Below are 112,810 nucleotides of genomic sequence, written 5' to 3'. Positions count from 1 at the left end.
GCGCGAGGGGTTGCCGGCATCCGAGTTCCACCCGGTGGCTGGCGCCGGGCACTTCGCGTTCCTGGCGCCGTGCTCGGCCGCGCAGGCCGAGGCCGAGCCGGCGATCTGCCGCGACGCGCCGGGTTTCGACCGCGCGGCGTGGCACCGTGACTTCAACGCGGCGGTGGTCGCGTTCTTCAAGACCGCGTTGCGCTGAACGCGCCGGGAAGCGCCGGCCTGCCGGCGTGAGCGGTTGACGGTCGATGCGCCCTGGCGTGCCGGGCGCTAGCGGCGGGCGTCGGCGGCGGCCCGCTTCCTGGCCGCGGCCTTGGGGCCGTCGCGAAACGCCACGTAGCTGCAATAGCGCTGGAAGTCCTTCCTGGCCAGCGCCAGGTACAGCCCCGTCGCGATCATGGCGGCACTGCACACAAAGCGGTGCAGCCAGATGTCGATCGAGTAGGGCATCAGCGAGGTCGTCAGGTACATGACCAGCACGCCGAAGCCCAGCAACGATACCATCAGCAGCCATCGCGCCCATTCGCTGCCACGGTACAGCCCGGCCAGCAGCAGCCCGGGAATGATTAGCTTGAGCAGGGGCGAGAGCTGGCCGCGCAGCAGCGGCATGAGGTCATAGCTGAGGGTGACCAGCGTGCCCGCCAGGACGATGTACCAGAACCGCTGACTGGTAGGCGCGTGACGCCGGGGAGCTTGCCTTCCTTCACCATTGTTCTGCTGCATGGAGTCTCCTTTTTGCCAAGGGGCCAGTGTAACGTCGTGCCGGCGGCGATGCGGGTAGACTGGCGGCTGGGTACACACCGGAGCACCGCCTTGGCCACCTCGTTGCGCAGATACACCGAGCTTCCCTACCTGATCGACTACCTGCAGACGGGCGAATTGGCGCTGCTCAATCCGAAGGCGTGGGACGACCGCAACGACTCGTTCTACATCGAGGAATACGCCCGCGCCAAGCGCCTGCTCGGCATCTATGCGCTGTGCCTGGCCGAGGCCTCCGAGACCTATCACCACTGGCGCGTGTTCTCCCACGGCAGCGGCGGGGTCTGCATCGAGTTCGACAAGGAAAAGCTGATCGAGCAGGTCAAAGCCGTGCCCGACCTGCGGGCCGAGGCGGTGCAGTACCGCACGATCAAGTCGCTGCGCGAGCAGCCGCCCGTCGAGGCCGACCTGCCGTTCCTCAAGCGCCACGCCTTCCGCGACGAAAAGGAGTTCCGCCTGTTCGTCTGCCGCAGGACGCGCGACACGCCGGTGCTGCGCATTCCGGTGGCGCCCGCGACCATCAAGCGCGTCACGCTCAGCCCGTGGCTGCCGGCCACCGTATGCGATCAGGTCAAGAAGGCGCTGAAGGCGATCAAGGGCTGCGAGAAGCTGCGCGTGTTCCGCTCGACGCTGGTCGAGAACGAGGATTGGAAGAAATTCGCCAGCGCCGGCCGCAAGGAGCCGGCATGACGGACGGCAACGACAAGATGGCCGCGCAGGCCGCGCTGTCGCCGGCGCAGATCGTCGACGCCTTTGAGCGGCTGGGCTGGACGAACAACGACCCCATGGGCCAGGTGTTGCGGCTGCGCCGCGATGACCCGGCGGCGCTGGGGGAACTGGTCACGCGGTTCCTGGATCGCGGCCTCAAGCACGCCACCTTCATCGACGCCGCGCTCGACCTGATGGACGACGCCACTTATGCCGCCACGTTGCGGCAGGCGTGGCAGCGGGCGCTGCGCGGGCCGGCCTCGGAAGGCGTGGCGGAAGTGCTGGATTCAGCCGCGCTGCAAAGGCCGCAGTTGTTCGCGGGCCACTGGCCGGCGCTGCTGGCCATGGCGGAAGCCGGCGCGGGCGGCCCGCGTTTCAATATCGACCGGGCGTGGCGCGCGCTGGACGCCGAGACGGCGCGGGCGTGGCTGGCGCAACTGCCGCCGACGATCGAAGCGGATTCCCCGGACCAACTGCGCGCCCGCGCCCTGTTGCACTCGCGCCAGCCGCGGACGGTGTCGCGCGCCTGGCGCCAGGGCTTCGGGGGCGGCGTGGATCCCGACGCCATCTATTGGCTGATGGAAGTGGGCTATGCCGACGACGACGGCCAGGCGCGCGCGCTGCATGGCGAGCAGCCCCTGCACATCCGTTTCGACGCGGCGCAACGCAAGCAGATGACGGCCTCGCAACCCGCGTGGCGGCGCGAGATCCAGCGCCTGCATCCCACCTGGGGTTCGCCGGCGCCGGATCCCGCGTCGCCGATGGCCACCGTGACGGCGGGCCGGATGGGCGGCACGCTCGCGGCCGCCTGCGGCCTGTGCCATGGACCCTTGCATCGCCTGTTGACCTTGCCGCGGCCCGAGGTGGCCGGTATCGATTGCGCCACACCGCTGACGCTGGCCACCTGCCTGTCGTGCCAGGGGTGGGAACAGGACGGCCCGATCCTCTTCTTCCAACACGACGGCGACGGCGCGCCGCAAGCGCATCCGTCGCAGCGCCGGGCCGAGCCGGTGACGCCGGAGTTTCCCGCCGAACCGCTGCGCGAGGCCGACGTGGCCCTGTTCCAGGCCCCGTCGCGCTGGGCCTGGCAGGACTGGGGCGATTCCAACGGCCGCCAGAACCTGAGCCGTGTCGGCGGCCCGCCCAGCTGGGTGCAGTCGGCGGACTACCCCGCCTGTCCGGATTGCGACCAGCGCATGTCGTTCGCGATGCAGCTCGATTCCGACCTGCCGCAGGCGGACGGCGGCGACTGGATGTGGGGCAGCGGCGGCTGCAACTACAGCTTCTGGTGCGGCCACTGCCGCGTCAGCGCGCATCTGTGGCAATGCACCTGAACGTCGCGCCGCCGGCATCAGCCGGGATCCCCGCCGCGCCTTTCACTGCGTACGCGACGCGGACCGCGCGCATGCCTACACCGGCCGGCTGGCCTGCGCGCGCCAGCACTTGACGGGGTCATCGCGCACCAGCGACTGGTGCACGCCGATCCCAGCCATCACGCCCGAGGCGCTGGCCAGCGTGGCATTGCCCATCTGCAGGCTGGCATCGCCCGCGGCGTAGACGCCCGGCACCGTGGTCTGCTTGAAATCGTCGACCCGCAGGTAAGGCCCCAGCAAGCCCTCGTCGAAGGCGCAGCCCAACTGCATTGCCAGCGGGCTGGCCATGTGCACGCGGCTGGCGACGAACAATGCATTGACCAGCAGGCGGCGGCCATCGGCCAACTGCACCGCGTCGATGCGTGGCGCCGAACCGAGCAACTGCGTCACCGGGGTGCGCTCGATGCGCACGCCACGGGCGATCAGCAGCGTGGCCTGCTCGGCGTCCGGCTCGAACTCGCCCTGGGTGAAATAGGTGGTGGGGCCCCAATCGGGCAGCAGCGCGGCCTGGTGCGAGGACATAGGGTGGGCGGCCAGCACGCCGAGCGGCTGGTCGGCCACTTCATAGCCATGGCAGTAGGGGCAGTGCAGCACCGTCCGGCCCCAGCGTTCCCGCAGGCCGGGTAGCGCGGGCAGTTCGTCGCGCACGCCGATGGCCAGGATCAGGCGGGCGCCTCGCAGTTCGCGGCCATCTTCCATGGTGACGAGGAAGCGGCCCGATTCGCCGGCGGCGCTGGCGGCGGCGCCGTCAATGAAGTCCACGGTGCGGTAGGCGCCCAGTTGGGCGCGTCCAACGGCGACGATCTCGGCCGGCGTCTTGCCGTCCTGGCCCAGGAACCCGTGCGAATGCGCGGCAAAGCGGTTGCGTGGCAGGCCGGCATCCACCAGCGCGATGCGGCGGCGGGCACGGGCCAACTGCATCGCGGCCGACAGGCCGGCGAAGCTGCCGCCGATGATGATGGCGTCGTAGCAGGGGGGCAGTTTTTCGGGCTTCATCGCTATCTCGATACTTTAAAAGTTGCATAATACGGCGATCCCGCCCGGTCATGCAACTTATAATGTTTCAAACCATGAACCAGGAGTCTTTCCATGCGCAGTGATAACCGCCTGTCCCGCATGCTGCACGTGCTGCTGCACATGGCGGAGCAGGACGCGCCGCTGACTTCCGAGACCATCGGCAAGATGCTGAGCACCAATCCCGTGGTGGTGCGGCGCATGATGTCCGGCCTGCGCGATCGCGGCTACGTGCAATCGGAAAAGGGCCACGGCGGCGGCTGGGTGTTGACGCGCCCGTTGTCCGAGCTGACGCTGCTGGACGTCTACCAGGCGCTGGGCGAGCCGCCGATCTTCGCGCTCGGGCTGGACCAGAGCGAACCCAAGTGCCTGGTGGAGCAGGCCGTCAACGCCGGGCTGGAAGGCGCGATGGCCGAGTCGCGCCGGCTGCTGCTGGAACGCTTCGCGACCATCCGCATGGATCAGTTGGCGCGGGACTTCCAGGAACGGCTCAAGCAGCATCCGCATTGCGGCTGACGGCGGTCGTCAGCGCGCGCACCACATCCACCAGGGCGACCTGGCCCTTGATGATCCGGTCGCGCGGACCTTCGAAGTCGATCCAGCCTTCATTGAAGCCGTCCAGCATCTGAATGCGGGGGATCGGATCGCGCATGCCCTGGGCCGTGAACAGCGCGCCCCAGCGCTCGCGCGGCACGGCGCGGACGGCCACCGACCGGCCCAGCACTTCGGCAAAGGCCCGGGCGGCATCGAGCGGACTGACCCGTTGCGGGCCCTCCAGTTCCACCACACGCAGGCCGGTCCAGTCTTCCCGCAGCAGTTGCGCGCCGACCCGGCCGACGTCGGCCGTGGCCACCATCGGAATGGCGCGCTCCAGCGGTTGCAGGTACGAGTCGATGACGCCCTGGTCGCGCGCGCTGGCGACATCCCAGGCCAGGTTCTCCATGAACCAGCCCGGGCGCAGCAGCGTCACCGGCAATGGCAGGCGGCGCAGCGCCTGTTCCATCAGGGTGCGCTGGGTCAGCAGGTTCTGCTGGTCGGACTGGGCGCCGATGGTCGACAGGCATACGACCTTGGCGGGTTGGCCCAGCGCAATGGCGGAGGTGACCGCGTCGATGACGGCGCGGGCCTCGGGAAAGCCGGGCCTCGGATCGAATTCGGACGGCGGCAGGATGAATACCCCGTCGGCCCCGGCGAAGGCGCGCGCCAAGGCGTCGGCATCGGTCATGTCGGCGATGGCCACGTCGCAGCCGCGGGCGATCCAGGCGGCGGCGTTGGCAGGGTTGCGCAGCACGGCGCGCACAGGCAGGCCCGCTTGCAGCAAAGAGGCGGCGAGCGCGCCGCCGACCTTGCCGCTGATTCCGGTAATGGCATACATGGGATTCTCTCCAGGTGGGGGGCGGGATGCGGATCGATCACGCCGGAACGCATCGTAGGCGCTGGCGATCATTGAGAGAATGGCAATTCAGTCATAACATTCATGACGTTTGCTCACTTATCTGGAATGTCTCGATGGATGGCCGCATATTGGCGAATATCGGCGTATTGGCCGCCGTGGTGGAAAGCGGCAGCTTCGCGCGCGCGGCGCAAACGCTGGGAATCACGGCCTCCGGGGTCAGCCGCGCCGTGAGCCGGCTGGAGGCCGGCGTTGGCGTGCGCCTGCTGGACCGCACCACGCGGGCGGTGGCGCTGACCGAAGAGGGGCGTCGGCTGTACGAACAGATCAATCCGCTCGTCGCCGGCATCGGCGAAGCGATCGACAGCGCCAGCGGCGCGTCGGTGGCGGTCAAGGGCCGCCTGCGCGTCAACGCCGATGCCTTTTTCGCCCGTCTGATCCTGGCGCCCCACGTGGGGCGGTTTCTGCAGGCGCATCCCGAGCTGACGCTCGATCTGGCCACGCGCGAGCAATTGGGAGACCTGGTGTCCGAGGGCTTCGACGTGGCGATCCGCTTCGGCGAGCCGCCGTCTTCCTCGCTGGTATCGCGCAAGCTGCTCGATACCCGTTCGCTGACCGTGGCCGCGCCGTCCTATGTGCGCAAGCATGGCGCGCCCGCGACGCCAGCCGATCTGGCGCGTCATGCCTGCATTCAGATGCGCAGTCCCATGACCGGCCAGCCGTTGGCGTGGTCGTACCGCAAGAACGGCCGGACCACACAAGTACAGACCTCGGGCCAATTGCACCTGTCCGACGGCTGGACGATGCTGGGCGCGTGCCTGGCGGGCGCAGGCATCGCCCGTTTCAAGGCCAGCGGCGTGCGTGAACTGATCCGCAAAGGCGAGCTGGTCGAGTTATTGCCGGACTATGTCGGTGACCGCTACGCCCTCTACGCGCTGTATCCTTCCCGCCATCTGCCCGCTGCCAAGGTGCGCGCGTTCATCGAGTTCGTGGTCGGCATCCTGGACGATCCCGCGGGGTAGGGCACGCCGCCGGCCGCCGGTGTATCCTCGCAGGCGAGCCCGCCCCGCATCCCGGACGCCGGCCCGCGCAAGAGAACACGGACGGCGGCCACCCGCGCCAGTCCGGCACTGCCCGACCAGGAGACATCGAACATGCTATTGACCGAAGAACAGCTCAGCGTCCAGGACATGGCGCGCCGTTTCGCCCAGGAACGCCTGGCGCCCAATTCCGAGCGCTGGGACCGCGAACACCACTATCCGGCCGACGCCATCCGCGAGATGGCCGACCTGGGATTCTTCGGCATGCTGGTGCCGGAGGAATGGGACGGCAACGCCAGCGGCTACCTGTCGTACGCCGTGGCGCTCGAGGAGATCGCGGCGGGCAATGGCGCCTGCTCGACCATCATGAGCGTGCACAACTCGGTCGCCTGCATGCCGATCCTGAAGTACGGCAGCGACGCGCAGAAAGACCAGTTCCTGCGGCCGCTGGCCACGGGCGCGGCCATCGGCGGTTTCGCCCTGACCGAACCGCAGGCCGGCTCCGACGCCAGCAGCCTGCGCACCCGCGCGGTGCGCGACGGCGACCACTACGTGCTCAACGGCGCCAAGCAGTTCATCACCTCGGGCCGCACCGGGCAGCTGGTGATCGTGTTCGCGGTGACCGATCCGCAGGCCGGCAAGCGCGGCATCTCGGCCTTCATCGTGCCGACCGACACCCCGGGCTACCAGGTGGTGCGGGTCGAGGACAAGCTCGGCCAGCATCTGTCCGACACCTGCCAGATCGCCTTCGAGGACATGCGCATTCCCGCCGCGTGGCGGCTGGGCGAGGAGGGCGAGGGCTACAAGATCGCGCTGTCGAACCTGGAGGGCGGCCGCATCGGCATCGCCTCGCAGTCGGTCGGCATGGCGCGCGCGGCGTTCGAATGCGCGCGCGACTATGCGCGCGACCGCCAGGCCTTCGGCAAGCCCATCATGGAGCACCAGGCGGTGTCGTTCCGGCTGGCCGACATGGCCACGCAGATCCACGCCGCGCGGCAGATGGTGCTGCACGCGGCGGCGCTGCGCGAGGCCGGCAGGCCGGCGCTGACCGAGGCCTCGATGGCCAAGCTGTTCGCCTCCGAGATGGCCGAGAAGGTCTGCTCGGCCGCCATCCAGACGCTGGGCGGCTATGGCTACCTGGCCGACTTCCCGGTGGAACGCATCTACCGCGATGTGCGCGTGTGCCAGATCTACGAAGGCACCAGCGACATCCAGCGGCTGGTGATCGCGCGGGCCTTGTAGGACGGCGCGACGCGCGGGCGGGGGCCGCCGAGGCGGGCGGCCCGCAGGCGTCGGCGGCATGGTTGACGCCGTGCACCGGCAGGGCCTGCTGGGGTATCAGTTCAACAGGGCCTGCACCACGGCCTGCGCCGGCGCTTCCAGCGGCTGTTCGCGTTGCAACCGCGCGATCTTTTCCTCGAACTCGCCCGCCACATCCGGCCGCACCTTCTTCATGGCGCGCACCGTCTGCGCCAGCAGCAGGCGGGCGTTGACGCTGCGCGGGAAGTCCAGGCACTGGCGCAGGTTGCCGTCAATGATCTCGCGTTCGCCATTGAGCTGGCCCGGCTGGTCCGGGTCGGCGCCGTTGCAGCGCACGGCCAGCAACTGTTCCAGGCGCAACAGGTAGTACGGGAAGGCGGCGCCGTCCGGCACCGTGTAGTTGGCGGGTGCCGCCAGCGGTGCCTGCGCGGTGGCGCGGCCGACCAGCGCCACCAGGTCCTCGGTCAGGCGCTGGATCGCGGCGGTCGGATCGGCCATCGGGAATTCGGCCGACAGCGCGCCGATGCACTCGGCGTCCTCGGTGCGCACCAGGCGCACCTCGGCGCGCCACGGCTCGGCCACGGTGACCAGGTGCGAGATCACCACGTAATCGCTCTGCGCCTCGCATTGCTGCGCGTAGCCGATGGCGTCGGTGTCGTCCCAGGCCGCGCCGCTCAGCAGGAAGCCGGGATGCGGCTCGGTCAGCCACGGCACCAGCGTCTGCGTGCGCAGGCCGCAGCGCAGCGCCAGTTGTTCGTTGAAGTACAGCGGCAGCGCGCGGCTCAGGCGGCCGGTGGCGTCGGCCAGTTGCCGCTCGGCGCCTTCGGGCGCGGCGCCGATCTCGGCCGAGCCGCCCAGGAACGACACCAGCGGACGGTCGGGCGTCACCGGCGTGAACAGCGCCGCCGCGGGCGAATCGGGCGTCAGCCAGACCGGGCCGCGGCCCAGCAGCATCGCCAGCCGCATCTGCGCCGGTTCGGTGGCGCCGTCACCCAGCGCGGCGCGCGCCAGTTCGGTGTCCCAATAGCCCAGGTTGTCCTTCCAGTCGGGGCGCTGCTGCGCGTAGAGCTGGTCGAGTATGGCGCGGGCCTCGTCGTGGCGGCCCAGTTCGACGTAGGCGCGGATCAGGTTGTTGCCGACCTGGATGCCGTGGTGGGCGGCCTCGAAGCGCGGCCCGGCCAGTTGCACGATCGGCTCGATCGCGCCGGCGTTGCCCAGGTCGCCGCTCATCTGCGCCAGCAGGTCGGCGGGCGCGGGCGTGCCGGCGCGGGCGAGCGATTCTTCATACATGGCGAGCGCGCCGGACAGGTTGTGCGCGCCCAGTTCACCGTGCGCCAGCCACAGTTGCGCGCGCCAGCTCCCGGGCAGGGCGGCGACCTTGCGCATGGCGGCCACGCCGGCGGCGTCGCCGCCGTGTTCGCGGTGGATCGCCTCGTACCAGCCCAGGCCGTTGTCCTGGTTGGGATCCAGCTCCAGCGCATGCCAGAGCGTGGCCAGGGCGCCGGCCTCGTCGCCGCGCTCGTCCTGGATCTTGGCCAGGTTGGTCAGGACGATGCCGGTCTCGCCGTGCGCGGCCATGAAATCGCGCAGCACCCGTTCGGCGTCGTCGAGCCGGCCGGTCTTCATGTAGACGATGGCCTGCAGCACCACGCCGCGCTCGGCGCCGGGTTGCAGTTCGACCAGGCGGTCGGCGGGCTTGACCATTTCATCGATGAAGCCGTCGCCGAGCGACTGGATGATCAGGCCGGCGAGCGAGTCGGGGTCGTCCCAGTGGCGCTCGATGGCGCCGGCCAGCACGTTGTCGCGCCACTGGTCGCGCGGCACGAAGATCTCGCGGCCGTAGGCGTCGTAGCTGCGGATCATGTCGGCGTCCTGCGGCGCCTGTGTGTCAGCGGCCGCCGCGTCGGCGGGCTGCGGCGCGGGCTGATCGGCGTGCGCGGCGGCGTCGGCGGGAGCGGCTTGCTTGCCGAGCAGTTTCTTCAGAAAGCTCATCGGGTCGGTTCCTAGGTTCGGGCGCCCGCCGCGCGGACGCGGCGGGCAAGGCGGCGACGCGCCCAGAGGGTGTAGATGACGAGGTTGCCGGCGACCAGCAGCAGCGCCAGCGCGACCTGGACGCCGCGCGTCAGGCCGTCCGGGTAGATCAGCGCCAGGATATAGTGCTCGACGAAGCCGCCGGCATAGCCTTGCTGGCCCGCCTGCTGGCGCAGCGAGACTTCCAGCGGCGTCAGCGGGCAGATCCAGCCCATGCCGATGACCATCGCGCCCCAGGCCAGCGCCGGCAGGTGCAGGTAGGCCAGGCGCCAGCGCCACAGCGCCAGCAGGCCGCCGAACACGACGAAGGCGACGAACAGGCCGTGAATGATCAGGACGGCGTCGGCCAGCAGGCGAGGGATCATGCGGGCATTCCTCCGGTGGGCATCCGCTGTCGCCGGGGCGACGGGGCCGACACGACGCGTTCGTGGCGACGGGCGGAAGGGGCGCCGGGCGCGGATGGCGCCGGCGCCGGTCGTCAGGGTTTCAGGTCGCGCAGCAGCTTGGCCAGTTCCGGCGCGGTCATCAGCGACACGCCCTCGGCGCGGGCGTATTGCAGGGCGTTGTCGGACACCTCGCCCAACGCGATGTAGATGGCTTCGCGCGCGCCGCGCTTCTCGCGCGCCGCCTGCAGTTCGCGCAGCGGCTCGACGCCGACCCGCGCGGCCTTCCAGCGCTTGGCGCTGACCATGGCGACGTGGCCGTCCTTGGCCAAGGCGAAATCGGCGCCGGGGCCTTGCAGCCGTTCGACCTCGCAGCCATCGCGGCGAAAACCGGCCTCCACCGTGGCGGCGAACTGCTGCCACGACATGGCCGCGGCGGCCTGCGCCACGGCTTCGACGCGGGCGCCCGACGGCGCGCGCAATTGCTTGTAGGCCGCCATGATGGCGATTACCGCGAACGGCACGGCGGCGAACACGCCCATGGCCGCATACTCCAGCGGCAGCGCGGCGAATCCACCCACCGACAGCAGCAGCGCCACGCCGGCGCTCATCCACCACGGCGAGCGCAGCAGCACCGCGAAGATGGAGTTCTGCGACATCTTGAACTTCATGACGCGCGCACCACGATACGCACGTCGCCGCAGGTGACGATCTGGCCGGGACGGATCTTGGCCGTCTTGCGCGTTTCGACCACGCCGCCCACGCTCACGTGGCCTTCGGCCACCAGCATCTTGCCGGCGCCGCCGCTGTCGCAGACGCCGGTGGCCTTGAGCAACTGGTTGACTTCAATAAAGGGGCTGCCTTCGGCAAGCGTGAATTCGATGATGGGCATGGCACGGACGGGCGTTGAATGGGGATCGGGCGGTTCAGGCCTGGCCGCCGGGGGCGTTGCCGCCAACGGGCGGGGCCGGCGGCGCGGGGGGCGCCGGGGGCGCGTCGGCGGGCGCCACGGGGCGGTCGCTGGGGGCTTCTGCGCGCGCCATCCAGGCGATCAGCGACGAGCGCATGGCTTCCTCGACCGACATCTGGATCGGCTGCACCCATTCCTGCGGCACGAATACGGTATAGCCCCCGATCATATAGCCCATCGGCAGGTACACCGCCACGCGGTCGCCCTGCGTGAAGCCTTCCGGCAGGCCGTCCAGGTTGCGGCGCGTCACCAGGCCGACCAGCTCCAGTTGCTGGCCCGGGATGCGCAGGATCACGACCTGCTGGGCGGTGGCCTTGGAGCTGGGCGAGAAGTAGTCGGCGAAGCTCTTGAGCGACGAGTAGATGCTCTTGACCACCGGCAGGTTGGTGAACGGCATTTCCAGCAGCGCCATCACGCGCTTGACGCGCTCCTTGGACACCAGGTAGCCGATCGCCAGGATGCCCAGGATGCCCAGCAGCAGCCCCAGGCCCGGAAAATAGAAGCCGCCGATGAACGGGCGCAGGAAGGTCAGCGCCACCGCCTCGGTCCAGGCCAGGAAGATGTAGAGCAGGTAGATCGTCAGCGCCAGCGGCAGCACGGTGATCAGGCCGCGGAAGAAGTATTTGTAGAGACGGGTCATAGTCATGAAGCCAGGAAATCGGGGTCGGGTCCTGCGCCGCGCGGACCGGAAGGGCCGAAAGCATAGCAGCAGGCGGCGCAAAGTCCGGTAACAAGACGCGGGAATTGCTACCGGTCGACGGGCAGGTACAGCGTCTCCTTGATCTCCTCCATCACCACATAGCTGCGCGATTCGGCCGACGCGGGCAGGCGCTTGAGGATCTCGCCGAGCAGACGGCGGTATTCATTCATCTCGGTCAGGCGGGCCTTGACCAGGTAGTCGAAGTCGCCCGACACCAGGTGGCACTCCATGACCTCGGGCACATACAGCAGCTCTTTCTTGACCTTGTCGAACACGTCGCCCGACTTGGCCGAAAGCTTGATCTCCAGGAACACCAGCAGGTTCTTGCCGAGCGCCGCCGGGTTGACGCGCGCATGGTAACCGGAGATCACGCCTTCGCGCTCCATGCGCTTGACGCGGTCGGAGCAGGGCGTGGCCGACAGGCTGACGCGCTCGGCCAGTTCCGTGACGGAAATACGGCCTTCCCGCTGCAGGATATCCAGGATTTTCAGGTCGATACGATCGAGATCGCGCATTTCACTTCTGGCGGTCGAAAAAAGGAGCTTGGCCGGGAAAAACCACTGCCGAATGAAAATCTTCAGTGATTTTCACTGTGATGAGGCTCATAGACTACCGAAATTCCTGACCAAATCCAAACTTCGGAACGAATCATGCACGTCATCGTCCTCGGCAGCGGCGTCATCGGCACCACCACGGCCTATTACCTGGCCCGCCAGGGGGCCAAAGTGACGGTGCTGGACCGTCAGCCCGGCGCCGCCCAGGAGACCAGCTACGCCAACGCCGGCCAGGTGTCGCCGGGCTATTCCACGCCCTGGGCCGCGCCCGGCATTCCGCTGAAGGCCATCAAGTGGCTGTTCAAGAAGCACGCGCCGCTGGCGATCCGCCTGGACGGCAGCCTGTACCAGCTCAAGTGGATGGCGGCGATGCTGGCCAACTGTTCGGCCGAGCGCTACGCGGTCAACAAGGAACGCATGCTGCGCCTGGCCGAATACAGCCGCGACTGCCTGCGCGAGCTGCGCGCCGACACCGGCATCCATTATGAAGAGCGCACCCGCGGCACGCTGCAGTTGTTCCGCACCGAGGCCCAGATGGAAGCCGCGCGCCGCGACATCGCGGTGCTGGAAGAGGTCGGCGTGCCCTACGAGCTGCTGGACCGCAACCGCCTGGTGAGCGCCGAGCCGGCGCTGGCGCGCTCGCTGCACAAGCTGGCCGGCGGCCTGCGCCTGCCCAACGACGAGACCGGCGACTGCCGCCTGTTCACCACCCGCCTGGCCGCAATGGCCGCGGCGCTGGGCGTGGAGTTCCGCTATAACCAGTCCGTCGCCGGCCTGAACACCGCCGGCGGGCAGGTGACCGGCGTGCGTGTCGGCAACGAGGTGCTGACGGCCGACCGCTACGTCGCCGCCTTCGGCAGCTACACCCGCGGCTTCCTGGAGCCGCTCGGCCTGGACCTGCCGGTGTACCCGGTCAAGGGCTATTCGCTCACCATCCCCATGAAGGACGAGGCCGCCGCGCCGGTCTCCACCATTCTGGACGAGACCTACAAGATCGCCGTCACCCGCTTCGACGACCGCATCCGCGTCGGCGGCATGGCCGAGCTGTCGGGCTTCGACCTGCGCCTGAAGGACGCGCGCCGCAAGACGCTGGAACTGGTGGTCAACGATCTGTTCCCCGGCAGCGGCGACGTGGCCCGCGCCGAGTTCTGGACCGGCCTGCGCCCCATGACGCCGGACAGCACGCCCGTGGTCGGCCCGACCCGCTACGGCAACCTGTTCCTGAACACCGGCCACGGCACGCTGGGCTGGACCATGGCCTGCGGCTCCGGCAAGCTGGTGGCCGACCAGGTGCTGGGCCAGCGCCCGCAGATCCGCACCGACGGCCTGGCGCTGTCGCGCTACGACCGCCAGGCCTCGGCCGAGCGGCCGCTGGTGCTGGGCGGCAAGGGCGCCTGATTCCGGCCTTTTGCCCGCATCCTTGCTTCCGGCGCCGGCCACAAGCCGGCGTCCCGACGGCCCGCCCGGCGCACGATGCCGGCCGGGCCGTTGTTCCAGCGGGCGCGGCGCGACATTGCCGCGACACTTTCAGGCCCGTTGAGGCCACAGGGAATCGACGCCGGCCTCTACAATCGGCGGCATGACCCATTTCCTGCATACCGCCGATTGGCAGATCGGCCGTCAGTACGGCCAGTTCGAAACCGATGACGCCGCCTTGCTGGCCGAGGCCCGCTTCGATGTCGTCGCGCGCATCGCCGCGCTTGCCGCCGAGCGCCAGGTCGACGCGGTGCTGGTGGCCGGCGACGTGTTCGACACCCAGGCGGTGTCCGACCGCACCATCCGCCGCCTGTTCGCCGCGCTGGCCGCCTACGCCGGGCCGTGGGTCATGATCGCCGGCAACCACGACGCGGCGTTGGCCGACAGCGTCTGGAGCCGCGCCGCGCAACTGGGCTGCATCCCGCCCAACGTGCGGGTGCCGTTGCGTACTGGCGTGGTCGACCTGCCAGCGCAGAACCTCGCGGTGCTGGCCGCGCCGCTGACCCAGCGCCATACCTACGACGACGTCACCCAGGCCTTCGACGCGCTGGAATCCGAACCCGGCCGCGTCCGCGTGGGCCTGGCCCATGGCAGTGTCGCCGGCCGCCTGCCCGACACCATCGACGCCACCAACCCCATCGCGCCCGACCGCGCCGCCCGCGCGCGGCTCGACTACCTGGCGCTCGGCGATTGGCACGGCTGCCTGGCCATCGACGAACGCACCTGGTACGCCGGCACGCCCGAGCAAGACCGCTTTCGCGGCAACGAACCCGGCTATGCGCTGGACGTGCGCATCGATGCGCCGGGCGCCCCGCCACGCGTCGAACGCGTGGCCACCGGCAAATACCGCTGGTCCGCCTGGACTGAAACCCTGAGCCTGCCGACCGACGCCCAGGCGTTGGCCGACCGCCTGGCGGCGCTGCGCGCCGAAGACGTGCTGCGGCTGGAACTGCAGGGCCACGTCAACGTGCCGACCTGGGAGGCGCTGCAACGCGCCGTGGACCAGGCGGCGGCGCAGGCGAGGGCGGTGCTGCCGGACTTCTCCGGCCTGCTGCTCGAACCCGACGAGGCCGACCTGGCGCAACTGGGCGCGAGCGGCTACGTCGGCGAAGTGGCCGCGCAACTGCAGGCCATGCAGGCCGATCCCGACCAGGCGGCGGTGGCCGGCGAGGCCCTGCGGCTGCTGCTGCGGTTCCAGCGCGAAGGCGCGGCGGCGGGAGGCGCGCAATGAAGCTCACGCGCATCGCCCTGGAAGAATTCCGCAAATTCCGCCAGCCCCTGGTGCTGGATGGCTTGCAGGACGGCCTGAACCTGTTCGTCGGTCCGAATGAGGCCGGCAAGAGCACGGTGGCCGCGGCCATCCGCGCCGCGTTCCTGGAACGCTACAGCACCCGTACCGTGTCCGACCTGGCGCCGCGCGGCGAGAGCGGCGCACGCCCCGGCGTCGAACTGGCGTTCAGCCATGCGGGCCACGATTACCTGCTGAAAAAACACTTCCTGTCGCGGGCCCGCTGCGAGCTGTTGATCGACGACGGCGCGCAACGGCTCGATGGCGAGGAAGCCGAGAACGCACTGGCCGCGTTGCTGGGCTTCGAACTGGCCGCGCGCGGCCAGAGCAAGCCCGATCTGGCCGGTGTGCCAGGCCTGCTGTGGATCCAGCAGGGCGACGGCCAGAACCTGCAAACCGCCGCTAGTCACGCCGGCGGGCATCTGCGCGAGGCCCTGACGCAGTTGTCGGGCGAGCTGGCCTCCGGCGACGGCGACCGGCTCTACGAGCGCGTCGCCGCCGAGCGCGCCGCCTTGCTGGATGCGCGCAACGGCCGCCCCAAGGGCATCTACAAGGACGCCGAGGACGCGCTCGCCGCCGCCCTGGCCGAGCGCGACCAATGCGCCCAGGCCAAGGCCCAGCTCGACGCCGACGTCGACCGGCTGGCGACGCTGCGCGCCGAACACGCGCGCGCCGAGGCCGGCCAGCCCTGGAAGGATTTCGAGGCCCGCGCCGCCGAGGCGCGCGCCCGGCTCGCGGCCGTGGCCAAGGAACGCGAGGCGCTCGAAGGGCTGCAACGCGAACAGCGCCAGGCGGCCGAAACCTTGGCCGTGCTGCAGGAACAGGTGCGCCGCGACCAGCAGGACGAATCCGAATTGCAGGCCCTGGTGGCGCAGGCGCGGGCCGCCCGCGCCGCGGTCCAGCAGGCGCAGGAGCCGCTGGCCCGGGCCCGCGCGCTGTGCGACACGCACGCCGCCGCCGCCGAGCAGGCGCGCCAGCGGGTCGCGGCGGTGCAAGCCGTGGCCGACCGGCGCGACCTCGAACACCAGATCGACCAGTTGGCGCGCGACATCGAGCGCCTGGACGGCGCGCTCGAAGAAGCCACCCGCCTGATCGAGCAGGGCACGATCCTGAAGGCCGAAGCCGTGCGCATCGAGATCGCCGACGCCGACATCCAGGCCCTGCGCAAGAGCGAACGCGCGCTGGGCGACCTGCAACTGCGCCAGCAGGCCATCGCCACGCGCCTGTCGTACGCGCTGGACGCGGGCCGCGAGGCCCGGCTGGACGGCGCCGCGCTGGCCGGCAGCGGCGAGTTGCTGCTGACCGCGGCGGCTGAACTCGAATTGCCCGGCCTGGGCCGGCTGCGCATCGAGCCGGGCGGCCAGGACCTGCCGGCGCTCAAGCGCGAACTGGCCGACGTGCAGGCGGCCAGCGCGGCCTTGCTGTCGCGCCTGGGCGTGGCGCACGTGGCCGAGGCCGAGGAACGCCATGCGCGCGGCGTCGACCTGCAGCGCGAACTGGAGGCCATGCGCAAGACGCTGGCGATCCATGCGCCCAAGGGCGTGGACGCGCTGCGCGGCCAACGCAACGAAGCCCAGGCGCGGCGCGCGCAACTGGCCGAGCGGTTGGCGTTGCTGCCGCCGGCGGCTGAGGCGGGCGATGCCGATGCGCCCGCCGCGCGCCAGGCGCTGCGCGATGCCGAGGCCAGCGCGGCGCAGGCCGAGCAGGCCCTGGCGGCCGCGCAGCGCGCCCTGGATGCCGACAGCGCCCGCGCCCAGTTGCTTGAAACCCAGGCCGCCGCGCGCGGCGCCGACCTGCAATCGCCCGAACGCGCGGCGCAGCGCCAGGCCCGCGCCGGCCGGCTGGCCGAGGCCCGCAGCGGCCACGACCTGCTCGAACAGCGCCTGCGTCAGGCGCAGGCCGCGCTGGAGGCGCTGCGTCCGGAACTGCTGGAGCAGGACGCGCAGCGCTACGAAAAGTCCGCCGCCATCGAACGCGACGCCCAGCACAAGCGCCACAGCGAGATCCAGCAGTTGCTGGGCAAGCTGGAGCAGGCCGGCGCGCAGGGCCTGGGCGAACGCCTGTCCGAAGCCGAGGCCGCCTGCGAACGCCTGCAGCGCCGCCGCGACGAATTCCAGCGCCGCGCCCAGGCGCTCGAATTGCTGTCCACCCTGCTGGCCGGCAAGCGCGACGCCGCCACCCAGCGCCTGCAGGCGCCGCTGGCGCGGCGCCTGGGCCACTACCTGGCGCTGCTGTTTCCCGAGTCCGCGCTGCGGCTGGACGAGGCGCTGTTGCCCGCGGCCCTGCAACGCGCGGGCGGCGAGGACCCGCTGGATGCGCTCAGCTTCGGTACGCGCGAGCAATTGGGCATCCTGGCGCGCTTCGCCTACGCCGACCTGCTGCGCGAGGCCGGACGGCCGACGCTGCTGTTGCTGGACGATGCGCTGGTGCACACCGACGACGAGCGGCGCGACCTGATGAAGCGTGCGCTGTTCGATGCCGCCACGCGCCACCAGATCCTGATGTTCACCTGCCACGGCGAGGCCTGGCGCGACCTGGGCGTCGAGCAGCGCCGCATCGGCGCCTGACGCCTTGGCGGCGGTGCGAGCCGCGTCCGCACGTGCAAACTGCCCCCACACGTGCGGACCGGTGTGGTCAAGCGCGTCGCCGACTGCGTGCGGGCGCCCCGCAACTTGACGCTGGCGCGCGGCGCCGGTAGCCTACACGGGTTCATCACCGAACCCGACGCGCTTCACATGCCCGACTTCACGCCTTCCGCCGAATCCGCCTTCGCTGCCCGCGCAGCCGGCGCCGGCCTGCGCGCAAGCCGGCGGCAGGGCGTGTCGCCTCCCGTTGTTTCTCCTGTCGTCTCGACGGTCGTATCGCCGCCGGTGGCTTCGCCGCCGTGCGATGTCGTCGTCGGTGTCGCGGGCGCCTATCCGCCCGTGGCCGCCGTCGTCGGCTGACCGCCGCACACTTCCCGCTCCCGCCTTATCGCCTGGATCCGCCGCGCTGATGCGCCGACGCGTTTGCGTTCGCGCCCGCCCGCCGCGCGTCCACGCCTGATCCGTTCGCGCGCCGCAAGACGCGTGCACGCCGCGGGAGCCTGTTCCATATCCGACAGGTAGAAATCTTCATGTCTTTCAATCGCAATGCGTGGGCCGCCTACGGCTCCACTTCCTTGTTCGTGCTGCTGTGGAGCGGCGGCGCGATCTTCGCCAAATGGGGCTTGGCGCACGCCTCGGCCTTCGGTTTCCTGCTGTGGCGCTTCGTCCTGGCGCTGGTCGTCCTGCTGGCGCTCTGCGTTGGGCGCCGGCGCTGGCTGCCGGCGCCCGGCACGCGCGGCATCGTCGCGCTGACCGGGCTGCTGCTGATCGGCAGCTATTCCATCTGCTATCTGCTGGCGCTGGACCACGGCATCACGCCCGGCGTGCTGGCCACGCTGCTGGGGGCGCAACCCATCCTGACCCTGGCGCTGCTCGAGCGCCGCTTTCCGCCGCTGCGGCTGGCGGGGCTGCTGCTGGCCCTGTGCGGATTGGGCATGGTGATGTTCCAGAGCATCGGCATGGCGCGTTTCTCGCTCGCCGGCATGGCCTTCGCGTTCGCGGCGCTGCTCAGCATGACCGCCGGCGCCATCCTGCAAAAGCGCGTGCGCCAGGCGCCGACGGACGTGATGCCGCTGCAGTACGTGGCCAGCCTGGCGCTGTGCCTGCTGTTCGCGCCGTTCCAGCCGCTGCACGTGGATTGGAGCCCGGGATTCGTGCTGCCGCTGCTGTGGATGGGGCTGGTGATCTCGGTCGGCGCGACGCTGCTGTTCTACCGCATGATCCAGTCAGGCAACCTGGTCAACGTCACCAGCCTGTTCTACCTGGTGCCGGCCGGCACCGCGGCGCTGGATTACCTGGTGCTGGGCAACCGCCTGTCGCTGCTGAGCCTGGGCGGCATGGCCGGGATCCTGCTGGGGCTGATGCTGGTGTTGCGCACGCCGGCGGCGCGCTCGGGCGACTGATCGCGGTTTGCCGCCGCGTCGCGGGATGTTCGCCGCGCGGCGCACACCCCGGGGCGCGTCGCGCGCGCGGGCGGGGCGAGGGCGCGCTCCGGGACGTGGCCGTCCTGCCGCTTCGTCCGCGCTACGCGTGCGCGGCTTCTTCCTGGCCGGCCCAGTGGCCGCTGACCAGTTGCGCCGGGCGTTCGCGCGCCTGGACCCGGGCGCAGACCGCCCAGGCGTCCAGGCGCACGTTCAGGCCGGCATAGACGCCATGGCCGTCGCCCGCCTCGATCCGGCCGTCGGCCTGCACGCCTTCGCCGGCGCGGATCGAGCCGTCGGCGCGGATGTCTTCGCCCGCGATCAGTCCCCAGCCCGCGGCCAGGTGGCCGCCGCAGGCGATGCTGGCGCCGGCCTGAATGCCGCAGGCGGCATCGATGTCCTTGGCGGCCTGCACGCCGCCGCCGGCCTTGATGCCCTGGCCGCATTTGAGGGCGCCTTGCACCTGCACGTCCTGCCCGGCCCGCAAGTGGCCGGTCACGGCCAGGTCCTGGCCGGCGCAGATGTCCCACTTGGCGCGCAGGTTGCCGCGGCAGTCGAAGGCGGTGGCGACCTCGATGCCCCATTCGGCGGACACGTCGCCGCCCGCGCGCAGATCGCCGGCGCTGGCGATGTTGGCGCCGGCCGTGATGTTTTCGCCGGCCACGATCGATTCCCCGGCGCGGATGCCGCCGCCGGTGATGATGCTGCGTCCGGCCCGCACCACGCTGTCGACGTTGATGCCCATGCGCACTTCCAGCGTGCCGGCGAAGACGATGGCGTGGGCGTCGAGCGTGTCCAGCTTCAACACCGCGTCGGTCGGCCCGAACTGATCCAGCAGCCAGCAGGCGTCACCGACGCGGCCGTCGGCCACCAGGGCATCGAGGACGGCCTGATAGTCCCCCTGTCCGTTGTGGTCGCGCAGGAACCATTTGTAGCCGCCCGCGCAGGGGTTCTTGGCTTTGACGAATTTCTTGGTGAGTTGCATGGCGTTCGGTGGCAATCAAGGCGTGGCGCCGCCCGCCGGTCACAGTCGGCGCGCGGACGGAAAACGTGGCAAGACCGCCCGACCATGCGGCAGGGCGGTCGCGCCGGCCGGCCTCGAACCGCGCCGCGCGCAACAAGGGTACGGGCGTGCAGGCGGCCGGCGGCGGGCCGGTGACGGAAAGCGGGAAGGGGGGATGCCGGCGATTAGCCGGGCTTGGAACGCGCGTAGGCGGAACGCGCGGCGACTTCCTGCGAGCTCAACAGGGTCGAGCGCAGGGCGCAAAGCACGCAAGCAGTGTCGGAAGGATGGGAGAAATCGATTCGCACGGGCGAAATGGTAGCAGAGCGCGGGCGCGTCATATGCCCGGCGATCGCCGATGTGGCGTGGGACGGTCCGAATCTGGCGCCGCGCAGGGCGCGCATTGCGCCGGCGGCCTCGGAAAGGGCCCGCCGGCACGGCGTGGCGGCGGGCAGACGGACTGGCCGCCCGGGTCACGCGGCGATGCCGCGTGACAAGCCTCAGTTCGTCGACTGGATGTTGCGCTCCTTGGCGATGCGCTGGCGCAGCTCCAGTTCACGCTTGATCTGCGCGGCGTATTCGGCCGGCGTGTTGCCGTCGACCAGCGAGCCGCCGTCGGCCAGGCGCTGGATGATCTTCGGATCCTTCAGCGCCTTGACAGTGGCGTCGTGGATGCGGTCGATCACCGCCTGGGGCGTGCCGGCGGGCGCGACCAGGCCGTACCAGGCCATGTTGTCCATTTCCGGCAGGCCGCCTTCCGAGAAGGTCGGCACGTCCGGCAGGGCGGGCAGGCGCTTGGGCGCGGCCACGGCCAGGGCGCGCAGCTTGCCGGCCTGGATGTGCGGCATGGACGAGGGCAGGTTGTCGAACTGGGCGTTGACCTGGCCGGCGATCACGTCGTTGAGCGCCGGACCCGAGCCGCGGTACGGCACGTGCACCATGTCGGTCTTGGTCAGCGACTTGAACAGTTCGCCGTCCAGGTGGCCGATGCCGCCGGCGCCGGACGAGGCGTAGCTGTACTTGCCGGGGTTGGCCTTGAGCAGGGCGATGAACTCGGCCAGGTTCTTGGCCGGCACCGCCGGGTTCACCGTCAGCACATTGGGCACGTTCACCATATTGGTGATGGGCGCGAAGTCCTTGAGCGGGTTGTACGGGTTCTTGGGGTTGGTGGCCGGATTGGTGGCCATGGTGCTGACAGTGGCCACGCCCAGGGTATAGCCGTCCGGGGCGGAGCGGACCAGCGCGTCGGCGCCGATCGAGCCGCCGCCGCCGCCGCGGTTCTCCACCACCACCGCCTGGCCGAGTTCGCGGCCCAGGCCTTCGGCCACCACGCGGGCGACGATATCGGTGGTGCCGCCGGCCGCGAACGGCACGATCAGGCGGATGGGTTTGTTCGGGTAGGCGTCAGCGGCTTGCGCGGCGCCGCTGAGACAGAGGCCGGCGAGGGCGGTGGCCAGGACGGCCTTGGCTTGGGACAGCACGGTCAAGAGTCTTCTCCATATTATTGAATCCGAGCCGGCCGGCTACGATGGCCGGCGTCGGCGAAGCGCGCCGGGCTCGGATGCTGGCCTGGCCGACGCTTCGTGGGCGCCATTCCACACAGTTACGGGGAACCGGTCAATCCGTATTCCCCCTGCATCGCGTGTGGGTATTTTTACCCCGGAAGAAGCCCGCCAGAAGTGCGACGATGGCGCAAAAAATCGTATGCTGACAAGAACTTGAACGAAATCGGGGCCAGTCATCGATGCGTAATGATTGCGCAGCGATCATGTCGTCATCCCCCCCGGTACGCGCATAAATCTCTGCATAACTTACAAGAATCTGATATTTTTCGGATGAGATTCTTGGCCGGTCTTGCAAGAAAACTATTGCGTTTGTTTCTGTCCGCGCCGTTCAATGGCGTAGGTTGACGTCCCCGCGGGGCAACGTGTAGTGCAGCGACGCACCGGGCCAGGGTTCCGTCCGTTTTTCAATCCCCGGTCTGTTTCGTCTCTCGCTGCTGCGCTGGCGGGAGGGGGCCCGGACATTCTCGGAACGCCATGTCGCTGATACTGATCCTCGCTCTGCCGTTCGCCGGCAGCCTGTGCGCCGCGCTGCTGCCTTCCAACGCCCGCAATGCCGAGGCCTGGTTGGCGGGCATCATCGCCCTGGCCTGCGCGGTTCTGGTCGCCAGTCTCTATCCGCAGGTCGCCGGCGGCGGCGTGGTCCGCGTCGACATTCCCTGGGCGCCCGCCCTGGGCCTGCAGTTCACCCTGCGCATGGACGGCTACGCCTGGCTGTTCGCCCTGATCGTCTCCGGCATGGGCGCGCTGGTGGTGCTGTACGCGCGCTACTACATGTCGCCGGAAGACCCGGTGCCGCGCTTCTTCTCCTTCTTCCAGGCCTTCATGGCCGCCATGCTCGGCGTGGTGCTGTCGGGCAACCTGATCCAGTTGGTCATGTTCTGGGAAATGACCAGCCTGGCCTCGTTCATGCTGATTGCGTACTGGCATCACCGCCTGGATGCCCGCCGGGGCGCCCGCATGGCGCTGACGGTGACCGGCGCGGGCGGGCTGTGCCTGCTGGCCGGGGTGCTGATCCTGGGCCACATCGTCGGCAGCTATGACATGGACCGTGTGCTGGCCGCCGGCGACCTGGTGCGCGCCGACCCGTGGTATCCCGCCGTGCTGGTGCTGGTGGCGCTGGGCGCGCTGACCAAGAGCGCTCAGTTTCCGTTCCATTTCTGGCTGCCCAACGCCATGGCCGCGCCCACGCCGGTGTCGGCCTACTTGCACTCGGCGACCATGGTGAAGGCCGGCGTGTTCCTGCTGGCGCGCTTCTGGCCGGTGCTGTCCGGCACCGACGAATGGTTCTGGATCATCGGCGGCGCCGGGCTGATCACGCTGGTGCTGGGCGGCTATGCGGCCATCTTCCAGCAGGACATGAAAGGGGTGCTGGCGTACTCGACCATCAGCCACCTCGGTCTGATCACCTTGCTGCTGGGGCTGAACAGCTCGCTGGCGCTGGTGGCGGCGGTGTTCCACATGGTCAACCACGCCACCTTCAAGGCCTCGCTGTTCATGGCGGCGGGCATTGTCGACCACGAGACCGGCACGCGCGACCTGAGCCGGCTGTCCGGACTGTACAAGGCCATGCCGATCACGGCCACGCTGGCCATGGTGGCGGCGGCCTCGATGGCCGGGGTGCCGCTGCTCAACGGCTTCATCTCCAAGGAAATGTTCTTCGCCGAGACCACCTTCGTCAGCGGCGACATGATCACGAAAGTGGGCCTGCCCCTGGCGGCCACGGTGGCGGGCGCCTTCAGCGTGGCCTATTCGCTGCGCTTCATCCTGCAGGTGTTCTTCGGCCCGCCGGCGACCGACCTGCCGCGCGCGCCGCACGAGCCGCCCGGCTGGATGCTGCTGCCCAGCGGCCTGCTGGTGCTGATGTGCCTGGTGGTGGGCATCCTGCCGGGCCTGACGCTCGGCCCGTTCCTGGCCACCGCCGCGCAGAGCATCCTGGGCGCCGACATGCCCGAATACAGCCTGGCCGTGTGGCACGGCGTCAACCTGCCGCTGGTGATGAGCTTCGTGGCCATGACCGCTGGCGTGATCCTCTACCTGGCGCTGCGCGCGCACCAGCGCGCCAATCCGGGCCGGGTGCCATTCATCTACCGCCTGGACGGCCGCCGTTCGTTCGAGGCGTTGCTGGACGGCTCCAGCGTGGCCGCCGCCTGGCTGCTGCGCTGGCTCGCCTCGTCGCGCCTGCAGGTGCAGATGCTGCTGATCGTGCTGGGCACCTTGTTCGTGGCCTGGCTGCCGCTGCGCGCCGGCGGCTGGCTCGAGGGCACCAGCCGCGCGGCCGAGGTCGATCCGGCCTTCGCCCTGCTGTGGCTGGTGGGTTGCGTCTGCGCGGTGGCCGCGGCCTACCAGGCCAAGTATCACCGCCTGGCGTCGCTGGCGCTGGCCGGCGGCGCCGGCCTGGTGACCTGTCTCACGTTCGTCTGGTTCTCGGCGCCCGACCTGGCGCTGACGCAGTTGTCGGTCGAGGTGGTGACGCTGGTGCTGCTGCTGCTCGGCCTGCGCTGGCTGCCGCGCCGCATCGAGCAGGACGAGGACGAGGGGCTGGGGGCGACCCTGCGCGCCCGCGGCCGCCGCCTGCGCGACCTGCTGATGGCGACCGCCGCCGGCACCGGCATGGCGGCGCTGGCGTACGCGGTGCTGGTGCGGCCGCAGACCGACACGATCTCGTCATATTTCGTCGACCGCGCGCTGCCTGACGGCGGCGGCACCAACGTGGTCAACGTGATCCTGGTGGACTTCCGCGGCTTCGATACCTTTGGCGAAATCACGGTGTTGGGCATCGTGGCGCTGACGGTGTACGCGCTGCTGCGCCGCTTCCGCCCGGCCGCCGAAAGCGCCGACCTGCCGCGCCAGCAGATCGACCAGGACGGCCCGGTGCCGGCCACGCCGGACATCAAGACGATCGTGCCGACCGGCCCGATGATGGTGCCGACGGTGCTGGTGCGACTGCTGCTGCCGACGGCGGCGCTGATCTCGGTGTATTTCCTGCTGCGCGGCCACAACCAGCCCGGCGGCGGTTTCGTCGGCGGGCTGATCTTCGCCACCGCGGTGATCCTGCAGTACATGGTGGGCGGCGTCTACTGGGTCGAATCGCGCAGCCGCCTGAACCCGCAGAACTGGATCGGCATCGGCCTGCTGTTCGCGGGCACGGCGGCGGTGTCGGCCTGGCTCGCCTACAAGCCGTTCCTGGCCGCGCTGGCCTGGGACATCGCCTTGCCGCTGGTGGGACACGTGCACCTGTCCAGCGTGCTGCTGTTCGACCTGGGCGTCTACATGCTGGTGGTCGGATCCACCGTGCTGGTGCTGGTGGCGCTGGCCCACCAATCGCTGCGCGCACAACGCAAGGCAGCCGCCGAAAGCCAGGCGGCCGCCGCACAAACGGGGGAAGCCTGATGGAATTGATTTATGCCGTCGCGATCGGCGTCCTGGCGGGCTCGGGGGTCTGGCTGCTGCTGCGGCCGCGCACCTTCCAGTTCATCATGGGCCTGTCGCTGGTCTCGTATGCGGTCAACCTGTTCATCTTCGGCATGGGCCGCCTGACCTCGGGCCGGCCGCCGGTGGTGGATCCGGCCATGGCCCATGATCCTTCCTGGTATGCCGATCCGCTGCCACAGGCCCTGGTGCTGACGGCCATCGTGATCGGCTTCGCCACCACCGCGCTGTTCCTGGTGGTGCTGCTGGCTTCGCGCGGCTTGACGGGCACCGACCACGTCGATGGACGGGAGTCCCAATCTTGAGTTTCTGGCTGCAACACCTTCCCGTCCTGCCCATCGTCACGCCGCTGCTGGCCGGCGCCGCGATGCTGCTGCTGGGCGACACCCGCCGCTACACGCGCGGCGCCATCGCCATGCTGTCGACCCTGGCCCAACTTGCCGCGGCCATCGCCTTGCTGGCGGTCGCCGGCGGCGCCGTGCCGGACGTCTGGCCGCATGGGGTCGGCGTCTACCTGGTGGGCGACTGGCCCGCGCCGTTCGGCATCGTGCTGGTGGTGGACCGCCTGGCGGCGGTCATGCTGACCCTGACCGCGGTACTGGGCCTGGCCTCGCTGACCTACGCGCTGGCCCGCTGGGACCGGGCCGGGGTGCATTTCCATTCCCTGTTCCAGTTCCTGCTGATGGGCCTGAACGGGGCTTTCCTGACCGGCGACCTGTTCAACCTGTTCGTGTTCTTCGAGGTGCTGCTGGCCGCCTCCTACGGCCTGCTGCTGCACGGCTCGGGCGTGGCGCGCGTCAGCGCCGGCCTGCAGTACATCGCGGTCAATCTGGTGGCCTCGTTCCTGCTGCTGATCAGCATCGCGCTGATCTACGGCGTGAGCGGCACGCTCAACATGGCCGACCTGGCGCTGCGCGCCGGCGACCTGACCGGTTCCGACCGCATGCTGTTCGAGGCCGGCGCCGCCATCCTGGGCGTGGCCTTCCTGGTGAAGGCGGGCGCCTGGCCGCTGAACTTCTGGCTGGTCAAGGGCTATGGCTCGGCCGGCGCGCCGATCGCCGCCATGTTCTCGATCATGACCAAGGTCGGCATCTACGCGCTGCTGCGCATCGGTTCGCTGCTGCTGCCGAGCGGCGCGCCCGCGGCGTTCAGCCTGGACTGGATGTTCGCGGCTGGCCTGGCCACGCTGCTGTTCGGCGGCCTGGGCCTGCTGGCCACGCAGCAGCTCGAGAAGATGGTGGGCTATTGCGTCATCGTCTCGGCCGGCACGCTGCTGACGGCGCTGGGCATGCCCGGCGTGACGCTGACCGGCCCGGCGCTGTTCTACCTGATCAGTTCGGTGCTGACCACGGGCGCGTTCTTCATGCTGGCCGAGCTCATCGAACGCACCCGCAGCTTCGGCGCCAACGTGCTGGCGGTGACGCTGGACGCTTTCGATCTGGACGACCCGACCTCGGTGAATCGTTCGGATGACGTGGTCGGCGTCGCCATTCCGGCGGCCATGGCCTTTCTTGGCCTGGCCTTCATCTGTTGCGCCTTGCTGGTGACCGGGTTGCCGCCGCTGTCGGGCTTCGTGGCCAAGTTTTCGCTGTTGTCGGCGGCGGTTTCGGCGGCCAACGAATCGGCGCCGCCGATGGACGCCTGGATCCTGGTGGCGGCCGTGCTGGTGTCCGGCCTGGCGGGCCTGATCGGCCTGGGCCGCACCGGCATCCGCGTGTTCTGGGCCAGCGACGACCGCAGCACGCCGCGCCTGCGGCTGATCGAAGCGGGGCCGGTGGCGGTTCTGCTGCTGCTGTGCGTGGGCCTGGCGGCGGGCGCGGGCCCGGTGTCGGCCTACCTGGACGACGCCGCGCGTTCGCTGGACCAGCCCAAGAGTTATATCGATGCCGTCATGTCCGCGCAGACGGTGCGCGCCACGCCGGGAGGAAACTGATGCGCCGCCTGTATTTCCTCTTCCTGCCGGTGTTCCTGTTCGTCCTGTGGCTGGTGCTCAATGAGAGCCTGTCGGCCGGCCAGATTGCGCTGGGCGTGGCGTTGGCCCTGTGGTTCACCTGGGCCGCTTCGCGCCTGCGGCCGCTGAAGGCGCGGCCGCGGCGCCTGTGGAAGGCGATTCCGCTGTTCCTGCACGTGACCGTGGACATCATCAAGTCCAACATCGCGGTGGCCAGGCTGATCCTGAATCCGCGGCGCAATGATTTCTCGCCCGGGTTCATCAAGATTCCGCTGACCATGCGCGATCCGCACGGCCTGGCGATGCTGGCCTGCATCGTCACCTACACGCCCGGCACTGTCTGGGTCGAGCTGGGCGACGACCACCGCCTCAAGCTGCACGTGCTCGACCTGCAGAACGAGGAAGACTGGGTGCGCCTGGTGCAGGATCGCTACGAACGCCCCTTGATGGAGATCTTCGAATGAACGCCATACTTTACTGGGCGGCGTCCTTTGCCCTGGTGTGCTTCGCGCTGGGCATGGTGTTTGCCGCCATCCGCCTGCTGCGCGGCCCCACCGCGCAGGATCGCGTGCTGGCGCTGGACACGCTCTACATCAACGGCATGCTGACCATGCTGGTGTTCGGCATCCGCTCGGGCACATCGGTCTACTTCGATATCGCGCTGCTGATCGCGCTTTTCGGATTCGTGGGCTCGACAGCCATGGCCCGCTTCCTGCTGCGCGGCGAGGTGATCGAGCCATGATCGAGAACCTGCCCTTGTGGGCCAGCATCCCGGCCAGCGTGCTGCTGGTGCTGGGCGGCCTGCTGGCCCTGACCGGCTCGGCCGGCCTGCTGCGCTTTCGGACCTTCTACGCCCGCATCCATGCGCCGACGCTGGGCAATACGCTGGGTTGCGGCTGCGTGCTGGCGGCCTCGATCCTGGTGTTCTCGGCGCTATCGTCGCGGCCCGTGTTCCATGAGGTGATCATCACGCTGCTGCTGATCGTGTCGTCGCCGGTGACAGCGATGCTGCTGATGCGCGCGGCGGTTTACCGTAACCGTTTGACCAAGGCCGACGCCGATCTGGACGCGAGGTAGCGGGCAGGGCGGCGCCGGATACACGGGGACGTATCGGCGCTTTTTAGGGACGAATTGCGCCGGCGCAAGGAATATTGCGCCGCAGCAGCGGAAACTTCAGCTTACGATTGCACGTTGCTGGACATGTCCCCGTCGTGCCATCGTGGGATAGTTGTATCAAGCAGACGGTGCCGGCCCAGCCAGGCCCGCGCCGTTCGGGTTCAATCCTCTTTCTCCAAGGAGCTGGCCATGAATGTACGTCCCATGCACACCAAACGCCTTGCGGCATCCCTTTGCGCGGCTGGCCTGATGCTGGCCGCCGGAGCGGCGCAGGCGGCCGACCCGATCGGCCGCGCCGGCATCCAGGCGCAATACGAACAGGATGTGGCGGCTTGCAAGAACGGCAGCACCGGACAGGAGCGCTCCGCCTGCATGCGCGAGGCTGGCGCCGCCCGCCAGGAAGCCATGCGCAAGCAACTGAGCGATGGCACCACCGACCAGCACCAGCAGAACATGCTGGATCGCTGCAACCGCCTGCCCGCCGATTCGCGCCAGGACTGCATCACGCAGATGACCTCGCCGACCCAGGTGCGCGGCAGCGTGCAGGGTGGCGGCGTGCTGCGTGAAACCGTGATCCAGGTGCCGGCCGGCACCGCCGGCACGGTGCCGCCGCCTCCGCCGCCGGCCACCGCGCCCGGCATGGCGCCGGCTCCGGGCATGGCGCCGCCGCCGCCCGCGCCGATGCGCCAGTAACGACGCTGGGCGGGCCAGGGGAGGGCGCGGCGCGTCCTTTCCCCGCGGCCACGGGGCCCGGCCGCCGCCACAATCAGGCAAAATGGCGGCTGTCGCCCTTACTCACGCATATCCATGTCCGACGTCATCGCCCTGATTTTCGACTTCGACGACACGCTGGCCTCGGACAGCACGTCCGGTTTCCTGGACAGCATCGGGGTGGACACGGCGTCCTTCTGGAACGACCAGGTCGATCCGCTGCTGTCCCACCAGGACTGGGACCCGGTCCCGGCCTATCTCTACCAGATGATCCAGCTCTCGCGCGAGGGCAAGCACGGCCTCATCACGCAGCAGCGGCTGCGCGACTGGGGCGCGCGCCTCGAACTGCACGACGGCGTGGTCACGCTGTTCCAGCGCCTGCGCGCCGCGGTGCGGGCGGCGCAGCCGCAGGTGCAGCTCGAGTTCTACCTGATCTCCAGCGGCATCGGCGACGTGGTGCGCTCCACGCCCATCGCGCACGAGTTCACCGAGATCTGGGCCTCCGAATTCACCTATGGCGCCGACGGCGGCATCGAGTTTCCGCGCCGCATCGTCAGCTTCACCGACAAGACGCGCTACCTGTTCCATATCCAGAAGGGCATCATCGGCCGCGATTTCCGCAACAAGCCGTTCGAGGTCAACCGCAAGGTGCCCGAGGACCGCCTGCGGGTGCCGTTCGACCAGATGGTGTTCGTCGGCGACGGCTACACCGACATCCCGTGCTTCTCGCTGATCCGGCGCGCCGGCGGCTACGCCTTCGGCGTCTGGGATCCGAAGCACCGCGACAAGCGCAGCCGCGCCTGGGGCTTCATCGAGGAAGGCCGGGTGTCGAACCTGAACCAGGCGCGCTACGACGAGAACGCCGAGCTCTACCAGTGGCTGGAAGAGGCCGTGACCAGCCTGGCCGGCCGCATCGCGCTCAAATCGCGGGTGTACCGTGGTTGAGCCGATCGCCATGGCGGCCGTGCCGCCCTGGACCGCGCAGGATGCCGAGTTCATGACGCTGGCGCTGGAACAGGCGCAGGCGGCCTATGACATCGGCGAGGTGCCGGTGGGCGCGCTGGTGGTCTCGGCCCAGGGCGACATCCTGGGGCGCGGCTACAACCGCACCATCATCGACCACGACCCCACCGCGCACGCCGAGATCGTCGCCTTGCGCGGCGCCGCGCGCGCGCTCGAAAACTACCGCCTGCCGGGCATCACCGTGTACGTCACGCTGGAGCCCTGCGTCATGTGCATCGGCGCCATGCTGCACGCGCGCCTGGCGCGGGTGGTGTTCGGCGCCTACGACCCCAAGACCGGCGCCTGCGGCAGCGTGCTGGACGTGGGCTCGGTGCCCAAACTCAATCATCACACTTCAGTCACCGGCGGCGTGCTGGCGGAACCCTGCGGCGAGCTGCTGCGCCGGTTCTTCCGCGAACGCCGCGCCAAGGAATCCATCGCATGAGCAACACCCGAGGCGCCAAGGCGCGCGCCGCCAAGGCGGCCGCCGCCCCGGCGCATGACCACGCCAGCCACGATCACGACCACGAATGCGACGAGGCCTGCGGCCACGATCACAGCCACGACCACGCGCCGGGCCACGTCCACGGCTTTCCGGACGCCCGCGGCATCTACCTGATTTCGCCGTCGTCGGCGGTGCGCGACCCGCAGACCGTCGAAGTGGCGCGCGAGCGCCTGGCCGCGCAGGGCTTCAAGACCGCGCTGGACCGCACCGCGCTGGCCGAGCACCAGCGCTTTGCCGGCACCGACGCGCAGCGCCTGGCCAGCCTGACGCGCGCCGCCAAGCAGAAACTGCCGATCGTCATGGTGACGCGCGGCGGCTATGGCATGGGCCGGCTGCTGCACGCGATCGACTGGAAGGCCATGGCCGACAGCGGCAAGCGCTTCGTCGGCATGAGCGACTTCACCGCGTTCAACCTGGCGCTGCTGGCGCAGACCGGCGCGGTCAGCTACACCGGCGCCACCGCCATCTACGACTTCGGCGGCAAGAAGGTCGACGACCTGACCGAAGCGCTGTTCGGCGAAGTGATGCGCGGCGAGCTGGAAATCCTCAGCTTCGAGACCCAGGACGCCGACCCGGTCGATTGCCGCGGCATCCTGTGGGGCGGCAACCTGGCGATGTTGACCTCGCTGGTGGGCACCCCCTACATGCCCAAGGTGCGCGGCGGCATCCTGTTCCTGGAAGACGTGGCCGAGCATCCGTACCGTATCGAGCGCATGCTGATCCAGTTGTGGCAGTCGGGCATCCTGGGCAGGCAGAAGGCCATCGTGCTGGGCCGCTTCTCGGACTACAAGCTGGCGCCGCACGACAAGGGCTACGACCTGCACGAAGTGGTGGCCTGGCTGCGCAAGACGGTCAAGGTGCCGGTGGTGACCGGCCTGCCGTACGGCCACGTGGCCACCAAGGCGACGCTGCCGATCGGCCAGAAGGTCGGCATCGCCACCGAAAAGGGCCTGGCCCACCTGGTGCTGGACGAACACCACCATTGAGGCCCCGGCCCGCCTGGTTTTTCCGACCGCCCGGCCCGCGCCGGGCGGTTTGCCATCCGGGCTTGGTACACTATCAGGTTTCGCCGCATGCCGGCGTTGTCGCGCCATCCTGGCGCCACATCCATTCTCCCGCTGCTAAAACACTGTGATATCCACCGCCAATCTCACCATCCAGTTCGGTCCCAAGCCCCTTTTCGAGAACGTCAGCGTCAAGTTCGGGGAAGGCAACCGCTACGGGCTGATCGGGGCCAACGGGTCCGGCAAGTCGACGTTCATGAAGATCATCGGCGGCGACCTGGAGTCGTCGGCCGGCAACGTCTCGCTGGAGCCGGGCGTGCGCCTGGGCAAGCTGCGCCAGGACCAGTTCGCTTTCGAGGACCTGCGCGTGCTGGACGTGGTGATGATGGGCCACACCGAGATGTGGGCCGCGATGTCCGAGCGCGACGCGATCTACGCCAATCCGGAAGCGTCGGAAGACGACTACATGCGCGCGGCCGACCTGGAAGCCAAGTTCGCCGAATATGACGGCTACACCGCCGAAGCCCGCGCCGGCGAGCTGCTGCTGGGCCTGGAAATCGCCGTGGACCAGCACAACCTGCCGATGCGCGAAGTGGCGCCGGGCTGGAAGCTGCGCGTGCTGCTGGCGCAGGCGCTGTTCTCGAACCCGGACGTGCTGCTGCTGGACGAACCGACCAACAACCTGGACATCAACACCATCCGCTGGCTGGAAAACGTGCTCAACAGCTACCAGAGCACGATGATCATCATCAGCCACGACCGCCACTTCCTGAACCAGGTCTGCACCCACATGGCCGACCTGGACTATGGCGAGATCCGCATCTACCCGGGCAACTACGACGACTACATGCTGGCCTCGACGCAGGCGCGCGAGCGCCTGGTGGCCAACAACGCCAAGGCCAAGGAACGCGTGGCCGAACTGCAGGACTTCGTGCGCCGCTTCGCCGCCAACAAGTCCAAGTCGCGCCAGGCCACCTCGCGCCTGAAGCAGATCGACCGCATCAAGGCCGAGCAGGTCGTGGTCAAGCCGTCGTCGCGCCAGAACCCGTACATCCGCTTCGAGCAGAACAAGGTCATGCACCGCCTGGCGGTCACGGTCGAGAATCTGTCCAAGTCCTACGACGCGCCCGTGATCCGCAACTTCTCGGCCATGGTCGACGCCGGCGAGAAGATCGCCATCATCGGCGCCAACGGGGTCGGCAAGACCACCTTGCTGCGTCTCTTGGCCACGGACCTGGCGCCCGACGCCGGCACGGTCAAGTGGTCGGATAACGCGGACCTCGGCTACATGGCCCAGGACGTGTCGGATCAGTTTCTGCAGACCGATATCAACCTGCTCGACTGGATGGGCGAGCATCGCCAGCCGGGCGACGACGACCAGTCGATCCGTTCGGTGCTGGGCCGCCTGCTGTTCTCGGCGGACGACCTGCCCAAGGCGCCCAAGGTGCTGTCCGGCGGCGAAAAGAACCGCATGACCTTCGGCCGCCTGATGCTGGGCCGTCACAACGTCATGCTGCTCGACGAGCCGACCAACCACCTGGACATGGAATCGATCGAATCGCTGCAGTTCGCGCTGGAAAAGTACGAAGGCACGCTGTTCTTCGTCTCGCACGACCGCGAATTCGTGTCGGGCCTGGCCACCCGCGTGATCGAAATCCTGCCCTCGGGCGAGATCGTCGACTACCGCGGCGGCTACGAAGACTACCTGTCCTCGCGCGGCATCGAAGCCTGACACCCGGGGCCTTGTGCCCCGCGCCCATGCGGCGGGCTGGCGTCCGTTCAGCCTGCCGCAATCCTGCTGGGCTATCATCCGGGTAAACCCTGGCCCGTTGCGCCAGGCTCCACCCCGTTCGACATGTCTCCCACACCGCATACCACGCCCGATGGCCAGCCCATCGGGACGTTCGCCTTGACCGCGCGCATCGTCGCGATCGCCTTTTTCACCTTTATCTGTTATCTCGCCATCGGCCTGCCGCTGGCGGTTCTGCCTGGCTACGTGCATGGCCAGCTCGGCTACGGCTCGGTGCTGGCGGGGCTGGCCATCAGCGTGCAGTACCTGGCGACGCTGCTGAGCCGCTCGCACGCCGGCCGCATGGCCGACACGGTCGGGCCCAAGCAGACCGTGGTCATCGGCATGGCGGCCTGCGCCGCCAGCGGCGTGTTCCTGCTGCTGGCCTATGCCTTTGAACGCAGCGCCTGGCTCAGCCTGGGCGCCATCATCGTCAGCCGGCTGGCGCTGGGCTTTGGCGAAAGCTGGGTCGGCACCGGCTCGGCCACCTGGGCGATTGCCCGGGTCGGTCCGCTGCACACGGCGCGGGTGATCTCCTGGAACGGCATCTGCACCTACGGCGGGCTGGCGCTGGGCGCGCCGCTGGGCGTCTACCTGGAAACCGAATGGAGCATGGGCGCGCTGGGCGGCGCGGTGCTGCTGCTGGGCCTGGCCGGCCTGGGGCTGGCGCTGGCGCGGGCCGCGGTGGCCATCGTCGGCGGGCATCGCATGGCCTTCAAGAGCGTGGTGCTGCGGGTGTTCCCGCACGGCATGGCGCTGGGGCTGGGCTCGGTCGGCTTCGGCACGCTGGCCGCCTTCGTGGCGCTGTACTACGCCAGCTTCTCATGGGAGGGCGCGGCGCACGCGCTCAGCGCGTTCGGCTGTGCCTTCATCGGGGTGCGCCTGCTGTTCGCCGGCACCATCACGCGCTTTGGCGGCTTCAAGGTGGCGCAGGTGTCGTTCCTGGTGGAAGCGGCGGGCTTGGCGCTGCTGTGGCTGGCGCCCAATCCCGGCGCCGCGCTGGTGGGCGCGGCCCTGACCGGCTGCGGCTTCGCGCTGGTGTTCCCGGCCATCGGCGTCGAGGCCGTGGCGCGCGTGCCGGCCGGCAGCCGCGGCGCGGCATTGGGGGCCTATTCGGCCTTCCTGGACCTGGCGCTGGGCGCCACCGGCCCGGTGGCGGGCTATATCTCGGGCGGCTTCGGCTATCCGGCGATCTTCCTGTCGGCGGCGGTGGCGGTGCTGCTCGGCTTCCTGATCGCATTCGGACTGCAGCGCCACGCCAGCCGCGCGCAGGCGGCGGCCTGAGGTACTTTGTTCATAACCAAAAGTCTTAAGAACATGCGATATTGATCGTTTGGATTCATATAACGAATTGTTAGATTAGGCCCGTTCCCCACGCGCGCCACGATTCGTTCCATGAACCTGACTTTCGACCACGTCCACAAGCACTTCGGCGACCTGCCGGTCGTCGACGGCTTCACCAGCGAATTCAAGACCGGCGAGCTGGTCGCGCTGGTCGGCCCGTCCGGCTGCGGCAAGTCGACCCTGCTGCACCTGGCCGCCGGCCTGGAGAAGCCGACGCAAGGGCAGGTGCTGGCCGACGGCAAGGCCGTGACCGGCCCGCATCCCAGCCGCACGCTGGTGTTCCAGGAACATGCGCTGTATCCGTGGCTGACGCTGGAAGACAACGTGGCGCTGGCGCTGGAATTCCAGAAGACCCCGAAGAAGCGCGCCCGCGAGGCGGCGCGCGAATGGCTGGCGCGTGTCAGCCTGGCCGGCTTCGAGCACTATTACCCGCACCAGGTGTCCGGCGGCATGCGCCAGCGCGCGGCATTGGCCCGCGCCTTCATCGCGCAGCCGCAGACCATGCTGATGGACGAACCCTTCGGCGCGCTCGACGCGCTGACGCGCCTGGCGCTGCAGGACGTGCTGCGCCAGTTGATCGCGCAGGAAAAGCCTACCGTGCTGCTGGTGACCCACGACGTCGACGAGGCGCTGTTCCTGGCCGACCGCATCGTGGTGTTCAGCCCGCGTCCGGCGCGCGTGCTGCGCGAATTCAACCTGGCGCACCGCGCCAAGAGCCACGACCTGTCCGACCTGGCCGCCGAGAAGCGCGAGATCCTGCGCCTGCTGGGCATCGCCGTGGACGGTTCGTCGGCCCACGCCGACCTGGCGCTGGCGGCCTGATTTTCCGATTTTCCGGTTTACGGACGGCGCCGCCGGCGCCGGCCATCCTCGATTCCCTGGAGTTTTTCCCATGAAATTCAAGCAATGGCTGTCCCTGCCGCTGGCCGCGGCGCTCCTGGCGGCGGCGCCCGCCATGGCCGCCGAGAAATTCCGCGTCGGCTACCTGCGCGTGATGGACGACGCGCAGGCCATAGTGGCGCAGGAGGGCGGCTACTACAAGAAGGCCGGCCTGGATTCCGAGCTGATCGAGTTCAAGTCGGGCACCGACCTGATCAAGGCCATCGTCGGCGGCCAGTTGGACATCGGCGTGCTGGGCTTCACCAACGCCGTGGCCTGGGCCTCCAAGGGCGCGGACCTGAAAGTGGTGGGCGGCGCGCAGCAGGGCTACCACTCGCTGATCGTGCGCGACGATTCGGGCATCAAGGACATCGCCGGCCTGAAGGGCAAGACGCTGGCCTCGCAGGCCGAAGGCAGCACCGCCGACGTGGTGCTCAAGGGCGTGGTGCTTAAGCAGGGCAACCTGGGCGCGGACGACGTCAACGTGATGGGCGTGAGCCCGGCGGTGGCGGTGCAGTCGCTGGTGGGCAAGCGCGTCGACGCGGCCTTTCTGTTCGAACCCTACGACCGCATCGCGCAACTGGTGGCGCCGGTCAAGCAGATCTACGAAGTGGGCCAGGCCTGGCCGTTCCCGTGCATGGTGGTGATCACCTCGGGCGAGACGCTGGCCAAGCGCAAGGACGACGTCTGGAAGGCGCTGGACGCGCAGAACCAGGCCATCGCGCTGCTGCAGAAGGAGCCGGCCCAGGCCTCCAAGCTGATCGCCTCGTACTTCATTGCCGAGCCGACGCTCAAGACGCTGACCCGTGGCGAGCTGCCGCGCGAGACGGTGATCGCCGAGGCCATCAGCACGCAGGTGTTCACGCCCAAGCTGACCGAGAAGGACACCAAGCGCATGCAGGAGATCGCCGACATCCTGCAGGCCCAGGGCTCGCTCAAGACGCGCGACGGCAAGCCGTATGACGTCTCCAGCATCGTCGACCTGTCCTGGCAAGAGGCTCGCAAGCTTTGAGCGCATCGACCCGTGTGACCGGCGCCCGCAAGCATCTGGCGGGCGTGCTCGGCGTCCTGTTCATCCTGGCGCTGTGGCAGGCGGCGGCGTTCGCCTTGCCCGATTTCCTGATGCCGGGCGTGCCGGCGGTGCTCGAACGCCTGTTCGAAGACCTCGGCAAGCAATCGTTCCACCAGAGCCTGATGGGCACGCTGGGCCGGCTGGGCGCGGGTTACGGCCTGGCGTTGGCAGCGGGCATCGGTTTCGGCCTGGTGGCGGCGGTGCTGTTCTTCTTTCGCGAAGTGCTGCGCAGCGCCATCGTCATCCTGCAGTCGATCCCGTCGATCGCCTGGGTGCCGCTGTTCCTGATCGTGATGGGTTTCGGCAGCACGCCGATCATCGTGGTGGTGGCGCTGTCGGCGTTCTTCCCGGCGGCCCTGAGCGTGATGAACGCCACCGAGTCGGTGCAGCGCGTGCACGTGTCGGCCGCCCGCGTCATGGGCGCCACGCCCTGGGGCCTGGTCAAGCGCGTGTACCTGCCGGCCGTCATGCCCGAGCTGATCACCGGCGCCCAACTGGCGTTCGGCAACGCGTGGCGCGCGCTGATATCGGCCGAGATGCTGATCGGCTTCGGCAAGGGCCTGGGCCGCTCGCTGGCCTATTCGGGCGAGATCGCCGACATGACCGGCGTCATGACCAACATCCTGGTCATCGCGGTGCTGGCCGCGCTGATCGACCAGTTCGTGCTCGAGAACCTCAAGCACCGGCTGCTGCGCTACCAGTACGTGTGAGACCCATGATGCGGCGCGGTCTGCGTTTCGTGGCCTGCCTGTTGGCCTTGCTGTCCGCCACCAGCGGCGCGGCGCCGCCCGACGGCCTGGCGGCCGCGCGCCAGCGTGGCGAACTGGTGGTGGGCGTGCCGTACCTGGCGCCCGCGCCGGCGGCCGGCGCCAAGATCCGCACGCCCGAAGGCCTGGATGTCGCCATGGCCGAGAAGCTGGCCCAGGACCTGGGCTTGCCGTTCAGCCTGCGGCAGGTGGCGGCGGCCGACGCGGCCCGGCTGCTGGCCGCGGGGGAAGTCGACGTGGTGCTGGCCGATCGCGTGTCGCCGGCCCAGGCGCTGCCCGGCGATCTGGCGGCGGTGGCCACCGGCTACGCCGCGCGTCCCAAGGCCGTGATCCGCAGCGATACCCGCATGCGCCAGGGCAGCGATGCCCGCGGCCGCAGCGTCTGCATGGCCGAAGCCGCCGTCGGCGCGCAGGCGCTGGCCCGCAGTTGGGGCGCGGTGGTGCGCACCTACCGCGTGCCGTCGGACGCACTGGTGGCGGTGCGCGAGGGCAGTTGCGACATCGGCCTGATCGATGACGCGGCGTGGGAGCCGCTGATGCGTTTCCCCGAATGGAAGAAGTTCTCGGCCACGCTCGGCGCCGAGGGGGCCCGCCAGGAACGCGTGTGGCTGCTGCCGGCGGCCGACACGGCCACGCAGGCCTGGCTCGATGCGCGGATGCGCGAATGGGCGCGGGCCGGCGCCTGGAAGGCCCTGCCCGCCAAGTGGGCGCGCGACGTGGCCTTCGACGTCTACCTGGACCAGGAAGTCGCCGACTGCCACGGCTGAGGCCCGCGCGCCGGATCCGTCCGCCCTGGCAGTGCCAGCGCGGCGTGGGGCGCGCCCTTACAATGCCGGGCTATGACCACCACCTTGACCGCCGTCTGCTCGCACGAGGAAGACATCAAGAAAAGCCGCTTCGTCGCGCACGCCGCGCCCGTCTCCAGCATCGACGAGGCCATGGCGTTCTTCGCCGCGCACAGCGACCCCGAGGCCACTCACAATTGCTGGGCCTACCGCATCGGCCAGGAATACCGCTTCAATGACGATGGCGAGCCCGGCGGCACGGCCGGACGCCCGATCCTGCAGGCGATCGAAGGGCAGGGGATGGACCGCGTGGCGGTGCTGGTGGTGCGCTGGTTCGGCGGCGTCAAGCTGGGCGCCGGCGGACTGGTGCGGGCCTACGGCGGTTGCGCCGCCAACTGCCTGCGCAACGGCCCGCGCGCCGAGATCGTGGACCTGGCCACGGTGGCGTGCGCCTGCGGCTTCGCCGAGCTGCCGCTCTTGAAGTCGCGGCTGGCGCAGGCCGGCGCGGTGATCGTGCAGGAGGATTTCGGCGCCGACGGCGTGGCGTTGCGCTTCCAGGTGCCGCGCGGCGCCGTGGCCGACCTGGAGATGACGGCGGCCAACATCACGCGCGGCCGGTCGGCCTGGGAACAACTGGCGTAAAACGCACAAGGGCCCCGCAGGGCCCTTGTCCATCACGCGTCCTGGCTGTCCTGGGCCGCGGCGATTTCCTGGTGGACCTTTTCCATGTCCACTTCCTTGATCTTGGCAAGCAGCTCATTGAGCTGGCCGCCCGACAGGGCGCCCGGCTGCGAGAACAGCAGGACTTTTTCGCGGAACACCATCAGCGTGGGGATCGAGCGGATGCCCAGCGCGCCGGCCAGTTCCTGTTCGACGTCGGTGTTGACCTTGGCAAAGGTGACGTCGGGATGCTCGTTGGAGGCCTGCTCGAAAACCGGCGCGAAGCCGCGGCAGGGGCCACACCAGGGAGCCCAGAAGTCCACGATCAGGGTGCCGTCCGGCGTGATGGCTTCCTGGAAGCTGTCTTTGGTGAGTTCAACAATACTCATTTTGGATCCTTGCCGCGGGCGCGGCGCAAAGTGTCGGTATCGGCGGCGCGGGGGCGGTCAGGCTCGCACCGGAGGTGGCGACGCGGTATTGCCAGTCCATAGTAGAGCGGGGACCGGCCGGGTCGCAATGGTTGGCGCCATGGTGAGCGCAGTCTGCGGCTGGGCAAGGCTGGCGGCGCGCGGCCGCCGGCCTCAGGCCGCGGTTGTCGTGGGCACGCCTTCGCCCTGTTTGAGGGCCGCAACGATCTCGAAGGAACGCAGGCGGTCGGCAATATCGTAAAAATCCGACACGATCATGACTTCGTCGGCTTCCGTCTCGGCCACCAGGGCCTCCAGGCGGCGCTTGACGGTCTCGGGGCCGCCAACGATCGCGGCGCCCAGTCTTTGATTGACCGCCTCGCGCTCCCATTCGTTCCACAGCCCGTCCATGCTATCGACCGGGGGCTGCAGTTGCAGGCGGTTGCCGCGCACCAGCGACAGGAACTTGAGCTGCTGCGTGGTGGACAGGCGCTGCGCCTCTTCATCGGTGGGGGCGGCCACGACCGGCACCCCGATCATGGCGTAGGGACGGGACAGGGTCTCGGACGGCTTGAACAGGTGACGGTACAGGCGCATGGCCGCCATGCCTTCCGGCGAGAAGTGGCCGGCGAAGGAGAACGGCAGGCCCAGTTCGGCCGCCAGCCGCGCGCTGAAATCGCTCGAACCCAGCAGCCAGATGGGGATGTCCAGGCCTTCGCCGGGAATCGCGCGCACCGGCTGGCCGGGACGCGAGGGCGCGAGAAACCCGCGCAGTTCCTCGACCAGCGCCGGGAATTCGAGGCCGCTGCGCGGGCCGCGGCGCAGCGCGTGCTGGGTGGCGCCATCGCTGCCGGGCGCGCGGCCCAGGCCCAGGTCGATGCGGCCGGGGTAAAGCGTTTCGAGAGTGCCGAACTGCTCGGCGATGATCAGCGGCGCATGGTTCGGCAGCATCACGCCGCCCGAGCCGACGCGCAGGGTCGAGGTGTGCCCGGCGATGTGGCCGATCAGCACCGCCGTGGCGCTGCTGGCCACGCCGTTGATGTTGTGGTGCTCGGCCAGCCAGAAGCGCTTGTAGCCCAGGCGCTCGACATGCTGCGCCACCGCCACGCTGTTGCGGAAGGCGTCGGCGGCGTCGCGGCCTTGCACGATCGGCGCCAGGTCCAGCACCGAGAAGGGGATGCGGGCGAGGGCGCTCATACGCGGGGCTCGCGGTGGCGGCGGGGACAGGAATGCGGGTGGGGGTGGGACAAGGTCGGCTCCATGGTCTTATATACATGGGGAGTGTATCGGCGAATTCAACCGCTCCCGCCAGCAACCATGCGGGCCGGCGGGTTGATAGCCGGGCTCAATGACGACGATTCGCCGCACGGCCCGGCACCCTGGCGGTGGTACCGGTATGGTGGTCATTTCGACTCCGCAAGCATTGTTCCCATCGCCTCAGGCCCGACCCGAGACATGGCCCCGCGAATCGGGGATGATGCGGTTTTCTTCAATATCCACGGGAGACACGCATGGGCGCCACCGGCAACAACCATCAGATCGACAACATCGAATTCAACGTCGCGGACATCGCGCGCAGCAAGCGCTTCTACGGCGAGGCCTTCGGCTGGTCGTTCACCGACTACGGGCCAACCTACACGGAATTCACCGACGGCCGGCTGAAGGGCGGCCTCACCACCGGCGAGCCGGTGCGCCCTGGCGGGCCGCTGGTGATCCTGTACGCCGACGACCTGGGCGACGCGCAGCGCCGCGTAACGGCGGCGGGCGGCCGCATCAGCCGCGAGGCCTTCGATTTCCCCGGCGGCCGCCGCTTCCACTTCACCGACCTGGACGGTTATGAGCTGGCGGTCTGGACGGCCACGGCCTGACGGCGGGCACGAGCGCCGGCAATGAAAAAACCGCCGCCTTCCGGACCGGAAGCGCGGCGGTTTTGCATGCATGCCTTGCCGGCGTTATTCCGGGAAGAACGCGTAGCGGATCACGAACAGGATCGCCACCAGCCAGGTGGCCGGATGCACGTCGCGCACGCGGCCCGTGGCGGTCTTGAGCACCACGTAGCTGATGAAGCCGAAGGCGATGCCGTTGGCGATGGAGTAGGTGAAGGGCATGACCAGCGCCGTCAGCGCGGCCGGGGTGGCTTCGCAGACGTCGTTCCAGTCGATGTCGATCAGTTCGCGCATCATCAGGCCGGCCACGTAGAGCAGGGCGGGCGCGGTGGCGTAGGCGGGCACGGCGCCGGCCAGGGGCGAGATGAACAGCGCGGCCAGGAACAGCAGGGCCACCACCAGCGCGGTCAGGCCGGTGCGGCCGCCGGCTTGCACGCCCGAGGCGCTTTCGACGTAGGCGGTGGTGCTGCTGGTGCCCAGCATCGAGCCGGCGACGATGGCGGTGCTGTCGGCGAACAGCGCGCGGCCCAGGCGGTTGGGACGGCCCTCCGGCATCAGGCCGGCGCGCTTGGCCACGCCCACCAGCGTGCCGGTGGCGTCGAACACCTCGACCAGCACGAACACCAGGATGACGTGCACGAAGCCGGTGTGCAGCGCGCCCAGGATGTCCATCTTGAACAGCGTCGGCGCCAGGCTCGGCGGCGCGGCGAACACGCCCTTGAATTCGTTGTAGCCCAGCGCCATCGACAGCACCGTGACCACCAGGATGCCGATCAGGATGGCGCCGCGCACGCGCAGCGCGTCCAGCGAGGCGATGATGAAAAAGCCCAGGATGGCGAACAGCGGCCCCGGCGTGGTCAGGTCGCCCAGCGTCACCTTGGTCGCGGGATGCGCCACCACGATGCCGGCGCTCGACAGCGCGATAATGGCCAGGAACAGGCCGATACCGGCGGCGATGGCGCTGCGCAGCGAATGCGGGATGCCCTTGACCAGCCAGACCCGGATGCCCGAGATGGTCAGGATCAGGAAGATCACGCCCGAGATGAACACGGCGCCCAGCGCCTGCTCCCAGGTGTAGCCCATGGTCTTGACCACGGTGAAGGCGAAGAAGGCGTTCAGCCCCATGCCCGGCGCCATGCCGATCGGCCAGTTGGCGATCAGCGCCATCACCAGCGAGCCCAGCGCGGCCGCCAGGCAGGTGGCGACGAACACGGCGCTGCGGTCCATGCCGGTGGACGACAGGATGTCCGGGTTCACGAAGATGATGTACGACATCGTCAGAAATGTCGTCAGGCCGGCCACGATCTCGGTTCTCGCGGTCGTGCCGTGTTCACGCAGGTTGAATAGCTTCTCCAGCATTCTTGTCCCCAGGGTGCTTGCAGGCTTGGTTGGTGAGAAGGGGGCTTGGCCGCCCCCGGTCATTTTGTAAACGGGCGTATTTTCGCATCAGTTGTAAACTCTGCCGCCATGATTATTCTCGGCTTTGAAAGCTCCTGCGACGAAACGGGCGTCGCAGCCGTCTGTACGGAACGCGGCCTGCTCGCGCACGCCCTGCACACCCAGATCGCCATGCACCAGGAATACGGGGGCGTGGTGCCCGAACTCGCCTCGCGCGACCATATCCGGCGCGTGGTGCCGCTGACCCGCCAGGTGCTGCAGGATGCGGGCCTGGAAATGTCGGACATCGGCGCGGTGGCGTATACGGCCGGGCCCGGGCTGGCGGGCGCGCTGCTGGTGGGCGCCAGCGTGGCGCAGTCGTTCGCCTGGTCGCGCCGCCTGCCCGCCATCGCCATTCATCACCTGGAAGGCCACCTGCTGTCGCCGATGCTGGCCGATCCCCGGCCCGACTTTCCGTTCGTGGCGCTGCTGGTGTCCGGCGGCCACACGCAATTGATGCGGGTGGACGGGGTGGGGCGCTACGAATTGCTGGGCGAAACCCTGGACGACGCCGCCGGCGAAGCCTTCGACAAGTCCGCCAAGCTGATGGGGCTGGGCTACCCGGGCGGCCCCGCGCTGGCGCGGCTGGCGGAGCAGGGCGATGCCGCGCGTTTCGACCTGCCGCGTCCCATGCTGCACAGCGGCGACCTGGATTTCAGCTTCAGCGGCCTGAAGACCGCCGTACTGACCCGGGTCAAGGCCGCCGAGCAGGACGGCGGGCTGGACGAACAGACCCGTGCCGACCTGGCCGCGGCGACCCAGGCCGCGATCGTCGAGGTGCTGGCCGCCAAGTCGATCCGCGCGCTCAAGCAGACCGGCCTGCGCCGGCTGGTGGTGGCCGGCGGGGTGGGGGCCAACCAGTTGCTGCGCGCCAGGCTGGCCGCCGCGCTCAAGCCCCTGAAGGCCCAGGCTTATTTTCCGCCGCTGTCGTTGTGCACCGACAACGGCGCCATGATCGCCTTCGCCGCGGCCGAGCGGGTCAAGGCGGGGCTGGTGACGCTGGACCCGGACGCGCACGGCTTCACCGTGCGGCCGCGCTGGGACCTGGCCGATATCGCCTGACCGGGACGGGCAATGAAAAAGGGGGCCGAGGCCCCCTTTTTCATTCCGCGCGCGGCGCCCGCGCCGGCCCGCGGATCACTTCTTCTTGCCGCCGCCGATGCGGCTTTCGGTGCCTTGCACCAGGCGCGCGATGTTGGCGCGGTGGCGGTAGAACAGCAGCACGCCAATGATGGCCAGGGCGATGCCCATGGCCGGCTGGGCGTACCACGCCAGGCCGGAGCCGAACACGTAATAGACCGGGGCGAAGAACGCCGCCACCAGCGAGGCCAGCGACGAGTAGCGGAAGAACACCGCGATGATCAGCCAGGTGGCCGCGGTGGCGACCGCCAGCCACGGCTGGATGGCCACCAGCACGCCGAGCGCGGTGGCCACGCCCTTGCCGCCCTTGAAGCCCAGGAAGATGGGATACAGATGGCCCAGGAAGGCCGCCACGGCCACCGCAGCCAGGGGGCCGGGGGCGATGCCAGGGGCCAGCCTGGCCGCCAGCCAGACGGCGAACCAGCCCTTGGCGGCGTCGCCCAGCAGCGTCAGCGCGGCGGCGGTCTTGTTGCCGGTGCGCAGCACGTTGGTGGCGCCGGGGTTCTTGGAGCCGTAGCTGCGGGGGTCCTGCAGTCCCATGAGTTTGCTGACCACCACGGCGAACGGCACGGAGCCGATCAGGTAGGCCAGCAGGATGAGGGCCGCGGTAAACGCCAGGGACGGTTCGGTGATCGCCATGTTGTAAGGAAGTCCGTTGTTATCTTGCAATTGTCTCGATGGCTGCGGATTCTACCCCGGTCGCCGGCCGACCCGCCTACGGGTTAGCGAGCGGACGATCGGAGACGGCTGGCGCCGGACATGCCGGCGCCTTCCGCGGACGGTACAATCCAGCCGGTCCACCCGCGTTTTATTTTCTTTCGGATGCACAATGCGAATTCTGGTTTCGAACGATGATGGTTATTCGGCCCCTGGCCTCGAAGCGCTGGTCAAGGCGCTGGAAGGCCTGGGCGATCTGACCGTCGTCGCGCCCGAGACCAACCACAGCGGCGCGTCCAATTCCCTGACGCTGAACCGCCCGCTGTCGGTGCGCACCGCCTCCAACGGCTTCATCGCCGTCAATGGCACGCCGTCCGATTGCGTCCACGTCGCCCTGACCGGGCTGATGGACGCGCGTCCCGACCTGGTGGTGTCCGGCATCAACAACGGCGCCAACATGGGCGACGACACGCTCTATTCGGGCACCGTGGCCGCCGCCAGCGAGGGCTACCTGTTCGGCATCCCGGCCATCGCCTTCTCGCTGGCCGAAAAGGGGTGGGAACACATCGACTCCGCCGCCCGCGCCGCGCGCCTGGTGGTCGAGCGCCACCTGGCGCAGCCACTGGCCGCGCCGGTGCTGCTGAACGTCAACATTCCCAGCCGCCGCTTCGACGACATGCATGGCTTCCAGGTCACCCGCCTGGGCAAGCGCCATCCGTCGCAGCCGGTGGTGCGCACAACCACCCCCTACGGCGACACGGTCTACTGGATCGGGCCGGTGGGGCAGGCCGCCGATGCTACGCCGGGCACCGACTTCCACGCGGTGGCGCAGGGCAGGGTGTCGGTCACGCCGCTGCGGCTGGACCTGACCCAGCACGGGCAGCTCGACGAAATCCGGACCTGGGCGGAGCCGCTATGCGCCGACGCATAAGCCAGCCGGACGTCTCCCAGGCCGTGCCCGGTCGGCCCAGTCCCGTCCGCTACGACTCCGGACGGCTCAGCCCTGGCGTCACGCCGGCCAACAGCAACACCCGCGTTTCGGCCGCCACGCTGCAAAGCCAGGCCAAGGCGCCGACGCCGACGGCCGGCGGCAATCTGGGGCTCAATTCCGATCGCCTGCGCCAGGCCATGGTGCAGCGCCTGCGCGGGCAGGGCGTCAGCGATGAGCGCGTGCTCAACGCCATGGCCGTGGTGCCGCGCCACTTGTTCGTCGACGAGGCGCTGGCCAGTCGGGCCTACGAGGATGCGGCGCTGCCCATCGGCCATTCTCAGACCATCTCGCAACCCTGGGTGGTGGCGCGCATGATCGCGGCCGTCTGCGAAGACCGCGCGCCGACCCGCGTGCTCGAAGTCGGCGCGGGTTGCGGCTACCAGGCCGCGGTGCTGGCGCAGTTCGTGCGCGAGGTCCATTCCATCGAGCGCATTCGCGGTCTCTATGAGCTGGCGCGCGAGCATCTGCGCGCCTTGCGGCTGACCACGCGAATCCGCTTGATCTACGGCGACGGCATGCTGGGCCTGCCCGGCGTGGCGCCGTTCGATGCTATCGTTGTGGCTGCCGCCGGCCTGACCATCCCGCAAGCGCTGCTCCAGCAACTGGCGCCGGGTGGACGCCTGATCGCCCCCGAAGGGGGCTCGAACCAGCGCCTGGTGCTGATCGAACGCACGGGCGCGGCCAGCTGGAAACGAACCGAATTAGAGGCCGTGCGCTTTGTGCCGCTGCGTGCCGGAATACAATCTTGAGCAAACAGGAGAAACGTATGCTCAACGGGCAGTTGCAACTGACCGATATGACCCTCGGCGTGTCCATGACGCGCCTGCGCCGCCCGCTTTTCGTGGCTGGCGTCCTCAGCCTGGCCATCCTGGCCGGCTGCGCATCCAAAGGCACGCGCGCCCCGGTCGTCGACCTGGCCGGCGGCCAGCCGTCCGCCGCCGCCCAGCCGGGCGGCAGTTATGTCGTGAAGCCGGGCGACACGCTCTACAAGATCGCGCGCGCCAACAATGTCGACGTCGAGAACATCAAGCGCTGGAACAACCTCACCGATCCCAACCAGATTTCGGTCGGGCAGGTGCTGAAGATGTCCGGTTCGTCGGGCGGCGGCGCGCAACCGGCGCCGATTGCCAGCAGCAAGCCGCAACCGCGTCCGCTGGACCAGCCCAACGACACCTCGGCCACCGCCACGGCGTCGCTGCCTCCGCCCACCCCGACTCCGGCCGAGACCAAGCCCGCCACGCGCGCGGCCGATGCCGGCGTGATCAACTGGGCCTGGCCGGCGAGCGGGCAGATCATGCAGGGCTTCAACAACAACAGCAAGGGCATCGATATCGCCGGCGCGCTGGGCGACCCGGTCACCGCCGCCGCGGATGGCAAGGTCATGTACAGCGGCAACGGCGTGCGCGGCCTGGGCAACCTGATCATCGTGAACCACCAGAACGGCTTCATCACGGCGTATGCGCACAACCGCACGCTGCTCGTGAAGACCGGCCAGGACGTCAAGCGCGGCGCCAAGATCGCCGAGATCGGCCAGAGCGACACCACCTCGCCGCGCCTGCACTTCGAGATCCGCCGCCAGGGCACGCCCGTGGATCCGATGCAGTACCTGCCCGCCAAATGACGCCCACCCTGGTATTCGACCTCGAGACCATTCCCGACGCGGAAGGCCTGCGCAAGCTCAACGGCTGGAGCGCCGACGTGCCCGATGCCGAAGTGGTCGAGCGCGCGCTCACCGCGCGCCGCGAGGCCGTGGGCCACGACTTCCTGCCGCTGCACCTGCACAAGGTGGCGGTGGTGGGCTGCGTGTTCCGCGACGACCAGGGCTTTCGCGTCAAGACGCTGGGCCAGCCCGACGATCCCGAAGCCGCTCTGCTGGCCGGCTTTTTCAAGACCATCGAGCGCTACACGCCCAAGCTGGTTAGCTGGAACGGCTCGGGCTTCGACCTGCCGGTGCTGCACTACCGCAGCCTGATCCAGGGCGTGCCCGCGCCGCGCTACTGGGACATGGGCGAGGAAGACCGCGATTTCAAGTTCAACAACTACATCTCGCGTTATCACTCGCGCCACACCGACCTGATGGACCTGCTGGCCAAGTACAACGGCCGCGCCAACGCGCCGCTGGACGAACTGGCCAAGCTGTGCGGCTTTCCGGGCAAGCTCGGCATGGATGGCAGCAAGGTCTGGGAGGCCTGGAGCCAGGGCCGTGCCGACGAGGTCCGCGCCTATTGCGAAACGGACGTGGTCAACACCTGGCTGGTGTATTGCCGCTTCCGCTTCCTGCGCGGCGAACTCGACCGCACGGCCTACGAGGCCGAGATCGCGCTGGTGCGCGACACGCTGACGGCCAGCGATGCGCCGCACTGGAAGGAGTACATGGCGGCCTGGGACGCCAGTTGAGCGGCGCGCGCGGTGGGCGCGGCATGCTCGACAGACGGGGCCCGCCGGGCCCCGTTTCCACGCCTGGCGCAGGCGCAATCGACTGAAACATAGCTTGCGGGGACGAAACCTGGATGAAACCGGGCGGATCGCACAATGGCCTCGCTTTCTTCACTTTCAGGAGACCTACATGTCCCGATTCGCACTCCGCTCCAACCTGGCTGCCCTGGCCATGGTCGCCGCCACCGGCGGCTTGCTGGCCGGTCCCGTCATGGCGGCGGCGCCCGCCGACGGTGGTCCCGCCGCGATGCATCAAGGCCCCCGTGATGGCGGCTTCCACAAGGGCATGCGCGACGGCCTGTGGATCCCGGGCCTGGGCCCCGTGTCCAAGGCGCAGCTCGATCAGCTCAAGCTGGACGACAAGCAGCAGGCCCTGGTCAAGACCGCGCAGGACGGCCAGCGCAGCCTGCATGAAGCCATGCGCGCTTCCGGTGGCCAGCGCCACGATCTGCTCAAGGCGCAACTGGACAGCGGCAAGCTCGATCCGCGCGCATTGCTGGAGCAATCCGACAAGTCGCGCGACCAGTTCGGCACGCAGGCCAAGCAGGTCCGCGATCAATGGCTGGCCGTGTGGGACAGCCTGAACGACGCCCAGCGCACCCAGGTGACCCAGATGCTCAAGGACCGCCAGGCCAAGATGCAGGAGCGCCACGCGCGCATGGAAGGGCGCCACGGCAAGGGCCCGGGCAGCGCGCCGGGCGCCGTGCCGCCGCCGCCCGCTCCGGCCGCCAACTGAGGCGCTCCGGGCGGCCCCCGATTCGCCGCCTGGCGGCCCGCCCATCGCGGGCGGCGCCGCGCGACCCCGACCCGCTTTTGTGCGGGCCGGGTTTTTTTTCGTGCCCGGCGCCATCACGGGGCGCCAGCCCCATTTTGATGCGCCGCCGCCTGCATGCGCGGCGTGATGCACCGTCCTGGTGCGACCAGCATGCCCGTTCAGCGCGGCGCCAGCCCGTTGAGATGCAATTGAAACCTGGCACGGACCTTGCTTGATGGGGAAGGAGCCGGCATCCGCCGTTGCAGGACCGGCCCGATGGATGCGCCTTCGGCCTTCCTCCTCGTCAAATCCGATCAGGACATCGCACCATGAAGAAGACGTTGCTAGCCTTGCCCGTTGTGCTCGCCGCTTGTTTCATCGCAACGGCCCAGGCCGAACCCACCGACCTGGGCGGCGGTTTCTCGCTCAGCGGCAATGCCACCATCGCGAGCGACTATCGCTTCCGCGGCTACTCGCAGACCGATTTCCGGCCCGCGGCCCAACTCGGCATCGATCTGACCCACAGCTCCGGTTTCTACCTGGGCAACTGGAACTCCAACGTATCCAGTTTCGTCTTCACCGACGGCAACCTGGAAATGGACTTCTACGGCGGCTGGAAGGGCGACGTGGGCGGCGGCTTCACGCTCGACGCCGGAGTGCTGCACTACTACTATCCCGGCTCCAGCTCGCCCAAGGGCGGCAATTACAACAACACCGACCTGTACCTGGCCGCGACCTACGCCAACTACACCCTCAAGTATTCCTACACGCCCAGCGACTTCTTCAGCACGCCCGACAGCAAGGGCACCTGGTACCTGGACGGCACCGCCAACTTCGACCTGGGCGACGGCTGGGGACTGGTGGGCCATCTGGGTTACCAGAAGCTCAAGAACCAGGTCAACATGGACGGCGACTCCATCGGCCATTACGTCGACTACAAGCTCGGCGTGACCAAGGACCTGAAGGGCTGGGTGCTGGGCCTGGCCGCCGTCGGCGCCACCAAGGACAACTGGCTGCCGACCAAGTACGGCCATCCGTCGGGCCGCCTGGGCGCCGTGTTCTCGGTGTCGCGTTCGTTCTGATTCCCATCCGTGGCGGCGCCCTGACCGGCGCCGGCTTTTGGGGGGCTTGATGGAGACTGCCCGGCGGGCCGTCTCCGGCAAGTCCCCCTTTTTTTCGGGCGCGGGCGGGGCGCTGCCGAATCCTCTTACAATGCCGGGTTGCGTGAATTTTCTGGACTGCGTGAGATGTCTGACGTTTTGAGTATCGAATCCCTGGACCTGGAAGCCCGGGGCATCGCCCGCCGCGATGGCAAGGTCGTGTTCGTGGAAGGCGCCTTGCCCGGCGAGCGGGTCACGGCGACCACCGTGCGCCGCAAACCGTCCTATGAAATCGCGCGGGTCGACCAGGTGATGCGCCCCTCGTCGCAGCGCGTGGCGCCCCGTTGCCCGCATTTCGGCGTCTGTGGCGGCTGTGCCATGCAGCATCTCGAACCGTCCACGCAGGTGGCGATCAAGCAGCGTTCGCTCGAAGACACCTTCTGGCACGTCGGCAAGCTGCGTCCGGCCCGCATCCTGGCGCCGCTGCATGGCCCGACCTGGGGCTACCGCTACCGCGCCCGCCTGTCGGTGCGCGTGGTGCCCAAGAAGGGCGGGGTGCTGGTGGGCTTTCACGAGCGCAAGAGCAGCTACGTGGCCGACATGCGCGAATGCCATGTGCTGCCGCGCCACGTCAGCGACCTGCTGATGCCGCTGCGCGCCATGATCGCGTCGATGTCCGCGCCCGACCGCCTGCCGCAGGTGGAAGTGTCGCTGGGCGACGGCGTGACCGCGCTGGTGCTGCGCCACCTGCTGCCGCTGACCGACAACGACATCGCTGTGCTGCGCGCCTTCGCCGACAAGCACAACGTGCAATGGTGGCTGCAGCCCAAGGGCCCGGACACGGTGCATCCGCTGGTGCCCGAGCATCGCGACGCGCTGACCTACACCATGCCCGAATTCGGCCTGCGCATGCCGTACCGGCCGACCGACTTCACCCAGGTCAATCACGCCATCAACCGTTCCATGGTGTCGCGCGCGCTCACGCTGCTGGAAGTGCAGCCGACGGACCGCGTCGCCGACCTGTTCTGTGGCCTGGGCAACTTCACGCTGCCGCTGGCCACCCAGGGCCGCGAGGCCGTGGGCGTGGAGGGCAGCAAGGCGCTGACCGACCGCGCCCATGAGGCCGCCGCGCGCCACGGGCTGGGCGAGCGCACCAGTTTCGCCACCCTCAACCTGTTCGAGGTGGACGTCGAATGGCTGCGCGGCCTGGGCTTCTTCGACCGCATGCTGATCGATCCGCCGCGCGAAGGCGCGCAGGCCGTGGCGCAGGCGCTGTCGCAACTGAAGGCCGAGGAGCGCCCGCGTCGCATCGTCTACGTGTCCTGTAATCCCGCCACGCTGGCGCGCGACGCCGCCATCATGGTGCACGAGGGCGGCTACCTGCTCAAGAGCGCCGGCGTCATCAACATGTTCCCGCACACCGGGCACGTGGAGTCGATCGCGGTGTTCGAATCGCTGGATGCCGAGGGCGTGCGCGAAGTGCAGGAGCGCGCCCGCCAGCGCGCCTTGCAGCAGGCGGCCGATGCGGCCGCCGCGGAAGCGGAAAAGGCCGCCGCGGCCGCCGAGAAGGCCGCGTCCAAGCAGGCGGCCACCGAGGCCTACCACGCCCGCGTCGCGGCCGAGGGCGAGACGCCGGCGCAAAGCCAGGCGTGACCCGCCCCGGCGTCGACCGGGCCGCATGCAAGAAGGGCAAGCCGGTTGGCTTGCCCTTTTTTCTTACTGGGAGCGCCCCAGGTTTTCCAGGATGGGGCAGTCGGGTCGATCATCCCCGTGGCAGTTGTGCGCCAGGTGCTTGAGCGTGGCGGCCATGTCGCGCAGCGCGCAGGCCTTGCGTTCCAGTTCGGCCACGTGTTCGAGCGCGATGCGCTTGACGTCGGCGCTGGCGCGGCTGCGGTCGCGCCACAACGCCAGCAGCTCGTTCATCTGTTCCACCGAGAAACCCAGGTCGCGCGCGCGCCGCACGAAGCGCAGCGTGTGCAGGTCGTGCTCGCTGTAGACCCGATAGCCCGAGTCCTTGCGCAGCGCCGGGCCGATCAGGCCGATGCTCTCGTAGTAGCGGATCATCTTGGCCGAGATGCCGGATTCCTGCGCGGCTTGTCCGATGTTCATATGCGGTCTCCTGGAAGAACGGCGCGTCAGTGCGCGGCGCGCGGGGGGCGGAATGTCTTCAGGCGCAGCGCGTTGCCCAGCACGAAGACGCTGGACAGCGCCATGGCGCCGGCCGCGAAGATCGGCGACAGCGACAGGCCGTAGGCCGGGTACAGCGCGCCGGCCGCCAGCGGGATCAGCGCGGCGTTATAGGCGAAGGCCCAGAACAGGTTCTGGCGGATGTTGGCCAGCGTGGCGCGGCTCAGCGCGATGGCGTTGGGCACGCCGTGCAGATCGTCGGCCATCAGCACCACGGACGCGGCCTCGATGGCGACGTCGGTGCCGGTGCCGATGGCGATGCCGGTGTCGGCCGCGGCCAGCGCCGGCGCGTCGTTGATGCCGTCGCCGACGAAGGCCAGCTTGCGGCCGCCGGCGCGCAGCGCGGCGATGGCCTCGACCTTGCCGTCGGGCAGGACCTCGGCGCGCACTTCGTCGATGCCCAACTGGCGCGCCACGGCCTGCGCCGTATGGCGGTTGTCGCCGGTGATCATGGCGGTCTTCAGGCCCTGTGCGTGCAGCGCGGCGATGGCGTCCACGGCCGACGGCTTGACCGGGTCGGTCACGGCCATCATGGCGGCCGCCTGGCCGTCGATGGCGACGTAGATCGGCGTCTTGCCCTCGTTGCCCCATTGTTCGGCGCGCTGGCCGAAGGCGCTGACGTCGATGCCGCGCTCGGCCATCAGGCGGTCGGCGCCGGCCAGCACGCGCTTGCCGGCCACGCTGGCTTCGACCCCGGCGCCGGTGATGGCGGCGAAGCCTTCCGCCGGCAACAGGTCGATCTGGCGTTCGGCGGCGGCCGCCACGATGGCCAGCGCGATCGGATGTTCGGAGCGCGCCTGCACCGAGGCGACCCATTGCAGCACGTCGCGGTCGGCGAAGCCGGCGGCCGGCGCAAGTTCGGTCAGGGTGGGCTTGCCCAGCGTCAGGGTGCCGGTCTTGTCGAAGGCCACCACCTGCACGTCGCGCAGCGTCTGCAGGGCGTCGCCCTGGCGGAACAGCACGCCCATTTCGGCGGCGCGGCCGGTGCCGACCATGATCGAGGTCGGCGTGGCCAGGCCCATGGCGCAGGGGCAGGCGATGATCAGCACCGCCACTGCGTTGACCAGCGCGTGCGACAGCGCCGGCGTGGGGCCGAGGAAGAACCAGGCCAGGAAGGTCAGCAGCGCCATGCCCATGACGGCCGGCACGAACCAGGCGGTGACCTGGTCCACCAGCGCCTGGATTGGCAGGCGCGCGCCCTGGGCGGCCTCGACCATGCGGATGATGCGGGCCAGCATGGTGTCGGCGCCGGTGTGGGTGACGCGCAGCGTGAAGCTGCCGGATGTATTGAGCGTGCCGCCGGTCGCCTGCATGCCCGGCTGCTTTTCCACGGGCACCGGTTCGCCGGTCAGCATCGATTCATCGACGTACGAGCTGCCCTCGATGATCTCGCCGTCCAGCGGGATCTTTTCGCCAGGGCGCACCACCACGATGTCGCCCTTGCGCACCTGCTCGATGGCGATGTCTCGCGGCTGGCCGTCGCGCATGACGCGCGCGGTGCGCGGCTGCAGCCCGATCAGGCGCTTGATGGCGGCGCCGGTCTTGCCCTTGGCGCGCGCTTCCAGCGTGCGGCCCAGCAGGATCAGCGTGACGATGACCGCGGCGGCTTCGTAATAGACGTTGCGGGCGCTCTCCGGCAGCCAGGCGGGGGCGAAGGTGGCGACGACCGAATACCCCCAGGCCGCGCCGGCGCCCAGCGCGACCAGCGAGTTCATCTCGGGCGCGCGGCGCCACAACGCCGCCAGCCCCTTGCTGAAGAAATGGCGGCCGGGCCAGGCCAGCACCGCCGTGGTCAACACGAACTGAAGCAGCCAGCTATTTTGCTGGCCGATGTTCGCCAGCACCCAGTGGTGCATGGCGGGGATCAGGTGCGAGCCCATTTCCAGCGCGAACACCGGCAGCGTCAGCGCCAGGGCGGCGATGAAGGCGCGCTGCAGGCGCCGCGCCTCGGCGTCGCGCGCTTCGGACTGGCGTTCGGCGTGGTCGTCCTGGGCGGCGATCGGACGGGCCTCGTAGCCCATCTTGACCACGGCCGCGACCAGGGCATCGGGCTGGGCCGCGGCCGGATCATAGGCCACCAGGGCGCGTTCGGTGGCCAGGTTGACCTGGGCCTGGGCCACGCCCGGCACGCGGGTCAGGGCCTTTTCCACGCGCTTCACGCAGGACGCGCAGGTCATGCCTTCGATGGCAAGTTCAAGCTCGACGGAAGGGTTGGCAACGCTCATGGCTGTCTCGGTTGAGGTAGGAAGACCCCAGTTTCATCCTTCCCATGATGGGAAGGTCAAGGACTATTCTACGCTTGACCTTCCTATAATGGGAAGGTCTAAGCTGGGGTTGAGCTGGCACCGGAAGCGGTGCGGCAATCCCCCCTGATTCCTATGGAGAACACCATGAGCATCGAATTCCAAGTCCCCGACATGACCTGCGGCCACTGCGTCAAGACCATCACCGGCGCGGTGACGGCGGCGGCGCCGGGCGCCAGCGTGGCGGTGGACCTGCCCGCGCATCGCGTCACCGTCACGGGCACCGACCAGGCTGATAAGGTCGAGGCCGCGATCCGCGATGCCGGCTACGAGCCGCAGCGCGTGTGACGTGTGACGGCCGGCTGCCGTCGGGCGTATGATAGAAAAAACCTGACGGCGGCTATTTGATTATTGTTTTAAGCTATCAATCAATTAAATTAATTAAATTTGAATAATTGATAGCTGACGTTTATCATTCTTTCCATGGTGGTTGAACAAGACCCCGCTACCCCAAGGAGAGATTGCATGCTGCAAAACCGTGAAGGCCAACGTGTTCCCAACGTAACGTTCCCCGTCCGCGAGGGCAACACCTGGAAAAAGGTCACGACCGACGACCTGTTCAAGAACAAGACGGTCGTGGTCTTTTCGCTTCCCGGCGCTTTCACGCCGACCTGCTCGTCGACCCACCTGCCGCGCTACAACGAACTGGCTCCGGCCTTCGCCGCCGCCGGCGTCGACAGCATCGTCTGCGTGTCGGTCAACGACACCTTCGTCATGAACGAATGGGCCAAGGACCAGGAATCGTCCAACATCACACTGCTGCCCGACGGCAACGGTGAATTCACCGAAGGCATGGGCATGCTGGTCGACAAGAGCGACCTGGGCTTCGGCAAGCGCAGCTGGCGCTACTCCATGCTCGTCAAGGACGGCGTGGTGCAGAAGATGTTCATCGAGCCCGAGAAGGAAGGCGACCCGTTTGAAGTGTCGGACGCCGACACCATGCTGGCCCACGTCGCCCCGACGGCCAAGAAGCCCGACCAGGTGGTGGTGTTCTCCAAGCCCGGCTGCCCGTTCTGCGTGGAAGCCAAGGCGCTGCTCGAAGACAAGGGCTATGCCCCGATCGAGATCCCGCTGGAGAACAAGGTGCGCGGCCGCGTGATCGGCGCCGTGTCCGGCAAGGGCACCGCTCCGCAGGTGTTCATCAACGGTTCGCTGATCGGCGGCCTGGACGACCTGAAGGCGCACTTCGCCTGATGCTGGCGGGAAGGGGACGCTCTCCCTTTCCCGTGCCGCGGCCGCTCCCGCGAGGAGCGGTCCGGCGCGCCGGTTTCCCTTTTTCCGCATCTTCGCGCGGCCCCGGCGGGCGCCGCGGGACGGCGTTCGTCCCTGAGGGTGCGCAACAAGGCGGAATCCGCCTTTGACAACGTTTGCTGCACGCTACACCGGGGGATCCCACTCATGAAGACTCTGCATACCGATATCGCCGTCCTCGGCGCCGGCACCGCCGGCCTGGCCGCCTACCGCGCCGCAAAGGCCGCGGGCAAGCGCGCGCTGCTGATCGAAGGCGGTCCTTATGGCACCACCTGCGCCCGCGTCGGCTGCATGCCTTCCAAGCTGCTGATTGCCGCCGCCGAGGCCGCGTATCACGCCGCGCACACCGCGCCGTTCGGCGTGCACGTCGAGGGCGAGGTCACGGTCAACGGCGAAGAGGTGATGGACCGCGTCAAGCGCGAGCGCGACCGTTTCGTCGGCTTCGTGCTGGAGGGCGTGGAGAACATCCCGGCCGAAGACAAGATCCGCGGCTACGCCCGCTTCGAATCGGATACGGTGCTGCGGGTCGACGACCACACCGAGATCCATGCGTCCCGTGTGGTGATCGCGACCGGCTCGCGGCCGTCGGTGCCGCCGCCGTTCCGGGGCCTGGGCGACCGCCTGGTGCTCAACGACGACGTGTTCGCCTGGGATGACCTGCCGCGCCGCGTGGCGGTGTTCGGCCCCGGCGTGATCGGGTTGGAACTGGGCCAGGCGCTGGCGCGGCTGGGCGTCGAGGTGCGCGTGTTCGGCGTCAGCGGCAGCCTGGGCGGCATCAGCGATCCGCAGGTGCGCCACAGCGCCCGCAAGATCTTCCAGCAGGAGTTCTACCTGGACCCGGATGCGCGCGTGCTGGAAACCCAGCGCGTCGGCGACGAGGTCGAGGTGCGCTACGTGGCGCTGGACAACACCGAACGCACTGAACGCTTCGACTACGCGCTGGTGGCCACCGGCCGCCGCCCCAATGTGGACGGCCTGGGCCTGGAGAACACCTCGCTGCAGTTGAACGCGCAAGGGGTGCCGTTGTTCGACCGCGACACCATGCAGGCGGGCGATTCGGCGATCTTCATCGCCGGCGACGCCAACGCCGACGCGCCGCTGCTGCACGAGGCGGCCGACGAAGGCCGCATCGCCGGCGAGAACGCGGCGCGTTATCCGGAAGTGCGCCAGGGCCTGCGCCGCGCGCCGCTGGCGGTGGTGTTCTCGGATCCGCAGATCGCGTTGGCCGGGCAGGGCCATGCCCGCCTGACGCCGGGCACCTTCGTGACGGGCGAGGTCGATTTCGGCGACCAGGGCCGTTCGCGGGTGATGCTGAAGAACCGCGGCCTGCTGCACGTGTACGCCGATATCGCCACCGGCCGTTTCCTGGGCGCGGAAATGGTCGGCCCCAGCGCCGAGCACATCGGTCATCTGCTGGCCTGGGCCGTGCAGCAGGAGCTGACCGTGGCGCGCATGCTGGAAATGCCGTTCTACCATCCGGTCATCGAGGAAGGCCTGCGCACCGCGCTGCGCGACGCGGCCGCCAAGCTGGCGCGGGCGCAGGAGGCGCTGCGCCAGGTGGAAGCGGAAGGCGCGGCCGCCTGAGGGCGAGCCATGCGTGGAAGAGGCTGCCCCGCGGGGCAGCCTCTTCTTCGTCTTGAGCGGCGGTCCGGGCAGGCGCAGTTGGCGCGACTGGCGCTGGGGGCCGGGGAAGAGGGGGGCCTCGCACGGACCGTGGATTTCTTGTCACGTCAGGAAATTTTATAGATAATCTATAAAAATTGACCAGGCCCCTGCCGATGAACACTCCCGTCATTTCGCTGGACGGCGCGCACTTGCGCGCCGAGGACGTCGTTGCCATCGCGCGCGGCGGCGCCACCGTCGCCCTGGCCGACGCCGCCCGCCAGGCGCTGGACGCCACGCGCGGCTACATCGAATCGCACTGGCTCAACGACGCCGCGCCGCTGATGTACGCCTTCAATACCGGCGTGGGGGCGCTCAAGAGCCAGCGTATCGCGCCGGCGGAGATCGCCACATTCCAGGCCAGCCTGGTGCGTTCGCATTCGGCGGGCACGGGCGAGCCGATGCCGGACGAGGTGGTGCGGGCCATGATGGCGTTGCGCGTGAACGCCTTCGCCAGCAATCATTCCGGCGTGCGGGTCGCGATCATCGACCGGCTCATCGCCATGCTGAACCACGGCATCACGCCGGTGGTGCCGTCCAAGGGCAGCGTCGGCGCCAGCGGCGACCTGGCGCCCCTGGCCCTGATGAGCGGCGCCCTGATGGGCTTGCCGCAATCGCGCGTCACCTACCGGAACGAGGTGATGCCGGCCGCGCGCGCCTTCGAACAGGCCGGCATGGCCGCCACGATGGACGTGCAGGCCAAGGACGCGACCGCGCTGATCAACGGCGCGACGGCCTCGCTCGCCTACGCGGTGCTGGCCGCGCACGACGCGCGCGAGCTGCTGGGCGGCGCGACGTTGTCGATGGCCATGACGCTGGAGGCGCTGCGCGGCGAACTGTCGTGTTTCGAGGACCGCGTCATGCTGGCGCGTCCGCATCGCGGCCAGCGGCGGGTGGCCGCGGCGATTCGCCAGTTGGTGGCGGGCAGCCGGCGCTGCACCGAGCCGGCCCGACAGGTGCGCCTGCGCGGGACGCCCGGCCTGGATCCGGCGCAGGCGGGCACGCCGCACGCGCCGCCGCTGGCCCCGCGCATTCAGGACGTCTATTCGCTGCGCTGCGTGCCGCAGGTCTACGGACCGGTGCTGGACGCGCTGGACTACGTCGACGGCATCCTCGCGACCGAAATGAACAGCGCCACCGACAACCCGCTGATCTTCCCGGAAGACGCGGGCTACGCCATCGTCTCGGGCGGCCACTTCCATGGGCAATACATCGCCCAGGCCATGGATCTGCTGGCGCTGGCGGTGACCGACCTGTCGGCGATCTGCGACCGCCGCAGCGCGCGGTTGGTCGACCCGGCCTGCAATTTCGGCCTGCCGGCCAACCTGATCGCGCAGCGCCCCGGCATCAATACCGGCTTTTCGGTGGCACAGAGCATGGGCACGGGGCTGGTGCTGGAAAACATGGGCCTGTGCGGCCCGGCCAGCGCCACCAGCCTGCCCGCCAAGGGCAATACCGAGGACCACATCAGCAACTCGTGTTTCGCGGCGCGCCGCACGCGCACCGTGGTCGAGAACAGCCAGGCGGTGGTGGCTGTCGAGCTGTTGCTGGCCGCGCAGGCGCTGGATCTGGCCGAGCCCGATCTGGCCGCCTATCCGCTCGGCGCGGGCACGGCCGCGGCCTGGTCCGCGGTGCGGGCGGTGGTGCCGCCAATGCTTGGCGATGACCGCTGGGTCCATGACGACATCGCGCTATTGCGCGCCCGGGTCGCGGACGGCAGTCTGGCCGCCGCCACGCAATCCGCCTGCGGCCCGCTTTGGCAGGCGCGGGAGGCGGCATGACCCTGGCCCACGGCGCCTCGCGCGACGACGACGACACCTTGCCTGGACGCATCGCGCGCGCGCTGGTCGAGCGCATCATCACAGGCCAGTTGCGGCCCGGCGAGCGGGTGGGTCAGGACGCGCTGGCGGCGGAGTTCGGCGCCAGCCATGTGCCGGTGCGCGAGGCGTTCCGCCGTGTGGAGGCGCGCGGACTGCTGGTGAGCGAGCCGCGCAAGGGCGTGCGGGTCAGTTCGCTGGACGAGGCGTCGATCGTGGAGATCACGCGGATGCGCGGCGCGCTCGAATCGCTGGCGCTGCGCCATGCGATGGCGGCGATGAGCGCCGGCGACCTGGCGCGGGCGCAGGCCGCGATCGACGCGGGCGACCAGGCGCGCGACATGCGCGACTGGGAGGCGGCCAACCGCGCCTTCCACGAGGCGCTGTACCGGCCGTGCGCGATGCCGCGGCTATTGGCGACGATCGACATGCTGCATGAATCGCGCACGCGCTACATGCATGTGACGGCGTCGTGCGTCGCATGGGATCCGGGCTCGCAGCGCGAGCACCTGGAGCTGCTGGACGCCGTGCGCCATGGCGAGGTCGAGCGGGCCTGCCGGCTGCTCGAGGCGCATATCGCGGAGGCGGGCGAGATCCTGGTGCGCGGGCTGGAAATCTGGCGCCTGACGGTGGTCGGCGAATCCTGAGCGGGCCGCGCGTGCCCTGCATGAAAAAAATCGGCCCCGCGTCGTGCAACGCGGGGCCGGTTTTTTCATGCGCTGCCGGGCGGCAATCAGTCGTCCGACTGCTTCTTCGGCACGGGGAACGGATTCTCGCGGTACTGCAGCGTGAAGCCGGCGCGCTCGTCCTGGCCGAGTTCGCGCGCCAGGTAGGGCATGGCCTGCTTGAGGGCGTCGTGCAGCGTCCACGGCGGGTTGATCAGGAACATGCCGCTGCCGTGCAGGCCGTAGCCGTCGATGGTGGCCTTCTTGACCGTCAACGTGGCGTGCAACCAGCTCTTGACCTTGAGGTTCTCGAAGTGGCGCGCCATTTCGCTGGCCTCGCGGCGCTGCACCAGCGGATACCAGACGGCGATGGTGCCGGTGGCGAAGCGCTTGACGCATTCCTTGACGGTGATCAGCGTGCGGCGGTAGTCGTTCTTGTCTTCATAGGACGGGTCGATCAGCACCATGCCGCGGCGCGTCGGCGGCGGCAGCAGGGCCTTGACGCCTTCGAAGCCGTCGTCGCCGTAGATGGTGGTCTGGCGCTGCGCGGTGCGGTCCATGTGTTCGAGGTTGCCGACCAGGGTGTCGATCTCGGTCGGGTGCATTTCGAACAGCCGCAGGCGGTCGGACGGACGCAGCGCGTCCAGCGTCAGCCAGGGCGAGCCGGGGTAGCGCTTGAGGCGGCCGTTGGTGTTGAAGGCGCGGATGCGGGCGACGTAGTCGGCCAGCAGGGGCGGCAGGTCGTCGCGTTCCCACAGGCGGCCGATGCCGTCGGCGAACTCCGAGGTCTTGGCAGCCCAGTCGCTGTCCAGGCTGTAGAGGCCGGCGCCGGCGTGGGTGTCGATGACCCAGTAGGGCGCGTCCTTGCGGTTGAAATAGTCCAGGGTGTGGACCAGGATGGCGTGCTTGAGCACGTCGGCATGGTTGCCGGCGTGGAAGGCGTGGCGATAGCTGAACACGGGGCGGGGGCCTCAGGCGGCCGGCCGGATGGCGGCCAGTTCGTCGGTGAAGATGCCGTCGATGCCCCAATCCAGCAGCAGGCGGGCGCGCTCGGGGTCGTTGACGGTCCAGGCGGCGATGCGGTAGCCGGCGGCGTGCACGGCGTCGATCAGTTCGCGCGTGGCGTCCTTCTGGTTGATGTTCAGGGCGACACAGTCGTATTTGACCAGGCGGTCGAGCCAGTCGGCGGGCACCTTCTCGACCAGCAGGGCGCGCGGCAGTTCGGGCGCGGCGTCCTTGGCGGCCTGCAGGGCTTCCTCGGCGAAGGAGGACAGCAGCGGGGCCACGGCGGCGCCTTTCCAGAGTTCACGGGCGGCCAGGGCGACGGCGGCGCCAGTTTCGGCTTCGCGGCCGGGGCAGGGCTTGATCTCGACGTTGCTGGCTATGCCGTTGGCGACGGTGTAGCGGGCCACGGCGGCGAAGGTGGGCAGGGGTTCGCCGGCGTAGGCGGCGGAGTGCCAGCTCCCGAAGTCCAGTTGCGCCAGTTCGCTGAAGGTCTTGGCGGCGGCGGGACCGTGGCCGTTGGAGGTGCGGTCGACGTCGTCGTCATGCATCAGGACGAGGACGTTGTCGCGGCTGAGCTTGACGTCGTATTCGAACATGGTGAAGCCGTGTTCGGCGCCGACGCGCATGGCGGCGAGGGTGTTCTCCGGGGCCAGGCGGCCGCCGCCGCGGTGGGCGATGTGGCGGGAATAGGGCCAGGTGGGGAGGGATGCGGTCATTTCTTTGATGCTTTTGGGGTTCTTTGGGACAGGGTGGAAGGATACTCTGTTCTGGGGGTTCCTTTCCTGTCGTGCGGGGGGGCTTGCTTCGTGCCTGTGTCGCGGGTTCGGTTCTTTTGGCGCGGCTGCGGGGCCGTGGCGCGGGGCCGGGGCTACGAGGCTTGTCCGGCGCCTGCGCGCCGGACAGCGCGTGCTCATCCTCGTCGCCTGCGGCTCCTTCGGATTCCGTCGCGCGCGCCTCTACACGCCCCGGCCCCGCGCCACGGTCCCGCAGCCGCTCGCGGTGGGGAAAGTTCGGGGCGTCGCTGGGGTGGGCGGTGTGCTTGGGCTTTGTGGGAAGGAGTGGGGGGGCTGAAAGATTTGCTGGCGCCCGTCCGACGAGGCCGCCCTGCGCGGCCTTGTCGGACATACGTTGCGGCTGCTCGCGCGAGCGCATCCGGGGGGGGGAGGTGGGATTTGGGGGCGGGGAGCCTGCCGCCTGGGGGCAGGGGCGGCCTTCGTAGGGTTGCGCCACCGCAGGCGCCCGGCGCTTATTTCATCGGGGCCTTGTCCTGGGAGACGTCCATGATCATGCGGGCGGCCAGGTAGAGGCGGGGGACGATGGAGGGGATCTGGATGTATTCGGCGTCGTTGGAGTGGGCGCCGAAGCCGCTCAGGCCCATGCCTTCGATGACGGGGCCGCGGGCCTTGAGGGCGGCGAAGGCGGCGTCGGTGCCGCCGCCGCTGGCGCGGTCGATGACTTTCATGGGCAGGCCGAGTTCCTGGTAGATGGCGACGCCGTGGTTGGCGAGGGCGCGCGAGGCAGGGGTGGCTTCCAGCGGCGGGCGGCGCACTTCGAATTTGACGCTGACCTTGGCCTCGGGCAGCAGTTTCTTCTGGATGCGTTCCTGCAAGGTGCGTTCGAGGGCGTCGAAGTCGGCGACCTTGAGGGCGCGGGCGTCGGCCTGGGCGGTCGCCTGGCCGGGGATGACATTGCGGTTGGTGCCGGCCTGGGCCACGGTCCAGTTCAGTTTCAGGCCTTCCTCGGGCTTGGACAGGTCTTTCAGTTGCAGGATCTGGTGGGACAGCTCGGTCAGGGCGTTGACGCCGCCCTCGGGACGGGCGCCGGCGTGCGAGGTCTTGCCCTGCACGGTCAGGTAGGCGGCGCCGATGCCGCTGGTGGCCAGGGTAAGGCGGCCCTCGGCGCCGCCGCCTTCGAAGGAGAAGACGGCGTCCTGGTCGGCGCCCAGCCGGGTGATGGTGGCGCGGGCGCCCGGCGAGCTGATTTCCTCGTCGCCGTTGATCAGCACGGTCAGGGTGCCGTAATCCTTGAAGTCCAGTTTTTGCAGCAGGGCCACGGTGTGCAGGATGATGGCGACGCCGTGCTTGTCATCGGCGATGCCCAGGCCATAGGCGCGGTCGCCGTCGATGCGGAAGGGCTGGTCCTTGAGCATGCCGTTGCGGTAGACGGTGTCCATGTGCGCGATCAGCATGATCTTTTTCTGGCCACTGCCCTTGAATTCGGCGTGCACCATGGGGCCGACGCGCTCCGGCGTGTCGTCCAGGCGGAAGATGTCGGTGGGCTGGAGGATCTCGACGGTGCCGCCCAGCGCCTTCAAGCGTTCGCCGATGAGGGCGGCGATGCGTTCGACGCCTTCCACGTCCCTGCTGCCCGATTCGATGTTGACCAGGTCGCGCATGGTGTCGAGCATGCCTTGTTTCTGCTGCTCGGCGGCTTCATGCACGGCGGCGACGGGCGCGGCCAGCACGGCGAAGGAGGCGCTGCCCAGGAAGCCCAGGGCGAGCGCGGCACGCAGGACGAGCGGACGTGAGAGCGGGAACGGCATGGAAAGTCACCTCTGTGAGAAAGGAAGGAAGACGGCGGGCGTGGCGTGGCGGCCCGAAGGTCACGATACGAGGGGGGACGGAAGGCGAAAACCGGGGTTTCCCGGGTTGACCCGGGCCGGCTTCCGTGGGGGTGGCAAGCCTCGTCGTCGGGCGCGCGGGGGCGCCGGGCGGGTCGATGTAAGCAGACGCTGCGGGACGAATGAGAAATGCTAAAATCCGCCCGCTGACCCGGTTTGACCGGTATGGGAATAGGGCGAATGAGATTCGCCTTTTTTTATGCGTTTTCGTGCGGCCCGGGCGGAAGTCTCCTCCCGAGTGCGGCAACAGGGATTCCATGTTCGAATTTATTCGCAGCCACCGGCGCTGGATGCAGTTCATCCTGCTGCTTCTGATTGTGCCTTCCTTCTTCCTCGTCGGGATTCAGGGCTATGAGAGCTTCATGCGCAAGGAGCCGGAACTGGCGACGGTCGCCGGCCAGCCCATTTCCCGCTCGGAGTTCGACCAGGCGCACCGCAACCAGCTTGAACAATATCGGCAGCGCCTGGGCGCGCAGTTCGACCCGGCCGTGATCGACACGCCGCAACTGCGCGAAGCGCTGCTGAACCAGCTCATCAACCAGCGCTTGCTGGCGAACGTGGCCGTGGACAACCGCTTCTCGGTGTCTGACGAAACGCTGCGCAATACCATTGCCGCGATCCCGGAAGTGCAGGACAACGGCCGCTTCTCGCCCGAGCGCTACCGCCAGGTGCTGGCGGCCCAGGGCATGTCGCCGACGTCGTTCGAAGCCGGCCTGCGCCGCGATCTGGCCGTGGCCCGCGTGCTCGAGCCGGTCGGCCAGTCGGCCAGCGCGCCTTCGGAAGTGGTGGCGTCGCTCGAAACCGCCCTGACGCAGCAGCGCACGGTGCAACTGCGCCGCTTCGCCGCCGCCGATTTCCGCTCGCAAGTGACGGTCACCCCGGCCGACATCCAGGCCTGGTACGACGCCAACAAGCAGCAATTGCAGATTCCCGAGCAGGTCCAGGTGCAGTACCTGGTGCTGAATGAAGCCGCCGCCACCGAGGGTGTGCAGGTCAAGGACGAGGACCTGGCCTCGTACTACGAGCAGAACAAGAACCGCTTCGGCCAGCCCGAGCGCCGCCGCGCCAGCCACATCATGATCGAAGTGCCGGCCGGCGCCTCGGACGATGCGCGCAAGGCCGCCCGCGCCAAGGCCGAGGCCCTGGCCACGCAGGCCGCCGCCGACCCGGCGCAATTCGCCGAGCTGGCCCGCAAGAATTCGCAGGACGCCGGTTCGGCCGCCAATGGCGGCGACCTGGGCTGGCTGGCGCCGGGCATGCTGTCCGGCCCGCTGGAAAAGGCGATCTTCAGCCAGTCCAAGGACCAGGTGTCGGGCGTGGTCGAAAGCCCGTCGGGCTTCCACGTCATCAAGGTCACCGAGATCCAGCCGGCCTCGATCAAGCCGCTGGCCGAGGTCAAGAGCCAGATCACCGCCGAAGTGCGCAAGCAACTGGCCGCCGTGCGTTTCTCGGAAATGGCCAGCCAACTGAACAAGCAGGTCTATGACCAGCGCGACAGCCTGCAGCCGGCCGCCGACGCGGTTGGCCTGAAGCTGCGCACCGCCTCGGGCGTGACGCGCGAAGGCCTGCTGCCCGCCGACCAGGCCGGCCCGGGCTCCGCCGTGGACAGCCCGGACGCGGCGTTGCTGGACAACCCGCGCGTGCGCCAGGTGCTGTTCTCGCCCGACGTGCTGCGTGAAAAGCAGAACTCCGGCGTGATCGAGCTGTCGCCGGACACCATGCTGGCGGTGCGCGTGGCCGCCGTGGAACCGGCCCACGTGCCGGCGCTGGAGAAGGTCAGCGATTCGATCCGCGCCAAGCTGCTGGACGAGCGTTCGGCCGAAGCCGCCAAGAAGGCCGGCGAAGCCGCGCTGGCGGCCGACCAGGCCAACCCGGCCGCCGCGCCGGAAGGCTTCGGCGGTCCGCTGGTGGTGTCGCGCCAGGATCCCAAGAACCTGCCGCGCTCGGTGCTGGACGCCGTGATGCGCCTGCCGGCCGCCAAGCTGCCGGCCTATACCGGGGTGCAGTCGGGCGCCGATTACACGCTGGTGCGCCTGGAGAAGGTCGAGGCCGGCACGGTCGAGGCCGCAGACAAGGAACGCCTGGCGCAGCAACTGGCGGGCGCCTGGGGCCAGGCCGAGAGCGAAGCGCTGGTGCGCATGCTGCGCGAGGAATACAAGGTGCAGGTGCTGCCGGCGGCCGCCGACGCCATCCGCGGCGGCGACGCCTCGCAGCAGGCGGCGGGCTGATCGGCCGCGCGGCAGGTCGCGGGCCGCTCAGGCCCGCGTCATTGCAGCAAGGGCCGCAGCGCCGGCCACACATTGTCCAGCAGTTGGGGCTGGGCGTCCTCGTTGGGATGGATGCCGTCGGCCTGGAACATCGCCCGGTTCGTTGCGATACCTTCCATCAGGAAGGGCACGAGCCGGGCGTTTTCGTCTTTGGCGACGGTGGGAAACACCTGGGCGAAGCGCTGGGTGTAGTCGCGGCCGTAGTTGGGCGGGATCTGCATGCCGACGATGACCACCTCGGCCTCGGCTTTACGCGCCGCCTGCGCCATGGCGCGCAGGTTCTGCTCCGTCATGTTCAGCGGCAGCCCGCGCAGGGCGTCGTTCGAGCCCAGCTCCAGCACCACCACCGCCGGCTCGTGCTGGCGCAGCAGCGCCGGCAGGCGGGCGACGCCGCCGCTGGTGGTGTCGCCGCTGATGCTGGCGTTGACCACCTTGTACTTCGGGTATTGTTCGGAAAGCCGCGCGGACAGCAGCGGCACCCAGCCGGTGCCGCGCTTGATGCCGTACTCGGCGGCCAGGCTGTCGCCCACCACCAGCACGGTGCGTTGCGCGGAACCCTGGGCTGCCGGGGCGGTCTGAGCGTGGGCGGGCGCCATCAGGGTGGCCATGGCCAGCGTGGATATCAGTAGTGAACGGCGAATCAGGGGAATCAGGCGCATGGATAGCAAGAATTCGATCGAGGTGAAAGGGCTGGGCAAGCGGGTGGCCGATGCCGGCGGGACGCTGTCTATCCTGGAAGACATCGATTTTACGGTGGCGGCGGGCAGCGCCGTGGCCATCACCGGCAGCTCCGGGTCGGGCAAGTCCACCCTGTTGGGACTGCTGGCCGGGCTGGATGTTCCCAGCGCGGGCAGCGTGCGCCTGGCCGGGCAGGACCTGTTCGCCCTTGACGAGGACGGCCGTGCGCGCCTGCGGGCCAATCACGTGGGGTTCGTGTTCCAGTCATTCCAGTTGCTGCCGAACCTGACTGCGCTGGAAAACGTCATGCTGCCGCTGGAACTGGCGGGCCAGCCGGCGCGCGAGGCGGCCCAGGCCATGCTCGAGCGCGTCGGGCTGGGGGCGCGCCTGCATCATTATCCGCGCACCCTGTCCGGCGGCGAGCAGCAGCGCGTGTCGCTGGCGCGCGCCTTCGTGGTGCAGCCCGACCTGCTGTTCGCCGATGAACCCACGGGCAGCCTGGACGCCGCCACCGGCGTCACCGTCATCGACCTGATGTTCGACCTGCACCGCGAGCACGGCACCACGCTGGTGCTGGTGACGCACGATCCCCAATTGGCGGCGCGTTGCGGCCGGCAGGTGGTGCTGGCGGCGGGACGCATGGCCGCGTAGGCGGGATGCGACCGGCCGCTGCGGCCCGCGCCAGCGATACCAGCCTGAAACGAAAACGCCACCCGAAGGTGGCGTTTTTGCTTGGCCTTTGGTGCGGACCTTACTTGGCCTTGGCCACCGCCTGGTTCCAGGCGGCGACGACGGTTTCGTACTCCTTGGCGGCCGCGTCCTGGCTCACCGGGAAGATCTTGATGCTGTTGAAGTCGGGCAGGGTGGTCAGGCTGGCCACCGCAATGTCGCTGCGGGTCGGGCGGCGGAAGTTCTTCACCAGTTGCGCTTCCTGGGCCTCCTTGCTGAGCAGACCGTCGTACAGCGCCTTGGCGGCCTCCAGGTTCTTGGCGCCCTTGATGATGAACATGCCTTCCGGCGCCAGGTAGCTGCCCTCGGTCGGGTAGACCAGCTTGATCTCCTTCTGGCCGCCGGCCACGTATTCCTGGGCGGCGTATTCCAGCGTCATGCCGACCGCGTACTCGCCGGCCGCCACGCCCTTGTAGGTGGTGCCGGACGAGGCCGTGACCACGGCGTTCGCGGCGATCTTGTCCAGGCCTTCCTGGCCGAACTGCTTGTACAGGCCGTAGACCAGCATGTAGGCGGTGCCGCTCTTGGACGGATCGGTGATGGCGAACTTGCCCTTCCATTGCGGCTGCATCAGGTCGGACCAGGTGGCCGGCGCCGCCAGGCCCTTCAACTGGCGCTCGTTGACCATCAGCACCATGATGTGCACGTTGGTGCCGACCCACAGATCGTCCGGGCCGCGGAACTCGGCCGGGATCTTGTCGATGTCGGCCGGACGGTAGGGCTGCAGGTGCTGGCGGTAGGCGCCCAGCGTGCCGAAGCCGCCGCTCCAGAACAGGTCGCCGCGCGGGTTCTGGGCCTCGGCCTCGATGCGCTTCATCATGGTGCCGGTGCCGCCGGTGACCGGCTGCACGTTCAGCTTGGGCGACTGCTTCTTGACGGCGTCGAGCGCGGTCTCGATGGTCTCGGTGTTGTTGGACGAGTACAGGACCACGTTCTGCGCCTGCGCGGCGCCCGCGGCCAGGGTGGCGGCCAGCAGGCCGGTTTGCAGGAAGTGTTTGAGGTGCATGGTTAGCCTTTGTGGATGCGGGTTATTTGCCGGAGAACAGCTTGATGCGGAATGCCTTGACCGACACGATGATGGGCAGCACGATCACCGTGACCAGCGCCGCGCCGTAGGCCGAGGCCATGCCCAGGCGGCCGCCGTCGACCTGGCGGAAGATGGCGATCGGCATGGTCTCCAGTCCGCCGCTGTAGGCCACGATCGAGGCCGACAGCTCGGAAATCGTGGTCAGCCACATCAGGATGGCGGCCGAGATGATGGAGGCCTTCATGGCCGGCAGGATGACCTTGAAGAAGGTCATCAGCGGCGATACGCCCAGGCTGATCGAGGCTTCCTCGATCGAGTCGGGTATGTTGAACAGCACCGACGAGGCGTTGCGCACCGCGAAGGGCAGGCGCCGCACCGCGTAGCACAGCACCATGATGCCGGAGGTGCCGGCCAGCACCAGCCAGCCGGTGTTGAAGGTCTGCACCAGCGCGATGCCCAGCACCGTGCCGGAGATGGTCAGCGGCAGCACCACGATGTAGTCCAGCACCTGGGTGAAGGCGCTGCGCTTCTTGATGGTGAGATAACTCACCAGCACCGCGAAGGCCACGCCCGTCACCGTGGCCAGCGAGGCGAACTTGAGCGAATTCAGGATCGGCTCGGGCGCGCCGTGCAGGGCGCGCTGCATGCTGGCCAGCGACCACGAGCCCCAGTGCATCACCGGCCCGCTGGTCTTGGTGAAGGCGGCGATGAACACCACGATCAGCGGCAGCAGCGACAGCAGCATCACCAGGCCGACGCCGCCGGTGTACAGGATGGCCTGCCACGAACGCACCCGGCGCGCCGCCGGCGCGCGGCCCTGGGTCATGGTGTAGACCTTGCGCTCGACCACGCGCTTCTGCACGAACAGCACGATGGCGACGATGGCGATCGACACCACCGACATGGCGCTCTGCAGCGTCGGGCTGCCGCCCATTTCGCTGACGAAGGTGTTGTAGGTCATCACCGACAGCAGCGGCACGCGGCTGCCCAGCAGCATCGCCAGCGCGAAGTTGCCCACCACCAGCGTGAACACCACCAGCGCGTTCACCAGGACCGCCGGCAGCAGCACCGGCACCAGCACCCGCAGTTGGGTCAGCAGCGGCGGCGTGCCCAGGCTCAGGCCGGCTTCCTCCAACTGGCCGTCGAAGCCGCGCAACGCGGCCAGCACGCCCAGGTAGATGTAGGTGTAGTAGACCAGCGTCATCGAGAACACCATGCCGGTCCAGCCGTAGAACGACGGCAGCGAGATGCCCGCGTCACCCAGCAGATTGGTCAGAATGCCGTTGTTGCCCAGCACCAGCAGCCATGACTGGCCGACGATGATCTCGGGAATGACGATGGTCAGCACCGGCAGGATCGCCACCAGGTTCTTGAGCGGGAAGTCGTAGCGCGCCACCATGTAGGCGAACGGCACGCCCACCAGGATGGTGCAGGCGGTCACCACCAGCCCCAGCACCAGCGTGTTGCCGAAGGCCTCCAGGTATTGCGAGTCGGCCAGCAGCGCGCGGAAACCTTCCAGCGAGAAGCCGCCGTCCTGGCCGGTGACGCTGTTGCTGAACAACACCGCCAGCGGATACAGCACGAAGAACAGCAGCAGCGCCAGGCTGATTGCCGTCAGGATGCCCCAGGGCCACCATTTGATTTTCATGGCGTGGCGGTCCTCAGGCGTTGACGACGCGGCTGTCGGCGGGAATCAGCACCTGCACGGCCTCGCCGGGCTGGAACTGCGCCACCATGTTGCCCGCGTGCAGCTCCACGCGGATCTCCGAGCCGTCCTGCAGCGCGATGCGGTAGGCGGTCTTGAAGCCCAGGTATTGGCGCCGCAGCACCTTGCCGGGCAGGGTGTTGGGCACGTAGGGCGAGGGCGCCATCAGCGCCAGTTCCTCGGGGCGGGCGATCAGCACCGCGCGTTCGGCCAGCGTGTCGCTGCCGAGCGTGCCGTCGAAACCCAGGCCGCACAGCTCGTAGCGCACGTGGCCGGCCGGCGCGCCGGGCAGCCCGCCGCGCGCCGGCACCGGGATCACGTTGGCCGAACCGATGAAGTCGGCCACATAGGCGTTGACCGGCGTGCCGTACAGTTCCTCGGGCGTGCCCAGTTGGGCGATGCGGCCGTGGTCCATGATGGCGATGCGGTCGGACATGGCCAGGGCTTCTTCCTGGTCATGGGTGACGAACACGGTGGTGATGCCGGCCTCGCGCACCAGGTCGAGGATGACGTCGCGCATCTGCAGGCGCATCTTGGCGTCCAGGTTCGACAGCGGCTCGTCCATCAGCAACACGCGCGGCCGGATCACCAGGGCGCGCGCCAGCGCCACGCGCTGGCGCTGGCCGCCGCTCATCTGCGCCGGGTAGCGGTCGGCCAGCGCCGCCAGGCCGACCTTGTCCAGCGCCTCGTCGACGCGGCGCTTGATCTCGGCGCGGGCCACGCCGCGGGCGCGCAGGCCGTAGGCGACGTTGTCGAAGGCGGTCTTGTCGGGAAAGAGCGCGTAGTCCTGGAACACCATGCCGATGTCGCGGCGGTGCGCCGACACGTGCGTGACGTCGTCCTGGTCGAACAGCAGGCGGCCGCCGTCGGGCGCGTAGAAGCCGGCAATGCAGCGCAGCAGGGTGGTCTTGCCGCAGCCGCTGGGGCCCAGCAGCGTGTAGAACCCGCCGTCGGGAATGTGCAGCGACAGGTCGCGCAGCACCTGCTGGCCGCCGAATGTCTTGATGATGCCGTCTACGGTGATCGATGCCATGAAAGGTTCCTGCCTGGGATTGGACGCATCATAGGAACCCGGCCGCGCTGCCACCAGCGGTGTTTTTTAAGGGCTGGCGTTAGTTTTTCTAAGAGGTCGGCGGCGCCGCAATCCCCTAGAATGCGGCTCATAGCCACGGCGCGGCCTCGCGCGGCGCCGGCAAAAAACAGACGACAAGGGAAATCGTGGGTATTAGCAGCAAAGCCTTGCGCCAGGGGCGCGCACGGGCGGACGGCGCCTGAGATGGCGGGCCCGAGCCTGCCGCCGCTGAAAGCCTTGCGGGTATTCGAGGCCGCGGCGCGCCTGCGCAGTTTCACGGCGGCGGCCGACGAACTGAGCATCACGCATAGCGCGGTCAGCCAGCAGATCCGCATCCTGGAAGACTACGTCGGCCAGCCGCTGTTCGCGCGCGAGGCCCGCGGCGTCACGCTGCTGCCGTGCGCGCAGGCGTATTTTCCCGAGGTCCAGGCCAGCCTGGAGCGCATCGCGGCGGCCACCGCCAAGCTGCGCTCGCCAGGCCATGGCGGCGTGCTGCGCGTCAGCGCCACGCCGTCGCTGACCATGAAATGGCTGATTCCCCGGCTGTCGGCGTTCCAGGCGCTGCATCCGGGCATCGACGTGCAACTGACCACGCAGGGGCGCTCGTTCCTGGATCGCGGCGACGAGGCCGGCGGCGACGTGCTGATCCGGCATGGCTTCGTGGCGCACGCCGAAATGAGCTGCGTGCACTGCCTGGACGACTTCCACGTGCCGGTGGCGTCGCCGCGTTTCATCGAGCGCAACCGCCTGGCCACGCCGGCCGACTGTCTGGGGCACCCCTTGCTGAAGGTCGCGGGCGGCATGGACCACTGGCCGCGCTGGTTCGCGCTGGCCAGGGTGGACGTGCCGGCGCAACTGCCCGGGCCGGTGTTCGACCATCAATTCCTGTGCATGCAGGCCGCCATGAACGACCTGGGCATCGCCCTGGCGCCGTGGTGCCTGCTGCAGGACGACCTGCGCGCCGACCGGCTGCGGCCGCTGTTCCTGCAGCCACGCCTGCCCAACGCCGGCGTGCATGCGCTGTTCCGCCCGGACGCGCCGGCCGCGGCCGCGGCGCGCCATTTCATCGACTGGCTGGGCCGCGAGGCCGGCCATCCGCCACCCGAGCAATAGAAGGATTGCCCATGCAAGATTTCCAGAGCGACGCCGGCCTGCATTGGCGCGGTATCGAGCCGCCGCTGACACTGTCGGACTACAAGGTCATCGCCTTCGACATGGATTCGACGCTGATCGCCATCGAGACCCTGGATGAGATGGCCGACCTGATGGGGAAAAAGGCCGAGGTGGCCGCGCTGACCGAGGCGGCGATGCAGGGAGAGATCGTCGACTACAAGCAGAGCCTGCGGCAGCGCGTGGCGCTGCTGGCCGGCATGCCGGCGGCGGCGCTGGACGAGGTGTATGAGCATCGCCTGGCGCTCAACCCTGGCGTGGAAACGCTGATCGCGGCTTGCAAGGCCGCCGGCCTGTTCTGCCTGCTGGTGACGGGCGGCTTCACCTGCTTCACCGACCGGCTGCGCGTGCGCCTGGGGCTGGACGACGTGCGCGCCAACGTGCTGGAGATCGTCGATGGCCGCCTGACTGGGCGGCTGCTGCCGCAAGCGTGGGGCGACCTGTGCGACGGGGAGGAAAAGCGCCGCAAGTTGCTGGAGGTGTGCGCGGCGCTGGGGGTCGGACCGGAGCGCGCCATCGCGGTGGGCGACGGCGCCAACGACCTGCCGATGCTGCGCACCGCCGGGCTGTCGGTGGCGTATCACGCCAAGCCGGCGGTGCGGCGCGAGGCCAGGGTGGCGATCGACCAGGGCGGGCTGGACCAGTTGTTGCGGCTGTTCAGCGCCGGCAAGGCGCAGGCGCGGCGCTGACGGGCCGCCACCGCGGCGCGAACGAGGCGCGAGCGAGGCGCGAACGCGGCCCCCGGCGGACCCGAACCCGCCTCAGGCGCTGATCAGGCCGGGGATCTTCACGTCCGGGTCGACATCGGCGTTGTAATCGACCCCATCGATCTCGAACCCGAACAGGCGCAGGAAATCGCGCTTGTAGCCGGCGAAATCGGTCAGTTCATACAGGTTGGACTCGGTCACCTGGTGCCACAGCGCCTGCACCTGCGCCTGCACGGCGGGGTCCAGTTCCAGGTAGTCCGCGCGCAGCCGGCCTTCGTCGTCCAGGATCGGCGCCGCGCCGCACAGGCTGTCGCGGTACAGGCCGTAGACCTGCTCGATGCAGCCCTCGTGCGTGCCTTTTTCCTTCATGACCTTGAACAGCAGCGACAGGTACAGCGGCATCATCGGAATGGCCGAACTGGCCTGGGTCACAACCGCCTTCAGCACCGAGACGCGGGCGTCGCCGCCGCGCGCGGCCAACTTGGCGCGGATGTCCAGCACCTTCTGGTCCAGGTCTTTCTTGGCGGCGCCGATCGAGCCGTTCCAGTAGATGTCGTGGGTGATCTTCTCGCCCAGGTAGGTGAAGGCGGTGGTGGTGGCGCCCTCGGCCAGCACGCCGGCCTCAAGCAGGGCGTCGATCCACATCTGCCAGTCCTCGCCGCCCATGACCGCCACCGTGGCGTCGATCTCTTCCTGGGTGGCCGGTTCCAGCACCGATTCCTTGATGACTTCCTTGTCGGTATCCAGGCCGCGCAGCGTGACCGCCTGGCCGACCGGCTTGAGGGTCGAGTTGAACACCGTGCCGCTGACCGGATGGGTGCGGCGCGGCGCGGCCAGGCTGTAGATGACCTGGTCGACCTGGCCCAGGTCCTGCCTGATGGCGGCGATGGTCTGGGCCTTGATGGCGTCGGAGAAGGCGTCGCCGTTGATGCTCCTGGCGTACAGGCCCTCGGCGCTGGCGAACTTGTCGAAGGCGGCGCTGTTGTACCAGCCCGGGGTGCCGGCCTTGGCGGTCTCGCCGGGGCGCTCGAAGAACACGCCCAGCGTCTGGGCGCCACAGGCGAAGGCGGCGCTGATGCGGGCCGCCAGGCCGTAGCCGGTGGATGCGCCGATCACCAGGACGCGCTTGGGGCCACCGCTGATCGGGCCCTGGGCGCGGACGTAGTCGATCTGGTTCTTGACGTTGGCTTCGCAGCCGACGGGATGGGTGGTCACGCAGATGAAGCCGCGCACGCGGGGTTTGATGATCATGGAGCCCTCGTTCTGGAAATGCGGGGAAGACGGCCCGCGCAGGCGGGCGGCGCCGGGCATTGTACGGGAGGCGGGGCGGCCGCCGCCCGCCCGGGGCGTATCAGCGCGCGCTGGCGCCCGCTGGCGCGGCCGCCTGGACGCGGCTGCGGCGCCACTCCACCAGGCCGATGCCGATGCCGCTGGCGCAGATGATGGCGATGCCGAGCCAGGTCAGGGGATCCGGAAAGTGGTCCCACACCAGCCAGCCGACCGTGGTGGCGCTGATGATCTGCAGGTAGATGAAGGGCGCCAGGGTCGAGGCCGGCGCGCGGCGATAGGCGGCGATCTGGAACAGGTGACCCAGGCCGCCGGTGACCCCGGTGGAGATCAGCAGCGTCCAGTCCAGCGGCGTCAGCGCCTGCAGCACCGGCAGGGCGGGCGGCAGGATGAAGGGCAGGGCCAGCGTCAGGCAGCCGGTGCCGACCGCGCCGCTCCAGATCAGCGAGGTGAACGGATCGTCGCCCGCGACGCGGCGCGTGGCGATGAACTGGGCCGCGAAGCAACAGGCCGTCAGCAGCCCGAAAATGGTGCCGACCGGATGCAGGCCGCCGCCCGGGCGGATGACGATGATGACGCCGATGAAGGCGATGCCCGCGGCCACGAAGCGCGACATGCGCGCCGGCTCCTTCAGGATCCACGGCGCCAGCGACAGCACCAGCAAGGGCGCCAGGAAGTTGATGGCGGTGGCTTCGGCCTGGGGAATGTAGCTGAGCGTGGTGAAGAACATCAGCGTGGCCAGGAACATCGAGCCGCCGCGCAGGAGCTGTTCGCGCGGCTTTTTGCTGCGCAGGATGCCCATGCCGCGCGTGGGCAGCACCAGGGCCAGCACCAGCAGCAGGTGCACGGCGTAGCGGAACCACGACAGCACCAGCAGCGGCACCCCCGCGTTCATGACCCATTTGCCGCTGGCGTCCAGGCAGGACAGCGTCCACATCGACAGCACCAGCAACAGGATCCCGACGAGCGGGCCGCTGGGGGCGGGACGCGGGCGACCGGTATCGGCCGGGGACATGGACAGGCTCCTTGTGCGCGATGGGGCCGTGGAGGGGCCACGGGGCGGCTGACATGATACGCTCATCGCGGCAAGGGGAAAGGTTCATGATCGAACTACGCAATATAGAAACATTCTTTTGGGTCGCCACGCTGGGCAGCTTCCGCGCCGCGTCCGACAAGCTCAACACCACGCAGCCGGCGGTATCGCAACGCATCGCCTCGCTCGAGGCCGATCTGGGCGTGCGCCTGTTCGAGCGTGACGCCCGCGGCGTCAAGCTGACCGCCAAGGGCCATGAACTGCTGTCGCACGCCGAGCGCATGCTGCAAGTGCGGCGCGACATGTTCGAGGCGGCGCGCGAGCAGAACGTCATGACGGGCACGGTGCGCATCGGCGTGGCCGAGACCATCGTGCAGACCTGGCTGCCGACGCTGATCGAGCTGGTGCACGCCGCGTATCCGGCGCTGGTGCTGGAGATCGAGGTGGACACCACCCACGTGCTGCGCTCGCACCTGATGTCGCGCCAGATCGACCTGGCTTTCCTCATGGGGCCGGTGCTGGAGGCGCGGGTCGAGAACCTGCCGCTGTGCACCTATCCGCTGGCCTGGGTCGCCAGTCCGCTGCTGGAACTGGGCCCCGAGCCCTTGACGCTGGAACGCATCGGCCGCCTGCCCATCGTCACCTATCCGTCCAATAGCGCGCCATATCGTGTGGTGCGCGACATGCTGACGCGCGCCGGCGTGGCGTCGCCGCGCATGTACGGCAGCGCTTCGATGTCGATGGTGGTGCGGATGACGCAGGACTGCATCGGCACCAGCGTGATCGCGCCGGTGTTCCTGGGCAAGGAACTGGCGCGCGGCGAACTGCGCATCCTGCGGGTCGACGCCGACCCGCTGCCCGAATTGAGTTTCACGGCCACCTGGGTGCAGGGGCCGGACAGCCACGCGGCGCGGCTGATCGCGCAGATGGCGCAGAAAGTGGCCGCGCAGGCGGGCGACGGCGTGGCGTCGTCCTAGCGGCCTGTCCGCACGAAAGGAAGCCGCGCGCGGACCCCCGGGCCGCGCCGGCAACGGCGCGCATCATGATCCGCCGCGGCGCTCGCGCCTAGGTGTTTTCCCCAGCGCCACGCGCGCGGGCGGTCATGCGAAGCGCTCGCGGCGCGCCCGCGTCCGACCCCCCGATTCCGCGCCAGGCCGCATGGTTGCTGGCTCTGCGGCCGGCGCCGGGCGGCCCGCCGGCGAGACCCAAGAAATATTTATACCCCCACATCGCAACATACGATTGGACGCTCGGCGCCCCTGACGCTGCAATGGCGGCACATCAAGAAGATCGCCTGGAAACACAGGCGCGGGGGAAAAACTTTGCTCCTCTGACGTTCCGATTTCTACCCGCGCGCTCAAGGTAACGGGGACCCGCGCGCGCCAGACCATCCCGCCAGCCAGGAGTTTGTTCCATGAAGAAGTCGCTCGCTCTCGCCGCCGTCGCCGCCAGCCTGTTGGCCGGCGCCGCCCAGGCGCAAGACCTGCCCAAGACCCATTTGAAGGTGGTCGGCGGCCTGTCCAACCTGACCGCCTACAACGATTACGAAAAGCCGTTCTGGACCAAGACCATTCCGGAAGCGTCCAAGGGCCAGGTCACCGCGGACATCAAGGGCTTCAATGAAATGGGCCTGAAGGGCCCGGAACTGCTGCGCCTGATGTCGACCGGCGTGGTCGAGTTCGGCACCGCCACGCTGTCGTACTTCGCCAGCGACAACCCGATCAACGAAGCCATCGACCTGGCCGGCCTGGCGCCGGACGTGAAGACGGCGCGCGAGGTGACCAACGCCTTCGAGCCGGTCTACGCGCGCCTCTATGGCGAAGGCAGCAACGTCAAGCTGCTGGGCATCTCCACCTATCCGGCGCAGGTGCTGTTCTGCAACGCCGAGATCAAGGGCCTGGCCGACATCAAGGGCAAGAAGGTCCGCACCAGCAGCCGCACCACCGCCGAATTCGTGGAAGCGCTGGGCGGCTCCAGCGTCACCATGGCGTTCGGCGAAGTGGTGCCGGCGCTGCAGAACAAGGTGGTCGATTGCGCCATCACCGGCTCGCTGTCGGGCTACTCGGCCAAGTGGTACGAAGTGTCGACCCACCTGGTGGCGCTGCCGATCAACTGGAACCAGCAGATCCACGCCGTCAACCAGAAGGCCTGGGACAAGCTCGATCCCAACGTGCGCACCTTCCTGCAGGCCAACGTCAAGACGCTGGTCGACAACATCTGGGATGCCGCGGCGCGCCAGACCCAGGAAGGCTATGACTGCAACACCGGCGCGGCCGCGTGCCCGTTCCCGGTCAAGGGCAAGATGGTGCTGGTGCAGCCTTCGGACGCCGACCGCGAACTGCTCAAGAAGGTGACGCAGGAAGCCGTGCTGCCCAAGTGGGCCGCGCGTTGCTCGGCGCAGTGCGTCAAGGACTTCAACGCCACCGTCGGCAAGACGCTGGGCGTGACCGCCAGCAAGTAAGCGAGACCGCGCGCCGTCCGCCGTTGCAGCGGCGGCGCGCCTGCGATTCATCATCGAGGCCGTATCCGGCCGCAGAGGTTTTTCCCATGACCCGAACCGAACACTTCCGCCTGCTGGGCGGGCTGCTGCGTCGCGCCGAGACCTTCTCGCGCGTCGCGGTGTGGGCGGGCGGCGCGCTGACCATCGCCAGCGTGCTGCTCATTTCCTTCGACGTGCTGGCCCGCAAGTTCCTGGGCTTTACCACCGGCGGCGCCGACGAACTGTCCAGCTACGCCTTCGCCATCAGCACCTCCTGGGCGCTGGCCTTCGCCACGCTGCAGCGCGCCAACGTGCGGGTGGACGTGCTCTACCAGAAGCTGCCGGTGCGCGTGTCGGCCGTGCTCGATTGGGTTTCCATGGTGGCGCTGGCGGTCTTCATGGTGTTCCTGACCTATTACGCCTATGAAGTGGTGCAGATGTCGTGGGCGCAGAAGTCCGCCGCCAACACGCCGCTGGCTACGCCGTTGTGGATTCCCCAAGGCCTGTGGCTGCTGGGCCTGGCCTGGATGTGCATTACCGTCGCCCTGATGCTGGCGCGCGCCTCGGCCGCCCTGGTGACCGGCGACATCGAACTGGTCAAGGAAATCTGCGGCGTGCGTTCCGCGCAGGAAGAAGCCGACGAGGAAGCCGCCGCCGGCGAGCGCATGGTCAAGGGAGCCGCCGCATGATCGCCACCGCCCTGACTCTGTTGCTGGTCCTGATCGGCCTGTCGATCCCCGTGGGCGCGGCCCTGGGGGTGCTGGGCCTGATCCTGGACCCGATGTTCTCGATGCTGCCGCTGTCGCGCGCGATCGGCGAGATATCCTGGAGCACCAACAACGAATTCCTGCTGGTCGCCATTCCGCTGTTCATCATGCTGGGCGAGGTGCTGCTGCGGGCCGGCTTCGCCGAACGCATGTACGGCGCCATGAGCCTGTGGCTGTCGTGGCTGCCGGGCGGCCTGATGCACGCCAACATCGGCGCCTCGACGCTGTTCTCGGCCACCTCCGGCTCCAGCGTCGCCACCGCCGCGACGGTCGGCACGGTGGCGATTCCGCAGATCCGCAAGTATGGCTACAACGAGCCGCTGTTCCTGGGCAGCCTGGCCGCCGGCGGCACGCTCGGCATCCTGATCCCGCCGTCGATCAACCTGGTGATCTATGGCGTGCTGACCAATTCGTCCGTGCCGAAGCTGTACCTGGCCGGCATCATCCCGGGCTTCGCCATGGCGGCGCTGTTCATGCTGACGGTGATGATCGCCTGCGTGGTCAAGCCGTCCTGGGGCGGCAAGAAGATCCAGGCCACCTGGGGCCAGCGCTTCGCCAGCCTGGTGCATCTGGCGCCGCCAATGGGCATCTTCCTGCTGGTGGTGGGCTCGATCTACGCCGGCCTGGCCACGCCCACCGAGGCCGCCGCGCTGGGCGTGCTGGGCGCGCTGATCCTGGCCGCCTGGTTCCGCCGCCTGACCTGGACCATGCTGCGCGAGGCGATGGAAGGCACCATGCGCTCGACCGCCATGATCATGCTGATCGTGGTGGCCGCGAGCTTCCTTAACTTCGTCATGTCCGCCACCGGCCTGACCGACGCGCTGACCCAGTCCATCACCGGGCTGGGCCTGTCGCCGGGCTGGATGCTGCTGATCGTGATCGTGTTCTACCTGGTGCTGGGCTGCTTCATGGAGACCCTGTCGATGATGATCACGACCATTCCCATCGTCGCGCCCATCATGATCGCGTTGGGCTACGACCCGATCTGGCTGGGCATCATCATCATCATCCTGGTCGAGGCCGCGCTGATCACGCCGCCGGTGGGGCTGAACCTGTTCGTGGTGCAGAGCCTGCGCAAGAGCGGTTCGATGAGCGCCGTGATCACCGGCAGCCTGCCATTCGTGCTGGCCATGTTCGTGATGCTGGCGTTGCTGGCGTGGTGGCCCGACCTGGCCCTGTGGCTGCCGCGCGTGTTCGGCTAGCCCCGGTATCCCTTCGGGCACGGCCGCGCGGCCGTGCCCATTCTTCCCCGTTTACCTCCGCAGGACTTTTCATGAAAGCCGTATTCCAGATCGAAGCCGATTCCCCCCGCCAGGTCGAGGTGGACTTCAATACCCTCATCGTGGCCGGCTGGGCCGGGCGCGACATTGCCGCCATCGAGCACCACATCGAGGAACTGGCCGCCATCGGCGTGCCGCGTCCCACCAGCGTGCCGCTGTACTACCGCATCGCCGACAACCAGTTGACCCAGGCCGAACGGGTGCAGGCGGTGGGCGGCGATTCGTCCGGCGAGGTCGAGACCTTCGTGTTCGCGGCCGACGGCGAAATGTACGTGAGCATTGCCTCGGACCACACCGACCGCAAGCTGGAGACGGTCAGTGTGGCCATGTCCAAGCAGGTCTGCGTCAAGCCGGTGGCGACCTCGGCGTGGCGCCTGGCCGACGTGGCCGAATACTGGGACGAACTGGTAATCCGTTCGTACATCGTCGAGAACGGCGCCGAGGTGCTGTACCAGGAAGGCCCGCTGGCCTCGCTGCGCACGCCGCAGGACCTGATCGCCGGCTACACCGGCGGCGCCGCCACGCTGCCCGAAGGCGCCGGCATGACCTGCGGCACCGTCGGCGCCATCGGCGGCATCCGCCCGTCGGCCGAATTCACCATGGAACTGTTCGATCCGCGCCGCCAACGCAGCCTGCGCCACCGTTATCATGTCGAGATCCTGCCGGTGGTGGCCTGACGCCCGGCAGGCGCCCTGATTGCCATGACGCGCCCCTGCGGGGCGCGCCGGTCCAACATTTTTCATGCCGCCCCGCGGCCCCCTGGAACCGTATGCTTTCGACCCTGAATGACCTGACCGCCGCCCTGAACGACGGCCGCACCACTTCCGTTGAACTGACCGAGGCCGCCTTGGCGCGCGCCAACGATCCGGCCGGCGAGGGCGCCCGCGCCTTCACCCGCCTGTACGCCGAGTCGGCGCTGGCCCAGGCCCGTGCCTCGGACACGCTGCGCGCCGCCGGCATCGTGCGCTCGGCCATCGAGGGGCTGCCGATCAGCATCAAGGATCTGTTCGACATCGAAGGCGAGACCACCATGGCCGGCTCGGTGGCGCGCGAGGGCGAACCGGCGGCCGACGCCAACGCCGAAGTGGTGCAGCGCCTGATCGCCGCCGGCGCGGTCATCATCGGCCGCACCAACATGACCGAATTCGCCTATTCGGGCCTGGGCATCAATCCCCATTACGGCACGCCGCTGAACCCCTGGGACCGCGCCACGGGCCGCATTCCTGGCGGCTCCTCGTCGGGCGCGGCGGTGTCGGTGGCAGACGGCATGGCGGTGGCCGCCATCGGTTCGGACACCGGCGGCTCGGTGCGCATTCCCGCCGCCCTGTGCGGCCTGACCGGCTTCAAGCCCAGCGCCTGGCGCGTGTCGATGGAAGGCGTGCTGCCGCTGTCGGCCAACCTGGATTCCATCGGCCCCATCGCCGCCAGCGTGCGCTGCTGCGCCGAACTCGACGCGATCCTGTCGGGCGAGGGCGGGCCGGTGCCCGAGGCGCTGCCGCTGCGCGGCCTGCGCCTGGCGGTGCCCCAGACGCTGGCGCTGGATGCCATGGACAAGCACGTGTCCGACACCTTCGCGCGCACCGTGGCGCGGTTGGCAGAGGCTGGCGCGCTGGTCGACGAGGTTGCCATCCCGGAATTCGCCGAGCTGGCCGGCATCAACGCCAAGGGCGGCTTCACCGCCGCCGAGGCCTGGGCCTGGCACCGCGACCTGATCGCCCGCGCCGGCAAGCGTTACGATCCGCGCGTGGTGTCGCGCATCATGCGCGGCAAGGACATGAGCGCCGCCGACTACCTGGACCTGCTGGACGCGCGCGAAGCCTGGGTCGCCGCGGTCGACCGCCGCATCGCCGGCTACGATGCGCTGATCCTGCCGACCACGCCGATCGTGGCGCCGGCCGTGGCCGACCTGGCGGCCTCGGATGAAGCCTATTACGCCGCCAACGGCCTGATCCTGCGCAATCCCACGCTGATCAACTTCCTCGACGGCTGCGCGCTGTCGCTGCCTTGCCACGCCGACGGCAGCGCGCCGGTCGGCCTGATGATCGCCGGCAGCAACGGCGCCGACCGCCGCATCCTGGCCATCGGCCTGGCGGTCGAGGAACTGCTCGCGGGTTGAACCCGGACCGGGGCCGCGCCCGCTCACGGCCCCGGGCCGCCCGCCGTCGGGCCTTGCTTCGCGGGGACGGCTGTCGGGCGGGGATGGCGGCCGCGCGGGCGGGCAGGGCGGTGTTTTCCGCCATATCGGAACCGTCCCCCAGACGCTAACATCCAGGCTGGACATGCCGCGCAACGGGGCAGGATACGGGCGCCATGATAGATCTGCGCAATATCGAGACGTTTTTCTGGGTGGCCACGCTGGGCGGCTTTCGCGCCGCGGCCGAAAAGCTCAATGCCACCCAACCGGCGATTTCCCAGCGCATCGCGTCGCTGGAATCCGACCTGGGCATCCGCCTGTTCGACCGCGACGTGCGCGGCATCAAGCTGACCGGCAAGGGCCAGGAACTGCTGTCACACGCCGAGCGCATGCTGCAACTGCGCCGCGACATGCAGGAAGCGGCGCGGGCCAAGAGCGTGATGACCGGCACCCTGCGGCTGGGCGTGTCCGAGACCATCGTGCATACCTGGCTGCCGACGCTGATGGAATACCTGCACGACGCCTACCCGGCGCTGATGGTCGAGATCCAGGTGGACACCACCACGGTGCTCAAGACCCAACTGGCCTCGCGCCAGATCGACCTGGCGTTCCTGCTGGGGCCGATGGAAGAGCCGCGCATCGAAAACCTGTACCTGTGCAATTACCCGCTCAGTTGGGTCGCCAGCCCCAAGCTGAAGGTGGGACGCCAGCCCATCAGCCTGAAGCGGCTGGGGGAGTGGCCGGTCATCACCTATTCGTCCACCACCGATCCGCACCGCGCGGTGCGGCAATTGCTGCAGCAGGCCGGCGTGGACGCGCCGCGCATGTATGGCAGTTCGGCGCTGAGCGTGATCGTGCGCATGGCGCTCGACGGCATCGGCACCGCCGTGATCGCCCCGGTGATCCTGCGCAAGGAGCTGACCCAGGGCGAGCTGCGGGTGCTGGAGGTCAAGGCGCCGGCGTTGCCGCCGCTGCACTACACCGCCTGCTGGATGCAGGGCCCCGACAGCCAGGTGCCGCGCACCGTGGCCGAGGCCGCCCAGCACATTGCGCGTGAAGAAGCGCTGCGCCATCCGGCAAAACCCTGATAAGGAATTCTGATCGGGGTCTATCGCAACATGTGATTAGACGCCGGGCCCGAGTTCCGGTGCAATGGCGCCATACCAACACTGGCTTCAGGGGAATGGACATGGCATTGGATTCGGCGGCCCGCAACAGCGTGGAACTGGCGCGTCGCGCAAGGCTCGACGCCCGCAGCGGCAAACTGAGCGGTCCCACGGCCAACCTGGCGCCGGGGCACGTGCAGGCCAACCTGGCGATCCTGCCGCGCGCGCTGGCGGCGGATTTCCTGCATTTCTGCCAACGCAATCCCAAGCCGTGCCCATTGCTGGCCATGTCCGAGCCGGGCGATCCCTCCCTGCCCGAACTGGGCCAGGACATCGACATCCGCACCGACATCCCGCGCTATCGCGTGTGGCGGAACGGCGAGCTGGTGGCCGAGCCGACCGACGTGCGCGACCTGTGGCGCGATGACCTGGTGTCGTTCCTGATCGGCTGCTCGTTCTCGTTCGAGGAAGCGATGCTGGACAACGGCCTGCCGGTGCGCCACATCGAGCAGGGCTGCAATGTGCCGATGTACCGCACCAATATCCCGACCCATGCCGCCGGCGTCTTCGGCGGCCCGCTGGTGGTGTCGATGCGGCCCCTGAAGGCCGCCGACGCCATCCGCGCCATCCAGGTGACCTCGCGTTTTCCCTCGGTGCACGGCGCGCCGGTGCACATCGGCGACCCCGCATTGATCGGGATTGCCGATATCGACCGACCGGATTATGGTGACGCGGTGGAGATCCGCGCCGGCGAGCTGCCGGTGTTCTGGGCCTGCGGCGTGACGCCGCAATCGGTGGTTGCCGCCGTGCGCCCCGATTTCTGCATCACCCACGCGCCCGGGCATATGCTGGTCACCGACCTGGTCAACAGCCGCATGGCGATCCTGTAGGCCGCGCTCCGATTCTCAGTCAACCGTCAGCGGAAAACCGCTAGAAATCACAGTCTTCACGCACTAGCAGTACCCATTACAAAGCGTCCATGGTCGGACGCGTCAGCAGCTTTGGTTTTGCCTCCAGAAAGATCCATGACAGGACAAGGGGAAAAGGCGACAAGAGTTCAAGATCCACCACCCGTCGGACTGCGCACGGGTGGCGGGTCGCCGCAGGCCCGGATTTCCCGGGCCCGGGGCCATGCGCCCCGCGTTTTGCATTGCTTTCACAGTGGAATTTCTCCAGGAGTCAGGTAATGAAGATGAAGCTCATTGCGGGTGTCGCCGCGAGTCTGGCGCTGTTGGCCGCCGCGCCGACGCAGGCCCAGGTCAAGACCGTGAAGATCGGCGCGATCTATCCCCTGTCCGGCGCGCTGGCGTCCACCGGCGCCGAGATCAAGGCCGCGGTCGAACTGGCCGTGGACATCGTCAATAATCCGCATCCCGAACTGGAAGGGATCCCGCTGGCCGCGGGCGCCGGCCTGCCGGCGCTGGGCGGCGCCAAGATCGAGGTCGTGTTCGGCGATTCGCAGGGCAAGCCCGAAGTGGGCCTGGCCGACGCGCAACGGCTGATCGATCAGGAAAAGGTGGTGGCCCTGACCGGCGCCTACCAGTCGGCCGTCACCAAGACCGCCAGCCGCATCGCCGAGCAGCGCGGCATTCCCTACCTGAATGGCGAGTCCAGCAGCCCGGACCTGACCGAGCGCGGCTACAAGTGGTTCTTCCGCACCTCGCCCAACGACGACACCTTCGTCGAGAACATGATGCAGTTCCTGGACGGCGTGAAGGGCACGCCGACCGCCAAGATCGCGGTGGTCTACGAGAACACCGACTTTGGCGTCAACACCTACAAGGCGGTCGAGAAGTTCGCCAAGCAGTACAAGCGCCAGGTGGTGGCCAACATCGCCTACAGCGCCGGTTCGGCCTCGGTGACGGCCGAGGTGCAGAAGCTGGCCGCCGCCAAGCCCGACGTGGCGATCTTCGCCAGCTACACCTCGGACGCCATGCTGTTCGTGCGCACCATGCGCGAAAGCAAGTACGCGCCGCCGGTGCTGCTGGCCAACGACGCCGGCTTCATCGATTCGCGCTTCGTGCAGGAAGTGGGCCCGCAGGTGCAGGGCGTGCTGACGCGCGACGTGTGGGGCAACGACGTCGCCGCCGCCAAGGCCGGCCTGAAGAAGATCAACGACATGTACAAGGCCAAGACCGGCAAGGACCTGAACGGCAACAACGCCCGTTCGATGCAGGGCGTGCTGGTGCTGGCCGATGCCATCAACCGCGCCGGTTCCACCGATCCGGAAGCGATCCGCAAGGCGCTGGCGGCCACCGACCTGGGCGAGGCGCAAGTGGCCATGCCCTGGGCCGGCGTGAAGTTCGACGACAAGGGCCAGAACACCAAGGGTTCGGGACTGATCCTGGAACTGAAGGGCTCGTCCTACCAGACGGTCTGGCCGGAAAAGTACCGCACCGACAAGACGCTGCCCACGCTGCCGTTCTCCTGGAAGTAATCATCAGCCGTGGCGGGCCGCGGGGGCCCGCCACAGGAGTACTCCATGTTTGAAGCTCTCTCGGCAGGCCTGTTCAACGGCCTGATCTATGCCGCGGTGGCTGTGGGGCTGGCGCTGATCTGGGGCATCACCGACGTCATCAACTTCGCCCATGGCGAATTCCTGATGCTCGGCATGTATGCCGCCTATTGGCTCTATACCCTGGGTCATATCGACCCCACGCTGTCGGCCCCTCTGGTCGCCATCGTGCTGGCCTTCGTTGGTTTCCTCACTTATGCGCTGATCATCAAGCGCCTGCAGAAAGGTCCCGCCATGGCGGTGATCCTGGCCACCTTCGGCCTGGGCCTGGTGCTGCGGCAACTGGCGTTCATCGCCTTCAGCCCCGACTACCGCAGCCTGCCCGACACCCTGGTGTCCGGCAGCGTCACCGTGGCGGGCATCTCGCTGGGCCGGCCGCAGGTGGTGACCGGACTGATCGCGCTGGTGATGGTGGTCGCGCTGTTCGTGCTGGTGTACCGCACGCGCTGGGGCCATGCGCTGCAGGCGGTGGCCGAAGACCGCCAGGTGGCGGCGCTGGTCGGCATTTCGCCCGACCGCGTCAACGCCCAGGTCTGGATGCTGGGCAGCGCCGCCGTCGGCCTGGCCGGCGCGCTGCTGACCACGTTCTTCTACGTGTTCCCCTCGGTGGGCACGGTATTCGGCCTGCTGGCTTTCGTGGCGGTCTGCATGGGCGGCTTCGGCTCGCTGCCGGGCGCCTTCATCGCGGGCATCCTGATCGGGATCATCGAGGCAATGACGGGCTACTTCGTGGCGCCGGCGCTGAAGACGGTCAGCGTCTTCATCCTCTTCATCCTGGTTCTCTGGTATCGGCCGCGCGGCCTGTTCGGGCGGTGGTGACATGACGACGACACAGAAAAAGGACGGCGCGGCCTCGGGCGTGCCGAAATGGCCGGTGGCCGTGGCCCTGGCGGCGGCGGTGCTGCTGGCGCTGGTGCCGCTGGTGGTGACCGACTCGTTCACCCTGCAGGTGCTGCTGCTGGCCATCATGTTCGGCGCGCTCGGCGCGTGCTGGAACCTGGTGGGCGGCTTTCTCGGGCGCATTTCCTTCGGCCACGCGGTGTTCGTGGGCGTGGGCGGCTACACCACGCTGTTGCTGCTGCATCATCTGAAGCTGACACCATTGCTCGGCATTCCGCTGGGCGGCCTGATCAGCGCGGCGCTGGCCTGGCTGGTGGGCGGGCCGACGCTGCGCCTGTCCGGCCACTATTTCGCCATGGCCACCATCGCGCTGTTGCAGATCGGGCTGCTGCTGATGATCAACTGGGACTGGGCCGGCGGCGCGGTCGGGCTGGAGGCGCCGATCGGCGACGCCGCCTGGATGCTGCTGTTCCGCAGCAAGGTGCCGTACTACTGGATCGCGGTGGGGCTGGCGTTCCTGACGTTCTGCGCCACGTACTTCCTGGTGCATTCCAAGACCGGCTTCTATTGGCGCGCCATCAATGGCGACGAAGCGGCCTCGCGCAGCCTGGGCGTGCCGGCGGACCGCTACAAGATGCTGGCGTTCGTGCTGTCCGCCGGCATGACCGGGGTGTGGGGCGGCTTCTTCGCCATGTACGTGGGCTTCATCGATCCTGAGTCGATGTTCAGCCTGACGATGTCGGTGCAGGTGGTGCTGGTGGCCATCCTGGGCGGCGTCGGCACGCTGGTCGGTCCGTGGCTGGGCGCCGCGGTGCTGCTGCCGCTGTCGGAAGGCACGCGGGTGCTGTGGGGCAGTTCGGGCCTGGGCCTGGACCTGCTGATTTTCGGGTTGGCGATCCTGCTCGTCACCCTGTTCCTGCCAGGCGGTCTGGTGACATTGAGGAGGCGCCGTGGCTCTGCTCGACGTTAAGAACCTGACCAAGCGCTTCGGCGGCCTGGTCGCCAACAAGGACATCTCGCTGTCGGTCGAGGCGGGTGAGATCGTCGCCATCATCGGTCCCAACGGCGCGGGCAAGAGCACGCTGTTCAACGGCCTGGTCGGCCATCACGAGCCGACCTCGGGCACGGTGGCGTTCGCCGGCGAGTCCATGATCGGCCGGCGGCCGGAGCAGGTCGCGGCCATGGGCCTGGTGCGCACCTACCAGATCCCGCGCAGCTTCGGCCAGATGACGGTGTTGGAGAACGCCATGGTCGGCGCGCTGCTGCGCCATCCGCGCCTGCCCGACGCGCGTCGCGCGTCGGCGCGGGTGCTGGAGCTGGTGGGCCTGGCCGACCGCGCCGATACGCTGGCGGCCGAGTTGAACGTGGCAGGGCAGAAGCGGGTCGAGCTGGCGCGCGCGCTGGCGACCGAGCCGCGCATGCTGCTGCTGGACGAAGTGGCCGGCGGCCTCAATCCGGCCGAGGCCATCGCGCTGGCCGAGATCCTGCGCGGCATCCATGCCGCCGGGGTCACGCTGATCATCGTCGAGCACGTGCTGGAGGTGGTGATGCGGCTGGCGCAACGGGTGCTGGTGTTGAATTTTGGCCAGATGATCGCGGAAGGGGCGCCCCAGGACATCGTGCGCCATCCCGCCGTGATCGAGGCTTATCTGGGGAGGAAGCACCGTGCCTGATGCGATGTTGAAGGTCGACAACCTGAGCGTGGCCTACGGCGGCGTGCAGGCCGTGCGCGATGTGTCGCTGGAAGTGCGGCAAGGCGAAATCGCCGCGCTGCTTGGCGCCAACGGCGCCGGCAAGTCCAGCACGCTGCTGGCCATCATCGGCTCGGTCAAGCCCAGGGAAGGCCGGGTCGTCTTCGAAGGGCGCGACATCACGGGAACGCCGCCGGACCAGTTGGTCAAGCAGGGTATCGCCATGATTCCGGAAGGCGCGCGGGTGTTCGCGCGCCAGCCGGTCGAGCAGAACCTGCGGCTGGGGGCGTACACCGTGCGCGACGAGCGCATCTACCAGGAGCGGCTGGACAAGGTCTACACGCTGTTCCCGCGGCTCAAGGAGCGCCGTGAACAGCTCGCGGGCACCATGTCCGGCGGCGAGCGGCAGATGCTGGCGATCGGCCGCGCCCTGATGAGCGGGCCGCGGCTGCTGCTGATCGACGAGCCCAGCCTGGGCCTGTCGCCGCTGCTGGTCGAACAGGTGTTCGACGCCCTGGCAGCGCTGAACCGCGACGATGGCCTGTCGGTGCTGCTGGTCGAGCAGAACATGACGCAGGCGCTGGAAGTGGCGTCGCGCGCCTATGTGATGCAGAGCGCGCGCATTGCGCTGTCGGGTGATGCCGCCGAGCTGGCGGCGTCGGACGAGGTGCGCAAGGCGTATCTCGGGATGTAGCCCGTCGGCCGCTTTCCGCCAGGCGAAAAAAAGCCCGTCGCGCGAGGCGACGGGCTTTTTCTTGATAGGCGGCCGGGGGCGGGCCGACAGTCTCGAAGGACTTAGAAGATGTGGCGGATGCCCACGCCGGCGCCGACCTGGCTGGTGCGGCCGGCGATTTCGCCGGTGGCGGCGTCGCGGACCTTGTTGTAGTCCACGGTGCCGTACACCTGGGTGCGCTTGGACAGCGAGTACTCGGCCACGGCCACCAGGGCGTAGCGCTTGCCCTTGTCGCCGTCCTCGACCACGTTCTTGCTCTGGTCGTAGTAGGCGGCGCCGGTGATGGCCCAGCGCGGGGTGGCCTGCCAGGTCACGCCGGCGAAGTAGCCGTTGTCCTTGCGGTCGAGCTGGGCGGTGGTGGTGCCGCCCATGACGGCGTTGACCCAGCCGGTCTGGTCGCGGCCGTTGAAGTAGCCCGCGAAGATCTTGGCGCTTTCGAACTGGTACGAGGCGCTGAAGTTCCAGACGCGCTGGCGCAGGTCGGAATCGTTGCCTTCGTAGGTGTTCTGGTACGCGGCGCCCAGACCCAGTTGACCGACGGTGTAGCGCAGGCTCACACCCATCTGCTGACCGGCCTTGCGGTCAGACCACTTGTCGCCGTTGGCCCACTGCGCGATCACGTTCAGGTCGCCCAGCGTGTTCGAGTAGCGGAACGAGTTGTTGTTGCGCACGCGGCCCATGGCGGCGGGCAGCCACGAGTTTTCGTTGTAGTTACCGACCGTCAGCGGGTCGAAGTAGTCGGCCATCAGGTCCTGGATCACCGTGTTCTGCAGGCCCAGGGTCAGCGCGCCGATCTTGCCGCCATCCAGGCCGACGTAGGCCAGGCGGTTGAAGGTCTTGCTGGTGTCGGAGGCCTTGCCGTTCTGCACGTTGAAGCCTTGCTCCAGGCGGAAGAAGGCGCGGTTGCCGTCGCCCAGGTCTTCCGAGCCGCGCAGGCCCCAACGGCTGTTGGAGATGGCGCCGTTGGCCATGGAGATGCGGCTGCCGTCCTGGCCGGTGGCGCCGTCGCTGGTGTTGACGTAGCGGATGCTGACGTCGGCGATACCGTACAGGGTGACGCTGGTTTCTGCGGAAGCGGCGCCGGCGGCCAGGCCGAGACCGGCTGCGGCGAGCGAGAGGGTGATGCGTTTCACGAAGGCTTCTCCTAATGTTTCTGTTCTTTGCGTACGTCGGGCTTTTGACTCGACGGGATGCGCCTGGCGGTTCGCCCGGAGCGGGGCCGCTGCACCGACGCCAGGGGTTGGCGCGGGTCCGGAGCGTTGGCCCTGGTTGCGTTTGTGCGCCATCTTGGTGCGCACTGGAACGCCACGGGGATTCTAAAAAAGTTACGGCTTGTGTAGTGCGTTTATCTTTTTCGCGTTTTCCCTGGGTTTACAGAATTACAAAAAAGGCGATGGTTGAAACAATCAGGCGATTGTTCCAAAAAAAACCCCGTTGCGAGAACGGGGTTTCTGGGGGGCGCTACGGGCTCATAGCGTCATATGCAGCGGCAGCCACGTGGCGATGCCGGGCACCATGTACAGTAGCAGCACCGCCAGGATCATCAGGAAGAACATCGGCAGCGAGGCGCGCGCGATGTAGGGCAGTTCGCGCCCGCTCATGCCCGACAGCACGAACAGGTTGAAGCCCACCGGCGGCGTGATCTGTGCCATTTCCACAACGAAAACGATGAAGATGCCGAACCAGATCAGGTCGATGCCGGCCGCCTGCACGGTCGGCAGTAGCACGCCCATCGTCAGCACCACGATGGAAATGCCGTCCAGGAAGCAGCCCAGGATGATGAAGAACACCATCAGCGCCATGATCAGCCAGAACTGCGACAGGCCCAGCCCGCCGATCCATTCGGCCAGCGCCCGCGGCAGGCCGATGTAGCCCATTGCCAGCGTCAGGAACTGCGCGCCGGCCAGGATCAGCGCGATCATGCAGTACAGCCGGGTGGCGCCCAGCAGCGACTGCATGAAGGTGGAACGGTTCAGCGAGCCTTGCAGTCCCGACAGGATCAACGCCCCGACCACGCCCACCGCCGCCGCTTCCGTGGCCGTGGCCAGGCCGGTGTAGATCGAGCCCAGCACCGCGCCGATCAGCAGCATCACCGGAATCAGGTGGCGCGAACGCGACAGCTTTTGCATGAACGTCAGGCCGGGATCGGCGGCCGGCACTTCGTCCGGGTTGCGGATCGCCCACCAGGCGATGTAGCCCATGAACAGCAGCGCCAGCAGGATGCCCGGCACGATGCCGGCGATGAACAGCTTGGCGATCGACACGTCCGCCGCCACCCCGTAGACGATCATGATGATCGACGGCGGGATCAGCAGCCCCAGCGTGCCGGCGCCCGACAGCGTGCCCAGGATCTTCGATTCGGGGTAGCCGCGGCGCGTCAGCTCGGGGATGGTCATCTTGCCGACCGTGGCGCAGGTGGCGGCCGACGAGCCCGACACCGCCGCGAAGATGGCGCAGCCGATCACGTTGGTGTGCAGCAGGCGCCCGGGCAGCCGGTTGAGCCAGGGGGCCAGGCCCTTGAACAGGTCTTCCGACAGGCGCGTGCGGAACAGGATTTCACCCATCCACAGGAACAGGGGCAGGGCGGTCAGCGTCCAGCTCGACGAGGCGCCCCAGATGGTGACGGCCATGGCATCGCCGGCGGGACGGCTGGAGAAGATCTCCATGCCGATCCAGGCGGTGCCCGCCAGTGTCAGGCCGACCCAGACGCCGCATCCCAGGAACGCGAAGATCGAGACGACCAGCAGGGTAATGACGAGAAGTTCATTCATGGGTTTGCTGCGAGGTGGCGGCGGCCAGGCCGCGTGAACGGCGAACCAGCTCATCGAGCAGGGCGACCAGGAACAGGACCGTGCCCACGGCCATGCTCAACTGCGGAATCCACAGCGGCGTGGCGTCGTTGGACGTGGAGATGTCGTTGAACTGCCAGGAGTCGTAGGTAAGCTTGACGCTGAAGAAGGCGAAGGCGGCGGCCATCAGGCAGCCGATGCCCAGCGCGAAGATATCCAGGCGGCGGCTGCCGGCCGGGGACAGCGCGTTCAGCACCAGCGTCACGCGGATGTGCTCGCCATGCTTTAAGGTGCTGGCCAGCGCCAGGAAGCCCGCGGCGGCCATGAAATACCCGGCATAGGCGTCGGTGCCGGGAATGTTCAGGCCGAGCTGGCGCGCGACGATCGCGGCCAGCACCGCCACCAATACACCGATCGTGCACAGGCCGGCCAGCAGGCCGGCCGCGCCGTAAAGTCCATCCAGAAAGCGGCGCATGGTCGTATCACTGCTTCCGGTAGGCGTCGATCATGGCCTGGCCGTCGGCGCCGGCCTTCTTGAGCCAGTCATCCAGCATGCGCTTGCCGATCACCGACAGGCCTTCCTTGAGCTCGACGGTCGGCTTGATGGTTTCCATGCCGTTCTTGGCCAGTTCTTCCTGGTACCACTTGTTCTTTTCCTGCGACAGCTTCCAGCCGCGTTCCTCGGCCTGCGCGCCGGCCTTTTTCAAGGCTTCCTGCGTCGCCGGATCGAGCGCGTCGAACGCCTTCTTGTTGACGATCACGGCGTTCTTGGGCAGCCAGGCCTGGGTGTCGTAGAACTTCTTGATGTACTCGTAGGTCTTGGTGTCGTAGCCGGTGGAGGCCGACGACATGTACGAGTCGATCACGCCGGTGGCCAGGGCCTGCGACAGTTCGGCCTGCTGCACCGTCACCGGCTGGGCGCCGACCAGCTCGGCGATCTTGGCCGTCACCGGGCTGTAGGCGCGCCACTTCAGGCCCTTCATGTCGCTGATCTGCTTGATGTTCTTGTTGGCGAAGATGCCCTGGGGCGGCCAGGCCACCGCGTACAGCAGCGTCATGCCTTGCGAGTTCAGCTTCTTTTCCAGGAACGGCTTCTGCGCCTGGTAGAGCTTGAACGAGGCGTCGTAGCCGGTGGCCAGGAAGGGCAGGCCGTCCAGTTCGTAGATCGGGTCTTCGTTGGCGAAGTTGGTCAGCAGGATCTCGCCGATCTGGGCCTGGTTGCCTTGCACGGCGCGCTTGATCTCGGGCGCCTTGTACAGCGAGGCGTTGTTGTGCAGCGTGATCTTGAGCTTGCCTTCGGACAGCGTGTCCACGTCCTTGATGAAGGTCGTCAGGTTTTCGACGTGGAAGTTGCTGGCGGGATAGGCGCTGGGCAGGTCCCACTTGGTCTGGGCCTGGGCGCCGGCGCTGAACGCCACGATGAGGCTGCCGGTCAACAGCGAGAGCTTCTTGAACATGATGGTCCTTCTTTGCGAATGAGGAGTGCGGGACGTCGTGGCCCGGTAGGCATTGCGAAAAGAGCGCGCGGCGTCGTATGACGCGTAGCTTAAAAGCCGTGCCATTCTATGTTGCCAATTGGTCACAAAGTGCCTGTAAATGCGCGTTTACGGGTAATTCCTAGGCTGGCGCGCGCGGATTGCTTGAAGATTGAAATAGTGTGCCCACGGGCCGGACGATGTCTTGCGGCGGGGTTTTTTTCTTCTAAGATCTCGTCATCGCAGTCGTGTCGCAGAGGGTCGTGTGAATTTCGTTTTTCGTCGTGACGAGTTGCTGGTCGAGGAAGCCACCAGCGTGTTGCCGGACTTGGACGCCTGTGTGCGGGCAGGACTTGGCGCCGATGCCTTGCAGCCGGTCTGGGCCGCGCCGGAATCGCCGGCCCGCGCCGCGCATGTCGAGCCGGGCATCGAAGCGCCGCACGGCTACGCGTTCAAGAAGCTGCGGTCGCTGTTCGGGGTGCTGGACGAGGAACGCATGGCGCTTGCCGGGCGCGCCTACCAGATCGCGGAATGGGCCCGCACCCATCGTTTCTGCGGCGCCTGCGGCACGCCTACCACGCGCGTCAGCGGCGAGTTCTGCCAGCGCTGCCCGGCCTGCGGCTTCTCGGCCTATCCGCGCATCTCGCCGGCCATGATGGTGCTGATCCGCAAGGGCGACAGCATCCTGCTGGCGCGCCACACCGCCAATGCCGCCGGGCGTTACACGGCGCTGGCCGGCTTCGTCGAGCCGGGCGAGAGCATCGAACAGACGGTGCACCGCGAGGTGCTGGAAGAGGTCGGCCTGAAGGTCGGCAACCTCAAGTACTTCGGCAGCCAGTCGTGGCCGTTCCCGCATTCGCTGATGGTGGCCTATACGGCCGAGTATGTATCCGGCGACATCCGCGTGCAGGAAGACGAGATCGCCGATGCGCGCTGGTTTGGCCCGGGCGACCCGATGCCCGAGATCGCGGCGCGCATCTCCATCGCGGGGTCGCTGATCCGCGCGAATCTGCCGGCGGGCTGGGACGCGCCGTAGTCTTTTGTTCAGGGCAGGCGCCGCGGCGGGCGTCTGCCGCGAACGCCCTGGCGCGGCCGGACGGTTCTGTCAGCAGGGGCCAGGAGCTAGGGGTATTCCCTCGAAACGAGGGTTTTTTTATGTCCCTTATTTATTTTTTATTGATGAAATATAGATAAATTATTAGTATTTCGCGCAGATAAACTCGTTGCGCGGCCGTTATGACCTCCACGTTGATCGCCTCGTCGGCCCACCTGGCCGGGGGCAGCGCGCCCGATCTGTCCGAAGTCGAATTCGGCCTGATGATCGCCAGCCACGCCTTTGACCGCTGGACCGTGCGCTGCATGGCGGCGGCGGGCCTGCCTGACCTGACGCCCACCGACGTCATGGTGTTCCACCACGTGTTCCATCGCCAGCGCCCCAAGAAGCTGGCCGACATCTGCTTCACGCTCAATGTCGAAGACACGCACATCGTCAATTACGCGCTGAAAAAGCTCGACCGCCTGGGCGTGGTCAAGGGCGAGCGCGCCAGCAAGGAAGTGTTCTACAGCGTCACGCCCGAGGGCGCGGCGATCATCAAGCGCTACGGCGAAATCCGCGAGCAATGCCTCACCGCCGGCCTCGACGCGCCGGGCGGGGGCGGCCTGGAATTCAGCCGCCAGTTGGCGCACACGCTGCGCGCCCTGTCCGGCCTGTACGACCAGGCCGCGCGCGCCGCGACCTCCCTGTAACCGATACGCGGGATCCTTCCCGTACCACCACCCGCACGCCGCGGCCGGCAGCGCCGTGGCGGCTTCTTGTACCCGAGGATGAATATGAAGTGGCAATTCTGGATTGATCGTGGGGGCACCTTCACCGACATCGTGGCGCGCCGCCCCGACGGCACCACCACCACCGCGAAGATGCTCTCGGAGAACCCCGAGCAGTACCGCGACGCGGCGGTGGCGGGCATCCGCAAGCTGCTGGGCATCGCGCCCGGCCAGCCGGTGCCGGCCGAGCAGGTCGAATGCGTCAAGATGGGCACCACGGTCGCCACCAACGCGCTGCTCGAACGCAAGGGCGAACGCACGCTGCTGGTCACCACCCGCGGGTTCCGCGACGGCCTGCGCATCGCCTACCAGAACCGCCCGCGCCTGTTCGACCGCAACGTGCTGCTGCCGGAAATGCTCTACGAGGCCGTGGTCGAGGCCGACGAGCGCGTCGCCGCCGATGGCGAAGTGATCCGCGACCTGGACGAAGCGGCGCTGCGCCGCGACATGCAGGCGGCGTACGACAGCGGCATCCGCACCGTCGCCATCGTCTTCATGCACGCCTGGCACGCCACCGGCCACGAGCAGCGCGCCGCCCGCATCGCGCGCGAGATCGGTTTCACCCAGGTATCGGCTTCGCACGAGGTCAGCCCGCTGATCAAGTACGTCTCGCGCGGCGATACCACGGTGGTCGATGCCTACCTGTCGCCCATCCTCAAGCGCTACGTCGACCAGGTGGCCAGCGAGCTGCCCGGCATCCGCCTGATGTTCATGCAATCGAGCGGCGGCCTGACCGACGCGCACCGCTTCCGCGGCAAGGATGCCATCCTGTCCGGCCCGGCCGGCGGCATCGTCGGCATGGTGCGCACCAGCGAACAAGCGGGTTTTGACAAGATCATCGGCTTCGACATGGGCGGCACCTCCACCGACGTGTCGCACTACGCCGGCGAATTCGAACGCGAATTCGAGACCCTGGTTGCCGGCGTGCGCATGCGCGCACCGATGATGAGCATCCACACGGTCGCGGCCGGCGGCGGCTCGATCCTGCATTTCGACGGCGCGCGCCTGCGCGTCGGCCCGGATTCGGCGGGCGCCAACCCCGGCCCCGCCTGTTACCGCCGCGGCGGCCCGCTGGCCGTGACCGACTGCAACGTGCTGCTCGGCAAGATCCAGCCCGATTTCTTCCCCAAGGTCTTCGGCCCCGACGCCAACGAGCCACTGGACCGCGACGCCGTCGTGCAGCGCTTCCAGGCCATGGCCGACGAGGTCCGCGCCGCCACCGGCCGCGACATGACGCCGGAACAACTGGCCGAAGGCTTCCTGGAAATCGCCGTCGGCAACATGGCCGAAGCCATCAAGCGCATCTCGGTGCAGCGCGGCCACGACGTCACCGAATATGCGCTGACCGTGTTCGGCGGCGCCGGCGGCCAGCACGCCTGCCTGGTGGCCGACGCGCTCGGCATGACCACCGTGTTCGCGCACCCGTTGGGCGGCGTGCTGTCGGCCTACGGCATGGGCCTGGCCGACCAGACCGACATGCGCCAGAAGACCGTCGAAAAAACGCTCGACGCCGCCCTGATGGCCGAGCTGCAAGGCGAACTGGACGCGCTGGCCGAGCAGGCCGTGGGCGAACTGCGCCGCCAGCACGTGGCCGACAGCGACATCCAGGTGCAGCGCCGCCTGCACCTGAAGTACCGCGGCACCGACACCGCGCTCGAAGTGCCGTATTCGGACCTGGACCAGGCCCGCAAGGACTTCGAGGCGGCCTATCGCCAGCGCTATTCCTTCCTCATGCCCAACCGCGAACTGGTGGTGGAGACCATCTCGGTGGAAGCCACCGGCGGCGGCGAGCGCGTCACCGAGACACCCGCCTCGCGCAGCCGCGACGGCGCGCTGGCGCCGCGCCGCACCGTGCGCATGTACAGCGGGGGCGCTTGGCGCGACACGCCGTTGTACGTGCGTGAAGACATGGCCGGCGGCGACGTGGTGGCGGGCCCCGCCATCATCTCCGAGCCGAACCAGACCACCGTGGTCGAGCCCGGCTGGCAGGCCGAGCTGACGCAACAGGACCACTTCGTGATCCGCCGCGTCGAGGCCCGCCCGCAGCGCCGCGCTGTCGGCACCCAGGCCGACCCGGTGATGCTGGAGGTGTTCAACAATCTGTTCATGTCGATCGCCGAGCAGATGGGCTACCGCCTGCAGAACACGGCGTACTCGGTCAACATCAAGGAACGCCTGGACTTCTCCTGCGCCATCTTCGACGCCCAGGCCCGCCTGATCGCCAACGCGCCGCACATGCCGGTGCACCTGGGCTCCATGGGCGAGTCGGTGCGCACCGTGATGAACGCCAACGCCGGCCGCATGCAGCCGGGCGACGCCTACGTGGTCAACGACCCGTACCACGGCGGCACCCACCTGCCGGACGTCACGGTGATCACGCCGGTGTTCGACCGCAAGGGCAGCGAGATCCTGTTCTACGTCGGCTCCCGCGGCCACCATGCCGACATTGGCGGCACCACCCCGGGCTCGATGCCGCCGGATTCGAAGACGGTCGAAGACGAAGGCGTGCTGTTCACCAACTTCCAGTTGGTCAAGGGCGGCGAGTTCCGTGAACAGGCCGCGCGCGACATCCTCGGCTCGGGCCGCTGGCCGGCGCGCAATCCGGACCAGAACATCGCCGACATGCACGCGCAGATCGCCGCCAACGAAAAGGGCGTGCAGGAACTGCTGCGCATGTGCGATCACTTCGGCCTGGATGTCGTGCGGGCCTACATGGGCCACGTGCAGGACAACGCCGAAGAGGCGGTGCGCCGCGTGATCTCGGTGCTCAAGGACGGCAGCTACGAGTATCCGCTGGACAACGGCGCGGTCATCCGCGTCGCGGTGCGGGTGGACAACCAGGCGCGCAGCGCCGTGGTCGACTTCACCGGCACCTCGGACCAACTGGACAACAACTTCAACGCCCCGGGCGCCATCGCCGTGGCCGCGGTGCTGTACGTGTTCCGCACCCTGGTCAACGACGACATCCCGCTAAACGACGGCTGCCTGGTGCCGCTGTCGATCATCCTGCCGGAAGGCTCGATGCTGCGCCCGAACCCGCCGGCCTCGGTGGTGGCGGGCAACGTCGAAACGTCCATGTGCATCGTCAACGCGCTGTACGGCGCGCTCGGCGTGCTGGCCGCCAGCCAGGGCACCATGAACAACTTCACCTTCGGCAACGCGCGTCACCAGTACTACGAGACCATCTCGGGCGGCACCGGCGCCGGTCCCGTGCGCATCGATGCCGCCGGTCCCCACGACGAAGGCTTCCCGGGCACTTCGGTGGTGCAGGCGCACATGACCAACTCGCGCCTCACCGACCCCGAAGTGCTGGAGTTCCGCTTCCCGGTGCGGCTGGAGTCGTACGAGATCCGCCACGGTTCGGGCGGGGCGGGGCGCTATCCGGGCGGCAACGGCGGCGTGCGCCGCATCCGCTTCCTGGAAGACATGACCGCCGCGATCCTGTCCAACAACCGCCGCTATGCGCCGTTCGGCCTGGCCGGTGGCGAGCCGGGCGCGATGGGCCGCAACTATGTCGAAAGGCTGGACGGCACGGTCGAGGAACTCGGTCCGCAGGATAGCGCCCAGTTACATCCGGGCGACGTGTTCGTGGTGGAAACGCCGGGAGGCGGGGGCTACGGGGTGGTCTAAGCGCTGCCCGTCATCGGCGCCCGAGCCCGTTCAGGCGGGTTCGGGCTCCGGATCGTCCGGATCGTTCATCACATCCAGCACAATGTCCGCCTTGGCCTTGCGGTCATAGACCCGCAGCGTCACCTCGCCATCGCCGATTTCGAAGATCGCGGTGGCGAGCGTGTTTTCGCCGTCCGGATCCTTGGGATCGGTGCGCAGGATCGGCAGTTCGCCCTCGGTGTCATGCAGCGCCGTCAGCAGGTCGGCGCCAATGGTGGCGGGAGACCAGGTGTCGACGATGCCCTCGATGCGGCGCTGGCGCTCGCGCGACGAGTCGGTGATGATCTGCGATTGCCCCCGGCTGGCCTGATGCACCATGTGGTTGGCGTGACCATACCGGGTGCCGATCTCCTGCGCTGAAGCGGCGCCCGGCGTCGCCTCGACGCTGAAGATGCGGGCGTCGGCCGCCGACCCCAGCGTATGGTGAAAGCCCCCCGCGCGCGGCGCGTCGCGCAGCAGCGCCACGGCCTCGTCCAGCGTGGCGCAGTCGAGCACCGCGCGCGCCAGCAGCATGCGCGGCAGGCCGCGCTGGCGCAGGCGCGTGCGCAGGTTGTTGATGGTCTGCACCAGACCGGCGCGATTGGCCCCGAAGGTATGGCCGGGCAGGGATCCCGGGTAATAGAAGCTCAGATAGCCCGGCGCGTCGTCCAGCGCCACGTCGACCAGATGGCAGCGGCCGTACAGGAACGGATCGCCGTCCTCGTTGTGGCCGATCCAGCGGGTGCCATCGGCCGCCTTCAGCGCCACCGAGGTGCAGCCGTCGCCGCTGCCGCTGCTGTGCAGCAGGTCGCCCCGGCAGTTCCACAGCAACACGTCCGCCAGCGGCATCCCCAGCCCCTCGGCCAGCCCCTCCAGTTCGTCCCACACGGCGGGCAGGGCGCGCCGGGCCTGTTCGCCCAGTTCGTCCAGGTACGGATGGCCGCGCCAGGGGCGCAGCGCCTTCCAGGTGGCGCTCTGGTCCAGGTAGGTCGCCATCAGCGGGCGGGCCAGTTTGCCGAGGGCCACGCCGACCTGGCGCCGGTTGCCGGCGATGCGTACATACTTGTAGGGCATGGGGATTCTCCGGGGTGTCATGCGGATTGTAATTTTTCTAAGCTCTCTGCGGTGGGGACGGATGCGTTAACATGCGCCGTAAGTTGCTCCGGCGATCCCGGCGTGGCCCGCGCATCATGTTCCAACTGCAACCCCGGGCGCTATCAGCCCCAAGAGGAGAGTTTCATGATTAAACGTAAAGTCGCCGCCGCCTTGGTCGGCCTGTCCATGGCCATGTTCGGCGCCGCCTCCGGCGCCTACGCCCAAGGCAAGGAATTGGTGGTGGCCACCGATACCGCGTTCGTGCCGTTCGAGTTCAAGCAGGGCAACACCTACACCGGCTTCGACGTCGACCTGTGGGCCGCCATCGCCAAGGAGCTGAACGTCAAGTACAAGCTGCAGCCGATGGACTTCAACGGCATCATCCCCGGCCTGCAGACCAAGAACATCGACGTCGCGCTGGCCGGCATCACCATCCGTGACGACCGCAAGAAGGTGATCGACTTCTCCGATCCCTACTACGAAAGCGGCCTGGCCATCCTGGTCGGCGAAAAGAACACCGACATCAAGGACGCCAAGTCGCTGGCCGGCAAGACCGTCGCGGTCAAGACCGGCACGGCCACGGTGGACTTCCTGAAGGCCCAGGTGCCGGACGCCAAGCTCAAGCTGTTCCCCAACATCGACAACGCCTACCTGGAACTGGCCACCGGCCGGGTCGATGCCGCCGTGCACGACACGCCCAACGTCCAGTACTACGCCAACACGGCCGGCAAGGGCCGCGTCAAGGTAGTCGGCTCGGTCAAGAGCGGCGACTTCTACGGCATCGCCTTCCCCAAGGGCAGCGAACTGGTGCCGCAGGTCAACAAGGCCCTGGCCACGCTCAAGTCCAACGGCCAGTACGACGCCATCTACGAGAAGTGGTTCGGCAAGAAGCCCTGAGCTTTTCCGCCGGATTGATGTTGCATTTCGGGGCCGCCCGGCAGTCTGGGGCCCCGGCGCTTCGCTCCGGCGGCGCCGGGCCCGGGACCGGGCGGCCCCGAGTCGCGTGCGTCGCCGGGCGTTCCGCCATGATGCGGCGCGCGAGGCGCGCCATTGAGGGGTAATTCGTGGATTTTGACTGGAATGTAGTGATGGATGCGCTGCCCAACCTGTGGGTTGGCACGCAGATGACCATCAAGATCACCTTCTGGGGCCTGTTCGGCGGGTTCCTGCTGGGGGCGCTCTCCGGCGTGACCCGGGCCTACGGGCATCCGATCCTGTCGGGCATCGCCCAGGTGTACGTCGCGGTGATCCGCGGCACGCCGATCGTGGTGCAGGTGATGTTCATTTATTTCGCCTTGCCGCTGCTGGCGAACATCCGGGTGGACGCCGAGTGGGCGGCCATCGTCACGCTCATCATCAACTCGGGCGCCTATATCTCCGAGATCGTGCGCGGCTCGCTGCTGTCGGTGCACAAGGGCCTGAAGGAAGCCGGGCAGGCGATGGGCCTGCCGTTTCACAAGATCCTGTTCCACATCATCGGGCCGGTGGCGTTCCGCCGCATGATTCCGCCGCTGGGCAACCAGTGCATCATCAGCCTGAAGGATTCGTCGCTGTTCATCGTGATCGGCGTCGCGGAACTGACCCGCCAGGGCCAGGAGATCATGGCCAGCAACTTCCGCGCGGTCGAGATCTGGTCGGCCATCGCCATCGTCTACCTGATCCTGACGGGCACGATGGCGCTGATCCTGCACCTGGTGGAAAAGAGGATGCGCATACTATGAGCATGGTTGAATTTCATGACGTCACCAAGACGTTCGGCGAGTCCACGGTCCTGAACGGCATCTCGCTCAATATCGACGCGGGCGAAGTGGTCGTGGTGGTGGGGCCGTCCGGCTCCGGCAAGTCCACTTTCCTGCGCTGCATCAACGTGCTCGAAACGATCAACGGCGGCGACCTGCTGGTCGACGGCCTGAGCGTGCATGGCGGGGCCGCCCAGGTGCGCGAGATCCGGCGCGAGGCCGGCATGGTGTTCCAGCAGTTCAATCTGTTCCCGCAGATGACCGCGCTGCAGAACGTCATGTTCGGGCCGATCCACACGCGCGGCCAGGGCCGCGACGAGGCGCGCGAACTGGCCGAGCAACTGCTGCGCAAGGTCGGGCTGGGCGAGCGCATGAACCACTATCCGTCCGAGCTGTCCGGCGGCCAGCAGCAGCGCGTGGCGATCGCCCGCGCGCTGGCCATCAAGCCCAAGCTGATGCTGTTCGACGAGCCGACCTCGGCGCTCGACCCGGAACTGCGCCACGAAGTGCTGAAGGTGATGCGCGACCTGGCCGAGGAGGGCATGACCATGGTGGTGGTCACGCACGAAATGGAGTTCGCGCGCAAGGTCGGCAGCCGCCTGATCTTCATCGACGCCGGCAAGATCGCCCATGACGGTCCGCCGGCCGAGCTGCTGGACAATCCGCCCAGCCAGCGCCTGAAGGACTTCCTGCAACACGTGGCCTGAGCGCGGATCGCCCCAGAACCGCGCCCCAAGCGGGATGTCACGGATCCGGCTCCGCCGGTCCGTAGACATGCCCCCTTGAGGGGGAAGCGCGCAGCGCTTCGGGGGTGGGCTTCCTCCTCCCCCCTCAGCCCTTCACGCGCACGATCTTCTGCACTTGCGGCACGTGGCGGATGGCGCGGATCACCTGCGCCAAGTGCTTGCGGCTGTCCACCTGGATGGTCAGGTGCAGCGACACCGTCGAGACCGCATCGTCGTGCATCGTCACATGCATGATGTTGGCGTCGGCCGCCGTGACTTCCGCGGCCAGCCGGCCCAGCACGCCGCGCTCGTTGCGGGTGACGATGTCCAGGCGCGTGGCCAGGTGTTTGGCGGTGTGGGCGTCCCACGCGACGTTGATCCAGCGTTCCGGTTCGCGCAGGCGCTGGCGCATGGCCACCGGGCAGTCGGCGGTATGCACCACCAGGCCGTGGCCCATGCGCATGCCGGCGATGATCGGGTCGCCGGGCAGCGGGCCGCAGCACGGCGCCAGTTGCACCGCCTGGCCTTCGTTGCCCTGGATCAGGATCGGGGCGCTGCGGGCCGAGGTCAGTTCGTCCACGGCGGCGGCGGTGGTGGCCACCAGTTGGTGCTCCGGCGCGAAGCGGCGCGCCACCACGGCCGCCAGGCGCTTGCCCAGGCCGATGTCGGCCAGGATTTCCTCGCGCGAGCTGGCGCCGGTGCTGCGCGCCAGCTTCTGCCAGGCCGGATCGTCGGTGGCCGGCAGCGGCATGTGCAGCTCCTGCAGGGCCTGGCCCAGCAGGCGCTCGCCGAAGGCGACCGATTCCTCGTACTTGACGGTGCGCAGGTAGTGGCGGATTTCCGAGCGGGCGCGGCCGGTGCGCACGTAGTTGAGCCATTGCGCGTTCGGGCGCGAAGCGGGGGAGGTGACGATCTCCACCGTGTCGCCGCTGTTCAGTTCCGTGCGCAGCGGCACGAACTCGCCGTTGACCTTGGCCGCCACCGCCTGGTTGCCGATGTCGGTATGGATGGCGTAGGCGAAGTCCACCGGCGTCGCGCCACGCGGCAGCGAGATGATCTTGCCGCGCGGGGTGAAGACGTAGACGGCGTCCGGGAACAGGTCGACCTTGACGTGTTCGAGGAATTCGCCCGAATCGCCGGTCTGGCTCTGGATGTCCAGCAGCGATTGCAGCCACTGGTGGGTGCGTTTCTGCAGGTCGTTGAGCGTCAGGTCGGCGCCCTTGTACAGCCAGTGCGAGGCCACGCCTTCCTCGGCCACGTGATGCATGTCGCGGGTGCGGAACTGGAATTCCACCGGCGTGCCGTAGGGACCCACCAGCGTCGTGTGCAGCGACTGGTAGCCGTTGACCTTGGGAATCGCGATGTAGTCCTTGAACTTGCCGGGCACCGGCCGGTACAACTGGTGCAGCGTGCCCAGCGCCAGGTAGCACTCGGGCAGCGTGTGGACGATGACGCGGAAACCGTAGATGTCCAGCACGTCCGAGAACGACTTCTTCTGGTCGACCATCTTGCGGTATATGCCGAACAGCGTCTTCTCGCGGCCGGTGACCTCGGCCTCGATGCCGGCGGCCGGCAGCGCGGCGCGCACCGAGTCGGCGATCTTGCCGATCACCTCGCGGCGGTTGCCGCGCGCGGCCAGCACGGCCTTGTACAGCACCTGGTAGCGGTTCGGGTACATGGCCGCGAAGCACAGGTCCTGCAGTTCGCGGAACAGCAGGTTCAGGCCCAGCCGGTGGGCGATGGGCGCGTAGATGTCCAGCGTTTCGCGGGCGATGCGGCGGCGCTTTTCGGGGTTGACCGCGTCCAGCGTGCGCATGTTGTGCAGGCGGTCGGCCAGCTTGATGAGGATGACGCGCACGTCGCGCGCCATCGCCAGCAGCATCTTGCGGAAGCTCTCGGCCTGCTGCTCGGCCTTGGTGGCGAAGTCCAGGCGGTCCAGCTTGGACAGGCCATCGACCAGCTCGGCGACTTCAGGGCCGAATTTCTCGGCCAGCTCGTGCTTGGCGATGCCCTGGTCTTCCATCACGTCGTGCAGCAGGGCGGCGGACAATGCGTTCGCGTCGAGCTTCCAGCCCGCGCAGATTTCCGTGACAGCGATGGGGTGCGAGATGTAGGGCGAACCGCTGGCGCGGAACTGGCCCAGGTGCGCCTGGTCGGCGAAGCGATAGGCTTCGCGCACGCGTTCTACATCTTTCTTGTCGAGATAGCTGCCGATGATTTCGGTCAGCGGCGCCAGCGAGGCGACCGGCGAGGCGGTCGCATCCGCCGCTTCTTGCGCGGCGACGGAGGCTGGCGTGGGGGAATTCTTGTCTTTCTTGCCCGTGCGACGCCCGAGACGGGAGCCGGCACGTAGCGCGGCAAGCAGACCTGATGAAGCGTACTTCAGCCCGGGAAAAGCCATGCTTGCCGCCCCCCGGAAAATATCAGGTGGGAACTTTACGCAGCATTTCCGCGCCGGTGAGGCCGCCCGCGATTTCGCGCAGGGCCGTGACGGTGGGCTTGTCTTTGCTGTCCAGGCGCGGGGCATGGCCTTGCGCCAGCTCGCGGGCGCGGTAGGTCGCGGCCAGCGTGAGCTTGAAACGGTTGGGGATCTGATTCAGACAGTCTTCGACGGTAATGCGAGCCATTAGGACACCTGGTGCTGATGGTGGATAGGGAGAATGCGGATTCGTTTCAGTGCGCTGCCGGGATGCCCAACTGCGCGAACAGCTCGGCGTGGCGGACGGCCTGAGACGAAAAACGCAGCCGCGCGGCGCTGACGATTTGAGTCAGTTCCGACAAGGCTACGCTAAATTCTTGATTAATAATAACATATTCGCATTCAGGCGCGTGCGCGATTTCGCCGCCCGCGGCCATCAGCCGGCGCGCGATCACCTGCGGCGCATCCTGGCCACGCGCCTTCAGGCGGCTTTCGAGTTCCTCGATGGACGGCGGCAGCACGAAGATGCCGATCGCGCCGGGAAAACGCTGGCGCACCTGGCGCGCGCCCTGCCAGTCGATCTCCAGCAGCACGTCGCGGCCCTCGCGGGTGGCTTCGTCGATGCGGTCACGCGGCGTGCCGTAGAAATTGCCATGCACCTCGGCCCATTCCAGCAGGCGCTGCTCGTCGCGCAACTGCTTGAATTCGTCGATGCCGATGAAGCGGTATTCGCGGCCGTCTTCCTCGCCAGGGCGGGGGGCACGCGTGGTGCAGGAGACGGACAGGAGAATGGACGGGTCTTGCTGCAGCAAGGCCTTGACCAGGCTGGATTTGCCGGCGCCGCTGGGGGCGACGACCATGAAAACATTGCCGGAGGTGGCGTGCATGAATGTGACGAGCGTGTGATGCCGAGACCCGAAGGATAGCAAATCGCACGGCGCGGCAGGGGGAAAACCCGCCGCGCCGCGTCGTCAGCGGGCCGCCGCCTGCGTCAGCTTGCCGCCGGGGGCGGGCGAATCGCTGCCGAGCAGATGGCCGTTGACCTCGATGCCGTACAGCGAATCGTCCGAGTCGTGGTACTTGGCGCGGGTCTTGGCGACCGATTCGGTGTAGCGCGGGTCCTGCGGCCGTTCATGCGCATTCATGAAGTACGCCACGTCCCAGGCCTCCTGGTCGCTGAGCATCCCGGCCTGGCCCAGCGGCATATTGGCCTTGATGAAGCCGGCCGCGTTGCCGATCTGGTGCATGCCGGCTCCCCAGTTGAAGGAATCCGGCCCCCACAGCGCCGGGAAGACCCAGTGCTCGCCGTTCTTCTGTCCCTTGCCTTCTGCGCCGTGGCAGACGGCGCAGTACTGGGCGTAGACCTCGCCGCCGCGCACGTAGTCGGCTTTCTGCGCGGGCTTGGGCAGCTTGAGGTAGCCCTGGCCCTTGAGCGCCACGCCGGTGGGCGCCTTGCTGGCGAGCCAGAACATGTAGGTCTGCAAGGCGGTCAGCACCGGATCGTCGGCCGCCGGCGGCTTGCCGTTCATGCTGAAGCGGAAACAGCCCTGCAGGCGCTCGGCCAGCGTGTTGACGTGGCCGTTCTTGGCGCGGTAGGCGGGATACAGCACGTAGGCCGCCCACATCGGCGCGGAATCGGGCCGGCGGCCGGCGTCCAGGTGGCAACTGGCGCAGTTCAGGTCGTTGCCGACGAACTTGCCGGCATTCTGCGGCGTGTGCAGGAATATCTGTTCGCCCTGGCGCACGATCTTGCCGAATTCGCTGTCGGGCAGCGACGCGGCGCTGGGCGGCGTGAATTCGGGGCGCGCGTCGGCGGCGAAGGCCGCCGTGGTCGACAGCAGCCCGCCGGTTCCCGCGGCGGCGAGCAGCAGGCGGGCGATTCGGTTGCGGATCGAGGTCATTGCTTGGCTCCCCCGGCGGCGTTCGCTTGCGTGGCAAGCAGGTCGGCGGCCTTGGGCAGGCCGGCGTAGTAGCCCGACACCGCGTCGATCTCGGCGTCGGTCAGGCGGGTGGCCACGGCCGGCATCAGGCCCAGCGGGCCGGGCGGACGCTGGCCCTGGCGCCAGGCGCGCAACTGGCCGGCGATGTAGGCCGCGGGCTGGCCGGCCAGGCTGGGGAAGTTGGCGCCGACGCCGATGCCCCCCGGGCCGTGGCACTGGTTGCAGGCGGGGATGTTCCTGTCCCAGGCGCCGCGCGTGGCGAGCCAGGCGCCGGTATCGTCCGGCTTGGCCAATTGCCGCGCGGTGGCGGCCAGCCGATCGATGTTCAGCGGCGCCGGCAGGCCGGCGTAGTACTGGGCCACGGCCTGGCGCTGCGCCGGGTCCAGCGCCTTGGCGGTGGCCGCCATCACCGGGCTGACGCGCGAGCCATTGGCCATCGCCTCGAGCTGCTCGGCCAGGTAGGCGGCGCCCATGCCGGCCAGATGCGGGAATCCGGCGGCGGGGTTGCCTTCCCCCTGGGCGCCGTGACAGGTCATACAGGCGGGCGCGCCGTTGGCGCCCTGGGTGCTGATCTGGCGGCCGTCCGGGGCGGCGAGCGCCGCGCCAGGCAGGGCGGCCAGGCCGCTGGCGCCAAGGGCCAGCACGCCCGCCCAGCGGGGGAGGTAGGGCTGTAACGCCATGGGTATCTCCGGGTTTATTGGAATTTTGGTAATAAGTTAATTTCCCAAAATTATATGTAAATTTGTGACAGCGCAAAGTCTTGATGGCATGTTGCGCCAGGTCAGCCGGGGCGGGCGAGGGCGTTCGACCGCGCGGCGATGGACGAGGGGCGTTGTTCGATAGCGCTTTCGAGGCCGTTGTTTTCAGCCGCGGGGGCGCGCCTGGCGCACGCCACCCGCCTGGCACGCAAGGCGTGAAGCGGGCGTCTTGCCGATGAGGACAGCCAGGGTCGGCCGGGCGAGAACGATGGAACGTTCGCTTGCAGCATCGCCGGAATGATTCGGGTAGCATTTCGCCGACAGATAACAAGGAGCTTGCGATGCACACGAACGAGATCGAACCTCCCCGCGTCGCGCTGGTCACCGGCGCCGGCACCGGCATCGGCCGGGCGGTGGCGCTGGAGTTCCTGGCGCAGGGCTATCGCGTGGTGCTGGCCGGCCGCCGGCGCGAACCGCTCGAAGCCACGCGCACGGCGGCGGGCGAAGACGGGGTGCGGGCGCTGGTGGTGCCGACCGATGTGTCGGACGAGCAGGCGGTGCGCGAACTGTTCGACACGACCCAGCGCGAGTACGGCCGTCTGGACGTGCTGTTCAACAACGCCGGCCGCGGCGCGCCCGCCATGCCAATCGAGGAATTGCCGGTGGCGCTCTGGCGCGAGGTGGTCGATACCAACCTGACCGGCATGTTCCTGTGCGCGCAGGCGGCGATCCGGGTCATGAAGGCGCAGACGCCGCAGGGCGGCCGCATCATCAACAATGGTTCGATCTCGGCGCACGCGCCGCGTCCGTTCTCGATCGCCTACACCGCCACCAAGCACGCGGTGACCGGCCTGACCAAGTCGATTTCGCTGGACTGCCGGCCGTACCACATCGCCTGCGGCCAGATCGACATCGGCAACGCCGCCACCGACATGACCGAGCGCATGGCCGCCGGCATCCTGCAGGCCGACGGCAGCACCAAGGTCGAGCCGCGCATGGACGTCGCCCACGTCGCGCAGGCCGTTGCCGCCATGGCCCGCCTGCCGCTGGACGCCAACGTGCAGTTCATGACGATCATGGCGACCAACATGCCGTTCGTCGGCCGCGGCTGACCGGGTTTCCGCCGGCCATGACAAAAGCGCCCTCGGGCGCTTTTTTCTTTGGTTGCCGTTTTTCCTTGCCGGGCATCACGCGAGGCGCTGTCGCCATTCCTCGTCAATAGGTTATGTGATCCGAGAACGTGAGCGGTGGCCAACGCCTGGTCCGACAAACCAGCTCGCCGCATCCCAATATCCGCCTTGCCGCCATCCAATGCCGAAGCATGACCGGGCTCGGATACATAGGGAGGGAGGATGGTCGGGTGGTTGCCGCAGCGCGTATGGATCTCGTTCAGCCTGCTGCTGTTCATGGTATCGGCGTCCGCACAGACGCAGGCTGGCGCCGCGCAGGAACTGCTGCGCCAGCAGGAGCGCGAAAGGATGCTGCGCAAACAGCAGGAAACGGCGCCGAATGTACGGGCGCGGTCGGCGCGCGCGCCGTCGCCGGACCTGTTGCCTCGGGACGAGACGCCATGCTTTCCGATTGACCGTATCCGTCTTGATGGCGAGGACGCGCAGCGCTTTCTCTGGTCCTTGCGCGCCGCCGACCCCGAGAACGACGCCGCCACGGGGCACTGCCTTGGCGCCGAGGGCATCAGCGTGGTCATGGCGCGCGTGCAGAATGCCGTCGTCGCGCGGGGTTTCGTCACCACCCGCATTCTCGCCGCGCCCCAGGATCTGAAGGGCGGCACGCTGACGCTCACCGTCGTGCCCGGCCGCGTCCGCGCCATTCGATTCGCGCCCGGTACGTCGCCCCGGGCCACTGCCTTGAATGCCGTGCCGGCCAGGCGCGGCGACCTGCTCAATCTGCGCGATATCGAACAGGCGCTGGAAAACTTCCGACGCGTCCCCACCGTAGCGGCCGACCTGCAAATCACGCCTGCTGAAGCTGACGATGCGCGCCCAGGCGACAGCGATTTGGTGATCCTCTGGCGACAGCGTTTGCCTCCGGTGCGCTTGAGCCTATCGCTGGACGACGCCGGCAGCAGGGCGACCGGCAAGCTCCAGGGTTCGGCCACGCTTTCGCTCGATTCCCCACTCTCGTTGAACGATCTGTTCTACATCAACGTCAGTCAAGACGTCTTCAACGCCAGCGGCAAGGGCTCCCGGGGATACACCACGCATTACGGCGCGCCCTGGGGCTACTGGACAATCAGCGCCACCCTCAGCGGCTACAGGTACCACCAGACCGTTGCCGGATACCGCCAGAACTACCTCTACAGCGGCACCAGCAACAACGCCGAAGTGCGCCTGTCGCGCGTGGTGTACCGGGATGCCAGCCGCAAGACCTCGTTCTACGGACGCGGCTGGATGCGCAGGTCCAACAACTTCATCGACGACACGGAAATCGGAGTTCAACGGCGTCGCACCGGCGGTTGGGAGCTGGGGCTGACCCACCGCGAATTCCTGCACGAAAGCACGCTCGATGCGGGTCTGGCCTGGCGGCGCGGCACGGGCGCCTTCAACGCGATGGCCGCGCCCGAGGAAGACTTCGGGGAAGGCACTTCGCGGATGAAGGTCCTCACCGCCGACGTGCAACTGGTGGTTCCGTTCCGGCCGGGATCGCAGCGTGCCCGTTACTCCGGCAACTGGCGCGCGCAATGGGCGCGCACGCCGCTGGCGCCGCCGGACCGCTTCTCGATCGGCGGTCGTTACACGGTACGCGGCTTTGACGGCGAACTGACGCTCATGGGCGAGCGTGGCTGGGTCTGGCGCAACGAAATCGGTCTGCAACTGGGCGCCGCACAGGAACTCTATTTCGGCGCCGACTACGGCCATGTGTCGGGCCCGTCCACGCGCTGGTTGCAGGGACGCAGCCTCGCAGGCGCGGTCATCGGTCTGCGTGGCGGCGCCGCGGGATTCTGGTGGGATCTGTTTGTCGGCACGCCGCTCTCCAGGCCCGCGGGCTTTCGCAGCGGGTCGCTGACGACCGGCTTCAGCCTCAACTGGTCCTGCTGACGCCGCATGGATCGCGCGCAGGCAACGGTATCGATGGCATGAACAGGAACCTTCACCGCATCGTTTTCAATCGGGCGCTGGGCCTGTTCCAGGCCGTCACGGAGCTTGCCCGGCGTGACGGCCCAGGCCAGGGCGGGGAGGCAAGCGCCGCCGGCAGCCGTTTCGTTGCCACGCTCAGGCCGTTGGGCTTTGCCGTGGCATCCGCGTTCGGCCTGGTGGTCATCGTGCCCCTGGCGAACGCGCAGGTCGTGGCCGACCCCGGCGCCCCCGGCAATCAGCGACCGACGGTATTGGAAGCGGCCAGCGGCGTCCCGCTGGTGAATATCCAGACCCCGAGCGCAGCCGGCGTTTCACGCAATGCCTATCGCCAGTTCGATGTCGGGCAGCCGGGCGTCATTCTCAACAATTCCCGCACCAACGCGCAAACACAGCTTGGCGGCTGGGTCCAGGGCAATCCTTGGCTGGCGCGCGGTACGGCCCGGGTCATTCTCAATGAAGTCAACTCCAGCGACCCGAGCCGGCTCAATGGCTATGTCGAGGTCGCGGGCGATCGGGCGCAGCTTGTCATCGCCAACCCGGCGGGCATTTCCTGCGATGGCTGCGGCTTCATCAACGCGGAGCGGGCCACCATCACCACCGGCCGGCCCGTCATCAACGGCGGAGCGCTGGAACGCTATCGGGTGCAGGGCGGCGCCATCCGCGTTACGGGCCAGGGCATGGATGCCAGCACGGCGAACTACACGGATCTGATCGCCCGCTCCGTGGAAGCCAACGCCGGGATCTGGGCGCGGCAGCTCCGGATCGCCACCGGAGGCAATGATGTCAGCGCGGACCAGGCGGAGGTGCGCAAGATCGCCGCCAGTGGCGATGCGCCAGCCTTTGCGCTGGATGTCGGCGCGCTCGGCGGCATGTACAGCCAGAAGATCGTCCTGGTGGGAACCGAGCATGGCGTCGGGGTGCGCAACGCCGGTACGATGGGCGCTCAGGCCGGCCAACTGTTGGTCACCGCCGACGGACGCCTGGAAAACCTCGGCACGATGCAGGCCAGCAGCGACACGCGCATAGACGCGAGCGGCGGCCTTGCCAATGCCGGAACGCTCAGCGCGGGCCGCGAACTGGCGCTCGACACTCCCGAGGATATCGACAATCGCGGCGGAACGCTCAGCGCCAGGCGCATCGGCGTCACTGCGCAGTCCCTGACCAACCGCGAAGGGGTTATCGGGCAGACCGGTCCATTGAACCTGGCGATTCATGCGGGCCGCGTCAGCAACCGCGATGGCGGCCGTATCGGTCTCGCGGCGCCGCGGTCGGACGCGTCTTTGGGCAATGAGCAGGCGCCGCAAGCGGGTGCGGGAGGCGCGGACGGCAATGGCGCCCAGCCGGACGCCGAGCTTGCCTCGATGCCCAATGGCGTGCTCAAGATCACTGGCATTCTTGACAACAACGGCGGCCGCATCCTGGCCGGCGGGCATATCGACCTGACCGCAAGCGGCGGCCTTGACAATGACGGCGGGCATCTGGGCGCGCTTCAGCTCGAAGTGAGCGGTGGCGATTTCAGCAATCGCCAGGGTGAAATCCGGGTTGCCGCCGGCGCGCGCATTGCCGCGAGCCTGCTCAGCAACGACGCCGGGCTGATGCAAGTGCACGGCCCCGTGTCCGTCAGCGCGCAGGACTTCTCCAACCGCGCCGGGACTTTTCGGAACGACAGCAGGTCCGATACCGGTATCAGGATCAACGGGCGCCTGGACAACAGCGACGGGGGCCTGCTTGTGGCCGGCGGTGACATGACCGCCATCGCCTCGGTGCTGGACAACCGCGATGGCGGCCTGATCGTTTCCACCGACGGCGACCTGAGCGTGGCTACGCGCGGGCATACCGGGAACGCTGGCGGCGCGCTGCGGGGGGCGGGCAACGTCATTCTGGCCAACGGTGGATTCGGCAATGCCGGGGGCATGGTGCTGGGCGCCAGCGTCGCAGTCGATACACGACTGGCGGCGCTCGACAATGCCCGCGGGACCATCGCCGCCACCAGCGGCCTGCTCGACATCGACAGCGGCGCGCTGAACAATGCCGGCGGCCTCCTGCAGTCCCGGCAGGGAATGCGCGTGGATACGCACGGTCAGGCATTGATCAATGCCGATGCCGGCGACACGGGCGGCATTCTCAGCCTCGCCACGCTGGCACTGAACAGCGGCAATCTGACCAATCGCGACGGCGTCGTGCACAGCGGAAAGGATCTCATCGCCCGGGTCAGCGACATTGACAACACAGGCGGGCTGCTGGGCGGCCGCGCGGACGTCGATATCGGCGCGACGTCGATCGACAACGCCAGGGGCCGGGTCCAGGCAGGCAATGACCTGAAGGCATTCCTGCGCGGCCAGGCAAACAACGACGCCGGCCTGATGGTCGCGGGCCATGGCCTGACCCTTGGCGCCTCGCAGATCCTCAACCGCGACACGCAAAGCGCGAAAGACAGCCAGCCGCTCGGCTTGCAGGCCGACAGCGTCATGCTGGCGGCCGGTCGCACCGACAACACTGCCGGCATCGTCGCCGCCGACAGCCGCATCGTCATCCGTGGCGCGCACGCCGCAGGCCAGCTCGACAACGCGCGCGGTCACATCGCTTCGGGCGGCAGCATCGATGTGGCCGTCAGTCGTGTGCTGAATCCGAGCGGCACGCTGATCGCCGGCAAATTGCTCAACGTCGCCGCCGACAGCCTGGACGGTGACGGCAACCTGTTGTCCAGGGGGGATCTGCGCCTGAGCCTGCGGCAGGACTTCACCCACCTCCGGGAAATCACCGCCAATGGCCACGCCCGCATCAGCACCGCTGGCCTGTTGATCAACCACGGCGTGTTGCAGGCCGGTGACCTCGACGTGCGCGGCGCGGACGTCATCAACAGCGTCACCGGCAAGATGAACGGCATACGCGCCACCGTCGCCGCGCAACACAGCCTGACCAACCGGGGACTTGTCGACGGCAACCAGACCCATATCGAAGCCGGCGCTCTCGATAACGCCGGCAGCGGCCGGCTCTATGGCGACCAGCTTGCCATCCAGGCGGCTACCGTCGTCAATCGCGAAGAAGCGGGCGCCGCCGCCGTCATCGCGGCGCGTCAGCGCCTGGATATCGGCGCCCGCTTCATCACCAACCGCGAGCAGGCGTTGATTTTCAGCGCGGGCGGCGGTGGCGATGCGCTGAACATCGGCGGTACGCTGGACGTCAACGGCCATGCGGCCGCGCGCGCCGACCTCGTCCGCAACGACAGCGCCACCATCGAGTCGCTGGGCGGGCTGACCCTGGACAGCGCTGGGCTGTTCAATGGCAACCTGC

General features: G+C 68.4%; 104 protein-coding genes (2 of these 104 only partly in view). 68 read left to right on the top strand and 36 right to left on the bottom strand.

Annotated features, from left to right (window positions below; genetic code table 11):
* Positions 1 to 196, top strand: partial view of an alpha/beta hydrolase family protein gene (locus tag SB816_RS13855; RefSeq protein WP_410547265.1) — the 3' portion only. 671 nt of this gene lie to the left of the window's left edge; only the last 196 of its 867 coding nucleotides appear in the window; its start codon lies beyond the left edge, outside the window; the stop codon is at positions 194 to 196.
* 68 nt (positions 197 to 264) lie between these two features.
* Here SB816_RS13855 and SB816_RS13850 read toward each other — a convergent pair whose 3' ends face one another.
* The gene (locus SB816_RS13850; protein ID WP_054502712.1) at positions 265 to 717 is read right to left on the bottom strand and encodes a hypothetical protein; all 453 of its coding nucleotides are present in this window, start codon (positions 715 to 717) and stop codon (positions 265 to 267) included.
* Positions 718 to 807: 90 nt separating this feature from the next.
* Here SB816_RS13850 and SB816_RS13845 point away from each other — a divergent pair, with 90 nt between their 5' ends.
* Both SB816_RS13845 and SB816_RS13840 read left to right on the top strand, forming a co-directional pair.
* Positions 808 to 1,443, top strand: a complete 636-nt coding sequence (locus SB816_RS13845) for a DUF2971 domain-containing protein (protein ID WP_254604030.1) — start codon at positions 808 to 810, stop codon at positions 1,441 to 1,443.
* Positions 1,440 to 2,795 (top strand): hypothetical protein, encoded by a 1,356-nt coding sequence (locus SB816_RS13840; RefSeq protein WP_410547158.1) that lies wholly within the window; start codon positions 1,440 to 1,442, stop codon positions 2,793 to 2,795. The genes SB816_RS13845 and SB816_RS13840 overlap by 4 nt, the downstream gene beginning before the upstream one ends.
* 75 nt (positions 2,796 to 2,870) lie before the next feature.
* On the opposite strand, the gene SB816_RS13835 is transcribed toward SB816_RS13840, so the two are convergent.
* Positions 2,871 to 3,830 (bottom strand): NAD(P)/FAD-dependent oxidoreductase, encoded by a 960-nt coding sequence (locus SB816_RS13835; RefSeq protein ID WP_269873273.1) that lies wholly within the window; start codon positions 3,828 to 3,830, stop codon positions 2,871 to 2,873.
* Between the two features lie 93 nt (positions 3,831 to 3,923).
* Between SB816_RS13835 and SB816_RS13830 the strand changes: the two genes are divergently transcribed.
* Entirely contained in the window at positions 3,924 to 4,364 is a 441-nt protein-coding gene (locus SB816_RS13830; protein WP_054502709.1) for an Rrf2 family transcriptional regulator, read from the top strand.
* Here the strand turns inward: SB816_RS13830 and SB816_RS13825 are convergent.
* Entirely contained in the window at positions 4,339 to 5,223 is an 885-nt protein-coding gene (locus SB816_RS13825) for an NAD(P)H-binding protein (RefSeq protein ID WP_054502708.1), read from the bottom strand. The two genes, SB816_RS13830 and SB816_RS13825, sit on opposite strands and share 26 nt — an antisense overlap.
* Before the next feature lie 134 nt (positions 5,224 to 5,357).
* On the opposite strand from SB816_RS13825, the gene SB816_RS13820 reads away from it, so the two are divergent.
* Both SB816_RS13820 and SB816_RS13815 read left to right on the top strand, forming a co-directional pair.
* The gene (locus SB816_RS13820) at positions 5,358 to 6,263 is read left to right on the top strand and encodes a LysR family transcriptional regulator (RefSeq protein WP_064528109.1); all 906 of its coding nucleotides are present in this window, start codon (positions 5,358 to 5,360) and stop codon (positions 6,261 to 6,263) included.
* A gap of 132 nt (positions 6,264 to 6,395) precedes the next feature.
* The gene (locus SB816_RS13815; protein WP_006385295.1) at positions 6,396 to 7,523 is read left to right on the top strand and encodes an acyl-CoA dehydrogenase family protein; all 1,128 of its coding nucleotides are present in this window, start codon (positions 6,396 to 6,398) and stop codon (positions 7,521 to 7,523) included.
* A gap of 96 nt (positions 7,524 to 7,619) precedes the next feature.
* On the opposite strand, the gene SB816_RS13810 is transcribed toward SB816_RS13815, so the two are convergent.
* The 6 genes from SB816_RS13810 to SB816_RS13785 all read right to left on the bottom strand — a co-directional run bounded on the left by SB816_RS13810 (position 7,620) and on the right by SB816_RS13785 (position 12,140).
* Complete coding sequence (locus tag SB816_RS13810; RefSeq protein WP_410547157.1) at positions 7,620 to 9,533, bottom strand: tetratricopeptide repeat protein; 1,914 nt, start codon at positions 9,531 to 9,533, stop codon at positions 7,620 to 7,622.
* Between the two features lie 11 nt (positions 9,534 to 9,544).
* Positions 9,545 to 9,937 (bottom strand): DUF2784 domain-containing protein, encoded by a 393-nt coding sequence (locus SB816_RS13805; protein ID WP_064528112.1) that lies wholly within the window; start codon positions 9,935 to 9,937, stop codon positions 9,545 to 9,547.
* 113 nt (positions 9,938 to 10,050) lie between these two features.
* Positions 10,051 to 10,626: a restriction endonuclease gene (locus tag SB816_RS13800; RefSeq protein ID WP_054502704.1), complete on the bottom strand. Its 576-nt coding sequence runs from the start codon at positions 10,624 to 10,626 to the stop codon at positions 10,051 to 10,053.
* The gene (locus SB816_RS13795) at positions 10,623 to 10,847 is read right to left on the bottom strand and encodes an RNA-binding S4 domain-containing protein (RefSeq protein ID WP_049073430.1); all 225 of its coding nucleotides are present in this window, start codon (positions 10,845 to 10,847) and stop codon (positions 10,623 to 10,625) included. The genes SB816_RS13800 and SB816_RS13795 overlap by 4 nt, the downstream gene beginning before the upstream one ends.
* Before the next feature lie 34 nt (positions 10,848 to 10,881).
* Complete coding sequence (locus SB816_RS13790; RefSeq protein ID WP_336236130.1) at positions 10,882 to 11,565, bottom strand: DUF502 domain-containing protein; 684 nt, start codon at positions 11,563 to 11,565, stop codon at positions 10,882 to 10,884.
* 107 nt (positions 11,566 to 11,672) lie between these two features.
* Positions 11,673 to 12,140, bottom strand: coding sequence for a winged helix-turn-helix transcriptional regulator (locus tag SB816_RS13785; protein WP_006394672.1), 468 nt, complete (start codon positions 12,138 to 12,140; stop codon positions 11,673 to 11,675).
* Positions 12,141 to 12,275: 135 nt separating this feature from the next.
* On the opposite strand from SB816_RS13785, the gene SB816_RS13780 reads away from it, so the two are divergent.
* From SB816_RS13780 to SB816_RS13760, 5 genes are all read left to right on the top strand, one after another.
* Positions 12,276 to 13,577, top strand: a complete 1,302-nt coding sequence (locus tag SB816_RS13780; RefSeq protein ID WP_175167384.1) for a D-amino acid dehydrogenase — start codon at positions 12,276 to 12,278, stop codon at positions 13,575 to 13,577.
* A 181-nt stretch (positions 13,578 to 13,758) separates the two neighbouring features.
* Entirely contained in the window at positions 13,759 to 14,886 is a 1,128-nt protein-coding gene (locus SB816_RS13775) for an exonuclease SbcCD subunit D (RefSeq protein ID WP_064527652.1), read from the top strand.
* Entirely contained in the window at positions 14,883 to 17,510 is a 2,628-nt protein-coding gene (locus SB816_RS13770; RefSeq protein ID WP_410547156.1) for an AAA family ATPase, read from the top strand. The genes SB816_RS13775 and SB816_RS13770 overlap by 4 nt, the downstream gene beginning before the upstream one ends.
* A gap of 63 nt (positions 17,511 to 17,573) precedes the next feature.
* Positions 17,574 to 17,888 (top strand): hypothetical protein, encoded by a 315-nt coding sequence (locus tag SB816_RS13765; RefSeq protein ID WP_054502699.1) that lies wholly within the window; start codon positions 17,574 to 17,576, stop codon positions 17,886 to 17,888.
* A 170-nt stretch (positions 17,889 to 18,058) separates the two neighbouring features.
* Positions 18,059 to 18,931 (top strand): DMT family transporter, encoded by an 873-nt coding sequence (locus SB816_RS13760; protein ID WP_410547155.1) that lies wholly within the window; start codon positions 18,059 to 18,061, stop codon positions 18,929 to 18,931.
* 121 nt (positions 18,932 to 19,052) lie between these two features.
* Here SB816_RS13760 and SB816_RS13755 read toward each other — a convergent pair whose 3' ends face one another.
* On the bottom strand, positions 19,053 to 19,934 hold the full coding sequence (locus tag SB816_RS13755) for a hypothetical protein (protein WP_054502697.1): 882 nt from the start codon (positions 19,932 to 19,934) through the stop codon (positions 19,053 to 19,055).
* A 518-nt stretch (positions 19,935 to 20,452) separates the two neighbouring features.
* On the bottom strand, positions 20,453 to 21,439 hold the full coding sequence (locus SB816_RS13750; protein ID WP_144655060.1) for a Bug family tripartite tricarboxylate transporter substrate binding protein: 987 nt from the start codon (positions 21,437 to 21,439) through the stop codon (positions 20,453 to 20,455).
* Positions 21,440 to 21,991: 552 nt separating this feature from the next.
* Between SB816_RS13750 and SB816_RS13745 the strand changes: the two genes are divergently transcribed.
* From SB816_RS13745 to SB816_RS13665, 17 genes are all read left to right on the top strand, one after another.
* Entirely contained in the window at positions 21,992 to 24,907 is a 2,916-nt protein-coding gene (locus tag SB816_RS13745; RefSeq protein WP_410547154.1) for a monovalent cation/H+ antiporter subunit A, read from the top strand.
* Positions 24,907 to 25,251, top strand: a complete 345-nt coding sequence (locus tag SB816_RS13740) for a Na+/H+ antiporter subunit C (RefSeq protein WP_006227452.1) — start codon at positions 24,907 to 24,909, stop codon at positions 25,249 to 25,251. The genes SB816_RS13745 and SB816_RS13740 overlap by 1 nt, the downstream gene beginning before the upstream one ends.
* Positions 25,248 to 26,879, top strand: a complete 1,632-nt coding sequence (locus SB816_RS13735; RefSeq protein ID WP_054502694.1) for a monovalent cation/H+ antiporter subunit D — start codon at positions 25,248 to 25,250, stop codon at positions 26,877 to 26,879. The genes SB816_RS13740 and SB816_RS13735 overlap by 4 nt, the downstream gene beginning before the upstream one ends.
* Positions 26,879 to 27,361 (top strand): Na+/H+ antiporter subunit E, encoded by a 483-nt coding sequence (locus tag SB816_RS13730; protein ID WP_054502693.1) that lies wholly within the window; start codon positions 26,879 to 26,881, stop codon positions 27,359 to 27,361. The genes SB816_RS13735 and SB816_RS13730 overlap by 1 nt, the downstream gene beginning before the upstream one ends.
* Complete coding sequence (locus SB816_RS13725; protein ID WP_006394683.1) at positions 27,358 to 27,639, top strand: K+/H+ antiporter subunit F; 282 nt, start codon at positions 27,358 to 27,360, stop codon at positions 27,637 to 27,639. Before SB816_RS13730 ends, SB816_RS13725 begins: the two co-directional genes overlap by 4 nt.
* Positions 27,636 to 27,974: a monovalent cation/H(+) antiporter subunit G gene (mnhG, locus tag SB816_RS13720; protein ID WP_054502692.1), complete on the top strand. Its 339-nt coding sequence runs from the start codon at positions 27,636 to 27,638 to the stop codon at positions 27,972 to 27,974. Before SB816_RS13725 ends, mnhG begins: the two co-directional genes overlap by 4 nt.
* A 228-nt stretch (positions 27,975 to 28,202) precedes the next feature.
* Positions 28,203 to 28,706 (top strand): hypothetical protein, encoded by a 504-nt coding sequence (locus tag SB816_RS13715; RefSeq protein ID WP_372413505.1) that lies wholly within the window; start codon positions 28,203 to 28,205, stop codon positions 28,704 to 28,706.
* A gap of 114 nt (positions 28,707 to 28,820) precedes the next feature.
* Positions 28,821 to 29,669: an HAD family hydrolase gene (locus SB816_RS13710; protein ID WP_410547153.1), complete on the top strand. Its 849-nt coding sequence runs from the start codon at positions 28,821 to 28,823 to the stop codon at positions 29,667 to 29,669.
* A gap of 10 nt (positions 29,670 to 29,679) precedes the next feature.
* Positions 29,680 to 30,171, top strand: coding sequence for a tRNA adenosine(34) deaminase TadA (tadA, locus tag SB816_RS13705; RefSeq protein WP_064527664.1), 492 nt, complete (start codon positions 29,680 to 29,682; stop codon positions 30,169 to 30,171).
* On the top strand, positions 30,168 to 31,217 hold the full coding sequence (locus tag SB816_RS13700) for an LD-carboxypeptidase (protein ID WP_410547152.1): 1,050 nt from the start codon (positions 30,168 to 30,170) through the stop codon (positions 31,215 to 31,217). The genes tadA and SB816_RS13700 overlap by 4 nt, the downstream gene beginning before the upstream one ends.
* A gap of 145 nt (positions 31,218 to 31,362) precedes the next feature.
* On the top strand, positions 31,363 to 32,967 hold the full coding sequence (locus SB816_RS13695) for an ABC-F family ATPase (RefSeq protein WP_054502686.1): 1,605 nt from the start codon (positions 31,363 to 31,365) through the stop codon (positions 32,965 to 32,967).
* Positions 32,968 to 33,090: 123 nt separating this feature from the next.
* On the top strand, positions 33,091 to 34,308 hold the full coding sequence (locus tag SB816_RS13690; RefSeq protein ID WP_116793051.1) for an MFS transporter: 1,218 nt from the start codon (positions 33,091 to 33,093) through the stop codon (positions 34,306 to 34,308).
* 111 nt (positions 34,309 to 34,419) lie between these two features.
* Positions 34,420 to 35,190 (top strand): ABC transporter ATP-binding protein, encoded by a 771-nt coding sequence (locus SB816_RS13685; RefSeq protein WP_054431347.1) that lies wholly within the window; start codon positions 34,420 to 34,422, stop codon positions 35,188 to 35,190.
* A gap of 70 nt (positions 35,191 to 35,260) precedes the next feature.
* The gene (locus tag SB816_RS13680) at positions 35,261 to 36,259 is read left to right on the top strand and encodes an ABC transporter substrate-binding protein (RefSeq protein WP_144655057.1); all 999 of its coding nucleotides are present in this window, start codon (positions 35,261 to 35,263) and stop codon (positions 36,257 to 36,259) included.
* Positions 36,256 to 37,029 (top strand): ABC transporter permease, encoded by a 774-nt coding sequence (locus SB816_RS13675; protein ID WP_049073452.1) that lies wholly within the window; start codon positions 36,256 to 36,258, stop codon positions 37,027 to 37,029. Before SB816_RS13680 ends, SB816_RS13675 begins: the two co-directional genes overlap by 4 nt.
* A 5-nt stretch (positions 37,030 to 37,034) precedes the next feature.
* Positions 37,035 to 37,853, top strand: coding sequence for a transporter substrate-binding domain-containing protein (locus tag SB816_RS13670; RefSeq protein ID WP_064527670.1), 819 nt, complete (start codon positions 37,035 to 37,037; stop codon positions 37,851 to 37,853).
* Between the two features lie 72 nt (positions 37,854 to 37,925).
* Positions 37,926 to 38,513 (top strand): IMPACT family protein, encoded by a 588-nt coding sequence (locus tag SB816_RS13665; RefSeq protein ID WP_054502682.1) that lies wholly within the window; start codon positions 37,926 to 37,928, stop codon positions 38,511 to 38,513.
* Positions 38,514 to 38,545: 32 nt separating this feature from the next.
* Here SB816_RS13665 and SB816_RS13660 read toward each other — a convergent pair whose 3' ends face one another.
* Positions 38,546 to 38,920 (bottom strand): thioredoxin family protein, encoded by a 375-nt coding sequence (locus tag SB816_RS13660; protein WP_410547151.1) that lies wholly within the window; start codon positions 38,918 to 38,920, stop codon positions 38,546 to 38,548.
* 192 nt (positions 38,921 to 39,112) lie between these two features.
* Positions 39,113 to 40,135 (bottom strand): LLM class flavin-dependent oxidoreductase, encoded by a 1,023-nt coding sequence (locus SB816_RS13655; protein ID WP_410547150.1) that lies wholly within the window; start codon positions 40,133 to 40,135, stop codon positions 39,113 to 39,115.
* 314 nt (positions 40,136 to 40,449) lie between these two features.
* Here SB816_RS13655 and SB816_RS13650 point away from each other — a divergent pair, with 314 nt between their 5' ends.
* The gene (locus tag SB816_RS13650) at positions 40,450 to 40,806 is read left to right on the top strand and encodes a VOC family protein (RefSeq protein ID WP_049073457.1); all 357 of its coding nucleotides are present in this window, start codon (positions 40,450 to 40,452) and stop codon (positions 40,804 to 40,806) included.
* Between the two features lie 84 nt (positions 40,807 to 40,890).
* Here the strand turns inward: SB816_RS13650 and SB816_RS13645 are convergent, their stop codons facing one another.
* Complete coding sequence (locus SB816_RS13645; protein WP_049073458.1) at positions 40,891 to 42,183, bottom strand: NCS2 family permease; 1,293 nt, start codon at positions 42,181 to 42,183, stop codon at positions 40,891 to 40,893.
* A gap of 108 nt (positions 42,184 to 42,291) precedes the next feature.
* On the opposite strand from SB816_RS13645, the gene tsaD reads away from it, so the two are divergent.
* The gene (gene tsaD / locus SB816_RS13640; RefSeq protein ID WP_064528704.1) at positions 42,292 to 43,323 is read left to right on the top strand and encodes a tRNA (adenosine(37)-N6)-threonylcarbamoyltransferase complex transferase subunit TsaD; all 1,032 of its coding nucleotides are present in this window, start codon (positions 42,292 to 42,294) and stop codon (positions 43,321 to 43,323) included.
* Positions 43,324 to 43,398: 75 nt separating this feature from the next.
* Here tsaD and plsY read toward each other — a convergent pair whose 3' ends face one another.
* On the bottom strand, positions 43,399 to 44,040 hold the full coding sequence (gene plsY / locus SB816_RS13635) for a glycerol-3-phosphate 1-O-acyltransferase PlsY (RefSeq protein WP_054502680.1): 642 nt from the start codon (positions 44,038 to 44,040) through the stop codon (positions 43,399 to 43,401).
* 190 nt (positions 44,041 to 44,230) lie between these two features.
* Here plsY and surE point away from each other — a divergent pair, with 190 nt between their 5' ends.
* From surE to rlmD, 7 genes are all read left to right on the top strand, one after another.
* Entirely contained in the window at positions 44,231 to 44,989 is a 759-nt protein-coding gene (gene surE, locus SB816_RS13630; RefSeq protein ID WP_054502679.1) for a 5'/3'-nucleotidase SurE, read from the top strand.
* Entirely contained in the window at positions 44,974 to 45,798 is an 825-nt protein-coding gene (locus tag SB816_RS13625; protein ID WP_054502678.1) for a protein-L-isoaspartate(D-aspartate) O-methyltransferase, read from the top strand. The genes surE and SB816_RS13625 overlap by 16 nt, the downstream gene beginning before the upstream one ends.
* 17 nt (positions 45,799 to 45,815) lie before the next feature.
* Entirely contained in the window at positions 45,816 to 46,670 is an 855-nt protein-coding gene (locus SB816_RS13620; RefSeq protein ID WP_054502677.1) for a peptidoglycan DD-metalloendopeptidase family protein, read from the top strand.
* Positions 46,667 to 47,446 carry a 3'-5' exonuclease gene (locus tag SB816_RS13615; RefSeq protein WP_054502676.1) on the top strand — a complete coding sequence of 260 codons (780 nt, stop codon included), beginning with the start codon at positions 46,667 to 46,669 and terminating at the stop codon, positions 47,444 to 47,446. The genes SB816_RS13620 and SB816_RS13615 overlap by 4 nt, the downstream gene beginning before the upstream one ends.
* A 169-nt stretch (positions 47,447 to 47,615) precedes the next feature.
* On the top strand, positions 47,616 to 48,221 hold the full coding sequence (locus tag SB816_RS13610) for a hypothetical protein (RefSeq protein WP_054502675.1): 606 nt from the start codon (positions 47,616 to 47,618) through the stop codon (positions 48,219 to 48,221).
* 347 nt (positions 48,222 to 48,568) lie between these two features.
* The gene (locus SB816_RS13605) at positions 48,569 to 49,321 is read left to right on the top strand and encodes a TorF family putative porin (RefSeq protein WP_054502674.1); all 753 of its coding nucleotides are present in this window, start codon (positions 48,569 to 48,571) and stop codon (positions 49,319 to 49,321) included.
* Between the two features lie 165 nt (positions 49,322 to 49,486).
* Complete coding sequence (gene rlmD, locus SB816_RS13600) at positions 49,487 to 50,992, top strand: 23S rRNA (uracil(1939)-C(5))-methyltransferase RlmD (protein ID WP_064528712.1); 1,506 nt, start codon at positions 49,487 to 49,489, stop codon at positions 50,990 to 50,992.
* Between the two features lie 63 nt (positions 50,993 to 51,055).
* On the opposite strand, the gene cueR is transcribed toward rlmD, so the two are convergent.
* Together cueR and SB816_RS13590 are read right to left on the bottom strand one after the other, a co-directional pair.
* Positions 51,056 to 51,448, bottom strand: a complete 393-nt coding sequence (gene cueR, locus SB816_RS13595) for a Cu(I)-responsive transcriptional regulator (protein ID WP_020927477.1) — start codon at positions 51,446 to 51,448, stop codon at positions 51,056 to 51,058.
* Between the two features lie 26 nt (positions 51,449 to 51,474).
* Positions 51,475 to 53,751 carry a heavy metal translocating P-type ATPase gene (locus SB816_RS13590; protein WP_144655053.1) on the bottom strand — a complete coding sequence of 759 codons (2,277 nt, stop codon included), beginning with the start codon at positions 53,749 to 53,751 and terminating at the stop codon, positions 51,475 to 51,477.
* 165 nt (positions 53,752 to 53,916) lie between these two features.
* On the opposite strand from SB816_RS13590, the gene SB816_RS13585 reads away from it, so the two are divergent.
* From SB816_RS13585 to SB816_RS13565, 5 genes are all read left to right on the top strand, one after another.
* Complete coding sequence (locus SB816_RS13585) at positions 53,917 to 54,117, top strand: heavy-metal-associated domain-containing protein (RefSeq protein ID WP_064528716.1); 201 nt, start codon at positions 53,917 to 53,919, stop codon at positions 54,115 to 54,117.
* Positions 54,118 to 54,294: 177 nt separating this feature from the next.
* A complete protein-coding gene (locus SB816_RS13580; protein ID WP_049073470.1) occupies positions 54,295 to 55,023 on the top strand; it encodes a glutathione peroxidase in 729 nt (242 codons plus the stop codon).
* A 204-nt stretch (positions 55,024 to 55,227) separates the two neighbouring features.
* On the top strand, positions 55,228 to 56,664 hold the full coding sequence (locus tag SB816_RS13575; protein ID WP_144655052.1) for a dihydrolipoyl dehydrogenase: 1,437 nt from the start codon (positions 55,228 to 55,230) through the stop codon (positions 56,662 to 56,664).
* 194 nt (positions 56,665 to 56,858) lie between these two features.
* Positions 56,859 to 58,523 (top strand): HAL/PAL/TAL family ammonia-lyase, encoded by a 1,665-nt coding sequence (gene hutH / locus SB816_RS13570; RefSeq protein ID WP_410547149.1) that lies wholly within the window; start codon positions 56,859 to 56,861, stop codon positions 58,521 to 58,523.
* Positions 58,520 to 59,206 (top strand): GntR family transcriptional regulator, encoded by a 687-nt coding sequence (locus SB816_RS13565; protein WP_116793577.1) that lies wholly within the window; start codon positions 58,520 to 58,522, stop codon positions 59,204 to 59,206. Before hutH ends, SB816_RS13565 begins: the two co-directional genes overlap by 4 nt.
* Positions 59,207 to 59,292: 86 nt before the next feature.
* On the opposite strand, the gene SB816_RS13560 is transcribed toward SB816_RS13565, so the two are convergent.
* The 3 genes from SB816_RS13560 to SB816_RS13550 all read right to left on the bottom strand — a co-directional run bounded on the left by SB816_RS13560 (position 59,293) and on the right by SB816_RS13550 (position 62,771).
* On the bottom strand, positions 59,293 to 60,183 hold the full coding sequence (locus SB816_RS13560) for a 23S rRNA (adenine(2030)-N(6))-methyltransferase RlmJ (protein ID WP_054502668.1): 891 nt from the start codon (positions 60,181 to 60,183) through the stop codon (positions 59,293 to 59,295).
* Between the two features lie 12 nt (positions 60,184 to 60,195).
* Positions 60,196 to 60,945: a glycerophosphodiester phosphodiesterase gene (gene ugpQ, locus SB816_RS13555; protein ID WP_006388171.1), complete on the bottom strand. Its 750-nt coding sequence runs from the start codon at positions 60,943 to 60,945 to the stop codon at positions 60,196 to 60,198.
* Positions 60,946 to 61,475: 530 nt separating this feature from the next.
* Positions 61,476 to 62,771, bottom strand: a complete 1,296-nt coding sequence (locus SB816_RS13550; protein ID WP_410547148.1) for a M20/M25/M40 family metallo-hydrolase — start codon at positions 62,769 to 62,771, stop codon at positions 61,476 to 61,478.
* A 335-nt stretch (positions 62,772 to 63,106) separates the two neighbouring features.
* On the opposite strand from SB816_RS13550, the gene SB816_RS13545 reads away from it, so the two are divergent.
* Positions 63,107 to 65,077: a SurA N-terminal domain-containing protein gene (locus SB816_RS13545; RefSeq protein ID WP_054502666.1), complete on the top strand. Its 1,971-nt coding sequence runs from the start codon at positions 63,107 to 63,109 to the stop codon at positions 65,075 to 65,077.
* A 38-nt stretch (positions 65,078 to 65,115) separates the two neighbouring features.
* Here SB816_RS13545 and SB816_RS13540 read toward each other — a convergent pair whose 3' ends face one another.
* Positions 65,116 to 65,775 carry an arylesterase gene (locus SB816_RS13540; protein ID WP_081273370.1) on the bottom strand — a complete coding sequence of 220 codons (660 nt, stop codon included), beginning with the start codon at positions 65,773 to 65,775 and terminating at the stop codon, positions 65,116 to 65,118.
* On the opposite strand from SB816_RS13540, the gene SB816_RS13535 reads away from it, so the two are divergent.
* Positions 65,774 to 66,445: an ABC transporter ATP-binding protein gene (locus SB816_RS13535; protein WP_049073475.1), complete on the top strand. Its 672-nt coding sequence runs from the start codon at positions 65,774 to 65,776 to the stop codon at positions 66,443 to 66,445. The genes SB816_RS13540 and SB816_RS13535 overlap by 2 nt on opposite strands.
* A gap of 100 nt (positions 66,446 to 66,545) precedes the next feature.
* Here the strand turns inward: SB816_RS13535 and SB816_RS13530 are convergent, their stop codons facing one another.
* From SB816_RS13530 to SB816_RS13520, 3 genes are read right to left on the bottom strand one after another with little or no spacing between them, the layout of a single operon-like run.
* On the bottom strand, positions 66,546 to 67,529 hold the full coding sequence (locus SB816_RS13530) for an ABC transporter substrate-binding protein (protein WP_054502664.1): 984 nt from the start codon (positions 67,527 to 67,529) through the stop codon (positions 66,546 to 66,548).
* A 22-nt stretch (positions 67,530 to 67,551) separates the two neighbouring features.
* Positions 67,552 to 69,198 (bottom strand): ABC transporter permease, encoded by a 1,647-nt coding sequence (locus tag SB816_RS13525; protein ID WP_410547147.1) that lies wholly within the window; start codon positions 69,196 to 69,198, stop codon positions 67,552 to 67,554.
* Positions 69,199 to 69,211: 13 nt separating this feature from the next.
* Positions 69,212 to 70,288, bottom strand: coding sequence for an ABC transporter ATP-binding protein (locus SB816_RS13520; protein ID WP_343720006.1), 1,077 nt, complete (start codon positions 70,286 to 70,288; stop codon positions 69,212 to 69,214).
* Positions 70,289 to 70,531: 243 nt separating this feature from the next.
* Here SB816_RS13520 and SB816_RS13515 point away from each other — a divergent pair, with 243 nt between their 5' ends.
* On the top strand, positions 70,532 to 71,440 hold the full coding sequence (locus tag SB816_RS13515; protein ID WP_054502662.1) for a LysR substrate-binding domain-containing protein: 909 nt from the start codon (positions 70,532 to 70,534) through the stop codon (positions 71,438 to 71,440).
* Positions 71,441 to 71,451: 11 nt separating this feature from the next.
* Positions 71,452 to 72,186 (top strand): phosphoserine phosphatase SerB, encoded by a 735-nt coding sequence (gene serB / locus SB816_RS13510; RefSeq protein ID WP_054502661.1) that lies wholly within the window; start codon positions 71,452 to 71,454, stop codon positions 72,184 to 72,186.
* 72 nt (positions 72,187 to 72,258) lie between these two features.
* Here the strand turns inward: serB and fabV are convergent, their stop codons facing one another.
* Positions 72,259 to 73,455, bottom strand: coding sequence for an enoyl-ACP reductase FabV (fabV, locus tag SB816_RS13505; RefSeq protein ID WP_173010974.1), 1,197 nt, complete (start codon positions 73,453 to 73,455; stop codon positions 72,259 to 72,261).
* A gap of 100 nt (positions 73,456 to 73,555) precedes the next feature.
* Positions 73,556 to 74,506: a DMT family transporter gene (locus SB816_RS13500; RefSeq protein ID WP_054502660.1), complete on the bottom strand. Its 951-nt coding sequence runs from the start codon at positions 74,504 to 74,506 to the stop codon at positions 73,556 to 73,558.
* 86 nt (positions 74,507 to 74,592) lie between these two features.
* Between SB816_RS13500 and SB816_RS13495 the strand changes: the two genes are divergently transcribed.
* From SB816_RS13495 to SB816_RS13435, 13 genes are all read left to right on the top strand, one after another.
* Positions 74,593 to 75,501 (top strand): LysR family transcriptional regulator, encoded by a 909-nt coding sequence (locus SB816_RS13495; protein ID WP_054416693.1) that lies wholly within the window; start codon positions 74,593 to 74,595, stop codon positions 75,499 to 75,501.
* A 437-nt stretch (positions 75,502 to 75,938) separates the two neighbouring features.
* Positions 75,939 to 76,985, top strand: coding sequence for a TRAP transporter substrate-binding protein (locus tag SB816_RS13490; protein ID WP_006388185.1), 1,047 nt, complete (start codon positions 75,939 to 75,941; stop codon positions 76,983 to 76,985).
* An 86-nt stretch (positions 76,986 to 77,071) separates the two neighbouring features.
* The gene (locus SB816_RS13485; RefSeq protein WP_054502658.1) at positions 77,072 to 77,692 is read left to right on the top strand and encodes a TRAP transporter small permease subunit; all 621 of its coding nucleotides are present in this window, start codon (positions 77,072 to 77,074) and stop codon (positions 77,690 to 77,692) included.
* Positions 77,689 to 78,972 carry a TRAP transporter large permease gene (locus SB816_RS13480; protein WP_006388187.1) on the top strand — a complete coding sequence of 428 codons (1,284 nt, stop codon included), beginning with the start codon at positions 77,689 to 77,691 and terminating at the stop codon, positions 78,970 to 78,972. Before SB816_RS13485 ends, SB816_RS13480 begins: the two co-directional genes overlap by 4 nt.
* Positions 78,973 to 79,043: 71 nt before the next feature.
* Positions 79,044 to 79,727, top strand: a complete 684-nt coding sequence (locus SB816_RS13475) for a DUF2848 domain-containing protein (protein ID WP_054416690.1) — start codon at positions 79,044 to 79,046, stop codon at positions 79,725 to 79,727.
* Positions 79,728 to 79,819: 92 nt separating this feature from the next.
* Positions 79,820 to 81,166: an amidase gene (locus tag SB816_RS13470; protein WP_410547146.1), complete on the top strand. Its 1,347-nt coding sequence runs from the start codon at positions 79,820 to 79,822 to the stop codon at positions 81,164 to 81,166.
* Positions 81,167 to 81,360: 194 nt separating this feature from the next.
* The gene (locus SB816_RS13465) at positions 81,361 to 82,272 is read left to right on the top strand and encodes a LysR family transcriptional regulator (RefSeq protein WP_054502656.1); all 912 of its coding nucleotides are present in this window, start codon (positions 81,361 to 81,363) and stop codon (positions 82,270 to 82,272) included.
* A 101-nt stretch (positions 82,273 to 82,373) separates the two neighbouring features.
* Positions 82,374 to 83,180 (top strand): putative hydro-lyase, encoded by an 807-nt coding sequence (locus tag SB816_RS13460; protein ID WP_217484221.1) that lies wholly within the window; start codon positions 82,374 to 82,376, stop codon positions 83,178 to 83,180.
* Between the two features lie 296 nt (positions 83,181 to 83,476).
* Entirely contained in the window at positions 83,477 to 84,727 is a 1,251-nt protein-coding gene (locus SB816_RS13455) for an ABC transporter substrate-binding protein (protein ID WP_006388192.1), read from the top strand.
* Between the two features lie 45 nt (positions 84,728 to 84,772).
* Positions 84,773 to 85,624, top strand: a complete 852-nt coding sequence (locus SB816_RS13450) for a branched-chain amino acid ABC transporter permease (protein WP_064523012.1) — start codon at positions 84,773 to 84,775, stop codon at positions 85,622 to 85,624.
* A gap of 1 nt (position 85,625) precedes the next feature.
* Entirely contained in the window at positions 85,626 to 86,615 is a 990-nt protein-coding gene (locus SB816_RS13445) for a branched-chain amino acid ABC transporter permease (protein WP_054472166.1), read from the top strand.
* Positions 86,596 to 87,318, top strand: coding sequence for an ABC transporter ATP-binding protein (locus SB816_RS13440; protein WP_054502654.1), 723 nt, complete (start codon positions 86,596 to 86,598; stop codon positions 87,316 to 87,318). Before SB816_RS13445 ends, SB816_RS13440 begins: the two co-directional genes overlap by 20 nt.
* A 4-nt stretch (positions 87,319 to 87,322) precedes the next feature.
* Positions 87,323 to 88,030, top strand: a complete 708-nt coding sequence (locus tag SB816_RS13435; protein ID WP_054502653.1) for an ABC transporter ATP-binding protein — start codon at positions 87,323 to 87,325, stop codon at positions 88,028 to 88,030.
* Between the two features lie 101 nt (positions 88,031 to 88,131).
* On the opposite strand, the gene SB816_RS13430 is transcribed toward SB816_RS13435, so the two are convergent.
* The 4 genes from SB816_RS13430 to SB816_RS13415 form a co-directional block, all read right to left on the bottom strand.
* Positions 88,132 to 89,202, bottom strand: a complete 1,071-nt coding sequence (locus SB816_RS13430) for a porin (protein WP_054502652.1) — start codon at positions 89,200 to 89,202, stop codon at positions 88,132 to 88,134.
* A 336-nt stretch (positions 89,203 to 89,538) separates the two neighbouring features.
* Positions 89,539 to 90,840 (bottom strand): TRAP transporter large permease, encoded by a 1,302-nt coding sequence (locus SB816_RS13425; RefSeq protein ID WP_054502651.1) that lies wholly within the window; start codon positions 90,838 to 90,840, stop codon positions 89,539 to 89,541.
* Positions 90,833 to 91,333 carry a TRAP transporter small permease gene (locus SB816_RS13420; RefSeq protein ID WP_410547145.1) on the bottom strand — a complete coding sequence of 167 codons (501 nt, stop codon included), beginning with the start codon at positions 91,331 to 91,333 and terminating at the stop codon, positions 90,833 to 90,835. The genes SB816_RS13425 and SB816_RS13420 overlap by 8 nt, the downstream gene beginning before the upstream one ends.
* Positions 91,334 to 91,340: 7 nt before the next feature.
* Entirely contained in the window at positions 91,341 to 92,315 is a 975-nt protein-coding gene (locus tag SB816_RS13415) for a TRAP transporter substrate-binding protein (protein WP_116791231.1), read from the bottom strand.
* Between the two features lie 283 nt (positions 92,316 to 92,598).
* Between SB816_RS13415 and nudC the strand changes: the two genes are divergently transcribed.
* The 3 genes from nudC to SB816_RS13400 all read left to right on the top strand — a co-directional run bounded on the left by nudC (position 92,599) and on the right by SB816_RS13400 (position 97,787).
* Complete coding sequence (nudC, locus tag SB816_RS13410) at positions 92,599 to 93,369, top strand: NAD(+) diphosphatase (RefSeq protein WP_054502648.1); 771 nt, start codon at positions 92,599 to 92,601, stop codon at positions 93,367 to 93,369.
* Positions 93,370 to 93,569: 200 nt separating this feature from the next.
* Complete coding sequence (locus SB816_RS13405) at positions 93,570 to 94,079, top strand: winged helix DNA-binding protein (RefSeq protein ID WP_006388202.1); 510 nt, start codon at positions 93,570 to 93,572, stop codon at positions 94,077 to 94,079.
* An 84-nt stretch (positions 94,080 to 94,163) separates the two neighbouring features.
* Positions 94,164 to 97,787, top strand: a complete 3,624-nt coding sequence (locus SB816_RS13400) for a hydantoinase B/oxoprolinase family protein (RefSeq protein ID WP_144655047.1) — start codon at positions 94,164 to 94,166, stop codon at positions 97,785 to 97,787.
* A gap of 30 nt (positions 97,788 to 97,817) precedes the next feature.
* Here SB816_RS13400 and SB816_RS13395 read toward each other — a convergent pair whose 3' ends face one another.
* Positions 97,818 to 98,879, bottom strand: a complete 1,062-nt coding sequence (locus SB816_RS13395; RefSeq protein ID WP_410547144.1) for a C45 family autoproteolytic acyltransferase/hydolase — start codon at positions 98,877 to 98,879, stop codon at positions 97,818 to 97,820.
* A gap of 165 nt (positions 98,880 to 99,044) precedes the next feature.
* Here SB816_RS13395 and glnH point away from each other — a divergent pair, with 165 nt between their 5' ends.
* The 3 genes from glnH to glnQ all read left to right on the top strand — a co-directional run bounded on the left by glnH (position 99,045) and on the right by glnQ (position 101,346).
* Positions 99,045 to 99,797 (top strand): glutamine ABC transporter substrate-binding protein GlnH, encoded by a 753-nt coding sequence (gene glnH, locus SB816_RS13390; RefSeq protein WP_006388205.1) that lies wholly within the window; start codon positions 99,045 to 99,047, stop codon positions 99,795 to 99,797.
* Positions 99,798 to 99,964: 167 nt separating this feature from the next.
* Positions 99,965 to 100,621, top strand: a complete 657-nt coding sequence (gene glnP, locus SB816_RS13385) for a glutamine ABC transporter permease GlnP (RefSeq protein WP_035360348.1) — start codon at positions 99,965 to 99,967, stop codon at positions 100,619 to 100,621.
* On the top strand, positions 100,618 to 101,346 hold the full coding sequence (gene glnQ / locus SB816_RS13380) for a glutamine ABC transporter ATP-binding protein GlnQ (RefSeq protein ID WP_049073501.1): 729 nt from the start codon (positions 100,618 to 100,620) through the stop codon (positions 101,344 to 101,346). The genes glnP and glnQ overlap by 4 nt, the downstream gene beginning before the upstream one ends.
* 124 nt (positions 101,347 to 101,470) lie before the next feature.
* Here the strand turns inward: glnQ and SB816_RS13375 are convergent, their stop codons facing one another.
* From SB816_RS13375 to SB816_RS13355, 5 genes are all read right to left on the bottom strand, one after another.
* A complete protein-coding gene (locus SB816_RS13375; protein ID WP_006394759.1) occupies positions 101,471 to 103,765 on the bottom strand; it encodes a RelA/SpoT family protein in 2,295 nt (764 codons plus the stop codon).
* A gap of 22 nt (positions 103,766 to 103,787) precedes the next feature.
* A complete protein-coding gene (gene rpoZ, locus SB816_RS13370) occupies positions 103,788 to 103,991 on the bottom strand; it encodes a DNA-directed RNA polymerase subunit omega (protein ID WP_006394760.1) in 204 nt (67 codons plus the stop codon).
* 46 nt (positions 103,992 to 104,037) lie between these two features.
* On the bottom strand, positions 104,038 to 104,670 hold the full coding sequence (gene gmk, locus SB816_RS13365) for a guanylate kinase (RefSeq protein ID WP_020927510.1): 633 nt from the start codon (positions 104,668 to 104,670) through the stop codon (positions 104,038 to 104,040).
* A gap of 84 nt (positions 104,671 to 104,754) precedes the next feature.
* Positions 104,755 to 105,684: a c-type cytochrome gene (locus SB816_RS13360; protein WP_410547143.1), complete on the bottom strand. Its 930-nt coding sequence runs from the start codon at positions 105,682 to 105,684 to the stop codon at positions 104,755 to 104,757.
* A complete protein-coding gene (locus SB816_RS13355) occupies positions 105,681 to 106,403 on the bottom strand; it encodes a c-type cytochrome (RefSeq protein WP_144655045.1) in 723 nt (240 codons plus the stop codon). Before SB816_RS13355 ends, SB816_RS13360 begins: the two co-directional genes overlap by 4 nt.
* A gap of 359 nt (positions 106,404 to 106,762) precedes the next feature.
* Here SB816_RS13355 and SB816_RS13350 point away from each other — a divergent pair, with 359 nt between their 5' ends.
* From SB816_RS13350 to SB816_RS13340, 3 genes are all read left to right on the top strand, one after another.
* Positions 106,763 to 107,533, top strand: a complete 771-nt coding sequence (locus tag SB816_RS13350) for an SDR family oxidoreductase (protein ID WP_054502644.1) — start codon at positions 106,763 to 106,765, stop codon at positions 107,531 to 107,533.
* Between the two features lie 240 nt (positions 107,534 to 107,773).
* The gene (locus tag SB816_RS13345) at positions 107,774 to 109,477 is read left to right on the top strand and encodes a ShlB/FhaC/HecB family hemolysin secretion/activation protein (RefSeq protein ID WP_410547142.1); all 1,704 of its coding nucleotides are present in this window, start codon (positions 107,774 to 107,776) and stop codon (positions 109,475 to 109,477) included.
* A 38-nt stretch (positions 109,478 to 109,515) separates the two neighbouring features.
* Positions 109,516 to 112,810 carry the start of a hemagglutinin repeat-containing protein gene (locus SB816_RS13340; protein WP_410547141.1) on the top strand. Its footprint extends 5,363 nt past the window's final position, so the window shows 3,295 of its 8,658 coding nt (coding positions 1-3,295); its start codon is at positions 109,516 to 109,518; its stop codon lies off the right edge, out of view.

The organism is Achromobacter sp. SIMBA_011 (assembly GCF_046535435.1).
Classification (GTDB): Bacteria; Pseudomonadota; Gammaproteobacteria; order Burkholderiales; family Burkholderiaceae_B; genus Achromobacter; species Achromobacter dolens.
This window is presented reverse-complemented; position numbering and strand designations above follow the sequence as displayed.

Coding starts and splice junctions, on each gene's coding strand:
- SB816_RS13850 (WP_054502712.1), bottom strand. CDS start 717: ATGCAGCAGAACAATGGTGAAGGAAGGCAAGCTCCCCGGCGTCACGCG.
- SB816_RS13840 (WP_410547158.1), top strand. CDS start 1,440: ATGACGGACGGCAACGACAAGATGGCCGCGCAGGCCGCGCTGTCGCCG.
- SB816_RS13835 (WP_269873273.1), bottom strand. CDS start 3,830: ATGAAGCCCGAAAAACTGCCCCCCTGCTACGACGCCATCATCATCGGC.
- SB816_RS13830 (WP_054502709.1), top strand. CDS start 3,924: ATGCGCAGTGATAACCGCCTGTCCCGCATGCTGCACGTGCTGCTGCAC.
- SB816_RS13825 (WP_054502708.1), bottom strand. CDS start 5,223: ATGTATGCCATTACCGGAATCAGCGGCAAGGTCGGCGGCGCGCTCGCC.
- SB816_RS13820 (WP_064528109.1), top strand. CDS start 5,358: ATGGATGGCCGCATATTGGCGAATATCGGCGTATTGGCCGCCGTGGTG.
- SB816_RS13815 (WP_006385295.1), top strand. CDS start 6,396: ATGCTATTGACCGAAGAACAGCTCAGCGTCCAGGACATGGCGCGCCGT.
- SB816_RS13810 (WP_410547157.1), bottom strand. CDS start 9,533: ATGAGCTTTCTGAAGAAACTGCTCGGCAAGCAAGCCGCTCCCGCCGAC.
- SB816_RS13805 (WP_064528112.1), bottom strand. CDS start 9,937: ATGATCCCTCGCCTGCTGGCCGACGCCGTCCTGATCATTCACGGCCTG.
- SB816_RS13800 (WP_054502704.1), bottom strand. CDS start 10,626: ATGAAGTTCAAGATGTCGCAGAACTCCATCTTCGCGGTGCTGCTGCGC.
- SB816_RS13795 (WP_049073430.1), bottom strand. CDS start 10,847: ATGCCCATCATCGAATTCACGCTTGCCGAAGGCAGCCCCTTTATTGAA.
- SB816_RS13790 (WP_336236130.1), bottom strand. CDS start 11,565: ATGACCCGTCTCTACAAATACTTCTTCCGCGGCCTGATCACCGTGCTG.
- SB816_RS13785 (WP_006394672.1), bottom strand. CDS start 12,140: ATGCGCGATCTCGATCGTATCGACCTGAAAATCCTGGATATCCTGCAG.
- SB816_RS13780 (WP_175167384.1), top strand. CDS start 12,276: ATGCACGTCATCGTCCTCGGCAGCGGCGTCATCGGCACCACCACGGCC.
- SB816_RS13775 (WP_064527652.1), top strand. CDS start 13,759: ATGACCCATTTCCTGCATACCGCCGATTGGCAGATCGGCCGTCAGTAC.
- SB816_RS13770 (WP_410547156.1), top strand. CDS start 14,883: ATGAAGCTCACGCGCATCGCCCTGGAAGAATTCCGCAAATTCCGCCAG.
- SB816_RS13760 (WP_410547155.1), top strand. CDS start 18,059: ATGTCTTTCAATCGCAATGCGTGGGCCGCCTACGGCTCCACTTCCTTG.
- SB816_RS13755 (WP_054502697.1), bottom strand. CDS start 19,934: ATGCAACTCACCAAGAAATTCGTCAAAGCCAAGAACCCCTGCGCGGGC.
- SB816_RS13745 (WP_410547154.1), top strand. CDS start 21,992: ATGTCGCTGATACTGATCCTCGCTCTGCCGTTCGCCGGCAGCCTGTGC.
- SB816_RS13740 (WP_006227452.1), top strand. CDS start 24,907: ATGGAATTGATTTATGCCGTCGCGATCGGCGTCCTGGCGGGCTCGGGG.
- SB816_RS13730 (WP_054502693.1), top strand. CDS start 26,879: ATGCGCCGCCTGTATTTCCTCTTCCTGCCGGTGTTCCTGTTCGTCCTG.
- SB816_RS13725 (WP_006394683.1), top strand. CDS start 27,358: ATGAACGCCATACTTTACTGGGCGGCGTCCTTTGCCCTGGTGTGCTTC.
- mnhG (WP_054502692.1), top strand. CDS start 27,636: ATGATCGAGAACCTGCCCTTGTGGGCCAGCATCCCGGCCAGCGTGCTG.
- SB816_RS13715 (WP_372413505.1), top strand. CDS start 28,203: ATGAATGTACGTCCCATGCACACCAAACGCCTTGCGGCATCCCTTTGC.
- SB816_RS13710 (WP_410547153.1), top strand. CDS start 28,821: ATGTCCGACGTCATCGCCCTGATTTTCGACTTCGACGACACGCTGGCC.
- tadA (WP_064527664.1), top strand. CDS start 29,680: ATGGCGGCCGTGCCGCCCTGGACCGCGCAGGATGCCGAGTTCATGACG.
- SB816_RS13700 (WP_410547152.1), top strand. CDS start 30,168: ATGAGCAACACCCGAGGCGCCAAGGCGCGCGCCGCCAAGGCGGCCGCC.
- SB816_RS13690 (WP_116793051.1), top strand. CDS start 33,091: ATGTCTCCCACACCGCATACCACGCCCGATGGCCAGCCCATCGGGACG.
- SB816_RS13685 (WP_054431347.1), top strand. CDS start 34,420: ATGAACCTGACTTTCGACCACGTCCACAAGCACTTCGGCGACCTGCCG.
- SB816_RS13680 (WP_144655057.1), top strand. CDS start 35,261: ATGAAATTCAAGCAATGGCTGTCCCTGCCGCTGGCCGCGGCGCTCCTG.
- SB816_RS13670 (WP_064527670.1), top strand. CDS start 37,035: ATGATGCGGCGCGGTCTGCGTTTCGTGGCCTGCCTGTTGGCCTTGCTG.
- SB816_RS13665 (WP_054502682.1), top strand. CDS start 37,926: ATGACCACCACCTTGACCGCCGTCTGCTCGCACGAGGAAGACATCAAG.
- SB816_RS13660 (WP_410547151.1), bottom strand. CDS start 38,920: ATGAGTATTGTTGAACTCACCAAAGACAGCTTCCAGGAAGCCATCACG.
- SB816_RS13655 (WP_410547150.1), bottom strand. CDS start 40,135: ATGAGCGCCCTCGCCCGCATCCCCTTCTCGGTGCTGGACCTGGCGCCG.
- SB816_RS13650 (WP_049073457.1), top strand. CDS start 40,450: ATGGGCGCCACCGGCAACAACCATCAGATCGACAACATCGAATTCAAC.
- SB816_RS13645 (WP_049073458.1), bottom strand. CDS start 42,183: ATGCTGGAGAAGCTATTCAACCTGCGTGAACACGGCACGACCGCGAGA.
- tsaD (WP_064528704.1), top strand. CDS start 42,292: ATGATTATTCTCGGCTTTGAAAGCTCCTGCGACGAAACGGGCGTCGCA.
- plsY (WP_054502680.1), bottom strand. CDS start 44,040: ATGGCGATCACCGAACCGTCCCTGGCGTTTACCGCGGCCCTCATCCTG.
- surE (WP_054502679.1), top strand. CDS start 44,231: ATGCGAATTCTGGTTTCGAACGATGATGGTTATTCGGCCCCTGGCCTC.
- SB816_RS13625 (WP_054502678.1), top strand. CDS start 44,974: ATGCGCCGACGCATAAGCCAGCCGGACGTCTCCCAGGCCGTGCCCGGT.
- SB816_RS13620 (WP_054502677.1), top strand. CDS start 45,816: ATGCTCAACGGGCAGTTGCAACTGACCGATATGACCCTCGGCGTGTCC.
- SB816_RS13615 (WP_054502676.1), top strand. CDS start 46,667: ATGACGCCCACCCTGGTATTCGACCTCGAGACCATTCCCGACGCGGAA.
- SB816_RS13610 (WP_054502675.1), top strand. CDS start 47,616: ATGTCCCGATTCGCACTCCGCTCCAACCTGGCTGCCCTGGCCATGGTC.
- SB816_RS13605 (WP_054502674.1), top strand. CDS start 48,569: ATGAAGAAGACGTTGCTAGCCTTGCCCGTTGTGCTCGCCGCTTGTTTC.
- rlmD (WP_064528712.1), top strand. CDS start 49,487: ATGTCTGACGTTTTGAGTATCGAATCCCTGGACCTGGAAGCCCGGGGC.
- cueR (WP_020927477.1), bottom strand. CDS start 51,448: ATGAACATCGGACAAGCCGCGCAGGAATCCGGCATCTCGGCCAAGATG.
- SB816_RS13590 (WP_144655053.1), bottom strand. CDS start 53,751: ATGAGCGTTGCCAACCCTTCCGTCGAGCTTGAACTTGCCATCGAAGGC.
- SB816_RS13585 (WP_064528716.1), top strand. CDS start 53,917: ATGAGCATCGAATTCCAAGTCCCCGACATGACCTGCGGCCACTGCGTC.
- SB816_RS13580 (WP_049073470.1), top strand. CDS start 54,295: ATGCTGCAAAACCGTGAAGGCCAACGTGTTCCCAACGTAACGTTCCCC.
- SB816_RS13575 (WP_144655052.1), top strand. CDS start 55,228: ATGAAGACTCTGCATACCGATATCGCCGTCCTCGGCGCCGGCACCGCC.
- hutH (WP_410547149.1), top strand. CDS start 56,859: ATGAACACTCCCGTCATTTCGCTGGACGGCGCGCACTTGCGCGCCGAG.
- SB816_RS13565 (WP_116793577.1), top strand. CDS start 58,520: ATGACCCTGGCCCACGGCGCCTCGCGCGACGACGACGACACCTTGCCT.
- ugpQ (WP_006388171.1), bottom strand. CDS start 60,945: ATGACCGCATCCCTCCCCACCTGGCCCTATTCCCGCCACATCGCCCAC.
- SB816_RS13550 (WP_410547148.1), bottom strand. CDS start 62,771: ATGCCGTTCCCGCTCTCACGTCCGCTCGTCCTGCGTGCCGCGCTCGCC.
- SB816_RS13545 (WP_054502666.1), top strand. CDS start 63,107: ATGTTCGAATTTATTCGCAGCCACCGGCGCTGGATGCAGTTCATCCTG.
- SB816_RS13535 (WP_049073475.1), top strand. CDS start 65,774: ATGGATAGCAAGAATTCGATCGAGGTGAAAGGGCTGGGCAAGCGGGTG.
- SB816_RS13540 (WP_081273370.1), bottom strand. CDS start 65,775: ATGCGCCTGATTCCCCTGATTCGCCGTTCACTACTGATATCCACGCTG.
- SB816_RS13530 (WP_054502664.1), bottom strand. CDS start 67,529: ATGCACCTCAAACACTTCCTGCAAACCGGCCTGCTGGCCGCCACCCTG.
- SB816_RS13525 (WP_410547147.1), bottom strand. CDS start 69,198: ATGAAAATCAAATGGTGGCCCTGGGGCATCCTGACGGCAATCAGCCTG.
- SB816_RS13520 (WP_343720006.1), bottom strand. CDS start 70,288: ATGGCATCGATCACCGTAGACGGCATCATCAAGACATTCGGCGGCCAG.
- SB816_RS13515 (WP_054502662.1), top strand. CDS start 70,532: ATGGCGGGCCCGAGCCTGCCGCCGCTGAAAGCCTTGCGGGTATTCGAG.
- serB (WP_054502661.1), top strand. CDS start 71,452: ATGCAAGATTTCCAGAGCGACGCCGGCCTGCATTGGCGCGGTATCGAG.
- fabV (WP_173010974.1), bottom strand. CDS start 73,455: ATGATCATCAAACCCCGCGTGCGCGGCTTCATCTGCGTGACCACCCAT.
- SB816_RS13500 (WP_054502660.1), bottom strand. CDS start 74,506: ATGTCCCCGGCCGATACCGGTCGCCCGCGTCCCGCCCCCAGCGGCCCG.
- SB816_RS13495 (WP_054416693.1), top strand. CDS start 74,593: ATGATCGAACTACGCAATATAGAAACATTCTTTTGGGTCGCCACGCTG.
- SB816_RS13490 (WP_006388185.1), top strand. CDS start 75,939: ATGAAGAAGTCGCTCGCTCTCGCCGCCGTCGCCGCCAGCCTGTTGGCC.
- SB816_RS13485 (WP_054502658.1), top strand. CDS start 77,072: ATGACCCGAACCGAACACTTCCGCCTGCTGGGCGGGCTGCTGCGTCGC.
- SB816_RS13480 (WP_006388187.1), top strand. CDS start 77,689: ATGATCGCCACCGCCCTGACTCTGTTGCTGGTCCTGATCGGCCTGTCG.
- SB816_RS13475 (WP_054416690.1), top strand. CDS start 79,044: ATGAAAGCCGTATTCCAGATCGAAGCCGATTCCCCCCGCCAGGTCGAG.
- SB816_RS13470 (WP_410547146.1), top strand. CDS start 79,820: ATGCTTTCGACCCTGAATGACCTGACCGCCGCCCTGAACGACGGCCGC.
- SB816_RS13465 (WP_054502656.1), top strand. CDS start 81,361: ATGATAGATCTGCGCAATATCGAGACGTTTTTCTGGGTGGCCACGCTG.
- SB816_RS13460 (WP_217484221.1), top strand. CDS start 82,374: ATGGCATTGGATTCGGCGGCCCGCAACAGCGTGGAACTGGCGCGTCGC.
- SB816_RS13455 (WP_006388192.1), top strand. CDS start 83,477: ATGAAGATGAAGCTCATTGCGGGTGTCGCCGCGAGTCTGGCGCTGTTG.
- SB816_RS13450 (WP_064523012.1), top strand. CDS start 84,773: ATGTTTGAAGCTCTCTCGGCAGGCCTGTTCAACGGCCTGATCTATGCC.
- SB816_RS13445 (WP_054472166.1), top strand. CDS start 85,626: ATGACGACGACACAGAAAAAGGACGGCGCGGCCTCGGGCGTGCCGAAA.
- SB816_RS13435 (WP_054502653.1), top strand. CDS start 87,323: ATGTTGAAGGTCGACAACCTGAGCGTGGCCTACGGCGGCGTGCAGGCC.
- SB816_RS13425 (WP_054502651.1), bottom strand. CDS start 90,840: ATGAATGAACTTCTCGTCATTACCCTGCTGGTCGTCTCGATCTTCGCG.
- SB816_RS13420 (WP_410547145.1), bottom strand. CDS start 91,333: ATGCGCCGCTTTCTGGATGGACTTTACGGCGCGGCCGGCCTGCTGGCC.
- SB816_RS13415 (WP_116791231.1), bottom strand. CDS start 92,315: ATGTTCAAGAAGCTCTCGCTGTTGACCGGCAGCCTCATCGTGGCGTTC.
- SB816_RS13405 (WP_006388202.1), top strand. CDS start 93,570: ATGACCTCCACGTTGATCGCCTCGTCGGCCCACCTGGCCGGGGGCAGC.
- SB816_RS13400 (WP_144655047.1), top strand. CDS start 94,164: ATGAAGTGGCAATTCTGGATTGATCGTGGGGGCACCTTCACCGACATC.
- SB816_RS13395 (WP_410547144.1), bottom strand. CDS start 98,879: ATGCCCTACAAGTATGTACGCATCGCCGGCAACCGGCGCCAGGTCGGC.
- glnH (WP_006388205.1), top strand. CDS start 99,045: ATGATTAAACGTAAAGTCGCCGCCGCCTTGGTCGGCCTGTCCATGGCC.
- glnQ (WP_049073501.1), top strand. CDS start 100,618: ATGAGCATGGTTGAATTTCATGACGTCACCAAGACGTTCGGCGAGTCC.
- SB816_RS13375 (WP_006394759.1), bottom strand. CDS start 103,765: ATGGCTTTTCCCGGGCTGAAGTACGCTTCATCAGGTCTGCTTGCCGCG.
- rpoZ (WP_006394760.1), bottom strand. CDS start 103,991: ATGGCTCGCATTACCGTCGAAGACTGTCTGAATCAGATCCCCAACCGT.
- gmk (WP_020927510.1), bottom strand. CDS start 104,670: ATGCACGCCACCTCCGGCAATGTTTTCATGGTCGTCGCCCCCAGCGGC.
- SB816_RS13360 (WP_410547143.1), bottom strand. CDS start 105,684: ATGACCTCGATCCGCAACCGAATCGCCCGCCTGCTGCTCGCCGCCGCG.
- SB816_RS13355 (WP_144655045.1), bottom strand. CDS start 106,403: ATGGCGTTACAGCCCTACCTCCCCCGCTGGGCGGGCGTGCTGGCCCTT.
- SB816_RS13350 (WP_054502644.1), top strand. CDS start 106,763: ATGCACACGAACGAGATCGAACCTCCCCGCGTCGCGCTGGTCACCGGC.
- SB816_RS13345 (WP_410547142.1), top strand. CDS start 107,774: ATGGTCGGGTGGTTGCCGCAGCGCGTATGGATCTCGTTCAGCCTGCTG.